Below are 114,677 nucleotides of genomic sequence, written 5' to 3'. Positions count from 1 at the left end.
GGTCGAACGGGCGCTGGAAGCCTTCGTCGATCTTCAGCAGCCAGTTGAAATGGAACGCGTCGTTGCGCTCGCGACGGAACTGTTTGACCTCTTTGAGGCCTTGAGTCATGTATCGCGCCACTTCAATCGGGTCGTCGATGATGATCTCGTAGTGCTGCTGCGCGGCTTCACCGAGGGTGGCACCGACGAAGGCGTGCAGCTGCTCCAGATACGGCGCGGCACTTTTCGGCCCGGTGAGCACCACGGGGAAAGGCAGGTCTTCGTTGCCCGGGTGCATGAGGATACCGAGCAAGTACAGGAATTCTTCGGCCGTGCCCGCGCCGCCGGGGAAAATGATGATGCCGTGGCCGACCCGTACGAATGCTTCCAGACGTTTTTCGATGTCTGGCAAAATCACCAGTTCGTTGACGATCGGGTTCGGCGCTTCGGCAGCGATGATCCCGGGTTCGGTCAAGCCCAGATAGCGGCCGCCGTTGATGCGCTGCTTGGCGTGGGCGATGGTCGCGCCTTTCATCGGGCCTTTCATCACGCCCGGGCCACAGCCGGTGCAGATGTCCAGGCTGCGCAGGCCGAGTTCGTGGCCGACTTTCTTGGTGTATTTGTATTCTTCGGTATTGATCGAGTGGCCGCCCCAGCACACCACGATTTTTGGCTCGACACCGGGGCGCAGGGTGCGAGCATTGCGCAGCAAGTGAAAGACGTAGTCGCTGATGCCCTGGGAGGTGCTCAAGTCGATGCTCAATGCATCGAGCTCGTTTTCGGTGTAGACGATGTCGCGCAGGGCGCTGAAGAGCATTTCGCGGGTGCTGGCGATCATTTCGCCATCGACGAAAGCGTCGGCTGGGGCGTTCAGCAGTTCCAGGCGTACGCCACGGTCTTGCTGGTGAATGCGGATCTCGAAATCTTTGTAGGCTTCCAGAATGGTCTTGGCGTTATCGACATGGGCGCCGGTATTGAGGATGGCCAGGGCGCACTGGCGGAACAGGGTGTAGGTGATGCCGGATGAGGCTTGGCTCAGTTGCTGTACTTCACGTTGGGACAGTGTTTCCAGGCTGCCTTTAGGGCTGACCGAGGCGTTGATTACATGTCGTTGGGTCATTCAATGATCCTTAAAACGATGTCATTCGCCGGTGGGCGCATGGCATCCGAATAGTGTGTATCCATGGATGAAGATGACACGAACTGCGCTATATCGCCATGTTCCCCGTTTTACGATGAAAAGATGAAAAGGAGCTCCAGCATAGCTAAATCCTTACGGGAGGCGATAATGCCTCGCACTCTTTTTGTTCTCCCACCCAAGGAAGCCTGCCGCGATGTTCGAAATTCAGCCGATGAATGCCCAGACCTATCGACGCCAGACGCGGCGCAGCACGGTGATCATCGCCCTGATGTTCCTGGTGCTGGCGATGGTGCTGTCCACGGCGGCGGTGGCGCTGTTCGGTGAGCCCGGCGGTGACAATCTGCGTTTTAACGTGGGCGGGGTGTTTGCCGCGTTATTGCTGGTGGCGGCGCTGATGCGCGGCAAGTTCTGGACCCAGGAATGGATGGCGCCAGCGGTCTACGGTTGGCAGCTCAAGCGTAACCTGATGAGCATCACTAACGTCATGCACCAGGTAACGGCGGCAGTGGAGAAGGGCGATCCGAGCGCCATGAAGCTGCTGCGTTTTTATCACCTTGGACTGAGCCAGATGCACCAGTTGGACGGTAATTCCAGCGATCATAGCCAGCTGACTCATGAGATGGACCGGCACAAGGCGCGGATGGAAATGCTGGGCATCGAGACCGAACAGACGCAATTGAATCCGGCCTGGCTTGAGGCGGTGAAACAGATACCTCTGTAACAGACTGGCATGATTCAATAAGCGTTTTCGTGCAAATCACCTATCGTATCGTTGTCGGGTTGTAATGAGTTGAGCGCCAGGCACGGCTGGCTGGCGCTAAAAGGGCGAACGGGAAAATTCGCCATGTCATAAAGGATTAAGGGAGCGTCATGGGGCATCCGTCCGTCAAAGACCATATTGAAAGCACTCGGCTCACCATGCCTTGGATGCCCGGGTCGGTTGAGTCGAAACTCAAGGTTCGATACGCGGTCTTTCTGCTCGTTGCGGTCTGCCTGTCCATGACGGCCATTGTGATCGGCGAAGTCTGGAACGCGCGCCAGTATCATTTGCGCAACAGCGAAGTGGCGATGTCCAACCTGGCGCAAACCTTGGCCTCGCAGGCGCAGGCCTCGATCAAACAGGCCGACACCTTGCTGTTTGCCTTGGTGGATCGCCTCGAAAACGACGGCATGGAACCGGAGAAATTTCCCCGACTGCAACGTTTGCTTCACGCCCAGCGCAGTGAACTGGCGCAACTCCATGGACTGTTCGTTTATGACGAAGAAGGGCGTTGGCTCGCTAACTCCAACAAAGCTGTGCTGGCCAATGCCAATAACTCTGACCGTGAGTATTTCATCTACCACCGTGATCATCCCGACCGCGGTCCTCATATCGGTTCGTCGATAAGAAGTCGCTCGACCGGTGAGTGGATCATGACTGTATCACGCAGGATCAATCACCCTGACGGCCGGTTTGCTGGCGTGGTGATTGCAACGATCTATCTCAACCATTTCCTGGATCTGTACAACAGCATCGACATGGGAAAAAACGGGGTGATCAACCTGATCGCCGACGATGCCACCATCATCGTTCGCCGCCCGTTCAACGAAGCCGATATAGGCACCAGCGTCGCCAAGGGGCCGCTGTTTACCCAACTGTTACCCAAGGGCGATTCCGGTACGGCAATCGTCAAGTCCCATGTGGACGGAGTGGAGCGGGTCGTGGGTTTTCGACGGGTCCAGGGTTATCCGCTTATCGTCTTTGCCGCGCTCGACAAGGATGAAGTCCTGGCTGGCTGGCGGCAGGAGTCAATACTCAGTGCGGGCATCGTCTCATTGCTGCTGGGGTTTCTGGGCATTCTCGGGTATCGCCTGATTCGCGTCATGAAGCAGCAGAATCATATCCAGAACGAATTGCTGGAGACTCAGGAAACACTCATCGAGGTCAACCGCAGCCTTGAGTTGCTGGCGCTGGAGGATGCATTGACCGGGCTTTCCAACCGGCGTCAATTCGACCTGTTCATCCTGGCGGAAATGGGCCGCGCCAGGCGTACCCACACCAGCCTTGCGTTGCTGATGATCGATGTCGATCATTTCAAGAGTTTCAATGATCACTACGGTCATTTGGCGGGCGATGAGTGTTTGCGCAAACTCAGCGCCATCATCATCGACAACATTCAGCGCCCCGGCGATCTTGCTGCCCGTTTCGGTGGCGAGGAGTTTACGGTGGTGCTGCCCGGCACCGATTATGTGGGGGCGTTTCTGGTGGCCGAAAAGATCCGGCGCGCGGTTCAGCAAATGGACATCAAGCATAGCGGCAGTCCCGAAGGCATCATTACGGTCAGTCTGGGGGTTTGTGCCTACAACCAGACATCGCAGAGCCAGCCCGAAGATTTGATCGGTGCAGCGGACAAGGCGTTGTACGTGGCCAAGGCCAGTGGCCGAAACATGAGCGTCATCGCCAACTGAATTCAACCAGACCGGTTACTGCCCTGAGCGGGTCGGGTGCCGCAACTTCCATAAACGGATCAGCCGCAGATAGATCAGCACGTTGATCGCCAGCACCACGCTGCCCAACCCCAGCTGAATCGTGGGGGTGAGCCCGGCCGGATAGATAATCGGCCACACGTAATGTTCGATAAAACCGCCGCCGTAACCGGTTTGCCCGGCTGCTTGGCGCATGAGGTTTTCCCATTCGGTCAGCGGGCACGTCAGATGGAAAACTTCCACGATCACGCCCCACGCAGCGGCGGGCAGGTGCCACCAGACCAGATGGTGCCATTTGAGCACCAGCAGCCCGCCGAACAGCACGAACAGAATGAACAGCAAGTGAGAAAGCACCAGCCCGTCGGCAGCGATTCGGTAAAGCATGTCGATTCTCTGACGCGTTATGTGAATCACTCCATGGTACTCGGGCTGGGTACTTGTGCTCTATCGATTGCTGTTTTCAAGCAGGGCCAGTACGCCTTTCAAACGCATCGCCGTGGCTTCGCTGCTGCATTGCATCGGCGCGCGCAGCTCGTCGTGGATCAACCCTTCCAGCGCCAGGGCGGTTTTCACCGGGGCGGGATTGGGCTCGATGAACAGGCTGTGAATCAGTGGCAGCAATTGGAAGAAGGTCGTTCGACCGGCCGCTAACCGGTTGTCGCGGATCTGTTGATACAGCGTCACGAACAGCTCGGGATGAACGTGGGCCGAGGCGGCAATCGCGCCTTTGGCGCCCAGGCACAGCGCGCTGAAAATCTGATTGTCTTCACCGCACAGCACGTCGACTTTGCCGCTGGCGAGCAGCGCAAACGTGGTGGCGGGATTGCCGCCGCAGTCCTTGATCGCGACGATTCGCTCATGGGCGACGATCCGGAGCAAGGTTGCCTGCTCGAAGGCTATGCCGGTGCGATAGGGAATGTCGTAGAGAATGACCGGGACGCTGGAAGCATCGGCGACGGTCTTGAAAAAGGCTTCCAGGCCGGCCTGGGAAGGGCGGATGTAGTACGGCGGTGGAACCAGCAAACCCGCCAGAGGACGTTTCAGAATCTCGCTCTGCAATTGCAGCAGCTCGGCGAGGTTGTTGCCGGCCAGGCCCATGACCACGCGTTCTGGCGCTACCTGCTCCAGCACCGCATCGAGCACCGCCAGTTGCTCCGGTTTGCCCAGCGCCGCGGCTTCCCCGGTGGTGCCGCAGACCACAATGCCATCGACGCCTTTTTCCAGCAGATGATTGACCAGCCGCCGCAACCCGTCGAAGTCGATCGCGCCATGGTGAAACGGCGTAACGATGGGAACCCAGATACCTTGAAACGATGACATGCACTTTCTCCTGAAGGTTGACCGATGTCGTCACCGTCAGAAGCGTAGAAGGAAGTCAGCAAGAAGGAGGGAGTGTCCGCCGCGCTCAATGTCCTGTCAGCTCATCTGACGGGACAGCGCGCCCCGGTCACATGAGCGACTGTTTCTTCGATTTAAGGGCGTGCGCAACGCAACCTTGCGCCTTGGCATTCAAGCCAATGACGACAGTGTTGAGGTTGAAGGTTGCGGACATGGTTGCTTACACCCTGAATGAGGTGCTCAGTTTTAAAAGTCGGCGCGATGTTTGTCAATCTCGAAAATCAGCAGCGGTTGCGGGCAAGTGCGCAAGATTGTTCAAGCCATCCATCGCGACTGCTGGCACAGTCTGGGGTCTTTCCCTGATTGTAGAGCGTTATGTCCAACTCGGGGTTGGCGGGCATGACCGCAGGCTTTATCTGCAACAAACTCTATGTGGGGCGCACATGATGGTCTGGGCTGTGATTATCGGGATGGGCCTGTTGGTATTCCTGAACCGCTACGTATTTCTCGAGCCTCGACTGCCGGTGCGCTTGAGCAGCAATGCCCGGCAGTTCCTCGGTTTCGCGGTGCCGGGCATGCTCACCGCGATCTGCGGGCCGATTGTGTTCATGCCGGACAAACAGTTGAACCTGCAGTGGGACAACCCCTGCCTGATCAGTTCGCTGGTGGCCGTGGGCCTGGTGCTTTACACCCGCAACACCTTGCTCAGTATGTTATTGAGCATGGGGTTCTTCTTTTTGCTGCGGTGGTGGCTGTGAGTCGTCCCATCCGAACTGTTCTATGCTTGATAGATGGCTGATCCTTTGAGGATAGGAGGTGGACATGACCATTGAACCAAAGCGTCCGGACCCGGATGAGGACATCGATGAACCGACTGAGGAAGAGCTCGAGCAGCAGAGGCGTTCGACGCCGGACTGGAAGCATCCTGACGACGGTAAAGAACTGTCGGACCGCGACCAGGAGCGCCCGCTGAAGCCCTGATCGGGTTACACATACGCAAAGGCCCCGCCAATTGATGGCGGGGCTTTTTAGTTTCAGCAGCCTGAAATGCAATCATCAGTAGGAGCGAGCTTGCTCGCGAAAGCGGTGTATCAGTCAATATCAATGCTGAATGGCACACCGCTTTCGCGAGCAAGCCCGCTCCCACAGGTAGAGAGGGGCAATGCGCCTGTTGCGGGCAGAAGAAGGAATGTACCGAAAAAACAACAAGCCGCGGGAGCGGGCGCTGGAACCAAACACTGTGTACCCTTATCCAACCTCGGCTTGCAGCGATCTGCGGGCCGGCAAGGGATGAATGGGCGAGGGTTTTTTGCCATTAAACGTGATGACCGCAAGGTCTGGCCCAAGGCAAAACATGAAGCAGTTGGTCAAGGTTCTCTCCGCATTCGCCATCGCAGTCGGTCTGTTTGGCTGCGTCGCCGCACCCATTGAAATGACGCCGCAGACGCAACAGCGTTTGCGCGAGCAAGCGCCGATCCGCTTTCTGCTGACCTTCGACGATGGGCCCAGCGCATCCGGTTTCTACAACCCGACGGTCACCATACTCGACAGCCTCGCGCGTAATCCGCTGCAACCCGACATCAAAGCGGTGTTCTTCGTGCAGACCCGCGCCTCCCGCGCCGGCGGCAGTGATGTGGGCCGGCAGATCATGCGTCGCGAGCAGGCCGAAGGTCACCTGTTGGGTTTCCATACGGCCACGCCCCGGCACACCAACCATCGCTCTCTGGACCCGCAAGAACTGGAGCAGTCGCTCAGCAATGGCAGCGCCGATATCGCCGCGCTCACTGGCGCTTCGCCGACCCTGGTACGTCCGCCATTCTGGAACTACGACAAGCGCACCTTCGCGGCCTATCAACAGCATGGCATGCATGTACTGCTGACCGATCTGAGCGCCAATGACGGCAAGATCTGGGGCTTCAACGCAAGCCTTCGTCGACGGGCCAATCTGCTGCGCCAACTGTCCGAAGTCCGCGAGCGCATCGCCCTCGGAGAGTTGCCGACGGTGGATGGGGTGATTCCGGTGGTGGTGACCTTTCACGACCTGAATCGCTATACCGCCCGGCATACCCGCGAATATCTACAGATACTGCTCGACAGCGCCCGTGCCACGGGAGTGATCACGGCACAGAAAGCGTTTTACGACGACACGGCAGCGCTGCAGCGGGCAGCCATGGCACGTACCGTCCGTGACAGTTCAGAGGCGGTTGAATTGCCAGGGATCTGGAACTGGTTGTGGGGCGCAGATACCCACTGATCGATGTCGGGCGATTAACTGTTCAAAGTGAGAAGTAGCTAACACTAATTGTTAGCGTTCGCTGGCGCGGGTTTATTGAAGTTGATCTACGCTGAGTGGATCCAATCGGAAAACCGTCCACGAGGGCGTCCGCCATGGTTCCACTTGCGCAGCTTTGCCAAATTGTCGAGTCCGGTTTCAAGCCGCTGTCCTGCGAATGCACCGTCAATCGCGATGAAACATTGCGGATCAAGGTCTTCAATGGCACCACCGGGCGGATTGAGCTGTTGATCACCTGTGTATCGCCTGACGAACTGACCAGTGTCCGCGCTATTTCCAATCTGATCGGCGAACTTCGCACTGAAATGCGCGCCGGGCGCCGAGCCTTCGCCGGAGTCATGGCCTAGTGCCTGTCGCCGGCAGCAGTTCATCGATCATCTGCAAACAATGATTCAACCCCGGCGATACATCGCCCACGCGCCTGCTGAGGATGATCGGCGAGGTGGCGTTGTCTTCCAGCACCGGGGTGAAGCCAATATCGTCGCGGTGCAGCAACTGCACTGAAGCCGGCACCAAAGTGACCCCGATTCCCGCCCCCACCAGACCGATCGCTGTTTGCAGCTCGTTGGTCCATTGCGCCACCTTGATGTGCACGCCGTAGGATTCGAATAGCGCGATCACGTGGTCGGCGTAACTGGGACGCGGGTTGCCGGGGTAGAGCACAAAGGGTTCTTTTGCCAGTTCACGAAGGCTGATGGGCCCGGCCAGTAATGGATGGCCGGCGGGCAGGGCGGCGACCAGCCGATCTTCGGTCAGCACGGTCTGAAGAATGGCCGGGTCGTCAATGCGGATTCGCCCGAAACCAATGTCGATGCGCCCGGCCTTGAGCGCCTGCACCTGCTGCAACGTAGTCATTTCCGAGAGCCCCAACTCAAGCGCCAGCGGCTCACCGCTGCGCAGTCGGCGAATCAGCTCCGGCAACACGCCATAGAGGGTCGATGGCGCAAAGCCGATGCCCAGCCAGGTCTTTTCGCCCAGACCGATCCGCCGTGTGTTGTCGCACACCTTGCCCAACTGTTCGAGCAGGGCGGTGGAATGTTCATGGAAAAACCGCCCGGCATCGGTCAGCTTCAGCGGTCGGCCGCGCTCCAGCAGAAGCACCCCGAGTTCGTCTTCCAGCTGCTGGATCTGCCGGCTCAGCGGCGGTTGGGCGATGTGCAGCAGTTCGGCGGCGCGGGTGAAGTTGAGGGTTTGAGCCAGCACCTGAAAATACCGCAGATGACGCAGTTCCATGAGGCCTCCGAACGTTGATCTGTTAAATACCTTTAAGGTATCGATCCAGACCAATTCTATATTGGCCGCCCGGAAAAAGCCGTACGAGAATCCGTTCCAGAACTTTAAGAACCTGACGGGTATCGACATGCGTGCAACTGCCATTGAATCGATCGAGACGATCATCGTCGATCTGCCGACCATCCGTCCGCACAAGCTGGCGATGCACACCATGCAGAACCAGACCCTGGTGATCATTCGTGTGCGCTGCGCCGATGGCATTGAAGGCGTGGGGGAATCGACCACCATTGGCGGTCTGGCCTACGGCAATGAAAGCCCGGACAGCATCAAGACCAACATCGACAAACACTTCGCGCCGCTGTTGATTGGCCAGGACAGTGGCAATGTGAATGCTGCGATGTTGCGTCTGGAGCGCAGCATTCGGGGTAACACGTTCGCCAAATCGGGTATTGAAAGCGCCTTGCTCGACGCTCAGGGCAAGCGCCTTGGCCTGCCAGTCAGCGAGTTGCTGGGCGGCCGGGTTCGCGATGCACTGCCGGTGGCCTGGACCCTGGCCAGTGGCGACACTGCCAAGGACATTACCGAAGCGGAAAAAATGCTCGACCTGCGCCGCCACCGAATCTTCAAGCTGAAAATCGGCGCTGGCGAGGTCAATCGCGACCTGGCCCACGTCATTGCGATCAAAAAGGCCTTGGGCGATCGCGCCAGCGTGCGGGTCGATGTCAATCAGGCCTGGGACGAAGCAGTCGCCCTGCGGGCCTGTCGGATCCTCGGCACCAATGGCATCGACCTGATCGAACAGCCGATCTCGCGCCACAACCGCGCCGGCATGGTACGCCTGAATGCCATGAGCCCGGCGCCGATCATGGCCGATGAATCCATCGAGTGCGTGGAGGATGCCTTCAACCTGGCCCGCGAAGGCGCGGCTTCGGTATTCGCCCTGAAAATCGCCAAGAACGGCGGCCCACGCGCCGTGCTGCGAACCGCCGCGATTGCCGAGGCGGCCGGTATTGGCCTGTACGGCGGCACCATGCTCGAAGGCGGTATCGGCACGCTGGCCTCGGCCCATGCCTTTGTCACGCTGAACACACTGGGCTGGGATACCGAGTTGTTCGGCCCGCTGCTGCTCACCGAAGACATTCTCAGCGAGCCGTTGGTCTACCGCGATTTCCAACTGCACGTCCCGCAAACACCGGGGCTGGGTTTGAGTCTGGATGAAGAGCGCCTGGCGTTTTTTCGTCGGGACAGAATATCCACCGCCATATCCACTGCCGTTCATCAAGCCTGAGGAGGGCATCATGCTGTTTCACGTAAAAATGACTGTGAATCTACCGGTCGACATGAACCCGGAACGCGCCGCTCAGCTCAAGGCCGACGAAAAAGCCCTGGCCCAGCGCCTGCAAGAGCAAGGCAAGTGGCGTCATCTGTGGCGCATCGCCGGGCTCTATGCCAATTACAGCGTGTTCGATGTCGACAGCGTTCAGGAACTGCACGACCTGCTGATGCAATTGCCGTTGTACCCGTACATGGCGATCGAAGTCACCGCGATGTGTCGGCATCCTTCTTCCATTCGTGAGGATGACCGCTGAACCCAGCCTGTTCAGTTCGCTACGCTAATAATTACAAGATGAGAAACCTACCAAAATGAACGTCAAGATTTCCCACACTGCCAGTGCCCAGAAGTTTCTCGAAGACGCCAGCGGTCTGCATAACGAAGCCGGCGATCCGCGGGTCAAAACGCTGATTTACCGCATCCTGCGCGATTCAGTGAACATCATCGAAGACCTGGCCGTGACCCCGGAAGAGTTCTGGAAAGCCGTCAACTACCTCAATGTGCTGGGTGCGCGTCAAGAGGCCGGGTTGGTAGTGGCCGGGCTCGGTCTGGAGCATTACCTCGACCTGCTGATGGATGCCGAAGACGAGCAGGCCGGCAAGGCCGGCGGCACACCGCGGACCATCGAAGGCCCGTTGTACGTGGCGGGTGCGCCGCTATCGGAAGGCGAAGCGCGGCTGGATGACGGCGTCGATCCGGGTGTGGTGCTGTTCATGCAGGGCCAAGTGCGCAACACCGCCGGCGAACCGTTGGCCGGCGCGGTGGTGGATGTCTGGCACGCTAACACCGGCGGCACTTATTCGTACTTCGATACCACTCAATCGGAATTCAACCTGCGTCGTCGTATAGTCACCGATGCTGAGGGCCGTTACCGTTTTCGCAGCATCGTGCCGTCGGGCTACGGCTGCCCGCCGGACAGTCCGACCCAGCAATTGCTCGATCAACTGGGCCGTCATGGTCAGCGGCCGGCGCACATCCACTTCTTCATTTCGGCGGCGGATCATCGTCACCTGACCACCCAGATCAACCTCGACGGCGATCAGTACCTGCATGACGATTTCGCCTATGCCACCCGTGATGAGCTGATTGCCAAAATCACTTTCAGCGATGATCCGCAGCGTGCGGCGGCCCATGGCGTGAGCGGTCGTTTTGCCGAAATCGATTTTGACTTCACGCTGCAGTCGTCTGCCCAGCCTGAGGAGCAGCAACGCCACGAACGGGTTCGCGCGCTCGAGGGCTGATACCCTCGACCAGCCGAACCGGGCCACGAGATAACTGACCGTTTATCTCGTGGCCCTCTGTGTTTCGGCCAGGGCACTAGAATGGCGGCGCCACCGATAACAACAATGAGAGTGATCCGATGATGCAAGCGCAATTGTTGAGTCATCGCAGCAGAGTCTTCGACCATGCCGATCCCTACGCGGTGTCGGGCTACGTCAATCAGCATGTCGGCAATCATTGCCTGCTGATGCCCAGGGTCGGTCGGCCACTGGCCAGCCTCGATCATCGAAAATTCGCCAGCCTCGACTTGTGCCGCATCAGTTACGGCGCCAGCGTGCGGGTCACGTCCGGTGCGCTGGACAGCATCTATCACATGCAAGTGCTGCTGCGCGGCAACTGCCTGTGGCGTGGTCATGGTCAGGAGCACTACTTCGCGCCCGGCGAGTTGCTGCTGATCAACCCCGATGATCCGGTGGACCTGACCTACTCCGACGATTGCGAAAAATTCATCCTGAAAGTCCCCACCCGGTTGTTTGAGTCGGTGTGCGAGGAGCAGCGCTGGCGGTATCCGGGGCAGGGCATACGGTTTCTGGAGAACCGTTATCAGCTCAATGAGCTGGAAGGTTTCGTCGGCCTGCTGGCGATGATTTGCCAAGAGGCGGAAGCTGCTGAGCCGATTCCCCGGGTGCAGGAGCACTATGCGCAAATTGTGGTCAGCAAGATGCTCGGCCTGATGAAAACCAACGTCATGCGCACTGACCCCGGCTCACCCTCGGCCACGTTCGAGGCGCTGGTCGATTACATCGCCTGCAACCTCAAGCAGGACATCGACAGCGAAGAACTGGCGCGCCAGGCGCGGATGAGCTTGCGTTCGCTGTATGGGTTGTTCGAACGCAACGCAGGGGACACGCCGAAAAACTACATCCGGCAGAAAAAGCTCGAACGGATTCATGCCAGCCTGAGCGACCCGACCTGCATCGTGCGCAATGTGACGGAAGTGGCCATGGATTATGGTTTTCTGCACCTGGGGCGGTTCTCCGACAGCTATCGCAAACAGTTCGGCGAATTGCCATCGGACACCCTCAAACGCCGCCATTGACCACGTAAATGCCGCCTCACCGCTGATCGTTTCCACGTTCCCGCGTGGGAATGCCTCAACGGACGCTCTGCGTTCGGCTCTGGAAGGGACGCGGAGCGTCCCGGGCTGCATTCCCACGCAGAGCGTGGGAACGATCATCAACCACCGACCGCTCGTTGCACAAAACGGATACAGGTCTGCACCCCGCGGATAGTCCGCCCCATCCCCACGTCCTAGCATGGCCCTGCCTGAACAAAAACAATGGAGGCGGCGGCCATGACCCTGCGACCCGAATACCTTCACTCCCTGCTTGAAGAAGACCCTGAGCAGGGCATCTATCGCTGCAAGCGCGAGATGTTCACCGATCCACGGCTGTTCGACCTCGAGATGGAACACATCTTTGAAGGCAACTGGCTGTACCTGGCGCACGAAAGCCAGCTCCCCAACAACAACGATTTCTACACCACCACCATGGGGCGCCAGTCGATCTTCATCGCGCGCAACAAGGACGGTGAGTTGAACGCCTTTATCAATGCGTGCAGTCACCGTGGCGCGATGCTTTGCCGGCACAAGACCGGCAACAAGAGCTCGTACACTTGCCCCTTCCACGGCTGGACCTTCAACAATTCCGGCAAGCTGCTCAAGGTCAAGGACCCGGCGGCGGCCGGCTACCCGGCGAGCTTCAATTGCGAAGGCTCCCACGACCTGACCAAGGTCGCGCGTTTCGAATCCTATCGCGGCTTCCTGTTCGGCAGCCTCAAGGCCGATGTGGTACCGCTGGTTGAACACCTGGGCGAGTCGGCGAAGATCATCGATATGATCGTCGACCAGTCCGCCGATGGCCTGGAAGTGCTGCGCGGTTCATCCAGTTATATCTATGAAGGCAACTGGAAACTCACCGCCGAAAACGGTGCCGACGGTTATCACGTCAGCTCGGTGCACTGGAACTACGCAGCCACCCAGAACCAGCGCAAGCAACGCGAAGCCGGCGATTGTAATCCGACCATGAGCGCCGGCAGCTGGGCCAAGCAGGGCGGTGGTTTCTATTCCTTCGACAAGGGCCACATGCTGCTCTGGACCCGTTGGTCCAACCCCGAGGACCGTCCGCTGTACGAGCGTCGCGATGAGCTGGCCCGGGACTTTGGCAAGGCTCGCGCCGACTGGATGATCGAGAACTCGCGCAACCTGTGCCTGTACCCCAACGTCTATCTGATGGACCAGTTCAGCTCGCAGATTCGCATCGCCCGGCCGATCTCGGTCAACCGCACCGAAATCACCATTTACTGCATCGCCCCCAAAGGCGAAAGCGACCACGCCCGTTCGAGCCGGATTCGTCAATACGAGGACTTCTTCAACGTCAGCGGCATGGCCACTCCGGACGATCTGGAAGAGTTTCGCTCCTGCCAGACGGGTTACCAGGGCAGCGTCAGCACCTGGAACGACATGTCTCGTGGGGCCGAGCATTGGGTCGAAGGCGCGGATGACGCAGCCAAGGAAATCGACCTGCATCCGCTGCTCAGTGGCGTGCGCACCGAAGACGAAGGTTTGTTCGTGCTGCAACACAAGTATTGGCAGCAGACCATGCTCAAGGCGTTAGCCGCTGAACAGTCCGAACTGATTGCAGTGGAGGCCGTGCAATGATTATTACCTACGACGCCGTACGCGATTTTCTCTATCGCGAAGCGCGCTACCTCGACGACAAACAATGGGACGACTGGCTGGAGCTGTACGCGCAGGACGCAACCTTCTGGATGCCATCCTGGGACGACAACGACGAGCTGACCGAAGACCCGCAGCGGGAAATTTCGCTGATCTGGTACGGCAACCGCACCGGCCTGGAAGACCGCATCTTCCGCATCAAGACCGAACGTTCAAGTGCCAGCGTGCCGGACACCCGCACCTCGCACAACCTCAGCAATATCGAGCTGATCGAACAGGCCGACGGGCTGTGCAAGGTGCGCTTCAACTGGCACACCCTGAGCTTTCGCTACAAGACCGTCGACAGCTATTTCGGCAGCAGTTTCTACACCCTGGATGTACGCGGTGAGAATCCGCTGATCAAAGCCAAGAAAGTGATCTTGAAGAACGATTACGTTCGTCAGGTCATTGATGTTTACCACCTCTGAGGCGGCCGTCATGACTCATTCCATTGCGTTCAATTTTGAAGACGGCGTCACTCGTTTCATCGACGCCAATGCCGGGGAAACCGTGGCCGATGCCGCGTACCGCCAGGGCATCAATATTCCACTGGATTGCCGCGACGGCGCTTGCGGTACCTGCAAATGTTTCGCCGAGGCCGGCCGCTACGACTTGGGTGAGGACTACATCGAAGACGCCCTCAGCCCTGAAGAGGCCGAGCAAGGTTTCGTCCTGACCTGCCAGATGCGTGCCCAGAGCGATTGTGTGGTGCGGGTGCCGGTTTCATCGGATGTCTGCCGCACCCGTCAGGCCAGTTACGACGCGACCATCAGTGCCGTGCGTCAGTTGTCCGACAGCACCATCGCGCTGTCGATCAAGGGCGAGGCCCTGAGCAAACTGGCGTTTCTGCCGGGGCAGTATGTGAACCTCGGGGTTCCGGGCAGCGAGCAGACCCGCGCCTACTCGTTCAGCTCGCTGCAGCGTGACGGCGAAGTGAGCTTTCTGATTCGCAACGTGCCCGGTGGCTTGATGAGCAGCTTCCTGACCGGCATGGCCAAGGCCGGCGATAGCATGAGCCTGGCCGGGCCGTTGGGCAGCTTCTATCTGCGCGACATCCGCCGTCCATTGTTGCTGCTCGCCGGTGGCACCGGTCTGGCGCCGTTCACCGCGATGCTGGAAAAAATTGCCGAGCAGGGCAGCGAGCATCCGCTGCATTTGATCTACGGCGTGACCAACGATTTCGACCTGGTGGAACTCGATCGACTCGAAGTCTTCGCCGCACGCATTTCGAATTTCAGCTTCAGCGCCTGCGTGGCGAATCCCGACAGTCGGCACCCGCTCAAGGGCTACGTGACCCAACACATCGAGCCGCGGCACTTGAACGATGGCGACGTCGACGTCTACCTGTGCGGCCCACCGCCAATGGTTGAAGCGGTCAGCCAATTCATCCGCGAGCAAGGCATCGCACCGGTGAATTTCTACTACGAGAAGTTTGCCGCCAGCGCGGCCTAAGTTCTGCAGTTGTAAATGCCTTGTAGGAGCCAGGCTTGCCGGCGAAGACGCCCTTGAGTGCGCCTTCGCCGGCAAGCCTGGCTCCTACGAAAAACGATTCATATGCCGGCACGAGGTACACATGAACAGATTCCACGAAAAAGTCGCGTTGATTACCGGTGCCGCCCAAGGCATCGGCCGGCGCGTGGCTGAACGCATGGCCGCCGAAGGGGCGCGGTTGATTCTGGTCGACCGCTCGGATCTGGTATTCGACGTACAACAGCAATTGGCGGCAACCAGCCAGGTACTCGCTATGACTGCCGACCTTGAGCAATACAGTGAATGCAGCCGCGTGATACGCACCGCTGTCGAACGTTTTGATCGCCTCGATGTGTTGGTCAATAACGTCGGCGGTACGATCTGGGCCAAGCCTTTTGAGCATTATGAAGAGCAGCAGATCGAAGCCGAAGTTCGTCGTTCATTGTTCCCGACACTGTGGTGCTGCCATGCCGCGCTGCCGTTCATGCTCGAACAAGGTAGCGGCGCCATCGTCAACGTTTCGTCCATCGCAACCCGTAGCATCAATCGCGTGCCATACGGTGCGGCGAAGGGCGGGGTCAATGCGCTGACCGCTTGTCTGGCGTTCGAAACGGCCGGTCGTGGCGTGCGGGTCAACGCGACTGCCCCCGGTGGCACCGAGGCGCCGCCACGGCTGATCCCGCGCAACACCGCGCAGCAAAGCGCTGAGGAAAAGTTTTGGTATCAACAGATCGTCGACCAGACCCTCGACAGCAGTTTGATGAAGCGCTACGGCACGCTGGATGAGCAGGCAAGCGCTATTCTGTTTCTGGCCAGTGACGAAGCCTCTTACATCACCGGCATGGTGATGCCGGTCGGTGGCGGCGATCAGGGCTGACAGGTTCGTAGAGAGGCAGCGACCTACAACCGACGCTGAAACGCTTTGACGATTCTGAGCGTGGCGTCGCTTGTCTTCAGGTTGTGGACGGTCTCCAGCGGATGCCAGATGCAGTCGAATATTTCATTCAGTGGCCGAGCCTCTGCCAGGTTGACGACCGATGCCTCGTACACATGGTGCCGAGTGCTGGCCGTTTCCAACTCCATCAGGTACAGCAGGCCGTCGACCCCAAGTCCTGTTTCTTCGAAGAGCTCGCGTACGGCTGCGCCCGCAACAGTTTCGCCAGGCTCGATTTTTCCGCCAGGCAAGGTCCAGCGGCCCTTGAGTTTGCGCACCAGGAGAACATGCCGATCCTGCTCGCAAATGATGGTTGCGCGTACTTTCATGGATCACCCGATTGCTGTCCGTCATGAAGCAGTCATAAAACTGCAATATTCAGACCGCAAACCGTGTAGATGTCTGTTCAAGGGTTAGAGTTGAACGGGCGATTCAAAGTGCAATGAAATGCCAGAATCCCGACGCGACGTCTGGTTGGCACATCAGCAGAGGTCGGGTGTAAGGTAGTTGAGTCGAATCCAGGACTATCACTGCCGAAATGGAGGTGACTATGAGTGTTCCGATGCTGACCAAAATGCACATGAACGGCTATGACGTACTCAGCGTGAATAATGGCCCGTGGCGGGTATGCACCAAAGGTGACCGGCTTGGCGCCTTTGGCAGCAGAGAGGAGGCGCTGGCTTACGCGGCTTCGCTTCCCGCCTACAGAGCCCGGTCGGGTAAAGCGTCCCGTAGCCACAAATCAGAAAGCCACAAATCAGACAAATAGTGCGCGTGAAGCCCCGGTACGCCGGGGCTTTTGATAACCGTCGGTCACGGGTCAGTAACCGCTGCCACCCATCCCGCCCGTGGCAGGGGAATAATAATCTCTGGCTTTTTGTTGGGCACGACTCCATTGCGCGCAGGTCATGAAACTTTTGTGATCGACTTTGCCCTTGCCGTCGAAGCTGACGTTGTACGGCTGCTGATGGCCGGCCTGGATCAGCTTGTAGTCGAAACAGGTACCAGGCTCCACCGTGCGCTTTGTTATCGATACAGGCTGGCCGCCAATCTGCTGGACTTGATCCTTGCTCATGCCGGTCTCGACCTTGGCGACCAGCGGTTGGTCTCGATAAATGTGTGATTCCGTGGTGCAGCCACCTGACGCCGCCAGCACGGCGATCAGCGCGCATAGACGCTTGTTCATGGCAGCGCTCTCTAGTGAGCTTTCGTTCGACTGATGGACTTTGCTTTCACTTCTTCAGCATAGCCCGCCAGGCGTTCTTCATCGCCCTGGAACAACGCGCACAGTCTTAGTGTTGCCTCTGCGTCCACATCATTGCCAGCCAGGCGCAACTGCTCTGCGATGCGCAAAAGCTCTACCGCCGACCACCTCAGGTCCGAGGCCACACCTTGCAGGTCGCGCCGAAGTTGCTGTTCATATTCATTAAGCCACATGATGACCTCCTGCAATTCCCCGCTACGAAATAGTAGTCCCATTTGCCTGTCTGGAGCGTTATGTTCGTCTGATCGCAAGAGAGTCGAAATCATGCAACAACCTGTCTACCAACTGCTGGAAGTCGCCAACGGCAAGCCGATCAAACTCTGGACCGAGGGTGTGCCGGTTGAAAGCGAAGCCCGGCAGCAATTGATCAATACCGCGAAGATGCCGTTCATCTTCAAGCATCTGGCGGTGATGCCGGATGTGCATCTGGGCAAAGGGTCCACCATCGGTAGTGTGATTCCCACCGTGGGCGCGATCATTCCGGCGGCTGTGGGCGTGGACATCGGCTGCGGCATGATTGCCGCGCGCACCTCACTGACCGCCGACGACTTGCCGGACAACCTGCACGGCTTGCGCAGCGCCATCGAAAAGGCTGTGCCCCATGGCCGCACGTTGAGCCGTGGTCGCCGCGATGAAGGTGCCTGGAATCATGTTCCACAGCAGGCCGATCAGGCTTGGGCGGCGCTGAGTTCACGGTTCAAGGCGATCACCGACAAATACCCGAAACTCGCCAGCACCAACAACCGTCAGCACCTGGGCACCCTCGGTACCGGTAATCACTTCATCGAGGTCTGCCTGGACGAGGCCAACTGCGTCTGGTTCATGTTGCACAGCGGTTCCCGCGGCGTTGGCAATGCTATAGGGACCCTGTTCATTCAATTGGCCCAGGCGGATATGCGCCAGCACATCGCCAATCTGCCGGACCGCGACCTGGCCTATTTCAAGGAAGGCAGCCGGCATTTCGATGACTACGTCGAAGCGGTGGGCTGGGCTCAGGACTTCGCCCGGCAGAACCGTGCCTTGATGATGCAGGCGGTGATTCAGGCAGCGCGGCAAGTGATCCGAAAACCCTTCGAGGTCGCGCTGGAGGCTGTGAACTGCCATCACAACTACGTGCAGAAAGAGCGGCATTTCGGTGAAGACGTTCTGGTCACCCGCAAGGGCGCGGTGTCGGCGAAGAAGGGCGAATTGGGGATCATTCCCGGCTCCATGGGCGCCAAAAGCTTCATCGTTCGCGGTCTCGGCAACGAGCAATCGTTCTGCTCGTGCAGCCACGGTGCCGGTCGGACCATGAGCCGCACCAAAGCCAAAAATACCTTCACCGTTGCAGACCAGATCCGCGCGACTGCTCATGTCGAGTGCCGCAAGGATGCGGCGGTCATCGATGAAATTCCGATGGCCTACAAAGACATCGATAAAGTGATGTACGCGCAGCGTGATCTGGTGGAAGTGCTGCACACCTTGCGTCAGGTGGTGTGCGTAAAAGGGTAGGGATGGAAGGTGCTTCCACTGGTCGGGAAAATTAACGAGAGTGAACAGCTTTGCTGTCGTATTGAGGGAGTGATTTATTCGCTAGGGGCCATTTCAAATGACGACTACCGATGATTTCAGACACCATGCACATGAGCTGATCGTTGATCTGGATGCGGCAACCACGGAAATGATGAAGCTGATCTCGGACCATCAGTTGAGCGGCCCGGAATGGGAGCGGGTCACGAAATGGCAGCACGAAGCGTATGAGCGATGGATGACGTACCTGAATGCGAGGTCGTATCCCGATTCTGGCTCGGGCCCCGAGCCGGGGCAAGGCGAAGCCCCTCTATAGACGATCGCTTCGTTCGTCTTCGTTTGTGGGTATCGACTTGTGCCGTATGTCGGAAGCGAGGAACGGCCATTCCTTAACCAACTTCCAAGAGCTGACATCCTTGGGAGTTTGGCCATGAATGATGATCGAAAAAAGGCAGCCCTCGATGCGTGGTACCGACTCTTGAGAGAGCCGGAGGCCGGGATGGATTGTGAAGAACATTACGATAAATTGCTGAAGGCGGCGGATGAAATGGCGGGCGCCGGGCTCATTAACAACGCCGAATGGCGTGAGTTGGTGCGCGATGCACGGGGCGCTTTTTCCATCGCAATCGATGGTGTCGGTAGCGGAATAGTCAGCAGATAACTTAAAAATAGTGTGGATATTTAATGGGTTAGGAGATTTAGTAACTGGATAGTGAGTTAGCATATCTTGTTACAAGTCATGCATTTAGGTAATATCGTCCCGCGTTCACCACCACGGTTTATGCATTTTTGAAGCCCAGGCGTCCATCAGCTGCCTGGGCTTTTTTTTGTCTGGAAATTGGGTGATTGTTTGAGCACGCTGCCGGCAAAGCGCCAGCAGCGTGGGTGAACGAAAGCTTGATGCCGTTATATGGCCGGATCAGCCTTGCGCCGATCATTGCCAGAAGGGTTTCCGCTGTTTAAAAGCCGTCTCTCTACCAGGACATTTTGCAGGGCCTGGCGTGCCGAAGGGTCTAGCTGATGTTCTCTCTCCTTGAGCTCGAGCAAGATGGGGTTGGACCATCCACGATAGGTTTGCTCGGAAATACGAGTAGATGTCATCTATCTCTCCTTTGATGAGTCGCCCGACAACACAGTGGGCGAAGTCCTGTGCGATAAAAATCCTAGTTGAGGAAACGATTTGTCGCCAGCGATGGGCACTCCAATGAGATGCCGATCATCTTCCGCAACAAGGGTTGTCCACGATTCGGGCGTAAACTAAAAAGGCTACCTCATCAAAAGGAGCCGCATATGATCGCCGACCAAATGAACAGACAGGCGTCGGAGCAAAGCGCTGTTTGGGATCAATACTTCTGTGCCGCGTTGATTGCGGAAAGCAATCTGACGGCACCGGTGGTAGGAGAAGCCACCCACGAAGACAGGCAGAATCTGTTAATCCAAAGGGCCAAAGCACTCGCCGACAAGATGCTGGAAAACAGAAGATAACCGGAGCCCAGCCATTGCGCTGGGCTCTTCACTTTTCGAGGCTCACTGGTCAGGCGGTGTTGGCGCGACGAGATGATCGGGTTTTCTGCCAGATGAACGTTCCTTGGTCGCGGATCGTCTACAGTTGGTAGTTCAAGGATAGGGAGATCGAACATGAAGTGCTTAATTTGTCAGGCTGCCTCTAAAGCTGGCCATGCTGCTGGAGACTGGTCAGAGGTCGACTGCTTGGCCGGATGTGGACGCTACAGGGTCTCGGCGAACCTTGTTGCAAAAATGAAGTTCAGGAACGAGTTCTTTGACATCGAACGCACAAGACGATGGCTTAAGATGTCGCGCAATGATGATCCGGTGCCGTTGATATCTACCTACGATTACAACGTTTCCTTATTGCATCGCGACACTGAGGAGAGGTCGGTCATTGCGCCGCGTCGCGCCAGGCAGTCGTTGACTTCGGATTAGAGTCCGTCAGTCCTGGCTGTAACACCGCCCTCGCGTAGGAACGACACCGACCCCGTAGGAGCCGGCTTGCCGGCGAAGGCGCTTTCATGGGCGATGCAGGATGTGAGGCCGCCTTCGCTGGCAAGCCAGCTCCTACACTAATGTGTACAGAGCATGATTTTGTGAACACCGCCGACCCCGTAGGAGCCGGCTTGCCGGCGAAGGCGTGTTCATGGGCGGTGCAGGACGCGAGGCTGCTTTCGCTGGCAAGCCAGCTCCATCGTGTTGCGTAACACCTAATCAGAAACGTTCAAACCCAGTGCTGCAAAACACTCATCAATCGACCGCCGCTGCGTCTCGGTATATAGCGCCAACTCATCAATCGTCGACCTTCCCAAGGCCTTTTCGAACACTTGCCGGTTCGAATGCACGCCATAACGGGTTTGCGCCGCATCCCCCAGGTTCGACTGAAAAATCCCCGCCGCGCTGACCGGCAAAAAGTCTTCGTACACCAGTGGTTCTACCCGCACATAGCCGTCTTTGAGCAAATCCTCCAGCGATGCGCCTTGCAGTTCATCCGCCGCCAGGCCTTTTTCCGTTACGAAGTAGCGAAAGTACGCCAGTTCCTGTTGGTGCATGTCCTCGAGGGTGTCAGGGAATTCGCCGAAGTGTTGCGTCATTAACGCGTTGTAGCGTGCGGCGTTGGCTTCGTTGGGGAAATCCTTGAGTTCATCCCGGGCAGCGTTGAGCAAGCGGTCGTAAAGCGCCCGACCTTTGGGGGTGAGCGCCGCGCCGCGTTGCTCGATTTCACCGAAGCGAGCGCTATGGCTGCCACGGGTTTCGACCTGATCGGTAAAAGCAATCGGCTCGTCCAGCGCCTTGAAACTGGTCTGGCGCAACAGGATCGGGCATTGACGGCGGGGCGGGCCTTCGATCACCGCTTTGGGGGTGATGCCATGGGTGGGCATTTGCGCCTGCACGATGTCGATGTCCAGGGTGCGTGGCGTCAGATGGTTGATGTGCGGACCTTTGAAAGCCACCACGTCGGCAATCAGTCGATGCTGGGCGCTGAGTTGCAGGTAGTGCTCGGCGGTGACGGTGGCGCTGTGGTGCCAGCGGAAGGTTTCCAGGGCTTGTGAAACGAAATCCTGCGCCTCGTATTCGGTCAGACCGCCCTGGGTTTCGGCGCGTTCGATGAGGGTCAGCGCCGCCGGGGTGAAGATCGAGCGCGCATCCAGCACCGATAGGGCAAAGGCCCGCAGTTCGGCGTCTTCGATCAGCTCCAGGCGCAGCAGCGAGGTGAACACCCGGAACGGGCTGACTTGCAACGCCGCCTCATGCACGGCGCGGAACGCGGTGGAGTGAACCGGCACGCCGGCCGGGGTCAGGTCGTAATAGCCCACCGGTTGCATGCCCATCACCGCAAACAAGCGGGCGAGAGTTGCCAGTTCAGCGGCGGTGCCGACGCGGATCGCACCGTGGCGTTCCAGGTCCAACCGCTGGATTTCCCCGGTGCTGTTCAACTGTCGGGCGATCTGCGGATCGCTAGCCAGCACATGGCGGTTGGTCTGTTCCACCAATTCCATCAGCGCGCCGTACAGCGGCACTTCTTCGCGGTACATGTCGGACATCGCTTTGGAGAAGCGTTGGCGGATCAGGTCAGGGCTGACGAAGTTCGGATGGCTCATGAAAAAGTTCCTGGCGCAGTGACGTAACGGATGCCGGAAAAGATCGCAGCCTTCGGTGGCGCCGACAAACGAAGTTTCTGACGAACTTCATTCTGCCAAGGACTGTTCTTGCAACGCAGGCTGTTCGGTTAACGCAGCACTTGGTCCACCAATTCGATCCAGTGCCTGACCGGCGTTCGTCCGGCGCTGTTGAGGTGGCTCTGGCAACCGATATTGGCGGTGGCGATGATCTCGGGCTGACCGCTTTCCAGGGCGTTGAGTTTGTTGTCTCTCAGCTGTCGGGCCAGTTCCGGTTGGGTGATCGAGTAGGTGCCCGCCGAGCCGCAACACAAATGACTGTCGGGCACCGTCGTGAGATTGAAGCCCAACCGCGTCAATACGGCTTCTACCGCGCCGCCGAGTTTCTGCGCGTGCTGCAACGTGCAGGGGCAGTGGAAGGCGATCCGCTGGTCGGTGGCGGCGCAAACCCGTTCCAAAGGTTCATCGGCCAGCACCTGCACCAGGTCCAGGGCCAGTTCGCTGACCCGCCGGGCCTTGGCCGCATAAACCGGATCGCGCTCCAGCAGATGCCCGTAATCCTTGATGAACGCGCCGCAGCCGCTGGCGGTTTGCACGATGGCTTCGGCGCCGTTTTCCAAGTGCGGCCACCAGGCATCGATGTTGCGTCGGGCGCGGTCCAGGCCTTTGGCTTGGGCGTCGAGATGATAATCCAGTGCGCCACAGCAGCCTGCGTCTGACGCCGGAATCACGCTGATCCCCAGCCGATCCAGCACCCGCGCGGTCGCGGCATTGGTGTTGGGCGACAGACCCGGTTGCACGCAGCCTTCGAGCATCAGCACCCGACGAGCATGCCGAAGAGCAGGGCGCTCGCCTGCGGCGGGGAGGTCGTGGGGCAACTTTGCCTCAATGCCCCATGGCAGCAACGGCCGGAAGGTGGCACCGATCTGCAGCAAGGTCTTGAACAGATTAGGATTCGGCGCCAGTGCCCGCAGGCTCTGACGCAACAACCGCTGGCCGGCCGGGCGCGGCACCGCTTGATCGATCACGGCGCGGCCAATGTCCAGCAGGTTGTGATAATCGACCCCGGACGGGCAGGTGGTTTCGCAGTTGCGGCACGTCAGGCAACGATCCAGGTGCAATTGGGCTTTGGCCGTGGCGGGCGCGCCTTCGAGCACTTGCTTGATCAGATAGATGCGCCCGCGCGGCCCGTCCAGTTCGTCGCCCAGCAGTTGATAGGTCGGGCAGGTGGCGTTGCAGAACCCGCAATGCACGCAGGTGCGCAGAATCTTGTCCGCTTCTTCGGCGCGGGGCAGTCGTTTGGACTGTTCGCTGAGATTGGTTTGCATTGAGAGCACCCCCTACAGTTCCGCGTACATCCGGCCGGGGTTGAACAGCCCTTGCGGATCCAGTTGCGCCTTGAGTTGCCGGTGATAACGCAGCAGCGCCGGGGCCAGCGGCTGGAATGGCGTGTCGCTGATGCCATGGCTGAAACAGGTGGCGTGGCCACCGAGTTCATGGGCCCGCGACTGAATGTTGTCGGCCGCGGATTTCAACCAGCGTTGCGCACCGCCCCAATCAATCAGTTGCTCGCCGGGTAAGTCCAGAGGCCCGAGGTTGTTGGGCAATGACAAACGCCACAGCGGCAGGCCCTCATTAAAAAAGTCGAGTCGTTGTTCGTTCAGGTCGGCCCAATAACCGGAGTCCAACGGTTCGCCGCCGAGCCGTTGATGGGCGGCCGTGACCGAGCCTTCGCCGCCTTCGAGCCGCAGATACAAACGCTGGCCGTCGTGGCTGGCAGCGCTGATGGGCAGCGGTTGCTGACCCCATTGCGCCAGATTGGCCAAGGCGCGGGCGCAGTCGATGTCCAGACTGATGCTCAAGCATTGTCGGGGTTTTGGCAGCACTTTGAGTGAGACTTCGGTCAGCACCCCGAGGCAGCCATAACTGCCCACCATCAGGCGCGAGAGGTCGTAGCCGGCGACGTTTTTCATCACTTCTCCGCCGAAGCGCAGCTGGGTGCCGAGGCTGCTGATCACCCGCGTGCCGAGGACAAAATCGCGTACCGAACCGGACCACGGGCGCCGCGGCCCGGACAGCCCCGCCGCGATCATCCCGCCGACGGTAGCACCTTCGCCGAACGACGGCGGTTCGCAGGGCAGCATTTGTCCCGCTGCATCCAGTGCGGCAAACAGTTCGCTCAGCGGCGTACCGGCGCGAACGCTGATCACCAGCTCCGTCGGATCGTAGCTGACGATGCCGCGATGGGCGCGGGTGTCGAGTATTTCTCCGGCCACTTCACGGCCAAGAAACGCCTTGGTATTACCGCCCTGAATGCGCAGTGGCATGGCGTTCTCCCGCGCCTGTTTGATCTGCTCCAGCAGGGCTTCACTGGCGTCGAAGTCCGGCATCAGAAACGCTCCAGCTCAGGAAACGGCAGTTGCCCGGCGTGGATGTGCATCGCGCCGAATTCCGCGCAGCGGTGCAGGGTCGGGATGTTTTTGCCGGGGTTGAGCAGGCCCTTTGGGTCGAACGCGGCTTTGACGGCATGGAACAGCGTCAACTCGTCACTGTTGAACTGTGCGCACATCTGATTGATTTTCTCCCGCCCGACGCCATGTTCGCCGGTAATGCTGCCGCCGACTTTCACGCACAGTTCGAGGATCTTGCCGCCGAGGGCTTCGGCCCGTTCCAGTTCGCCGGGCTGGTTGGCGTCGAACAGAATCAGCGGGTGCATATTGCCGTCGCCGGCATGGAAAACGTTGGCCACTCGCAAGCCGTATTCTTGTGCAAGATCGGCGATGCCCTTGAGCACGCCGGGCAGTTCGCGGCGGGGGATGGTGCCGTCCATGCAGTAGTAATCCGGTGAGAGGCGCCCGATCGCCGGGAAGGCGTTCTTGCGACCGGCCCAGAACCGCACGCGTTCGGCTTCGTCCCGAGCCTGGCGCACTTCACTGGCACCGGCCTGTTGCAGCACCTTGCGGACTCGCTCGCAGTCGTCGTGGACATCGGCTTCGACACCGTCCAGTTCGCACAGCAGGATCGCCTCGGCGTCCACCGGGTAACCGGCGTGGATGAAATCCTCGGCGGCGCGGATCGCCAGGTTGTCCATCATCTCCAGGCCTCCGGGGATGATTCCGGCGGCAATGATCTCGGCCACCGCGCGACCGGCCTTTTCCACAGAATCGAAACTGGTGAGCAGGACCTTGGCGACCTGGGGTTTGGGCAGCAGTTTGACCGTGACTTCGGTGATGATCCCCAGCAAGCCTTCGGAGCCGGTGAACAACGCCAGCAGATCGAACCCCGGCGCGTCCAGCGAATCGGCGCCGAGGGTCAGGTGTTCGCCTTCAAGGGTCAATACGTCGAGTTTCAGCAGGTTGTGCACGGTCAGGCCGTATTTGAGGCAATGCACGCCACCGGCGTTTTCCGCGACGTTGCCGCCGATGGAGCAGGCGATCTGCGAGGACGGGTCCGGCGCGTAATACAAACCGAAGGGCGCCGCCGCCTGGGAAATCGCCAGATTGCGCACCCCCGGTTGAACCCGTGCGGTACGCGCGGCAGGGTCGATGTGCAGGATGTTGTTGAACCGCACCATCACCAGCAGCACGCCTTTGTCCAACGGCAGCGCACCGCCGGACAACCCGGTGCCGGCCCCGCGCGCCACCACTGGCACGTTGCGGGCATGGCAGAGCTTGAGCAGCGCCTGCACCTGTTCCAACTGCCGGGGCAGGGCGACCAGCATCGGCGTGGTGCGATAAGCCGAGAGACCGTCGCATTCGTAGGGTTTGAGTTCTTCTTCGCGCCAGAGGATGTCCAGGTCCGGCACCTCCTGCTGCAAGGCCTTGAGCAGCGCAGCCTTGTCGACGTTCGGCAGAACACCGTCGATGCGTTCGTCGTAAAGAATGTTCATCGCGCGAACCTCAATGGCGAGGGAACTTACCCCAATGCCAGTCAGTTAAGCTGCGGGACCTGTGGGAGCGGGCTTGCTCGCGAAGACAGTGTGTCAGTCGACATCAATGCTAGATGTGCCGCCGCCTTCGCGAGCAAGTCGAATCGTCGCACCGCCACTCCCACAGGGATTGTGACCAAGGCTTGTCACAGGGGATCTCATCAGTTTTTACTTCCTAAAAACTCTCGATACAACCGTGCCGTATTGGCCGGTTGCTCAACCATCGGCATATGGCCGACACCGTCCCAGATTTCTACCCGCAGATCGGCGATGCCCTTGCTCCAGACCGGTACGCTGCTGACGTCGATCAAGCGGTCCTTGCGCCCCCACAGCAGCAGTGCCGGGCATTTGATGTCGGGCAGTTTCGGCTCCATCGGCGGGCTGGCGTGAAAGTCCCTGAAGATTTCTTCCAACTCGTCGCGCTGTTGCTCATAGCGCTGGGCGACGGCGTCCAGCACGATCCCCGGCACCCAGGGCGGTGAAGCCATGGTCATGGCGTAGAAGTACTGGAATTCTTCACGGGAATGAATCAAAAACGGGTTGTGCCCGCGAGCCAGGTGTCGCTCCATGTCACTGGGCTCCGGGGCGGTGACGCCGGCCGGGTCGAGCAGCGCCAGCGAGATAATGCGCTCGGGGTAAGTGGCCGCTAGCCACGCCGCAATGTAGCCGCCCATGGAGTTGCCGATCACGTGCACCTTCTCGACTCCACAGATATCGAGCAGCTGGATCAACCGTTTGGCCTGGACCGGAATGTCATAGCCACCGCCAGCCTTGAAGCCGGTTTCGCCATGGCCGGCAAGGTCGGGGATGATCACCCGGTAGTCATCGACAAAATGCCGGGCAAAGCGCAGCCAGATGTTCTTGTCGGCGCTGCAGCCGTGCAGCATCAGCACACTGCTGGGGGCTTCGTAAGGCCCGCCTTGCCAGGTCGAGACGGTCATTTCGGCAATCGGCACGACGATCTTGTGTAACCGATACAGCCGGGCTTCCAGCGCCATGTTCAAGTCATAGAGCCAGTAACCGATGGCCGGGTAACTCAACCAGCTCCAGGCCACGAAGACGGCGATAGTGACAACCAACAAAAGCATCAGGCTATTCCTTTGCAATGATCAGGACAGGTTGTTTATCGATCCCTCCCTTCATGTATAGACAAACATTGGACACTCGCCTCATGGCGATGCCACGTAATTCAGACCGCTAACCGGTGATGGCTATTTGCCGTTGCCCTGATAGACTTCAAACACACTTTTCAACCCGTGTGTTTTCAGGTCCGTTCAGCAGTACAGAGGCCCCTATGGAAAAAAAGGGAGGAAAGGGACTTTCATTGGCCAGGAGGCTATATGCGTCGCGAATCCTGGGGCTGGCCCTAGGGTTATTGTGCGTCGGCGCAGGGATGTATCCACTCGACCCGGCGCCCTGGGTCTGGGGGATGATGCTGCTCAACGGGCTGCTCTGGCCGCATATAGCCTATCAATGGGCGCGCCGGGCGAAAATTCCTTACCACGCCGAGCACCGCAACATCCTGGTGGACGCGTTTCTCGGCGGTTTCTGGGTGGCCGCCATGCAGTTCAATCCGCTGCCCAGCGCGGCAACGCTGTCGATGATGGCGATGCACAACGTGGCCATTGGCGGTTTGCGTTTTCTGTTGGTAGGCGCCGTCGCGCAGATGCTAGGGATCGGCGTAGGGTTGCTGGTGTTTATGCCGGCTTTTGTCCCGCAGACCAATCCGCTCCAGCTGTACGCCTGTTTGCCTTTGCTGTCGATTTATCCGCTGTCCCTGGGCTGGATCTGCTTCCGTCAGGCCTACACCCTCGGCCAACACAAGCGCGAGTTGCTGGCCCTGAGCCGCACCGACAGCCTGACTGGCCTGCTGAATCACGGTGCCTGGAAAGATCAGCTGGAAGTCGAATTTCAGCGTTGCCGACGTCAGCAGCAAGGCGGGGCGATTGCGCTGATCGACATCGACCATTTCAAGACCATCAACGACACCTACGGCCATGTCGCCGGCGACATCGTCTTGCGTAAACTGAGCAAAATGCTCAAGCAGAATCTGCGGGCAACCGATGTCGCCGGGCGCTACGGCGGCGATGAATTCTGCGTGCTGTTGCCAGACCTGCCACTGGACCGTGCCGCCGTGGCGATGGATGCGCTGCGTGATCGTTTCGCCACGTTGGGTTATGAGCAGAACCCGGCGCTGAAAGTCAGTTTGAGTATTGGCCTGGCGGCCTTCAACCCGGCCCACGACGACGCGACCCTGTGGCTCAACGACGCTGACCAGGCGCTTTACGAAGCCAAGACCACCGGCCGCAATCGCGTCATCTGCCATAGCGACGGCAAACCGCACAAGGCGTTGCTCAATTCAGTGTAACCACCCCCCAGAAATTCCTTGTAGGAGCGAGCTTGCTCGCGAAGACGGAGTGTCAGTGGGGATCATCGTTTTCACATCTTTCCGAATTTGATGGTGTACATATCCGTTTCTGCGGTAACGGCCACCTAGGGTTCCGCCCTTACGGCGGGTCACTTGGAAAAGCCCCAAGTAACCAAGGGCTTCTGCCCCTGTCGTTCGGTGCCTCGCCCAGGCTCGGCATGCCCTCGCTCCGGTCCTGCTCCGTGGGCCCGCCGCGATCGGCCATCCATGGCCGTGCGCGGCTAACCCGGCATCCATGCCGGGTTGCCCACTGCGCAGAACCTCCACTCGGCCTCTCGAGGGCGCGGTGCGTCAAGATCAATAGCTGCAGGCGAGCTAACGCTCGGCCTGTTGAGTGGTGAAAAGCGAAAGCCGTACGCCGATCCCTGTAGGAGTGGGCTTGCCCGCGAAGCTGTTGATCTTGCCGTTGCCGTTGCCGTTGCCGTTGCTTTGGCTTTTGATCCTGATCTGCTTGCCCCTTTTCCCAGAGGCCGAACGCAGGTATTGCGTAGGGGGCACCGTGGCAAGGATGCCGCGGTAGCCGCGCACGGCCATGGATGGCCGATCGCGGCGGGCCCCCGAAGCAATGCCGGAGTGAGGGCATGCCGAGCCTAGGCGAGGCACCGAATGGCGGGGCAAGAGCCCTTGGTTACTTGGGGCTTTTCCAAGTGACTCGCTGTAAAAGCGAAACCGCCAGCGGCCGTGACCACAGAAACGGATATGTACTCCCAACCCCAAACCCCGGCAGTGAATCTGTAGCTCAAGAGATGTGTCGATACCCATGGCTATCGCAGGCAAGCCCCAATGCCAGTCAGTTAAGGGTAATCGGACTTGCAGGAGTCAGGCTTGCCGGCGAAGGCGTCCTTAAGAGCGCCTTCGCCGGCAAGCCTGGCTCCTACGAAAAGCTAGGGAAAGCCCGCGATGGGGCCTTGAAGGCAACCGATCAATCCCGGTAAAACACCTGCACCAGGTGATACCCGAACTTGCTCTTGATCGGCCCATGCACCACCCGCAGCGGTTTTTTGAAGATCACCGCATCGATCACCCCGACCATCTGCCCGGGCCGCACTTCGCCCAGGTCGCCGCCGCGTTTGCCGGACGGGCAGGTGGAGTATTTCTTGGCCAGCACATCGAAGGCTTCGCCCTTGGCGATGCGTTGTTTGAGCTGTTCGGCTTCTTCCGAGGTTTTCACCAGAATATGGCGGGCTTGGGCTTTCATTGGCAGTACCTTGCAACGGTGGTGGCTATGTTGGTGCCAGCGTGGGGCGCGCGATTATGCCTTAACTCAGTCCGCTTGGCCGATCATCGTGCGAATCTTGTGTGCCAACAGGTCAATGGAAAAGGGTTTGGCCACCATGTCCATACCTTCCTCAAGGAAACCCTGGCGTTCGGCGGCGTTCTGCGCGTAACCGGTCATGAACAGCACCTTGAGACCCGGACGGTGCTGACGGGCGATTTCCGCCAGCTGTCGACCGTTCATGCCCGGCAGACCGACATCGGTCACCAGCAGATCGACCCGCAGGTCGGATTCCAGCAAGGGCAGGGCGGCCTTGGCGTCTTCGGCTTCATGGGCGTGATAACCCAGTTCATTGAGCAGGTCGAGCACCAGCATGCGCACCGCCGGATCATCTTCCACCAACACCACGGTCTCACCGGCAATCGCTGCCGGTGTTTCGCCGGTGGCCGGCAGCAAAGTGTGCTCTGGCAGCGCGACGTGCAACCGTGGCAAATACAGGCGAACGCAGGTGCCTTGGCCCGGCAGGCTGTGAAGGCTGACGTGCCCGCCCGACTGCTGGGCGAAACCATAAATCATCGACAGTCCAAGACCGGTGCCCTGGCCGATGGGTTTGGTGGTGAAGAACGGATCGAAGGCCTTGGCCAACACTGACGGGGTCATGCCGGCACCGTTGTCGCTGACCGCAATCATCAGGTAATCCCCGGCCCTGACCGGTTCCAGGGGGCTGATGTCGCTACCGTCGAGGTGAACATTGGCGGTTTCGATCAGCAACTCGCCGCCTTCGGGCATCGCATCCCGGGCATTGATGACGAGGTTGAGCAGGGCGTTTTCCAGTTGACTGACGTCAGTGCTGACCGGCCAGACTTCGTCGGCCAGTTGCAGCCGCAGCTCGATGTGATCGCCTTTGGTCCGCCTGAACAAATCTTCCAGAGAATGCACCAGCTGGTTGGCATTCAGCGGCTTGCGATCCAGCGACTGGCGCCGGGAAAACGCCAGCAGACGATGGGTCAGGGCAGCGGCGCGGTGGGCCGAAGACACCGCGGCGTCGGTAAAACGACCGATCTCGTCAGCGCGACCATTGGCGATGTAGCGCTGCATCAAATCAAGACTGCCGATGATCCCCGTGAGCATGTTGTTGAAGTCATGGGCGATGCCGCCGGTGAGCTGTCCAACCGCTTCCATTTTCTGTGCATGCCGCAAGGCGTCTTCGGCGCGCTCGCGTTCGAACATCTCGTTTTGCAGCCGCTGGTTGGTTTCGGCCAATTGTTGAGTGCGGGCGCTCACCCGTTCTTCAAGAGTTTCGTTTAGGTTGCGCAGGGCTTCTTCGGTCTGTTTGCGCTCGGTCTCGTCGATCACGAAGATGTAAAAGCCATTCACCGCGCCGTCCGGGCCATGACGGGGCAGGTAGTTCATCAAGGCCTGACGGATGCTGCCATCGCGGTGCGGGGTGCTGATGCTGAAACTGCAGGCCTTGCCTTTCAATGCCTCGGCAATGTATTCGGCGCGCAGGGCATAGGCTTCGTCGCCCAGCACTTCACGGATGGTGCGGCCGTAAAGCTCCTGGGGCGTCAGACCGTACCATTCCAGATAGGCGGCATTGTTCAGGCGAAAGCGCTCCTCGCTGTCGACGTAGCTGATCAGGATTGGCATGGCGTTGATGATCAGTTGCAGCTCGGTCTGGCTCTGGCGCAAGGCCTGCTCGATGTGTTTGCGTTCGGTCAGGTCCAGTGCCGCGCCAAGGAAACGGATCGGCCGGCCATGATGGTCCTTGTAGCAGCGGCCTCGGGCAAACACCCACCGCAGTTGGCCATCGGGTTGCAGCAAGCGATATTCCTCGGCGTACTCGCTGCCATGGGTGATGCAATGCTTGATGCTGCGGGCAATCATGGCGCGATCTTCCGGGTGCACGCCGTGGAGGTATTCGCTGATGGGCAACTGGCTGGCCATGGCCGGGTTGATTCCATGCAGTTGGGCGAAGTGGGCATCAGCGATGAAACGGTCTTCGCCGATGTCCCAGTCCCAAGTGCCGACGGCATCAGTGGCGGCCAGCGCCAGTTGCAGGCGCTGCTCGGTTTCTTGCTGGGCCTTGAGGCTGGCGGCGGAGCGTTGTTCGAGTTCCAGGGCGATGCGCCGGCGTTCGTTGGTTTCGATGGCGGTGACCAGAATCCCGGCAACCTCGGCGCTTTCATTGCGAATAGGGCTGTAGGTCAAATCCAGCCAGAAGTCGGAATCCCGACCGTCGCGCTGCAAGGTGAAGCGTTGTTCGCTGTAGGTTCGCACCTGTCCCTGTAGGACGGCGCTGTAAATCGGGTCAGTGAAGTCTTTCAATTCTGGCCAGATCAGGTGCGTCGGTTGTCCGAAAGCGTGAGGGTGTTTGCTGCCGGCGAGGAGGGCGAAGCCGTCGTTGTAGATCTGTGTGAGCTGCGGACCCCACAGCAACAGCATCGGCATCGGCGAGTGGATCACAATGTCCACGGCGGTGCGCAGGCTTTGCGGCCAATGATCGGCGGCGCCCAGCGGGTTGTTTGTCCAGTCCAGTCGGGCAATCAGGGCCTGGGCGTCGCTGGCGGTCGGTGGTGCGTTCATTACAATGTCCTGCGCGTCAGTCGGTGTGGCGGCGTCTACTATCCTTGCAGGGCGGTAAACGCTGAATGGTCCGTTTTGGGTCATTTTTCTCATTGAATGCTTCGCGGGTGCTTTTTGCCATGGAAATCGATGCACTGTTGCAGATTCTGGCCAGCCGCAATGGCTCCGATCTTTACTTGTCCACCGGCGCGCCACCCAGCGCGAAATTTGACGGTGTGCTCAAATCCTTGACCGATCAACCGTTCAAACCGGGGGAAGTGGCAGCCATTGCCGCGTCCATCATGGACGCCGAGCAGCGCCTGGATTTCGATAGGGAACTGGAAATGAACCTGGCGCTTTCCCTGGCCGGCGTCGGGCGTTTTCGGCTCAATATTTTCAAGCAGCGTAACGATGTGTCTATCGTGGCGCGCAACATCAAACTCGACATTCCACGCTTCGAAGACCTCAGGTTGCCGCCGGTGCTGCTCGAAACCGTCATGCTCAAACAGGGGCTGATCCTCTTCGTCGGCTCGACCGGCTCAGGCAAGTCGACCTCGCTGGCGGCGCTGATCGATTACCGCAACCGTCACAGCAGTGGCCATATCATCACCATCGAAGACCCGGTCGAGTTTATCCATCGGCACAAGAAATCAATCATCAATCAGCGTGAGGTCGGCGTCGATACCCGCAGTTTCCACGCCGCGCTGAAAAACACCCTGCGCCAGGCACCGGACGTGGTGCTGATCGGCGAGATCCGCGACCGCGAGACCATGGAGCACGCGCTGGCGTTTGCCGATACTGGTCATCTGGTGATTTCCACTTTGCATGCGCACAACGCCAATCAGGCGCTGGACCGCGTGATTAACTTCTTTCCCGAAGAACGGCGGGCGCAACTGCTCCATGACTTGGGCAATAACCTCAAGGCGTTCGTTTCCCAGCGTCTGGTACGTACCCGCGACGGGCAGCGCCGGGCAGCGGTGGAGGTGATGCTGGGAACGCCGACCGTCGGCGACCTGATCCGGCGCAATGAGCTTTCTGAACTCAAGGGAATTATGGAGAAATCTTCAGAGGCGGGGATGCAGACGTTTGATGGGGCGCTGTTCGAGCTGTTTGCCGAAGGCGCGATTGATGAGGCAGAAGCGCTGAAACATGCGGATTCGGTGAACAACTTGCGCCTGCGCCTGAAAATGCATGCGGAGGCTACGCCCGGGCCCCATTCACCGCCGGGGGAATGGGGATTAGTGGACTAGCGCTGACAACGACGATCCACTGTGGGAGCGGGCTTGCTCGCGAAAGCGGCCTATCAGACAACATCAATGTTGAATGTGAAATCGTCTTCGCGAGCAAGCCCGCTCCCACAGTGAATCTACGTCTCAATCATTCAATTCAGGGCGATCACGAAACTGCTCCAGTGCCTCGGGATTGGCCAGTGCATCGGTGTTCTTCACCTGCTGGCCATGCACCACATTCCTCACCGCCAGCTCGACCACCTTGCCGCTGATGGTCCGCGGAATGTCCGTCACCGCGACAATCTTCGCCGGCACATGCCGGGGTGTGGTGTTGGCACGGATGACTTGGCGAATCTGTTGTTGCAGCGCTTCGTCCAGCTCGACACCGTCGCGCAACTTCACAAACAGCACCACCCGCACGTCATCCTGCCATTGCTGACCGATGGCCACGCTATCCAGTACCTGTGTGACTTTCTCCACCTGACGATAGATTTCTGCTGTGCCAATGCGTACACCGCCGGGGTTGAGTACCGCATCGGAACGCCCATGGATCAGCATGCCGCCATGGGGCAGTTGCTCGGCGTAATCGCCTTGGGCCCAGATGCCGGGGAACAGGCTGAAATAGGACTTCTGCAGCTTCTCCCCGTCAGGGTCGTTCCACAGCCCGATGGGCATGGCCGGAAAATGTCGGGTACACACCAGCTCGCCTTTTTCACCGATCACAGGCGTACCGGCGTCGTTCCAGACTTCCACCGCCATGCCCAGGCCCTTGCACTGCATTTCACCGCGGCGTACCGGCAGGAGCGGATTGCCGATCACAAAACAGGACACGATGTCGGTACCGCCGGACATCGAGGACAGGCACAGGTCGGATTTGAACGTTCGGTAGACGTAATCGAAGCTTTGCGGGGACAGCGCGGAACCGGTGGACAGCACCGTTTTGAGGCTGCTCAGGTCATGACTGTCGCATGGCTTCACACCGTTGCTTTCCAGCGCGGTGAGGAACTTGGGGCTGGTGCCGAAGACATTGATGCGTTCGTCGTCGATCAGGTCGATCAAGCGCTCCGGGCCTGGATGAAATGGCGAGCCGTCGTAAAGCACCACGGCGCTGTCGACGGCCAGGGCCGAGACCAACCAGTTCCACATCATCCAGCCGCAGGTGGTGTAGTAGAACAAACGGTCGCCGGGGCCGAGATCGGTGTGCAGGCCATGCTCCTTGACGTGTTGCAGCAGCACGCCGCCGGCGCTGTGCACAATGCACTTGGGCACGCCGGTGGTACCGCTGGAATAGAGGATGTACAGCGGATGGGCGAAGGGCACGGGGACGAATTGCGGCTCGCCGCCCGGATCGTAGAAATCGTCCCACAGCGTCACGTTGGCCTGACAGCGAAAATCCTCGATGCGCGTCTGGGGGCGTGCGTAAGGCACAACGATCAACTGCTGCAGGGACGGCAGTTGTCCGAGGATTTCATTGACCTTGGCGCTCTGGTCGATCTCTTTGCCGGCGTAGCGGTAACCGGCGCAGGTGATCAGCACTTTCGGCTCGATCTGGCCGAAACGGTCGATCACCCCGTGGGTGCCGAAGTCGGGTGAGGAACAAGACCAGATCGCGCCCAGACTGGTGGTGGCGAGCATGGCCACCAGGGTTTGCCAAGTGTTCGGCATGCACGCGGCCACGCGGTCGCCTAGGCCGACACCGGCAGCTTTCAGGCCGTTTTGAAAACCGGCGACATGGCTCGCGAGTTCAGCCCAGGTCAGTTGTTCCCGTTGGCCGTTTTCGCCGATGGCCACCACTGCCACGGCATCGTCACGACGGCGCAGCAAGTGTTCGGCGAAGTTCAGTGTGGCGCCGGGGAACCATTGGGCGCTGGGCATTTGTGCGCCCTCTATCAGCACCGTGTCTGGCTGATCGTGAAAACGGATGTCGAAGAAATCGACGATCGCCTGCCAGAAAGCTGCCCGCTGATCGATGCTCCATTGGTGCAGGGCAGGGTAGTTGGCGATCTCAAGGGTATGGCGCTGATTGACGAAGCGCCGGAAGGCCTCCATGCGGGTCTTGCCGATGCGCTCGGTGCCGGGTTGCCAGAGAATGTCGGACATGGCTTGGCCTCTCTCGTTCCCACGCTCTGCGTGGGAATGCCTCAATGGACGCTCCGCGTCCGCTTTGGGACGCTCCGCGTCCCGGGCTGCATTCCCACGCAGAGCGTGGGAACGATCATGCAGGCTGGCGGCGGGTTACTGCGCCAGCCACCCACCATCAATATTCCATGCCGCGCCACGCACCTGGCTACCGGCTTCGCTGCATAAAAACAGCACCAACTCACCCAGCTGCGACGGCGTCACGAATTCCAGAGACGGCTGTTTCTCGGCCAGCAAGTCATGTTGCGCCTGCTGCGGCTCGATCCCGGTCGCGGCGCGATCATCGATCTGCTTCTGCACCAGCGGCGTCAGCACCCAACCCGGGCAGATGGCGTTGCAGGTGACGTTCGTCGTAGCGGTTTCCAGACCGACCACCTTGGTCAGGCCGATCACACCATGCTTGGCCGCAACGTACGCCGCCTTGCCCACCGAACCGACCTGGCCATGCACCGAAGCGATGTTGATGATCCGTCCCCAGCCCTTGGTGCGCATCCCTGGCAAGCTCAAACGGGTGCTGTGAAACACCGACGACAGGTTGATCGCAATGATCGAGTCCCAGCGCTCCACCGGAAAATCTTCCACCGACGCCACATGCTGGATGCCCGCGTTGTTGACCAGGATATCCACGCCGCCGAACTCACGCTCGGCGTATTCAATCATCTCGGCGATCTGCGCCGGGTCGCTGACGTCGGCGGGGTGATGGCCGACCTTGCCGCCGAATTTTTCGATTTCGGCAACCACCGAGGACGCATCGCCGAAACCGTTGAGAATCAGGTTGGCACCAGCCTTGGCCAGGCTCAGGGCGATCCCCAGACCGATGCCGCTGGTGGAACCGGTGACCAGTGCGGTCTTGCCCGAAAGAGTCGTCATGAATACCTCACACAATGCCAGTGGCGTAGAAAGTACCGATCACCACAAAAACAGCGAGTGTCTTGATCAGCGTAATACAGAAAATGTCTTTATAGGCTTCGCGGTGGGTCAAACCGGTGACCGCCAGCAACGTAATCACCGCGCCGTTGTGCGGCAAAGTGTCCATGCCGCCACTGGCCATCGCGGCGACCCGGTGCAGCACTTCCAGCGGAATACTGGCGGCGTGGGCGGCGCTGATGAACGTCTCGGACATCGCCGCCAACGCGATACTCATGCCGCCCGATGCGGAGCCGGTGATGCCGGCCAACAGGGTCACGGTAATCGCTTCGTTGACCAGCGGATTGGGAATGCTTTTAAGCCAGCCGGACAACACCAGAAAGCCCGGCAACGACGCGATCACCGCACCGAAGCCGTATTCCGATGCCGTGTTCATGGCCGCCAGCAGCGCGCCGCTGACCGCACTTTTACTGCCTTCGGCCAACTTGCCGCGAATCGTCTGAAAGGCGAACACCAACACCATGACGATGCCTACCAGCAAGGCTGCCTGGACCGCCCAGATCGCTGTCAGTTTGGCGATGTCGGTGGTCACCGGTGCTGCCATGCCCGGCAGCGAAAGGCTGTGTGTCTTGCCATACCACTCTGGAATCCAGCGGGTGAACAGCAAGTTCATCAGACCTACCATCAACAGCGGCGACAGTGCGATCCATGGATTAGGCAGCTTGATGTCCGGCGCGGTTTCCGGCTCGTTGCGTAACGCTGAGCCATATCCCTCACCGCTGCGCTGGGCCTTGTTGCGCTGGCTCTGCAGAAACAGCATGCCGGCGCTGAACACGAAAATCGTGCCGATCACACCCAGCCACGGTGCCGCCCAGGCGGTGGTGTTGAAGAAGGTGCTGGGGATGATGTTCTGGATCTGCGGCGTGCCGGGCAGGGCGTCCATGGTGAACGAGAATGCGCCGAGGGCGATGGTCGCCGGGATCAGGCGCTTGGGAATATTGCTCTGACGGAACATCTCGGCGGCAAACGGGTAGACCGCAAACACCACCACAAACAGCGACACGCCGCCGTAAGTGAGCAGGGCGCAGACCAGCACGATCACCAGCATGGCCTGGCGAGTACCGAGAAGGCGAATCGCCGCCGCGACGATGGAGCGGGAGAAGCCCGACAACTCGATCAGCTTGCCGAACACGGCACCGAGCAGGAACACCGGGAAATACAGTTTGACGAAGCCGACCATTTTTTCCATGAACACCCCGGTGAAGACTGGGGCAACGGCGGAAGGGTCGGTGAGCAGGACGGCGCCGAGGGCGGCGATCGGGGCAAAGAGGATAACGCTGTAGCCACGGTAAGCAGCCACCATCAGCAGCGTGAGGGCTGCCAAGGCAATGATCACACTCATGGTGTGTCTCCTGGATTGTTATTTTTGTAGGTGAAGCTTTGTTGGGAGGGCTATAGCGAGTTTCGTGCCAGAAGATAAGCTATTGAAATTTAAAGGAATTATTTGTTTGTGAGATGATTGTGTGGGTTTTTGTCTCTGTATTGAGATTTTTGCTGGCTGGGCTGACGCTTTCGCGGGCAAGCCTCGCTCCTACGGGGATTGGGGTATATGCGCCATCGCGCTACCTGTAGGAGCGAGGCTTGCCCGCGAAGAGGCCATGTCTACCAATAGAGATCCAATGTCTCTTTATGGAGACTCAGCAATCCCCAACGCCACCATCTTCTTGTACAGCGTCGACCGCCCCAACCCCAACCGTGCCGCCGCGTCGATAACCTTCCCACCGCATTGCGCGAGGGCGGATTCAATCAACTGCCGATCAAACCGCTCGCGAGCCTCACTGAAGGTTTCATGGGCAATCGGTTCAAGGGGCGGAGGCGTCACACGCTGCACCGGCATAAAACTGCCAATTGCCGCGCGGATATCCACTGCATTCAGCATCAAATCATCACTGAGCAAGGCCGCGCGTTCCAGCACGTTGCGCAGTTCGCGGATGTTCCCCGGCCAGGCATGTTGACCCAACAAATCCAAGGCTTCGGGGTTCAGTTCGTGCTGACTACGCAGCTCCTCGAGAATTGCTTCACTGAGGGCCGGCAAATCATCAAGGCGATCACGCAGCGGCGGGACCTGGATCGGCAGGACGTTGAGGCGGTAATACAAATCGGCACGAAACTCGCCGCGTTTGATTGCCGCTTCCAGATCGGTGGAGGTGGCCGCGATCACCCGCACATCGCTCTGGATCACTTCGTTGGAGCCCACCGGCTCGAATTCCTTTTCCTGCAGCACTCGCAGTAACTTGCTTTGCAGCGGCAGTGGCATGTCGCCGATCTCATCGAGAAACAGCGTACCTCCCTGAGCGATCTGCAACTTGCCGGAGCGGCCCTTGCGATCGGCGCCGGTGAATGCGCCAGGCGCGGTACCAAAAAACTCGGCTTCCAGCAGCGCGTCGGGAATCGCTGCGCTGTTGATACTGACAAAGGCTTTGTGCGCACGCGGTGAGGCGCCGTGAATTGCCTGGGCCAGCAGCTCCTTGCCAGTACCGGTTTCGCCCAGCAACAACACCGGAGACTCGGCACTGGCGCTGCGCCGGGCGCGGCGTTTGACTTCCAGGCTGGCGGCGCTGGTGCCGATGAAATGGGCGAAGTTGTACTTGGTCTGCCGTGCCCGCAGCAGCGAGCGGGTAGAGGCCAGTTCTTCCTGCATGCTCAGGTACCGTTTGAGCATCGGCGACAGGCTGCGCAACTCGTCGAACAGGGCAAAGCCGATGGCGCCGATCACCGCGCCGGCATCGTCGTGAATCGGCAGGCGCATCACCACCAGCGGTTCCTTGGGGGTGTCCTGCATGTCCAGCAGAATGGGTCGTCCGGTGCGCACCACTTCGCGCAACAGGCTGCCGGGGATCACGCTTTCACAGGCCCTGCCGATCGCACCTGCGGCCGATTCGAGACCGAAACGCTTTGCGTAACGCTCGTTCATCCAGACGATGTTCGCATCGCGATCGACAATCACCGTGCCTTCGCTCGATTGCTCGATGATTTCGAACAGTGAGCGGATCGCCAGGGTGCGAACGCGCTGGTAGTCCTTGAGGCTTTCGGTGGTGTTCATCGGTGTCATATCCAGAATGTGTGGTGTTGTTATGGGCGTCTTCGCGAGCAAGCCCGCTCCCACATTTGAATTGAGGTGTTAATGCGATCCAATGTGGGAGCGGGCTTGCTCGCGAAGGCCGCGACACGGTCCAACGACATGGCGCCGATTATGCCCACCCCGGACGCGCCGCCGCCAACAGCTCCTTGGTATACGGATGCTGCGGCGAATCAAACACGTCGTGGCTCGCGCCGCTTTCCACCACTTTGCCGTCCTTGATCACGATCATGTCGTGGGCCAGGGCGCGTATCACGGCCAGGTCGTGGCTGATGAACAGGTAGGTCAGGCCATGTTTTTCCTGAAGCTGGCGGAGCAGGGCGACCACTTGTTTTTGCACCGTGCGATCCAGCGCCGAGGTCGGTTCGTCGAGCAGGATCAGCGCCGGTTTCAGCACCAGTGCCCGGGCGATGGCGATGCGTTGGCGTTGGCCGCCGGAAAACTCGTGCGGATAGCGATGACGACTTTGCGGGTCGAGGCCGACTTCTTCCAGCACCTGGATCACTTGCGCTTCGCATTCGTCCGGGGTGGACTGGCTGTGAACCTCAAGACCTTCACTGATGATCTGCGCCACCGACATCCGCGGGCTGAGGCTGCCGAAGGGATCCTGAAATACCACCTGCATCTTTTTGCGCCACGGTCGCAGCTGCTTTTGCGTCAAGCCATCCAGGGCCTCACCCTGAAAGCGAATGCTGCCCTGCGAGTCGAGCAAGCGCAGGATCGCCTGCCCGAGGGTGGACTTGCCCGAACCGGATTCGCCGACGATGCCCAAGGTCTTGCCGCGCTGAACATTCAGACTGATGCCATCCACCGCGCGCAGGTATGTTTTACGCTGAAACAGCCCGCCACCGAGGGCGAACTGTACGTGCAGATTGTCCACTTCCAGCACCTTTTCACGCTCGTCCCGGGACAGGGCTTCGCCTTCCGGTTCGGCGTTCAACAGCACGCGGCTGTAAGGATGTTTCGGCTCGGTGAACAGTATTTCGCAGGGCGCCTGCTCGACGATTTCCCCGGCTTTCATTACGCACACTCGCTGGGCGATGCTGCGCACCAGATTGAGGTCGTGACTGATCAGCAGCAATGACATGCCGAGTCGCTTTTGCAGGGATTTGAGTAGCAACAGAATCTTGCGCTGCACCGTCACATCCAGCGCGGTGGTCGGCTCATCGGCGATCAGCAATTCCGGCTCGCAGGCCAGTGCCATGGCGATCATCACCCGTTGTCGCTGGCCGCCGGACAGTTGATGGGGATAGGCCTTGAGCCGCTCTTCGGGCTTCTGGATGCCCACCAGTTGCAGCAGCTCGAGTATCCGCGCTTGCGCCGCTTTGCCACCTAGCCCCTTATGCAGCAGCAGGGTTTCGCCGATCTGCTTTTCAATGCTGTGCAGCGGGTTGAGGGAGGTCATCGGCTCCTGGAAGATCATCGCGATCCGGTTGCCGCGCAGCTCACGCAAAACCTTGATGTCGGTGCCGATCAATTCCTGGCCTCGATAGCGAATGCTGCCGGTGGTTTCAGTGCCAGTCTCGGGCAGCAGTTGCAGGATCGAGTGGGCGGTCACCGACTTGCCGCAACCCGACTCGCCGACCAGCGCCAGGCATTCGCCGGGGCGGATGTCCAGGCACAGGTTGCGCACCACCGTCTGGCCGCTGAAGGCGACGGTGAGGTCACGGATTTCGATCAGGTTGTCACTCATATCAACAGTCCGCGTCATGACCTGGGATCAAAGGCATCACGCAACGCCTCGCCAATGAACACTAATAAAGAAAGAATCAGCGCCAGGGTGAAAAACGCCGTCAACCCCAGCCACGGTGCTTGCAGATTCTGCTTGCCTTGACCGATCAATTCACCCAGAGATGCACTGCCGGCCGGCATGCCGAAGCCGAGGAAGTCCAACGCCGTGAGGGTGGAGATCGCCCCGGTCAGGATGAACGGCAAATAACTCAGCGTGGCGTTCATCGCGTTGGGCAGAATGTGCCGCACAATCACCTTGCGGTCGGTCAGGCCCAGCGCACGGGCGGCCTTGACGTATTCCAGGTTGCGCCCGCGCAGGAACTCGGCGCGCACCACGTCCACCAAAGCCAGCCAGGAAAACAGCGCCATAATCCCCAGCAGCCACCAGAAATTCGGCTCGACGAACCCCGACAGAATGATCAGCAGGTACAGCACCGGCAGCCCCGACCAGACTTCCAGCAAGCGCTGACCGAGCAGGTCGACCCAGCCACCGTAATAGCCTTGCAGGGCGCCGGCGGCGATGCCGATCAGCGCGCTGATAAACGTCAGCGCCAACGCAAACAAAATCGACACCCGCGCCCCGAAAATCACCCGGGCCAACACGTCGCGGGCCTGATCGTCGGTGCCCAGCCAGTTGACCTTCGACGGCGGGCTCGGCGCCGGTTGGTTGAGATCGTAATTGGGCGTGTCGTGGCTGAACGGGATCGGCGGAAACAGCATCCAGCCGCCATCCTTGTGGATCAGTTTCTGCACGTAATCGCTGCGGTAGTCAGCCTGGAATGGCAGTTGCCCGCCAAACTCCTGCTCGGTGTGGCGTTTGAATGCCGGGAAATACAGCGAGCCCTGATAACTGACCATCAGCGGTTTGTCGTTGGCGATCAACTCGCCGCCCAGGGTCAACAGGAACAGGCCGATAAACAACCACAACGACCACCAGCCCCGACGGTTTTTCTTGAAACGATCGAAACGGCGACGGCCCAGCGGCGAGAGCTTGAACATCAGGCGTTCCTCGCCGCGAAGTCGATACGTGGATCGACCAGGGTGTAGCAAAGGTCGCCGATCAGTTTTATCAGCAGGCCGAACAAGGTGAAGATGAACAGCGAACCGAAGACCACCGGGTAATCCCGTGAAACCGCAGCTTCATAACTCATGCGACCCAGGCCATCGAGGGAAAAAATCACTTCGATCAGCAGCGAACCGGCGAAAAAGACGCTGATGAAGGCCTGCGGAATCCCTGATACCACCAACAGCATCGCGTTACGAAACACATGGCCGTAAAGCACCCGGCGTTCGCTCAAGCCCTTGGCACGGGCAGTCACCACATATTGGCGTGTGATTTCATTCAGAAAGGAGTTTTTGGTGAGAATGGTCAGCGTGGCGAAACCGCCAACTACCAGCGCCGTCACCGGCAGCACCAGGTGCCAGAAGTAATCAACGATCTTGCCAAGGGTCGATAACGAGTCAAAGTTGTCCGAAACCAGTCCGCGCACCGGGAACCAGTTCAACGAGGTGCCGCCGGCGAAAACCACGATCAGGAACATTGCGAACAGGAATGCCGGCATCGCATAACCGATGATGATCGCGGTGCTGCTCCAGATATCGAAATGGCTGCCATGGTGCACAGCCTTGCGGATGCCCAGAGGGATCGACACCAGATAAGTGATCAGCGTGGCCCAGAGCCCGAGGGAAATGGTCACCGGCATTTTTTCCAGGATCAGGTCAGTGACGGTGGCGCCGCGGAAAAAGCTCTTGCCGAAGTCGAGGCGGGCATAGCTCTTGAGCATCAACCACAGACGTTCCGGTGCCGGCTTATCGAAGCCGTATTGCTTTTCGATCTCTTTGATCAACTGCGGATCGAGCCCACGACTGGCACGCGAACTGCCCTGCACGGCGTCGCTGGAACCTCCGTCGATATTCGTGCCGCCGATGCCTTGCAACTGCGCAATGGCCTGTTCCACCGGGCCACCAGGTGCGGCCTGAACGATGATGAAATTGACCAGAAGAATGATCACCAGTGTCGGAATGATCAGCAGCAAGCGCCGCAATACGTAAGCCCACATCAGTGTGGCCCTCCGGGTTTGCCGCGTTTGATGAGCTCGGCAGTCATCTGTTGGTTGGTCAAAGGAGTGGAGCTCACTTGCCACCAACTCTCGATGGCTGCGTCATTGCTCGCCTGTACCGAGGGAATGCCGAAGCGGTTCCACCACACGGTCGAGCTGCCTGGCGGGTAGTAGTTGGGAATCCAGTAGAAGTTCCATTGCAGGACACGGTCCAGGGCATGGGCGTAGCGCAGCATGTCAGCCTGGGTCGTAGCGCGGACCAGCCCATTGATGAGCGTATCGACCGCCGGGTTCTTCAGCACCATATAGTTGTTGGAACCGGCATCGTTGGCCGCTACTGAGCCAAAATAGTTGTACAACTCGTTGCCCGGCGAAGTGGTGACCGGGTAGCCGGTGACGATCATGTCGTAATCCCGGGACATCAGGCGATTTATGTACTGGGACGCGTCGATGTGGCGAATATTCAGGTCGATGCCGATTTGTTTCAGGGTGCGCTTATAAGGCAGCAGCAATCGGTCCATGCCGTTCTGGCTGATCAGGAAGGTGAAGCTCAGCGGTTGACCTTGTGCATTGACCAGCTGATCGCCATCGGGTTTCCAGCCCGCCTGTTCGAGCAAGTCCAGGGCTTGCAACTGTTTGTCGCGAATTACGCCGCTGCCGTCGGTTTTCGGTGCTTCGAAGACCTGGGTGAAAACTTCGTCGGGGATCTGCCCGCGCAGCGGCTCGAGAATCGCCCGCTCACCTGCGTCGGGCAGTTGCCGGGCAGCAAGGTCGGTATTGGAAAAGTAGCTCTGCTGGCGGATGTACAGGTTGCGCATCATTTGCCGGTTGCTCCACTCGAAATCCCAGAGCATGGCCAGGGCCTGGCGCACTCGGCGGTCCTGAAACATCGGGTTTTGCAGGTTGAACACAAACCCCTGAGACGATTGCGGTGCCTCTTTGGCCAGGTGGGCCTTTTGCAGGCGACCGTCACTCAGCGCCGGGCTGTCGTAGCCGATGGAGTAGGCGGTGGCGGAGAATTCGCGGTTGTAATCGTAGGCGCCGCCACGCAGCACCTGACGGGCAACGTCGGTATCGCCGAAGTACTCGATGCTGAAATGATCGAAGTTGTAGAGGCCGCGACTGACCGGTAAATCCTTGCCCCACCAGTCGGCGTTACGCTCGAAGGTGATGCTGCGCCCGGAGTCGACCTTGCTCACGCGGTATGGCCCGCTGCCCAGCGGTGGCTCGTAACCACCGCCGCTGGCAAAGTCGCGGGATTTCCACCAGTGCTCGGGAAATACCGGCAAGGTTGCGAGGTCGAGGGGCAGGGTGCGGTTTTCGTTGCTCTTGAAGTCGAATCGAACGGTAAGTGCCGACTCTACTTCGACGCCTTTGACGTCGGCGAATTGCGTGCGATAGCGCAGGCTGCCCTGGGTCATCAGCAGGTCGAATGTATAGCGCACGTCTTCGGCGGTGATCGGCTTGCCGTCGGCGAAACGGGCCTTCGGATTCAGGTAGAAACGTAAAGACAGTCCGTCATCGGAACGCTCCATCCGTTGGGCCACCAAGCCGTAGACAGTATAGGGCTCGTCCAGCGAACGCTGGGCCAGGGGCGAGTAGATCAAACCATCGATCTGCGTGACACCCGTGCCTTTGTCGATGTACGGCAGGATATGGTCGAAATGACCGATTTCCACCGCCGAGCGACGCATCGTGCCGCCCTTGGGCGCTCGCGGGTTGGTGTAGGCGAAATGGCTGAAGCCAGCGGGATACTTCGCCGGTTCACCGTACACGGTCAACGCATGTTGCGGTGCAGCGTTCACACCGCCGGCGCCCAACAACAGGGCCACGGCAGTGAACAACAAAGTGGGGAAAGCCAGTCGCATTGTCAGCCTTGGAGCCGGGTGGTCGATAACCACAATTTGTACGCTAGCGGCGCGTCCCTCGCCAGCCGTATCACGTAACGAAAGCACAACGGCCCACCAAAGGGCGGGCCGTTGTGTAGAAAGCTCAAGGGTTGATCAGTCCTGACGGCTGGTCACTTCCAGCAGGTGGTAACCGAACTGGGTCTTGACCGGGCCTTGTACCACGTTGATCGGTGCGCTGAAGACCACGGTGTCGAATTCCTTGACCATCTGGCCTGGACCGAACGAACCCAGATCACCGCCCTGGCGGCTGGACGGGCAGCTGGAGTTGGCTTTAGCGACTTCGGCGAAGTCGGCACCGGCCTCGATCTGGGCTTTGAGTTCATTACACTTTTCTTCGCTGGAAACCAGGATGTGACGGGCAGTGGCTTTGGCCATGGGAAAATACTCCATTCAATGTTCAATAAAGTGCGGAGCCTACCGGATTCAGTGGGCTATTTCTCTCTCAAAGTTCCATTAATGTCAGTTCCGACAATGTCAGTTCCGTCTATCGCGTGGCATCAAGGCATTGCTTAAAGGCCGGCATTTCTCAAGCGTTCGGCATGCTGTACGTAAAGGGCGATCGGGTCGATGCCCTTGCGGACTTGACCGGTTGTCTGGCCGAGGCCATCTAGATGATCCAGCGGATAGTCTGAACGGATCACTTTACCCAGATGGCTGCTGAATCGGCCAACCATGCCGTCATTCTGCTCGGCTTCGGTGGTGAAATAGTGGGAGAAAGCCCGGAGGAACCCGTGCAACGGATTGACTGCATGGAGCCCCTCATCGGGAATGTTTCCCTGCAGGGTGCCGCTCCAGGAATAGTAGCGCACGCCGTTCACCAATTCGCGACCCTTGCCGCCCCAGGTTTTCGGCAGGCCTTGAGGGTACTTGTCGTTGAATGCGCCGACGCCTTCGGTGGTCAGCGCATTGAGCGCGGCGATGGCATTCTGCGGCAGGTGCCGGTTGCCGCTGAGCAACGACAGGAAGTCGGCGAACAGGGTGGCCACCGCTCCGGCGACATGCTCCGGCAGGCGCCCGGGCGTCAGCGCCTTGCGCAGGAAATCGGCCAGTTCCGAGCCATGGTTCGGCCCGCTGACCGATGTCACCGAGGCGACTGCCTCCGGCGCCAGAGCTCCGGCATACCGTGCAGCCAATGCGCCCTGACTGTGACCGATCAGGTTGACTTTGCTTGCACCGGTTCCTTGCAATACCCGGTCGATCTGCGCCAACAGTTGTTCACCGCGGGTTTCATTGCTGTGGGTAGCTGACAGATGTGGGATGAAAACCCTCGCGCCGGCACTTCTCAGGGCCAGCTTGACGTCATGGAACAGTTCCAGATTGTCGATGCGGTCGAAGCCGAAGAGCCCATGGGCCAGCAGGATGGGATACTGAGTGGTTGCATTCCTTAGCATGTAGATTCCTTTTTCGCAGTAGGTCAGGTGTGTACTCAAGGGGCACTCTAATGCACACCAGCCGTTCGGCGATGTATGAAAAAGCCGCTGCAACCTGATGAAAACGGAATAGAAACGGTACGAAAGTTCGGATGAACATGCGGTCCTGATCGGAATATCCGGACATCCTTTTAACGATGGCTGAACGCTTCTTCGTAATGACCTACCTCTGAAACGTCCTTTTACTGTGCAAGCCGACGCGATTGTCCGGCAGCGCGGATTGGCGTCGTGGGGTTCAATAGGCTTCGTTCGATGCCGACCTTCAAGGCGGCATTTATTCCAAGGACTGGAGCGTATGAATGACTTGTGAAGCAGATAGCCTGAATGTCGTAGAGCAATATAGGGCGGCACCACAGCTGGACCAGGCGATTAACGCTACGCTCGATCCATCCGAAAAAAAGGCCATCGTCACCGTCGCGGCTTACCCCGGCATGGTCTGTGGCGACAAACTGGACATGCTCTGGTCAGGTATCGACTCAGAGGGTGTTGCGTATTGGCATGAGGTGTCGCGTTTTGTCAGCGAAGCTCAGGTGGGCAGGGCGATTGTCTTTTGCGTATCGGGTGTACACATCGCCGCACTGGACGGCGGGTCACTCGAGGTTTACTACATCCTCTACACTGCGCGCCTTCGTGAACCTGTGGAGTCCGGGCGCTTATACCTGAACGTCGGGGATGCCCGGCCAGATTTGTTGCCTGTGATGGTGGACGATGCGGTGGGCGGCACGCTCGATCCGGACAGGGTCGCGGAGGGCGCGCGCGTAACGATCAGACCGTATGCCCGGATGGCGGCTGGGGATCGGGTCTTGCTGTCCTGGGCAGGCGTTACGCCACAAGCGAGCTTCAATGACGCATTGAAAATCGAATCCTTTGCAGTCGGCGGCGAACTATCGTTTTGGGTAAGTCCCGACTGTATTGCACCCAATCTCGGGGCAGTCGTAACGATCAGCTATAGCGTCGAGCAGAAGGGGCAAGCATCACGCTTCTCGGAGCCCGCACGGCTATTGATCGGCCCGCTGGAGCGAGGACCGCTTTTGCCACCTACCGTGCTGGAAGCCGATGAGGGTTGGCTGGATCTGCAAGATGCGATCGATGGTGTCACGATTGTGATCGACGATGCCCAGGCCGAAGAGGGGGAATTGATCTATCTGAAATGTGACGGGGAGCATTTCAGTCATCGCGATGATCGTGAAATATCCAGGGAAATGGCCGGTCAGCCGCTGGTATTTATCGTTCCCTATAGATTCTGGCGCGAGCATCGGGACTTGACGGTCCGAGTAGCCTATTCAGTTGAACGTCTCGACGATGTGAGCCAGCAGTCCGAAGCCACGTTGGTGCAAGTGCAGTCATAACTGATTTAACATCAACCGCCGTCCGGTTTTCGATTGAAAGCCGGACGGCGGGCACTGGTCACTTTGGCTGTTGAGTGTGGCGCTGAGAACGAAGTCGCTCGGCTGCCTGCAGTAACAATTGTTCCGTCCCGGTCCAGCCTAGGCAGCCGTCCGTTACTGACACGCCGTAACGCAGCGACGGGCTCAATGGCTGACAGCCTTCGAACAGATGGCTCTCAAGCATCATGCCGACCAGCGAGCGATCACCTTGCAGGCGTTGTTCAAACACATCGTTGAACACGGCTGGCTGACGCAATGGATCTTTACCGCTGTTGGCATGGCTGCAGTCAACCATGATCCGTGCCGGAATCTTGAGTCTGGTCAAATCGCTGTGCACTTGGGCGATGCTGTCGCGGTCGTAGTTCGGCCCGCGATGGCCGCCACGCAGTACCAGGTGGGTGTCGGGGTTGCCCGGTGTCTGGATAATTGCAGGGTGCCCTTGGCTATCGACGCCGAAATGCCGATGCGGATGGGCGGCCGAGCGCATGGCGTCGCTGGCGATAGCCACACCGCCATCGGTACCGTTCTTGAACCCTACCGGCATGCTCAGGCCGCTGGCCATCTCCCGGTGGATCTGTGATTCGGTGGTACGGGCGCCAATCGCAACCCAGCTCAGCAGGTCATCGAAGTAGCCGGCGGCCATCGGCTGCAGCAGCTCGGTAGCAATGGGTAAGCCCAGTTGGAGCATTTCGCGCATCAATTCGCGGGACAGCGTCAAACCGCCCGCCATGTCATCGCTGCCATCCAGTTGCGGGTCGTAGGCCAGGCCTTTCCAGCCGATCGTGGTGCGGGGTTTTTCGACGTAGGCGCGCATCACCAGTAGCATTTCATCGCTGACTTCGGCGGCCAGCCGGGCCAGGTTGGCGGCGTATTCGAGGGCTGAACGGGGATCGTGAATCGAGCAGGGGCCGACGATGACCAGCAGACGGGAGTCTTCACCGTTGAGGATCGCGCGAACCGCCTGACGGTGAGCGGCGACTTGCCGGGTCAGGGCATTGCTGAGGGGTAATTGTTGTTTGAGCTGCAATGAGCTGGGCAGACGCAAAGTCAGCGCTTCATTGGCAGGGCTCAGGGTGGACAGTGGCAGAGCAGAGACGGACGAGTTCATATTCGGGCTTCCTGGGCTGGCGGCGGGTTCGTTCCCGCGCGCTCGGCCCTACTGGGGTGTTCGACAATTGGCCGGATTGGCTGCGTGTGTGTGCTTGCCACCTGTGGGTGACCGATCGGAGGCGGCAGGCTGTCCCGAGCGGAGGCTGATAAATCGCCAGGCGGTAAAACTGTCGTAACGGTAATAAGTGGCGTAGTTCATGTCGTGAATCCTCAAATTGTCTGGTTGTCGCTAAAAATGTATGCAGCTAAATGCAGGGCGCTGAAAAAACAAAACCCCCGGTCGGGGAGCCGACCGGGGGTTGAGAATTCTCTGGTGGCGACCCGTTTAAAGTGGGCGCCGTGTGGGTATCAGGCGCGCCAGTGGCTAAACCAATACCCAAAATAAAAGCTGACCGAAGCACAAACGTCATTCGCCCGGGCAGCCACAACCGAGCGCGAGGCGCTGAGGTTACGAAGCTGTGAGAGGGCGTTGAGCATGGTCTGTCTCCGATGAATGCACCGAGCTTACTAGAGGCCGGTACGCGGATTCAATCAGAAAATGCTATCGAAGATCACGGGCTTTTCTATCGCTTGAGTACATAGAGGGTTGTGACACACTTTGCGCTGCGCCCAAACAACGACATAAGGACGAACCATGACGACACTGAGCATCGCCGCCGCTCAATCGATCTCCATTGCCGGTGATCTTGCTGCCAATATTTCCTGGCATCAGCGCTTCATGCAGGTTGCCGCGGAGCAGGGCGTGCAATTGCTGGTGTTTCCGGAGCTATCGCTGACCGGGTATGAGCGTAGCCTGGCGGCAGAGTTGGCCATAGCGCCTGACGCCGGGGTGTTGCAGCCGCTGCGCGATTTCGCACGGGAAGTCGGTGTGACCAGTATCGTCGGGATGCCGATTCGTCTGTCGGACGATTCACCGGTATTGATCAGTGCTCTGGTATTGGGCGCCGACGGTTCGCTCGGGGTTTACAGCAAACAGCATCTGCATCCGGGCGAGGAAGTGGCGTTTGCCCCGGGAACGGGCGGTTCGACATTAAAGATCGGTACCGACACCGTCGCGCTAGCGGTATGCGCCGATTTTTCTCACGCCAGTCACGCGGCTGCCGCGGCACGGCAGGGCGCTGATCTTTACGCTGCGGGCGTGTTGATCACAGAAAACGGCTACGCTCCAGATACCGCACTACTGCAAGGTTATGCCCAAACCCATGCGATGGCGGTGCTGATGGCCAACCATGGCGGCGCAACGGGTGGCTGGGTATCGGCAGGACGCAGTGCAATCTGGGCGGCGGACGGGACGTTGATTGTGGCGGCACCGGGCACGGGGAACCTTATGGTCGTTGCTCGCCGCAATGTCGACGGCTGGAAGGGGCAAATCGTGGCTGTGGCGGAGGCTTGAATGGGGTTCGAATTACGTCCGGCAACATCTCGGGACCTGGACTTCGCTCGTAACCTGACTTGCCGAAACATGCTTCGCTACTACATTCAACATGAACTGTTATGGCTGGACGAGGCCTTCGATGTCGCTTGGGAGGGGCGCGAAAACTGGCTGATTGTGCGTGATGAAACGCTGATGGGTTATATCAGCCTGAGCCGTGATGCCAGAGCCTTGTATATCCGCGAATTGCATTTACTTGAAGCGTACCAGGGCCAGGGCGCAGGTTCCTGGGCGATCGATCAGGTATTCGCCATGGCATGCAAGGAGCGACGTTCGGCATTGCGTCTGACCGTTTTTGAAAATAACCCGGCAAAAAAGCTCTACGAAAGAAAGGGGCTGAAGGTGGTCGGCAAAGACGACTGTTTCCTGAGAATGCAGCGTGATATCAATGGACTGCTTCGCTGAAACACTCTGGTGGCAAGCCTCGCAAGAAGAATTGACACTTTTTATATGCTGCTTTGCGCTAGGTCTGCCAGTTGCTTTTTGCTAAGGTGTTCGGCAATCCAATAAGACCAAATCGCGAGGTGTCTGCTTGATTAGGGTGCTAGTAGTCGATGACCATGATCTCGTTCGTACAGGCATTACACGAATGCTGGCTGACATCGATGGCCTGCAAGTAGTCGGCCAGGCTGAGTCAGGGGAGGAATCCCTGCTTAAAGCGCGAGAGTTGAAACCCGATGTTGTGCTGATGGACGTCAAGATGCCCGGGATCGGTGGTCTTGAAGCCACGCGCAAATTATTGCGCAGTCATCCAGACATCAAAGTCGTCGCAGTCACCGTGTGCGAAGAGGATCCGTTTCCTACCCGGCTGTTGCAGGCAGGTGCCGCAGGTTATCTCACCAAGGGCGCCGGATTGCCTGAAATGGTCCAGGCCATTCGCCTGGTGTTTGCCGGGCAACGCTATATCAGCCCGCAAATTGCCCAGCAACTGGCGATCAAATCGTTCCAGCCAACCAATGATTCGCCCTTCGACGCGTTGTCGGAGCGGGAAATCCAGATTGCGTTGATGATTGTTGGCTGCCAGAAGGTGCAGATCATTTCTGACAAGCTGTGCCTGTCGCCAAAAACAGTGAATACCTACCGTTACCGAATTTTCGAGAAGCTTTCGATCAGCAGCGATGTCGAGTTGACGCTGTTGGCGGTTCGTCACGGCATGGTTGATGCCAGCCTCTAAAAATGACTGAAACTTTCGATCCAAGTGCTTTTCTGTCGACGGTCAGTGGGCGGCCGGGCGTCTATCGCATGTTCGACATCGATGCGCGTCTGCTGTATGTCGGCAAAGCCAAAAATCTCAAGAAACGTCTGGCGAGCTACTTCCGCAAGGCGGGTCTCGCCCCCAAGACCGCTGCGCTGGTAGGCCGTATCGCCCAGGTCGAAACCACTATCACGGCCAACGAAACCGAAGCCTTGCTGCTTGAACAGACGCTGATCAAGGAATGGCGCCCGCCGTACAACATCCTGCTGCGCGACGACAAATCCTACCCTTATGTCTTTCTCTCGGATGGTCAGTTCCCACGCTTGAGCATTCATCGGGGGGCGAAAAAGGCCAAGGGCAAATATTTCGGCCCTTATCCCAGCGCCGGTGCGATTCGCGAAAGCCTGAGTCTGCTGCAAAAGGCTTTTTTTGTTCGTCAGTGTGAAGACAGCTTTTACAAGAACCGCGCTCGACCTTGCCTGCAATACCAGATCAAGCGCTGCAAGGCACCGTGTGTGGGACTGGTGGAGCCCGAGGTGTATGCCGAAGATGTGCGCCACTCGGTGATGTTTCTTGAAGGGCGCAGCAACGCCCTGGCGGACGAGTTGTCTGCGGCCATGGAGGAGGCGGCGGCTAACCTCGAGTTCGAGCGCGCCGCCGAGTTGCGTGACCAGATCTCATTGCTGCGTCGGGTCCAGGATCAGCAAAGCATGGAAGGCGGGACAGGTGATGTCGATGTGATTGCGGCGTTCGTCAATCCAGGTGGCGCCTGTGTGCACTTGATCAGCGTGCGCGGTGGCCGGGTGTTGGGGAGCAAGAACTTCTTTCCGCAGGTGGGTATTGAGGAAGACGTTTCCGAGGTCATGGCCGCGTTTCTCGGCCAATATTACATCAGCAGTCCCGAACGCGACTTGCCGAGCGAGCTGATCGTCAACGTGGTTCACGAAGACTTTCCGACCCTGATCGCAGCCATCGAAGAGCTGCGCGGTCGTGAGTTGACCATCAGCCATCGAGTACGCGGCACCCGAGCGCGCTGGCAGCAATTGGCGGTCACTAATGCCGAGCAAGCACTGGGCGCACGTCTGGCTAACCGGCAACACGTTGCGGCACGTTTCGATGCCCTCGCCGACGTGCTGAACCTGGACGAACCGCCGCAACGTCTTGAGTGTTATGACATCAGTCATTCCAGCGGCGAGGCCACTGTGGCGTCCTGTGTGGTGTTCGGCCCGGAAGGCCCGATCAAATCCGACTATCGCCGCTACAACATTGAAGGCGTTACGCCGGGCGATGACTACGCCGCGATGCATCAGGCCCTGAGCCGGCGCTTCAGCAAATTGAAGGACGGCGAGGGCAAGTTGCCGGACATTTTGCTGGTCGACGGCGGTAAAGGTCAGCTGTCCATGGCCCGTGATGTGCTTAACGAACTAGCCGTGCCAGACCTGATTCTCTTGGGTGTGGCCAAGGGCGCAACACGCAAGGCCGGTTTCGAAACCCTGTACCTCAACGATGCGGCCCATGAATTCACCTTGCGCGGCGATTCCCCCGCGCTGCATTTAATTCAGCAGATACGCGACGAAGCCCACCGTTTTGCCATTACCGGGCACCGTGCACGTCGTGGAAAAACTCGCCGCACGTCTACACTTGAGGGCGTTGCCGGCGTCGGACCGACACGACGACGCGATTTGTTGAAACATTTTGGTGGATTGCAGGAGCTGTCTCGTGCCAGCATCGAAGAGATCGCCAAAGCACCCGGAATCAGCAAAAAGCTCGCAGAGTTGATTTATGCAAATCTGCACAGCGAGTAGAATGCCCAACTCACCTCGTAGCCAGTTGTGCCGATGAATATCCCTAATCTGATTACCGTTCTACGCGTCCTGCTCATCCCGATCTTCATTTTGCTGTTTTACTTGCCTTACCACTGGAGCTATTTGGCGTCCGCCTCGGTCTTTGCATTTGCTGCCGCGACCGACTGGCTCGACGGATATCTAGCCCGTCGTCTGGAACAAAGCACACCGTTCGGGGCCTTCCTCGATCCTGTTGCGGACAAGTTGATGGTCGCCGTTGCCCTGGTTCTGCTGGTGCAAGAACATGGCAATCTGTGGCTCACGCTGCCGGCCGCCGTGATCATCGGTCGTGAAATTGTCGTTTCCGCACTGCGCGAGTGGATGGCTGAACTCGGTGCCCGTGCTCATGTGGCGGTGTCGAACCTGGGCAAATGGAAAACCGCCGCGCAAATGCTGGCGCTGGTGATCCTGCTGGCCAATCCGTCGAGTTTCAGCTTCTGGGTCCTGATGGGCTACGCCTTGCTGCTGGTGTCCGCAGGCCTGACGTTGTGGTCCATGGTCCAATATTTACGGGCTGCCTGGCCGCATCTGAAGACGGACGTGGAAAAGAAATAAAACTTTTTTGAATCAAGGGGTTGACGGCGCATCTGGATTCTATAGAATGCGCCTCACCAAGACGCGGGAATAGCTCAGTTGGTAGAGCACGACCTTGCCAAGGTCGGGGTCGCGAGTTCGAGTCTCGTTTCCCGCTCCAAGCATTAAAAAATGGATCTCTGAAAAGAGGTCCATTTTTTTTCGTCCAAAGAAAAGTTTTTCTAAATGGGATCTAAGCCGGGATCGTTGATCCAAGGTGCAAAACGGTCGCAGGGCCTGCCCTGAAGGTAGGACTGTATGCGTCAGCTGCAATCATATGAGGCGTAATTTCATGAGCTTCCAGGGCTGATTTCGACGCCCATCGCTCAATCAAAACAAATTGGTCTTCATCGTCAGTGACCCTATGAAGGTCGTATTGCAGGCACCCATCTTCATTTCTGACAAGTGGGGCAAGTTTTTCAAATGCATCAATTTGCTCTTGTCCTCGCCCCACCTGCGTAGAAATCAAAATTACCAGCTTCACTTCACTAGACATAAACATGCTCCATGCTGGTATTCAGAAATTTGATTGCATTACCTATTGAGAACACATGAATTGTCAACTTTGTAGTGAGGTGAACAACGAGAGGACGGGATGGCGTCCTCTCTTCTAGTCAGTTCGGGCGCTTACGCCAGCTCTGCTATTTCAGTTTGCCTCTGAGTGACAGGACTGATCTTGAACCAGATGGAGTACATCGCCGGCAGAAACACTAGCGTGATGATGGTTCCGACGAACGTGCCTCCGATCAGTGTGTAGGCCAGGGTCCCCCAGAAGACGGAGTGAGTCAGGGGGATGAATGCCAGGATGGCTGCGAGCGCTGTCAGCAGCACCGGGCGAGCACGTTGCACGGTGGCTTCGATCACTGCGTGGAACGGATCCAGTCCTTCTTGTGCGTTGTGATGGATTTGCCCAATCAGAATCAGCGTATTACGCATCAGAATACCCGAAAGTGCGATCAGGCCGACCAGGGCGTTGATACCAAACGGTTGCTGGAAGATGAGCAATGTCGGCACCACGCCAATCAACCCCAGCGGCGCGGTGAGAAACACCATGATCATCGCCGAGATCGAACGTACTTGCAGGATGATGATCAGCAGCGTGATGGCAATCATGATCGGGAGCAGCGGCAATATCGCCTGGCCGGCCTTGCCCGACTCCTCAATGGCTCCCGACTGCTCGATACGATACCCATCAGGCAACTTGTCGATGACCGGCTGCAGTTCCTTTGTGATCACGCTCGAGACGTCCGGTGGCTGCAAGCCTTCGGCAATGTCGCCGCGCACGGTAATGGTCGGTGTGCGGTCACGACGCCGTAGGATCGGATCCTCCATACGCACGTCGACTTCCCCTACCTGGGACAGCGGAATCCGCTGGCCCGCCATGCCCACGAGTGTAAAGCCTTCTATTTTTGCAGGGTCGAGCCGGATATCACCCGCGGCGCGCCCGATCACCTGCACCGAACGAATGTCCTCACGAACTGCCGTGATGGGTACCCCCGCGAGCAGGAACTGCAGCTGCTGCGCGACAGCACTGGACGTCAGCCCCACCGCCTGCAAGCGGTCCTGATCCAGGGTGAAATGCAACGTCGGCGTAAGCGGGCCCCAGTCGGTGTTGACGGTTCTCATCATTGGGCTCGCCTGCATCGCTTCCTGTACCTGGCCTGCGATCTCACGCAATTTTGTCGAATCAGGTCCCATCACCCGGTAGGCAACAGGGAATGGCGAATACGGACCAAACACCAGTTGAGTCACTCTGATACGGGCTTCTGGGGCAAGTCCCTCGGCAGCCGCCTCGCGAATACGGAACTTGAGGGTCTCGCGCGCCTCCTGACTGTCCGTCAGCACCACAATCTTGGCGAACGATGGATCAGGGAGTTCCGGCGCCATCGCCAGGTAGAAGCGCGGCGCGCCTTGTCCGATATAAGCGGTGACGATTTTTGCCTCATCCTGCTTTTGCAGCCAGGCCTCAATCCTGGCGGTGGTGGCACTGGTCTGCTCGATGGAGGTTCCATAGGGCATTTGCACTTCGACCAACACCTCAGGACGGTCCGAGGTGGGGAAGAACTGCTTCTTGACCAGGCTCATGCCGAGAATCGCTACGACAAACGTAGTAATAACAGTACCGGCCACCAGCCATTTGCGGGCGATGACGCGCGTCAAAATCTGGCGGAAGCGGTTGTAATTAGGGGTGTTATAGATGGCCGCGTGACCACCTTCGACCTTCTTGATCTTCGGCAACATCTTCACGCCCAGATAGGGGGTAAAAACCACCGCCACCACCCATGATGCAATCAGGGCAATGCCCACGATCCAGAACATGTTGCTGGTGTACTCGCCGGCTGTCGACTGTGCGAAGCCGTTGGGCAAAAAGCCGATAGCGGTCACCAGCGTACCGGAAAGCATCGGTGCGGCCGTATGACTCCAGGCATACGCGCAAGCGTTGATGCGGTCATAGCCTTCCTCCATTTTCACCACCATCATCTCGATAGCAATGATGGCGTCGTCCACCAGCAGTCCAAGCGCCAGAATCAGCGACCCGAGGGTAATACGGTCAAAGTTCTTTCCAGTGGCCGCCATCACCACAAACACTACGGCCAGCGTCAACGGCACAGCCGCCGCCACCACAATACCTACGTGCCAGCCCATGCTGAGAAAGCAGACAAGCATCACAACCAGTAGGGCGACGAAGAACTTGACCATGAACTCGTCGACGGACGAACTGATATTCACAGACTGATCGGTGACCTTGGTGAGCGTCATGCCCAGCGGCATGCCTTCATTGATTCTGGTCGTCTCCGCGTCCAATGCCTTGCCCAGGTCAAGACCGTTCCAGCCCTCACGCATCACGACCCCCAGCAGCAGGGCCTCCTCACCGTTATTACGTACGAGGAAGGTTGCCGGATCTTCATAGCCACGCTCGACCGTAGCCACGTCCGAGAGCTTCAGTGTTCGACCTTGCACCGCAAGAGGTGTGTCACGAATCTTCTGCACCTTATCGAAGGCCCCGTCGAGGCGGAGGAAGATTTGCGGCCCATCGGTTTCAATCGAGCCGGCAGGCGTCAGCACATTCTGATTGTTCAGCGCGGCAAAAATGTCCTGGGGAGATACACCCAGCGTGGTCAACCGATCATGAGAGAAGGAAACAAAGATGCGTTCGGCCTGCTCACCAATGATGTTGACCTTCTTCACACCCGGCACGTGCAACAGGCGCTGGCGCAACGATTCCGCATCACGCACCAGCAGTCGCTGCGGCTCGCCTTTGGCTTTCAAGGCGAAAAGCGCAAATGTCACATCTGCAAACTCGTCGTTGACCATCGGGCCAATGACACCTGCCGGTAGCTTGATGGCCTCATCGTCGAGCTTTTTACGCGCCTGATAGAACTCATCCTGCACTTGGGAAGGCGGTGTGCGATCGAGCAGTGTCACCATGGTGAAGGCAAGACCTGGACGGGTGTAGGTTTCCGTGCGGTCGTACCATTTCAGTTCTTGCAGGCGTTTTTCAAGTGGCTCTGCAACCTGATCTTGCATCTCCTGCGCTGTAGCGCCTGGCCACGCGGTAATGACCGTCAACTGCTTGACCGTAAACGGAGGATCTTCCGCACGCCCCAGTTGGAAGAACGACAGGATCCCTGCAACAGCGATCAGCAAGATCAAGAATACCGTGATCGAGCGCTCGCGAACGGCGATCGCCGAAAGGTTGAAGCGCCCCTGGCTCATGGATGGCTCCCGGCAACTTTGATGTCACCCTGTTGAGCCAGTCTCACCTCCTCACCATCGCGCAGCAGATGTGTGCCTAACGCGACAATCTGCTCGCCGACCTTGAGATCGCCTGCAACTCGCGCTGCGTCGTCGCTCAAGCCCAAGACCCGAACAGGCCGCCAGGTCACCTTCGCTGGTTCGCCAGCAATGACCCACACGCCAGTGCCTTTGCCCGGGTCATAAACGGCAGCGATCGGCACTTGCAACACCTGTGCATTTGCGGTGCCTTCGGCGATCCGAAGCGTGACGGTCGACCCCAGCGGCGCATTGGCCAACGCGCCCTCAAGCACATACCGCGCCTCAAAGGTGCGCGTCATACGGTCGGCCGAGTCAGAAAGCAACCTCAGCTTCGCTGTAACAGCACCCGTGGTATTGCCGTAAAGCGTTGCCTGCGCAGTGGACCCTGCTGCCGGGCGTAGTGTCTCGGGCAGGTGCACGATGGCTTCGCGCTGCCCGGCCCGTGCCAGTCGAACCACGGGCTGCCCCGGGCTGACAACTTGCCCGGGCTCGGCGAGCGTCTCCACCACAACGCCATCGGAATCAGCAAACAACACCGCATAACCGGAAGCATTGCGAGCCACGTCAGCCTGCGCCTCTGCAGCGCTGAACTGTGCCTTTGCGGTATCAGCCGCTGCTTTGATCTGGTCGTAGGCCGATGCAGAAATAGCGCCTGCGGCGACCAGGTCGCGATATCGGGCCTCGTCATCAGCTGTCTGCCTGGCTCTGGCCCGAGCGGCCATGACCGACTCTTGCTGTGCTCGCGCCTGCAACCCCAGGTCGATTGGGTCGAGACGCAGGAGCGGCTGACCCCGCTTAACGGTCTGACCAGTGTCAACCAAACGCTCAAGTATCTTGCCTGATACCCGAAAGCCCAGGTCAGCCTGGACGCGGGCAGCCACGACGCCAGTGAAAGAGCGTGAAACGTCGGACGAACCCTGAACCGCAGTGGACCTCACCAGAGGGGCATGCGTGCGTGGATCTTCAGCGGTGGACGAGTTGCCGCACGCCGTCAAGACGAGAGGCAACAAGCAAGCAGCAATAGGGACAGGTCGAAGCCGGCGCATAGATTCCCTTACTTAAACAATAGGACATGCGCCACATTTTCAGTCTGGTGACTATATCTGTCAATGGTCACAATCTGGAAGGATGGAATTTTCTGTGTTTACGCGAAAACAGCCGTGATTATTGAAGTCTGATCAAATGGCGTTGATTGACAGGATGTGACCATAACGTAATATGGTCACAAATATCCTCGATTGAAGGAACCTCAATGCCTCTCCATCGTCCCATTGCTCTTTTGGTGAGCGCCAGCTTAATGGCAGGCTGCGCGGTCGGTCCGGACTATCAACGTCCGGACGCTCCTCTTTCGGATCGTTACCTGGGTCAATCTGCTGTCGAGCAGAGGCCCGTAGCGACGCAGGCAAGTCTTGTGGCCTGGTGGGAAGGTTTTGGTGATCCAGTGCTAACCGACTTCGTCTCCAAGGCTCTTGAGCAGAATCTGGATCTGGCGCAGGCGTCGGCGCGAGTCACGCAGGCGCGAGCGGGATTGGGTGCCGCAAATGCCGCCTTACTGCCCTCGGGGGACATCAGCGGCCAGGCTGCGCGCTCCTACCAGTCAATCGAAACCCCACTCGGCCAGGTGTTGAACTCAACGCCTGGCTATGATCGGTATGGAAGCTCCTACGAGGTTAACCTCGGTGCTGGCTGGGAGGTTGATGCCTTTGGCGGCCTGCGACGCGGACGCGAAGCCGCACTCGCCGAGTACCAGGCTTCTGAGGCGGGCGCCGCTGCCACACGACTGGCCATCGCCGCGCAAACCGCCGATATCTACATCACCCTCCGCGGATTGCAGGCCCGGCTGGACATTGCAAACCGACAAGTCAAAACGCAGCAGGGACTGCTAGAGAAAGTCCGCTTGCTCTACGGCAAGGGCCTCGCTGCCAACTATCAGGTTCACCAGACCGAGGGAGCACTATCGCAGGTCCAAGCGACAGTGCCGGTCCTGCAGACCGGACTGGATGCTGCCACGAATGCACTGGATGTAATGCTCGGTACACCACCAGGCACTCATCGCACGCAACTGGCCAATGCAGGCAGCATTCCTCTGGCGCCGCAGATAAAGACCACGGGAACGCCGGCCGATCTGCTGCGCCGCAGGCCCGACCTCATCGTGGCTGAGCGCCGGCTTGCGGCCTCCAATGCACGCATCGGGGTGGCGATTGCCGAGTACTACCCGAAATTCTCCCTCAGCGCATTGCTGGGAAGTGCCACGGCCGTCTCCGGCGGCAACCTTTTCACCGGCGCAGCCAATCAGTCGGCGGGCGTACTGGGGCTGCGCTGGAGGCTTTTCGACTTTGGCCGGATAAATGCTCAAATCGATCAAGCCAAGGGACAGGAAGCCGAAGCCCTGGCCGCTTACCGTCAGTCCGTATTACGCGCTACCGAGGATGTCGAGAATGCCTTCTCCGCCCTGGTGAATCGCGAAGCTCAGGCAGCCACCCTGACTGGAGGCGAGGCATCTCTGGCACAGGCTCGCCAATCGTCATTCATTGCCTACGAGAAAGGCACGGCCAGCCTGATCGATGTTCTGCACGCCGACGAAACGATGCTGCAGGCTTCCGATGCGCGAGCGCAGGCGCGAACGGAATCGGCACGGGCGGCGGTCGCGGCATTCAAGGCGCTCGGTGGTGGTTGGGAACCTCCTGAGGCCCGGTCTGTGGCGACTCGATGATTTAACCCCAATCATCGTTTTGACCTGGGCCGCGCAGGACGAGCGTATTTCCATGTGACCATTTCAGATAAAAGTCACATAAGGGGTAAATAAATGCCCTTCGACAGATCAAGGCATGAGGCTGCGCAAGATGAGATTGGAGGTAAGCGTAGGAGCCTCTTCGACGAAATCGAGGTTGTATTGCAGCAGTAGAGGATTGACGAATGGCCGAAGAGCAAGATGTATTGCTTCTACAGTCTCGTCCAGGGGAGTCTTGCGCTCAAACTCACCCATCTCTCGCCCCTCACGCACAATTTGTAAAATAAACTGCTTGATCTGTGCATCATAAACTTGCGAACTGGGCCAGCTTTCCGACGCCGCGAACGCTGCAATGTCATAGAGTTTCCGATCATTAAAGAACAGGTTCACACCTGTGGCGATCACCGTTTTGACCAAGCGTCGAAAGCGCTCCGTTGGCGAAAGGGCCTCTACATTAATGGCCTGCTCAACAGCCGCAACGATTTGCGCCAAACAATTTGCACAGATGGCTTCACCGATCGCCTGCTTGGAATCAAAAAATTTATAGATATAGGCCTTGGAAAAGCCGATGGCTTTAGCCAGGTCGGAGACCGTGGTTTTGCCGTAGCCGTACTGACTGAAGTGTTCGTTGGCCGCCGCGACAATCTGGTTTCGAATGTCGTGATCGGCTGGGCCACGGGCGCTGGGCGAAGATATCGATGGCTGATTCATGAGAGCAGCTTACTCACCCTATAGCGGACTGACAACTTGTGACCGACAAGATATGTAGTCACAAAACCGCGCAGCGGATGGCGCTGTAAAAAAGGCCCCGAGGGATAGTCAGGGTTCCCCCTGGCAGCCGAAAGGGCCGCCAGGTGAACGCGTTGAAATGTCGAGTAGAGTCAAGCACGAAGCCTTACATCGTCAGTTGCTGAAGGCTGCAGCAACGAGAACAGGTTCTTGGGATCCTGCAGCTCTGGCACCAGCCGAATGTCGCTGCCAATGTTGAGCGTTTTTGCAACATCCAGCACATAGCGCAAGGCGGAGTAGTCCTCGATGGCGAAGCCGACAGAGTCAAACAAGGTGACTTCCTCGGCATGCTGGCGACCTTGAGTCTGACCATTGATGACTTTCCAGAACTCGATAACCGGTGAGTCTGCGGGCATCTGCTGTATTTCGCCTTCAATGCGGCTTTGCGGTTCGTACTCAACCATGACCCGCGCACGCTCGACGATGTCCCTGTGCAGTTCGGTCTTGCCGGGACAGTCGCCGCCCACGGCATTAAGGTGCATCCCGGGCTCGATCATCTCAGGCGTCAAAATAGTTGCGTAGGCCTTGTCGGCGGTGACCGTGGTCACGATATCGGCACCACGTACCGCTTGCGCGATGCTATTGGCAACGGTCACTTTTAAGGCGGGGTAGGCCCGCAGGTTGGCTACCAGCTTCGCCGTCGCGGCAGGATCGATGTCGTAGAGACTGATTTCAGTAATGCCTAGCAGTGTATGAAAGGCCAAGGCCTGGAATTCGCTTTGTGAGCCGTTGCCGATGAGCGCCATTCGGCGACTGTCAGGTCGGGCGAGGTAGCGGGCCGCGAGCGCAGACGTGGCCGCGGTACGAATGGCGGTCGTCAGCGTCATTTCACTCAGTAAAACCGGCTTTCCGGTATCGACATCTCCCAGTGCACCAAACGCCATGACCGTCAGCATGCCGTTTTGCGTGTTCTTCGGATGTCCATTCACGTACTTGAAGGCGTAAAGCGCTGCATCAGACACGGGCATCAACTCGATGACGCCCTCGGGTGAGTGGTTCGCGAGCCGCGCGCATTTCTCGAAATCCGGCCAGCGGACGTAATCCTGACGGATGTACTCGGCCATCTCGATCAGGCAGCGAGCCAAGCCTTTTTCCTGGACGAGACGGCTCAGATCATTGACGTCAATGTAACGGGTCATATTGGGTTCCTCTGGGCGATTTTTAGTGTGCAGGTCTGGACTATTGTCGAGGCAACTCAGAGAAGATTTCGGCCAATATTGACCCTGGATACAGCAAGAGAAGTCGAAAACAGCGAGCGCACAGCGCAATCGGCGAAGTGACAGCCCCCGCATTATCGTCATGCAGATGAAGAAGGTCGCAAAGACAAGCACATGCCTGTGCCGCTCCCTTCAAGCGGGGACACCGTGATTTGACGCGACGACGGAATCGGCTGTGAAAGCCCTTCGTTCAGCACAGGCACGCTGTTTCAACCTGGAGTTACGACACCAGCACCCTCCCGGCAATTGGCATTCTGACGGTCCGTTTCAAGCGCTTGTTGATCGCTGCTTGAGATGGAGTGCAACTCCGACGACTGGCTGCTTCCAGTCGATAACAACAACAAAAACGGCTGCGGTGAAGACCGCATCGACTCTCTGCCCCTGTCAAAAAGTGTGGTCCGACGCAGGCGCCGGATCGCGATAAATCCAAATAATCCGGGACTCAAGAAGATGAACATCAAATGGCTGACTTTGCCGGCACTCGCGTTGCTGTGCTGCACCACGGGCGCCAGTGCCAAGGAATGGAAGGAGCTGCGATTTGGCGTCAACCCAAGCTACCCACCCTTTGAATCCACCACGGCCGATGGTGGGGTCCAGGGCTTCGGCGTGGATCTGGGCAATGCAATATGTGCCGAGCTGAAGTTGACCTGCGTGTGGGTCAGCAATGACTTCGACGGGCTGATTCCGGGGCTCAAGGCCGGTAAGTTCGATGCCATCGAATCGTCGATGACCGTGACCGACGCACGCAAAAAACAGATCGACTTTACCGATCGCCTGTACGCAGGACCGACCGCCATTGTCACCCGCAAGGATTCCGGACTGCTACCGACCGCCGAGTCGCTGCGCGGCAAAACCATCGGTTACATGCAGGGCACGATTCAGGAAACCTACGCCAAGGCCAAGCTGGGGCCGGGCGGGGTGAAACTGCGGGCCTATCAGAACCAGGATCAGGTCTATGCCGACCTGGTGTTTGGCCGTCTCGATGCGTCGATCCAGGACAAGCTGCAAGCGCAGATGAGTTTCCTGACCTCGCCACAAGGGGCGGACTTCCAGAACAGTGAAGGCATCAGCGACCCGTTGGTCCCGGCGGAAATCGCCATTGGCGTGCGCAAGGACAACGAAGAGCTCAAAGGCATGCTCAATGCCGCCATCAAGGCCCTGCACGACAAGGGCATCTATGCGCAGATCCAGCAGAAACACTTCGGTGACCTGGACCTCTACAACAACTGATCCTCGCGCCCGGTCGCTGTGTCGCAGCGACCGGGGCGCATCAAGACAGGTGACTGGCGTGAACTCCTTCCTGAATCTGATCGGGGTCGAACTTTCGGCCCTGCAAGGCTATGGCCCTTTGTTGCTGCACGGCACCTGGGTCACCCTCAAACTGTCGGCGCTCGCACTTGTGGTGAGCATGGCGCTGGGGCTGCTTGGCGCGGCGGCCAAGCTGTCGCCGTTGAAACTGTTGAATCTACCGGCGACCTTTTACACGACGCTGATCCGTGGCGTGCCCGACCTGGTGTTGATGCTGCTGATTTTCTACAGCCTGCAAGGCTGGCTCAGCGCCCTGACCGAGGCCATGGGCTGGCCGTACATGGAAATCGACCCGTTCATGGCCGGCATCGTCACCCTGGGTTTCATCTACGGTGCGTATTTCACCGAGACCTTTCGCGGGGCGATTCTGAGTGTGCCGCGCGGGCAACAGGAAGCCGCGGCGTGCTTTGGCCTGAACCGCTGGCAACGCTTTCGGTTCGTGGTGTTCCCGCAAATGATGCGTTTCGCCTTGCCGAGCCTTGGCAACAACTGGCTGGTGCTGCTCAAGGCCACGGCGCTGGTATCGATCATCGGTTTGTCGGACCTGGTCAAGGTCGCGCAGGAGGCCGGCAAAAGCACGTTCAATATGCTTGATTTCCTGCTGCTGGCCGCCGCGCTTTACCTGCTGATCACCAGCGCTTCGAACTATGTCTTGCGCGTGCTGGAACGGCGCTACAACCAGGGTGTACGGGGGATGGCGCGATGATCGAGTTGATTGCCGAATACTGGAGGCCCTTTCTGTTCAGCGACGGCGAGACCCTCACCGGGTTGGCGATGACCCTGTGGCTGCTGGTGGCGAGCATTGCCATGGGCTTTTTCCTGTCGTTGCCCATGGCGATCTTGCGCGTCTCGCGCTTGGGCGTTTTGCGTTGGCCGGTTCAGTTGTTTACCTACGTTTTTCGCGGCACGCCGTTGTATATCCAGTTGCTGATTTGCTACAGCGGGATCTATGGCATCGCCGTGGTTCGTTCGCAGCCATTGCTCGAAGCGTTTTTCCGCGACGCCATGAACTGCACCTTGCTGGCGTTCACCCTCAACACCTGCGCCTACACCGTGGAAATTTTCGCCGGAGCGATCCGCAGCATTCCCTACGGTGAAATCGAAGCGGCACATGCCTATGGCCTCAGTGGCTGGCGCCTGTACCTGCAACTGATCCTGCCTTCGGCGCTGCGCCGCGCACTGCCGTACTACAGCAACGAAGTGATCCTGATGTTGCACGCGACTTCGGTGGCGTTTACCGCAACGATTCCGGACATCCTGAAAATTGCCCGGGATGCCAATGCGGCGACCTTCATGACGTTTCAGGCCTTCGGCATTGCCGGTCTGCTGTACCTCGTGCTGTCGTTCGGGCTGGTCGGTGCGTTCCGCCTGGCTGAGAAACGCTGGCTGAGCTTCCTGGGCCCGGCCCACTGACTTCCATTCTTTATCCAGAGCGGCACCGATAAGTGTGCCGCTCCAGGAGTATTCGCATGTACAAACTCACGGTTGAAAATCTGTATAAACGTTTTGGCGACAATGAAGTGCTCAAGGGCGTTTCGTTAAACGCACGGGCAGGGGACGTGGTGAGCATGATCGGCGCGAGCGGTTCGGGTAAAAGCACCATGCTGCGCTGCATCAACTTTCTTGAGCGTGCGGACGAAGGCGCAATTGCTCTGGATGGCGAGCGAATCCTCACCCGTCAGGGCGTTGGAGGCATGCGCGTTGCCAATCCAAAACAGTTGCAGCGCTTGCGCACGCGACTGGCGATGGTGTTCCAGCATTTCAACCTGTGGAGTCACCTGACCGTACTGGAGAACATCGTGCTGGCGCCATGTCGAGTCTTGGGCATGAGTCGCAAGGCCGCCGAAGAGAGCGCACGGGCGTATCTGGACAAGGTCGGCTTGCCGCAACGGGTGGCCGATCAGTACCCGGCGTTTCTGTCGGGCGGGCAGCAACAACGGGTGGCGATCGCCCGTGCCCTGGCGGTGGAACCGGAAATCCTGTTGTTCGACGAGCCAACTTCGGCGCTCGACCCGGAATTGGTGGGTGAAGTCCTGAAGGTCATTCATGCACTGGCCGAAGAAGGTCGGACCATGTTGATGGTGACCCACGAAATGGGGTTTGCCCGGCAGGTCTCCAGCCAGGTGTTGTTCTTGCATCAGGGGCGGGTCGAAGAGCAGGGTGATGCTACGATACTCGACCGGCCAAACAGTGAACGTTTGCAGCAATTTCTATCGGGTCGTTTGAAGTGAGGCAAGGTGTACATGGCGGATATCCGCGATCTGTCGATCGTGCTTGATCGTATCGATCAGGCAATCATCGAAGTGCTGCGCCACGAAGGGCGCATCACCTATCAAAAGCTGTCCGAACGCGTACACCTGACCCCCAGGCCTTGTCTGGAACGGGTGCGCAAGCTGGAACAGCTCGGGGTCATTCGCGGCTATGGCGCGATTCTCGATGAGAAGAAGCTGACGCCGGGCTTGTCATTGCTGGTGCTGGTGGCGTTGTCGAACCAGAGCGGACGCGCAGCGCAAAAGGCCTTCGAAGCAACGGTCCGTGCCTGCCCGCAGGTGCTGGAGTGTCGCCTGATCAGTGGCGCTTTCGACTACAGCCTGCGCATGCGCTGCCGTGACATGGAGCATTACCGAGTGTTGACCGAAGTCTGGTTTGACGACCCGGATTTGCACATCGACAAACTGGTCAGCCACCCAGAGCTGGCGATGGTCAAGACCACGATGGAGTGAGATCAAAAGATCGCAGCCTGCGGCAGCTCCTACAGGATGGGCATTCACCTGCAAATTTGCGGTAAACACGGTTCATGTAGGAGCTGCCGCAGGCTGCGATCTTTTGCTTTTCAGCGCCCGCCGAATCGGCTGGGCAATCGAGAATCTTCAGCCGTTTTCATCCGCGCAAAAGCCGTTATCAACCGGGTTTTTCCCACCTCGAAACAGACAATGAGCCCCTCTCGCCCCTCATTGAGTCTGTGCCCATGCAAACCACCAATACCGTTTTAATGATTCGCCCGACACGTTTCTCCTTCAATCAGGACACGGCGGCGAACAACCGTTTCCAGCGTCCGGCAACCGTTGCCGAAGACGTGCAATTCAAGGCCCTTGCCGAGTTCGATGGCTATGTCGCCGCGTTGCGTCGGCATGGCGTTGAAGTCCTGGTGCATAACGATCGCGAAGCGCCGCATACCCCGGACTCGATCTTCCCCAACAACTGGTGGAGCAGCCACCCGGATGGCACCTTGGTCCTGTATCCGATGCAGGGCCACAACCGGCGTCTGGAACGGGACAAAGGTGTGCTCGACGGGTTGCTGGGCGAATACCGGGTCGAGCAGGTGCTGGACCTGTCCCGCCTCGAAGAGCAGGAGGTTTTCCTGGAGGGCACCGGCAGCATGGTGCTGGATCGGCAACAGCGGATTTGCTACGCCGGGTATTCCACGCGCACCCATACCCAGGCCCTGAATCAGTTGATCAGTCATCTGGGTTATGAGCTGTGCGCCTTCCATGCGGTGGACCGCCAAGGCGTGGCGATTTATCACACCAACGTGATGATGAGTGTCGGCACCCGCCTTGCGGTGGTTTGCCTGGAGTCCGTACCCCAATCGGGTGAACGTGCGGCGCTGCTTGAACGGCTCGAAACCAGCGGCAAACAGGTCATCGCCTTGAACTGGGCGCAGCTGGAGTCCTTTGCCGGAAACATGCTGCAAGTGCACAGCGCAGCGGGCGAGCCGCTGCTGGTGATGTCGCGCACAGCCTGGCAATCCCTGGACGCCGATCAGCGTCGCTTGATCGAAGCTCACACCACGCCGTTGCCGGTGAACATCGACACCATCGAGCGCATCGGTGGCGGCAGCGCTCGCTGCATGCTGGCCGAGGTGTTCCTGCCCAAACATTCATCCACCAAGGAATGAATGTGATGATCGTTCGTCCTGCAACGCAGATAGCCAGAGAGGATTGCCACTGCTGTCGACGCCTGACTGGATCGACACGGCGATGCCGTTGCGGGTCACGTCAGTGATCAACACCGTATCGTCATTCGTGACCAAGATGCTGTCCGTGTTGATGTTCAGGTGCGCGACCGTTTTTACCGCTGCGGCCAGTCTGTAGTGGGTAGGTTCGGGTCTGTGGGACCAGGGAATAGCGCGGTGTGGCAGACGTGTTATTTCAGTCGAGCGAGCAATGCCTTGCCGACCTCTATGGCCGAGGTCGGATTCTGGCCCGTGATCAACTCGCGATCGATGACCACATTAGGCGTCCAGTTCGAAGCGTTGCTGCGGTACACCCCACCAGCTTTTTCCAGCGCGGTTTGCGGGTAGAACTTCATGGCGCCACCGTTGAGCAGACCTTTGGCTTCTTCCTCTTCCTTGTTGCTGATAACGGTCATCTTGTAGCCCGCATAGATCCAGTCGGCGCTGCCGTTCACCGGTTTCGCGGTCTGGAGTTGGCGGGTAAAATTTTCGGCGTCAGGCAAGGTCGACAACAGGGCTATCGGACCATGGCAGACGAGTGCGGTGGTCTTGCCCTGTGCATGGAAATCCGCCAGCAAGCGCCCCAGCGGACGGCTGTGGAGCAGATCCTGCATGGGGGCATGGCCGCCGGGAATGTAGACCGCATCAAAGTGCGCGTAACCGATCTGTTCCACCCGGGAAAGGCTGATGACTGGCGACTGTTCTGGTTGGGTCAGCTTCAGTTGATCGAGCAAGTCCTTATAGGTTTGAAGCGCTGCTTCATCGTTGTTGAAGTACATTTTGTCGATGGATGTCTTGTCCACCGTCGGCACGTCACCGTTCGGGGTGGCAAAGGTGATGTTATGACCGGCCTCGAGCAGCAGTTTCACCGGTTGCAAAAGCTCGTTCAGGTAAAACCCGGTCGCAAAGACCTTGCCGTCCTTCAAATCGAGTTTCGCCGAGTCGGAAAGCACTACAAGCACGTTGTCCGCGCTGGCCGCCAGGCTGGTACTGGCGAGGGTTGCGGCCAATGCAATACGGGTCAAGGTTTTCATGTCGCGTCCAAAGTAGTTGGGCGAACACTTGCCGCCCCTGCCTGGATACTCTATTGATGTGTGTTATGGCGATAAACCACCGCCAATGGAATTCATTTGGACTTGGAAAGCAATAATGCCGCGTAGATTTGACCATCTTGGCGATGTGGAAGCTTTTATTCGCGTAGTTGAGCAGGGCACCGTCAGTGCTGCTGCCGTCGCCTTGGGGGACCACGCCTTCGGTGCTTAGTCGTGCGTTGACCAGGCTTGAATCGCGTCTTGGCGTGCAATTGTTGCGACGCACTACCCGCCGGCTCAGCCTGACCGACGCCGGTAAGTTGTATCTGGAACAGACGCGTTCTGCGTTTGCGCAGATCGAAGAGGTGGAGCGCAGTATTCTCGGCCAGGAAGGCGAATTGAGCGGGCGCGTTCGGATGAGCGTGCCGACGACATACGGGCATTATCGTCTGCCGCCGCTGCTCAGTGCCTTTGCCCGGCAATACCCAGCTGTGCGGGTGGAGCTGAGCATCACCAATCGCAATGTCGACCTGGTCGCCGAAGGCTACGATCTGGCGATTCGCCTGGGGCAGTTGCCAGACAGTGGTCTGGTGGGGCGCAAGCTGGAAGATGCACGGCTCTGCCTGGTTGCGTCTCCCCAATACCTGGCACGCGCCGGCGTCCCTACGACGCTTGAGATGTTAGGCGAGCATGTTTGCCTGCCGTTCATCATGCCCAGCAGCGGCAAGATCGGGCCGTGGTTGTTCTGCCTTGATCAAAAAAATATCGAATGGCTGCCGCAAGCCAATGTGCAGGTTTTGGATGATGTCCTCGGCATCGTTTCGTTGGCCGAAAGCGGTCTGGGGATCTGCCAGACCTATGACTTCGTTATCCGGGACAGAATGCAGCGGGGGCAATTGGTGGAAATACTTCCACAGTTGAGCGGGCGCAGTCGGCCATTCTCGATTATTTACCCGCCTCACCAGCAACTATCAGCCGCATCCCGGGCGCTGATCGAGTTCATCCTGGATAACACCCAAGCCAGCCATTAAAAAAAGCACCCCTCACTCCCGGATATCATGATTTTTCACAAACATGAGCCTTCCATATAGTCTTCCCAAGCCCACTTGGAACACGGTTGTGTTTCCCTTGATGCGAGACAATGTTATGGAAACCAAGAAACGCGCCGTCCAGGCTTCAGAGGTTGGGATGGGGACTCGAGTCGTATGGGGAGGAGAGCAAATTCAACACCCCTACAATGCGACCCAGACGCCCATTGTGGTCAGTGCCGCGTATGGCTACGACGATATCGATAAGTGGTATGACGTGGCATTGGGAAAGGAGCCCGGCTTCATTTACAGCCGTATGAGCAATCCCACTGTCTGTGTCCTGGAAGATAAACTTTGTGAGCTCGAAAACGCAGAGTCGGCTGTAGCGTTCAGTACCGGAATGGCTGCAATCAGCGGTGTACTGCACACCTTCCTTTCCTATGGGCAGCGCGTGATATCTACACGTGACAGCTACGGTGGTACGAACAAGATTTTTGAGGAGTTTCTTCCACGCATGGGCGTGGAGGTAACCCTTTGCGATACGCTCGACACGGTGGTTCTTGAGCAGGAGATTGCTAAAGGCTGCAGCGTCCTGTACCTGGAAACACCCACCAATCCAACGCTGAAAATCGTTGATATTCGGCGCCTTGTGGCAGCCGCGAAACGAGTGGGCGCTTTGGTTGTTGCGGACAATACATTCGCGACGCCTCTGAATCAGAATCCGCTGGCTTTAGGCGTTGATGTGGTTGTGCACAGCGCGACCAAATTCCTGTCCGGTCATGGTGATGTACTCGGCGGTGTAGTTTGCGGCGCCGAGCATTTGATGTCTCAAGTTCGCCATTACCGCGAAATAAATGGAGCCTCGCTGGATCCTTTTTCGGCGTATCTAATCATCCGAGGCATCAAGACTCTGGCTCTGCGTCTTCGCCAGCAACAGGCGAGCGCGCAACTGTTGGCCGAGTACCTGTGTACCGAACCTCTCGTCGAGTCTGTGAACTATCCGGGGTTGCCTCAACATCCTGGCCATGACATCGCTCGTTCGCAAATGAACGGATTCGGAGCCATCGTCAGCTTCGTGCTGAAAGGAGGCATGGACACAGTGACCCGTTTGCTACCGCTGCTCCGATATGCGCATCGGGCGGGTAATTTGGGAGCAGTCGAGACCATCTATGGGCCGGCTCGGACGACCAGTCACGTGGAAAACACCTTGGAAGAACGTCAGGCCCTTGGAATTTCCGAAGGTTTGGTTCGAGTGTCCGTAGGTATTGAAGATTCAGCAGATTTATTGGCTGATCTAAAACAAGCCTTCGCTTTAGTGCGAAGTAAACAAGGTGATGCAAGCCTTAACGCTGACAGTGCCCAACGTTTCATTGAAGTAGGAGCCTAAACACCGGCAGGACGTTAAACACTGATCTTAAGCCCTTCATGAAGAATGAAAATAATAAAATCCAGCGACAAAAAAAATTGTACTGCCCAACAGCCAGTTACAAGGCGTTTGTCCGAACATTTCATGAGAATACAACCATGACCACACAGATAGAAAATAATCAGCCCGACCCAAACTCGCGTTTCAAAAAGGAAATGCAAACTCGCCACATCGTTATGTTGGCACTGGGCGGTGTGATCGGTACGGGGTTATTCCTGACCTCCGGTTACACGGTTAATCAGGCTGGGCCTCTCGGTGCCGTGATCGCTTACATCATCGGTGCAGTGATGGTGTATTTAGTCATGGTCTGTCTCGGTGAGTTGGCTGTACAGATGCCAGAAACCGGATCTTTCAGTAGCTACGCAACGCGATACCTTGGCCCAGGCACAGGCTATACCGTGGCTTGGCTTTACTGGCTCACTTGGGCCGTCGCCATCGGTTCAGAATTTACAGCGGCGGGCATACTGATGGTTCGGTGGTTTCCTGATACACCGGTCTGGATTTGGAGTGCGCTGTTTGCCATTGCAGTCTTCTCAAGCAATGTTGTCTCTGTTCGGTTGTTTGCGGAGACTGAATTTTGGCTTTCGCTGATTAAGGTTCTGACCGTCATCACGTTCATTGCGATCGGCGGAGCGGCAATTTTCGGTCTTTTTCAAGTACAGAATTTGCAGGGTATCGGACTTTCCAACTTCACCCGTGAAGGGCTTTTCCCCACAGGGTTCTTACCCATTGCAATGACCCTCCTGGCTGTTTCCTTCGCATTTTCCGGAACCGAGCTGATCGGGATTGCGGCAGGGGAAGCGCAAGATCCACAAACTAGCGTTCCCAAGGCGATTCGCACGACAGTGGTACGTTTGGCGCTGTTCTTCGTGGGGACAATTTTCGTCCTGGCGACGTTACTGCCACGAGAGCAAGCGGGGCTCGTAGAAAGTCCCTTCGTCATGGTGTTTGAGCTGATTGGCATCCCATACTCTGCCGACATTATGAACTTCGTCATTCTCACGGCGCTGATTTCCGCCGCTAATTCGGGCCTGTATGCAGCGTCGCGCATGTTATGGACATTGAGCGATCAAGGGCATATGCCTAAGCGCTACGCCAAGCTCTCCAGTCGGGGCGTACCGGTGAACGCCATCGTTCTCAGCATGGCGGGTGCAGTGGCTTCTCTGCTCAGCAGTGTGCTTGCCCCTGATACGGTTTATTTAGCCTTGGTGTCCATTTCCGGTCTGGCGGTAGTCGTCGTGTGGATGAGCATCGCTGCAAGCCAGATCGCGTTCCGTCGTCAATACGTCGCTAATGGCGGACGAGTTGAAGACCTGCATTTCCGTGTGCGTGGCTATCCATGGGTGCCTATCGGTGCACTGTTGTGTTGCCTGCTGGCCTGTGTGGGTATCGCTTTTGATCCTGAGCAACGCGTGGCGCTTTACTTCGGCCTCCCCTTTATCGCGTGGTGTTATTTCATTTACTGGATCACTCGAAACAAGCGAGCAGAGCGGTTGGCTTTAGCCGCCGCTGTTCATTCCTCTGGCACCGCGTGAAACTCTCAGGCAATGATGAAGCATAGATAAAGTCCTGATGAGGTTGCGCCGATGAGTCAAAAGTCACTACCACCCTTGAACTGGTTGAGGGCATTCGAAGTATCGGCGCGTTATTTGAACTTTACCCACGCGGCAGAAGAACTCCATTTGACTCAAGGGGCTGTGAGTCAGCAGATCCGTCAATTGGAAAGTCACCTCGGTGTAGCGCTGTTCAAGCGCTTGCCTCGAGGGCTTGGCTTGACCGAGGAAGGGCAGTCGTACCTGCCTGTCGTACAAGACGCGATCAGTCGACTTGCAGTCGGCACAAACGAGATTTTCGGCCAGCGCAATCGAAGACATTTGAAAGTGCGTGGCAGCCTTTCCTTTCTTCACTATTGGTTGGCACCCCGGCTCGCAGATTTTTGTCGGGAGTATCCGCAGATCGATATTCGGTATATCAGCAATATTTGGGTGAAAGAACCAGACGGCGAGGACGACCTGGAGATTCGCTGGGGATGCGGTGAGTGGTCGGGCTTGCACGCTCAGCGATTGACGTGGGACATCCTCCAGCCTGTTTGCTCCCCAACGCTCATGGCCAGCTCACCCATATATGAGCCTCGCGACTTGATGAGCCATTCTCTACTTCACGTGTTGGGTTACGAAGAAGGTTGGGGTTATTGGTTGAAGCGAGTTGGAGCAGACGACGTCGACTATTCCCGTGGCCTTCAGTTTGACACGCTGATCTCCACGATCCGCATGGCCGAACTGGGGCAGGGCGTTGCGCTGGCACGATCTTCCGTGGTCGAGGATTTGCTCAAGAGTGGGCAATTGGTTGCGCCATTCAATCACCGAATCGAGGCCAGCGAATCCTTTTATCTGGTGCACGAACAGGCCGAAGCGCTATCGCCAGATGCCGCAAATTTTTCTACCTGGCTGGTGGCTCAAGCCCATCGCCTTCTGTAATACCGATTGGGGGTGGTCATGGATTATGTAAGCACACGCGGCGGTGACACGCGGGCGGATTTTCGCAGTGTGGTTTTGTCGGGGCTCGCCGAAAATGGAGGTCTGTACGTCCCGACCCATTTGCCGGTATTCACTGAGAAACAAATTACCAGTTGGTCATGGCTGCCGTTTGATGAGTTGGTATGGCGGATAATTTCGCCCTTTGTTGGCTCGTCCATGGACGAAAGCACCCTGCGTGACTTGCTCAGTGACAGCTATCAACAATTCAAGCATCGCGCTATTACGCCGCTTGAGCAGATCGGGCATAACGAGTGGATCCTCCAGCTGTTTCATGGCCCGACCCGTTCTTCCAAAGATTTTGCCGCGCAATTGCAAGCGCGCCTGGTCAAGCATTTTCTGAAGGAGGTCGGGAAACAAGCGTGGGTGGTCGGTGCAACTAACGGTGATACGGGCCTCGCGGCGCTTGAAGCCTTTGCTGACTGCCCGGCCGCTCGCCTGGCGATACTGTATCCGCGCGACGGGCTTGCGCCTGAGCAACTCAGTGCCTTGCAGGCAGCCGACCCGCAGCGGGTTCAGCTGATTGCGGTTGATGGAAATTTCGATGATTGCCAGACACTGGTCTCCCGACTCTTGCGTGAGTGGCCGTTGGACGGCGTGATGCCGGTCTGTTTCAACTCGACCAATTGGATCGGCGTCCTGGCCCAGATCGTTTTTTACTTCCATGCCGCCTTGCAACTGGGCGGTGGTTCGCGTCCCGTGGGCTTCAGCGTTCCAGCTGCCAGCTCGGCCGAAATCTACGCGGGCTACATTGCGCAGAAAATGGGCTTACCGATCAACCAAGTGATCATTTCCACCAACAGCAATGATGCCCTGCACCAGTTTTTTCATTGCAATCGCTACTCCACCCGGATGACTGATCGAACAGTGTCGCCGGCGATGGACTTCTCATTGTTTTCCAACCTGGAGCGGTTTATCTGGGAGATTTACGAACACGATGGCTGCTCGACAAAAGGACTGATGGAGCATTTTGAACGTTACGGGGAAATGAGCATCGGCAACCAACAATGGCTGCGTGCTCGGGTACTCTTCGATTCCTATGCCGTAGATGAATCTCAGGTGCGCGATGAGGTGGTCGAGCTGTTCCGGGAAACAGGCTCGGCCATCGACCCCCACACCGCTGTCGGTGTACTGGCCGGCAGGCTTCATCGACGCAGCCTGGGCGCACCGATGGTCACTTTCGGGCAAATTGCGCCGGCCAAGTCGGCGGCGCTGTTGGCCGAACTGGGCGTCTGGCAAGCAAGCGTTCCGGGTACAGTCGAGGTGCGCGCGCAACCACCGTACCTGGCCAGGGATGATCTGGGCGGTCTGTGTCAGGTTCTTCGTCTGGCGCAGCAGAGGTTTGCATGAAGCGCATTCTGGATCCGCTGGACGAACGCATACTGGCCGAACTCACCGCCAATGCGCGAATAGCCCATATCGAACTGGGCGCCAAGATCAACTTGTCACGCAATGCTGTGCGCCAGCGCATCGAACGTCTTGAGCGCGACGGTGCGATTCAGGGCTATACGGTACTGCTCGGTGAGTCGCGGAGGCCTGCGTCGCTTATCAGCGCGGTGATCTTTGTCTACCGCTACGACCGCATGCGTGGCGAAGCAGTACTGGCTGCGCTGCGCTCCATTCCCGAAGTCGTGCAATGTGAAGTGCTCAGTGGTGAGTTCGATTTGATGCTGCGCGTGAATGCCGCCACACCTGAACGTGTCCATCTCGTCTGGAAGGAAATCGCGGCCATGCCCGGGGTGGAAAACACCGTGACCTCGTTCGTTCTTTCTGCTGTGTTTTGAATACATCGAGCTTGGGCAAAACGCCCAACTAATACAGCGTTTTGCCATATTCAACTGCCCAAGCCCGGCTCTTAGGATGTTCCTGTCGAACAACATCAATAAAGGAACAGCTTTTATGACTGAGTACAAAATCGCCTTGGTAGGGTTTGGTGGCGTGAACCGTGGTTTCGCCCAATTGGTCGCCGATCGTAATGCCGAGTGGAAAGAGTCCCTGGGCTTCACTATCAAAATCGTCGGTGTCACCGATCTGTTCCTCGGCTCCATCGTTGCTAAAGACGGTCTGGATGCAAAGCAGTTGGTCGCGCTGCCCGTTGAGAAAGGCGTGTTCGCTCAACTGCCCGGTGGCCATGCTGAGGCCTTCAACGAAACCGTGATCAAGCACTCCGGTGCAGACATCATCGCTGAGGCCACTTTCACCAATCCGGTGGATGGCGAGCCCGCCACTACCTTCTGCCGCTGGGCATTGGAAAGTGGCATTCATGTAGTGACCACCAATAAGGGACCCATTGCGTTGCACGGTGCCGAGCTCAAGGCGTTGGCCCATCGCAACCAGGTGGCTTTCGAATACGAGGGAGCGGTGATGAGCGGCACCCCGGTGATTCGTCTGGCCAGGCAGGCCTTGGCGGGTGCCAACGTACAAGGCTTCGAAGGCATCCTGAACGGTACTTCCAACTACGTGCTCACCCAAATGAAAGACGGCCTGACGTTCAATGATGCCGTCGTACAAGCGCAACAGCTTGGTTACGCCGAGGCAGATCCAACCGCCGATGTGGAAGGGTTTGACGTGCGTCTCAAGGTGGTCATCCTGGCTAACGAACTGCTCGATGCACATCTGAATGTCAGCGATGTGATGTGTTCGGGTATCAGCAATATCAGCGCGCAAGATATTGCCCAGGCAAGTGCCAATGGCGCGAGCTGGAAACTGATTGGCTCAGCCGATCGTGAGGCAGATGGCTCGGTTCGAGCGAGCGTGGAGGCCCGGCTGCTGCCGAACTCGCATCCTCTGGCAGGTATTGTCGGCGCCACGAATGCAGTGTCCTTCAACACCGAACTGCTAGGCGCTGTCACGGTGTCCGGGCCAGGGGCAGGTCGTATCGAGACGGCCTTCGCATTGCTGTCGGACATCGTCGCCATCCACACCGCCCACGGCAAATAACAGGAGATTGTCATGAGCGTATCCAGCAGAGCCAGTATCCAGCTTGTTGAAGCCAAACAGATTGATGTGTTCAGTCCATTCGATGGTCACCTGGTAGGGAGCGTCCCTTGCCTCGATGCTGCCGCCGTTCCTGGCTTGCTGGAACGTGCGCGAATCGGCGTGCGCGAGGGGGCGGCAATGCCTCGTCATTTGCGTGCGCGCATTCTTGAGGACGCCGCCCGGTGTGTGGAGCTCGAGTCCGAAGCATTTGCCAGACTGATCGTCGCAGAGGCGGGAAAAACACTGCGACAAGCAGAGAAGGAAGTGAAGCGTTGCGTGAACACATTGAAGCTATCGGCGGAGGAGGCGCGTCGTAACGCCGGGGAAGTGATTCCATTTGGGGCTTATGAAGGATCGGAGTCGCGTCAAGGTTGGTTCACGCGCGAACCGTTGGGGCTTATCGTCGCGATCACGCCCTACAACGATCCGCTGAATCTGGTCGCCCATAAACTCGGCCCGGCAATCGCCGGTGGCAATGCGGTGATTCTGAAACCCTCGGAACTCGCGCCGCTGTCTGCTCTCAAGCTCGTTGAGTGCCTGGTGAAAGCGGGTCTTCCACCCTCGGTGATTACCCCGGCTACTGGTGGCGTCGACTTGGGTAAAGCATTGGTAGAGATTCGCGAAGTCCGGATGATTTCCTTTACGGGTGGCTTTGCCACGGGAGAGGCCATTGCTCGTAGTGCCGGGTTGAAAAAGTTGGCAATGGATCTGGGGGGAAATGCCCCGGTTCTCGTGCTTGAAGATTGTGATATTGAACCGACGGTAGAGTCCTGTGTGTCTGGTGCCTTTTGGGCCGCAGGGCAGAATTGCATCGGCACGCAGCGCATCCTTGTTCATCGTTCAATTTATGAGGACTTCCGTGAGCGTTTTGTCAGCCAGACGCGTGCATTGCTGGTGGGCGATCCTGACCAGCGAGAAACAGATGTAGGCCCGATGATCACGGAACAGGCGGCGCGTCGTACCGAACAATTGGTAAATGATGCGCTGGCCGAGGGTGCCGTTCTGCTGTGTGGGCACCATCGCCAAGGGGGAAGTTATGCGCCGACCGTGCTTGAGCACGTGAGGCATAGCAGTACGATTTGGCAGCAGGAGGTCTTCGCGCCGGTGGTTATCCTGGAGCCTTTTGACCATCTGGATGAGGCTGTTGCTCTGGCTAACGCAACAGAGTACAGCTTGCATGCAGGTCTATTCACACGTGATATCGCCAAGGCTTTAAAACTGGCGCGTCAGATCGAGGCGGGTGGCGTGATGATCAATGACTCCTCCGATTATCGTTTCGATGCGATGCCTTTCGGTGGCTTCAAGTACGGAAGTCTGGGGCGCGAAGGTGTTCGATTTGCCTATGAGGACATGACGCAGCCTAAAGTGGTTTGTATCAGCGAGTTGGATTAAACCTACGAAGTCAATTGCCGTCGACGTACATCGGGTGGACACTTTTTCCTGACGCCCGATGTCCGCTGTAATAAAAAACTGATTCCCGCTTGGGAAACCGAGCACCTCGTTGTCCCGCTCGCTCCTGTAATATGCCAACCCTCACCACCACGAGCTTTGAAAATGGATTCTCACTCGATTCTGACTTTTACCCTGGTCGCCGCGATTGCCATCGCCAGCCCAGGGCCTGCGACCTTGATGGCGATCAACAATAGCCTGGCCCATGGGCAGCGCAGCGCCATGTGGTCATCGCTCGGCAACGCCAGTGGCCTGTTCTGTCTGTCGTCCGCTGCCATGCTGGGGTTGGGGGCGCTGCTTGCCAGTTCCGAATGGCTGTTCAACGCAGTGAAGTTCATCGGTGCCGGTTATTTGTTTTATCTGGGCATCAGACAATTGTTCAAAAAGGGCCCGATGCTCCCGGACGGGATTCAGGACGACTTGAAGAAAATCCGGCCGACTCGTTCAAAACTGTACAAATCAGCCTTCCTGACAGCGGTGACCAACCCCAAGGCGACGATGTTCTTCACCGCGCTGTTCCCGCAGTTCATCGATCAGAGCACGGCATTGCTGCCGCAATTTATGATCCTCACCTCGATCTTCATGGCATTGTCGGTGTCATCCCTGAGCCTCTATGCCGCGCTTGCCTCGCGGGCCAAGGGTGTGCTGACCCGGCCTGCGCTGTCCCGTTGGGTCAGCCGGGTGGTGGGGTCGACATTCATCGGTTTCGGTGCTGCCATCCTGACCATGCGGCGGCAAGCGGCGTAGGAGGGGCGGCTTCTCACCTTCATAAGCTTGGTTTCAAGGCCATTTTCAGTATCGTCCGGCCCCTGAAATTTTCAGGGCAGTCCGGAGGTATCAGGGAGCAGTTGATGTACGGGAATGACAAGTTTGGCTGGACGTATGCGTTGCTGGCTGGAGCAGTGGCGCTCAGCTCTGGCTCGGGGCTGAGAAAGGGACAATCAGTACCCTTTCCTCTGTCTGTTTTTGGCTGATTTCTGCCGGTCACCACCGGTAGCTATAAACCGAAGACGGACGCCTCAGCCACTCCCTCGTCCTCGCCCAGAAACCCACCGCTCTGATGGTGCCACAGCCGCGCGTAGGTGCCGTTTTTGCGTAGCAGCTCGGTATGAGTACCTTGTTCGATGATGCGTCCTTCATCCATGACAATCAGCCGATCCATGGCCGCGATCGTTGACAACCGATGGGCGATTGCGATGACGGTCTTGCCCTCCATCATTTCATCGAGGCTTTCCTGGATGGCGACTTCGACTTCCGAATCCAGGGCGCTGGTGGCCTCGTCAAGTAACAGGATCGGGGCGTTCTTGAGCATCACCCGTGCGATAGCAATGCGCTGGCGCTGGCCACCCGAGAGCTTGATGCCGCGCTCACCCACCAGGGTGTCATAGCCGGTATGGCCTTGCCGGTCACTCAGTTGACTGATGAAACCATCGGCCTGGGCGTTGGCTGCAGCCCTGTGGATCTGCGCGTCGGTCGCGTCCGGGCGGCCGTAGGCGATGTTGTCGCGAATGGAACGGTGCAGCAGGGAGGTATCCTGAGTGACCATGCCGATGGCGCTGCGCAGGCTGTCTTGCGTCACCTGAGCGATGTTTTGACCATCGATACGAATCTCACCGCTGTCCAAGTCGTAGAAACGGAGCAGCAGGTTGATCAGCGTGGATTTGCCGGCTCCGGAACGGCCGACCAGGCCGATTTTTTCGCCCGGGCGAATGTTCAGGCTCAGACCATCGAGCACCTGGCGTTCACCGTTGTAGTTGAAATCGACATTGTCGAAGGTTACCGCGCCGCCAGCGGGCACCAGCACACCGGCGTTCGGCGCATCCTGCACCTTGGGACCACGGGTCAAAGTCTCCATGCCATCCTGCACAGTGCCGATGTTTTCGAACAGCGAGGTCATTTGCCACATGATCCAATGCGACATGCCATTGATACGCAACGCCATGGCGATAATCGCCGCGACGGCCCCCGTGCCGACTTCGCCCTGGTGCCACAGCCACAGGGCATAGCCGCCGGCTCCAATAATCAGCGCGACCACCAGCGCCTGGTTGACGATTTCGAACTGGCTGACCAGGCGCATCTGGCGAAAGCCGGTCAGTTTGAAATCCTCCATCGCCGCGCGCGCGAAGTGTGCCTCGCGTTTGGAGTGCGAGAACAGCTTCACGGTGGTGATGTTGGTGTAGGCGTCCGAGATGCGCCCGGTCATCGACGACCGCGCATGGGCCTGTTCCTGCCCGACTTGCCCAAGGCGCGGCACAAAGTACAACATGGCCAGGCCAAACAGAGCGATCCAGGCTATAAAAGGCAGCATCAGTTTCAGGGCGAAGCCGCCGGCCAGAGCGATGATCGCGATGAAATAAACCCCGATCCCGGGTGCGATTTCGATAACGGTGAACAGGACCTCGCGCACCGCGAGTGCGGTCTGCATCACCTTGGTCGTAACCCGGCCGGAGAACTCATCAGAGAAGAATGAAAGGCTTTGCCGCAGCATCAGGCGATGGAAATCCCAGCGCAGCCGCAGCGGCAGATTGATCGCCAATATCTGGTGCTGCACCATGGTGCGTAGCGCTACCAGCCCGATGCTGGTGATCAGTACGATGCCGATACCCCACAGCACTCGACTTTCCTGCGCCTGCGCATTGCCGCCAGCCTGCCAGGTGGAGAGCAGGTCCACGACCTGCCCAAGAAAGGAAAACAACCATGCTTCGTAAATCGACACACTGGCACTGAGCAGCGCAAACGCAAGAATGTAGCCCCGGGCGCCTCGGGTGCAGGCCCACAGGAACCGCACCAGGCCGACAGGTGGCGGCGGTGCTTCATCGGGTGGAAAAGGGTCGAGTCTTCGTTCAAATACACGAAGCATTGTGGCCTCCGAAAGGATCAAGTTAAGGCAATTCTGCCATTTAACAATTGCTTTGAGGCTTTTGCAGGTCAGGTGGGGCGGGCGGCATAAATAAAGTGAAGGTTGACAGGCGAGTGCAATCAGGTGCGCAACTGGAATCAGTTTCGCACCTGAAAACTATTGGAGGTCAATTGACACTCCAAAGAGACCTGACGAAATTCCGGATTAATGCAACAACGAGCGGCGCCTCGCATAGGCGAAGTAGATCACCAGGCCAATTGCCAACCACGCCCCAAATACCAGCCAGGTTGTCTGCTTGAGGAAGGTCATCAAGGTTACGCAGAACGCGATGGCGAGCAACGGAACAACGGGCACGCCCGGGCATCTGAATGCGCGAGGGAGATCGGGTCGGGTCTTGCGCAATACGATCACTGCCACCGAGATCAGACAGAATGCGGCCAACGTACCGATATTGATCAGCTCGGCGAGGACGTTCAGCGGAATCAGTGCCGAGATCAGCCCAAAGACTATTCCGACCATCCAGGTGGCGAAAAATGGTGTGCCGAATCGTGGATGAACCCTGGAAAGGCGCTGGGGAAGCAGTCCGTCGCGCGACATCGCGTAGATGATCCTGGTTTGACCGTACGCCATCACCAGAATGACCGTCGTCATACCGACGATTGCGCCTAAATCAACGAACCCGGCAACCCAGCTTTCACCAGCATATTGCAACGCCAATGAGACCGGATGATCAACGCCAAGGAATTGGGCATAGGGCACGATGCCGGTCATGATCATTGAAACGGCAACGTACAACACCGCACAAACGGCCAAGGAACCGATAATGCCGATGGGGAGGTCACGCGCCGGTTTTTTCACTTCTTCGGCGGCAGAGGAAACCGCATCGAAACCAATAAAAGCAAAAAAAACCAGGGCCGCGGCACTCAAAATGCCTTCGCCACCGAAGGGCGCGAAAGGTTGCCAGTTAGCCGGCTGAACATGTCGCGCACCCACGGCGATAAAGAGCAGCACCACGGCGATCTTGATGATCACCATCACGTTGTTTACGCGCGCGGATTCCTTGATGCCCATGGACAGCATCCAGGTAATTGCCAGCATAATCACCAGCGCGGGCAGGTTGAACCAGGTTTCCACACCGGGCAAAGAGCCTGGAGCCGCCGTAAGCACAACCGGAAGATTCAGCCCAAATCCGCTTAGCAGGGACTGGAAGTAACCCGACCACCCAACAGACACGGCCGAACTGGCCAGTCCGTATTCGAGCATCAGATCCCAGCCGATCATCCAGGCCACCAACTCTCCCAGCGTCGCGTAGCTGTAGGTGTAAATCGAGCCTGCTACCGGTACAGATGAGGCGAACTCGGCATAACAGAGCGCTGCAAATGCACAGGCCAACGCCGCTAACAGGAATGACACCGTGAGGGCCGGTCCCGCAGTCAAAGCGCCGGTTCCGGTCAATACAAAGATGCCCGTCCCCACGATTGCACCGATACCAATCAGGACCAGATCCATCGGCCCCAGCACTTTTCTCAACCCGGCAGGAGCTCGGGCAGCAGCCATCATTGCGTCCAGGTCTTTTGTTCTGAAAATGCTCAATATTGCCTCCGTTGTTACTTGTTTTTATTGTCAGAGCCAGTGGCTTGGGTGTCGGAAATGACAAGAAATTGTATTTCAGCGCCTTGAAAATTAGCTTTCGAAACGGATCTGTATTTAATTATTTTCAGACGTTAATTATCCAAAACGTATTCTTTATGTAATTTCCTTTCTAATAGTTGTCGTCTCTGGAAATGGATGCTTGATCAAGGACCTGCGGGATGGGACCCCATCGCCCCTACCGCGTACTGATTGTTAAAGGGAGAGAACACATGGCGGAAATGGATAAGGTTGATCGTTCAATTCTGGAAATTCTGCAAATGAATGGTCGCCTGACGAACGCCGAGATCGCCGCTCGTGTCTGCCTGTCAGCGCCAGCCTGCTGGAAGCGACTCAAGCGCCTGGAAGAGGAGGTGATCGTCGGGTATCACGCGCACTTGAATCCAAAGACCATGGGGCTGGGACTTTTTGCTTTCATCAGCGTCACCCTCGATAGTCACTCCGAGGACGCCATGGAGCATTTCGAAGCGGGCGTTCTGGCGCTGCCCAACATTATTGCCTGTCACAAAATGTCGGGGAAATACGACTACCTCTTGCAGGTAGTCGTCAAAGACATGGAGGCATTCCATGAACTCGCCATGCATCGCATACGTACGCTCGGCAATATCAAGGAAATGTACACCGGGTTTTCGCTCAAGGAGATCAAGCACTGCAATACCTTGCCACTGTAAGTGCCGGGACTTGCCCCTTTCAGGACGAGTCAAGCATTATAAAAAGCCCCGCCAAGAAATCCTGAGCGGGACTTAATGAGATGGCCAGCCTGACCGGGAAGCCCAGCGAGTTTACGCTTGCAGGGCCGGCATTCTATCTAACGACAAAGCAACGACAGGGACCGTCATCAATGCAATCCAGTTTCAGCAAAGGCGTCATGTTTGCGCTCTCCGCCGCGGCACTGAACGCGACGATCGGTGTGCTTAGCAAAGTACTCATGAGTAATGGCTTCACTGCCAGCAGTGTGGCCGTCATCAAGACCCTGCTGGGTTGCCTGCTACTTTCGATCCTGTTGCTTTTCCTCAAGCGCCCGGCGTCTGCGGCCAAATGGACTCAGGCGGCAATCTGCGCCTTCCTTGGCATCTTCGTGCTGTTTCACTTCGAAACGTCCGCCTATCGGCATTACGCTGCGGCAGGTGTCGTGGTGGTGCTGATGGCCAGCGCCTCGATTTCCTCGATCATCCTGGGGCGCATTGTCCTCAAGGATGCCATTACCGCGAACGCGACCGTGGGTGCCGCATTGGCCATCGCCGGGATCGCGGTGATCTTTGGCGCCGACCTGCAACAGGGCTTTACCCTGCAAGGCGCTGCGCTTGCCTCCATGGCCGGCTGCGGTTATGGGGCCTTTTCGGTTGCCATGAAGCAGATGGGCGTATCCGGGGGGCTGCACTTCACCCGGCAATTGCTGTTTTTTGGCAGCCTGTACCTGCTGATGCCGGCTGCGGCCGATGGTTTCGTGATCGGCGAGCTGTCGCCATTGGCGATCGCCGCACTGCTGGCGCTGGCCGCGCTGCCGACCATTCTCGGCTTCTTTTGCACCACCAAGGCCATCGAATATCTCAAGCCATCCCAAGTGCAGGCGCTGGAACTGACCGAGCCGCTGTTCGCCGCGCTGCTGGCGTTTGTGGTGCTCCATGAAGTACCGCGCGAAAGCCTGTTCGCGGGGGCGGCACTGATCATCGTCGGGCTGTGTTTCTCCAATGAGCTGATCCGCTTGGGCAGTAAAGCCCCGGCCCCGACGACTGAGTGAGCGATTGACGGGGCCTTTGTTGGCGTATTGAGTCTGCCCGACAAGCTTTCCCTTGATCCAAAGCTGATGGCTGTATCTAGCAATAGTGTTCATGGCTCGTCCTCCACATTGAGGGGAGGACGAGGGTGGATCAGTCACAATGGCTGGTGGTCGCTATCCGACTCAAAGCTGACGCTGAATAACTTACAGTTGCGCCGACGCGTTCGATAAGCATCATCAGAATTCGACATATGGAAGCGTCCCGTGCCAAAACCAATGCTTCATTTAATGTCTGGCAAAATTGCATCCGGCAAATCAACGCTGGCTCGGTCTCTGGCGGCCGAGCAGTGGCGATTTTGCTTAGTGAAGATTATTGGCTCTCACGGCTCTATCCGGACCAAATCAAGTCAGTGGCCGATTACGTGAGGCTTGCGCATCAGATTTGGGAAGTTGTGGGCCCGCTTGTCACCGATGTGCTAAATGCCGGTGTAAGCGTGGTTCTGGATTTTCCTGCCAATACGCCTGAGGACCGCCAATGGTTGCGCGGCTTGGCTGACGCAGTCGAAGTTTCCCACTGCGTCCACTACATCGAGGTGGACTATGATACTTGCCGAGGCCGGTTGCATCTTCGCAATGGCCGCGCAGAGCATGAGTTTGCAGCAACCGACGCTGAGTTCGATTTGATCACAAGCTACTTTCGGACACCCGAGGAGCAGGAGGGGCTCCAGATTAAAATTCACCGTCTCTGACGGCCAGTAATCGCCAAGATAATGAGGTATCTGGAAGGTCTGCTGTTGGCCGCTTTTTGCCTGTCGCGAAGGACGGCAACCGACCCTTTACGGCCATTCACAGCTGGCAGGTACCTGCCACGTTCCATGAGCGACTGGCCCTGTTGCGCGAACTATAGAGTGGTCAGGGCGAGCACGCCCAACACCGGCCAGATAGACGAATGCAATCGCACTGACGACAGGGTTGGAAAGCATTACTCACCACGTGTGGGGAGAGTCCATATACGACTTGTTAGCCGCTTTAGAACCACCTGAAACCGACAAACCAGGGAATCAAAGCCCTGCCTTTATGTCCTTTATACTCCGATTCACTATCAAGCTGTCTTCGACAATAAAACAAGCTGATACTGGTTGGGATAAATAACAAGCTAAATAACCATTGAAACGCATCTGTTGATTTCAAGGTGATCGCCACAAGTAAGTTAATTAGAGCTATGCCAATAATGAATAAATTATATCTAATATGTCGACGCTTCATTGAAGCAAAGCTTTCCCAATCATAAATCAGCCAGTCGTGGGAAAAGTCGTCGCATTTAGGACACCTAAGGCTTGGCGGAAGCTTGTCTGCGATATAACCACAGCTAGGGCATCGAACTTTCATGGCGCTATCCTGACACTCTCTCATTAGGTGGACATGCCATGTCGCGTTTCTTGTCGCAGTAAGCGCGAGATCTATCGAAGGGTGACGCAACAGGGGTGACAGCAAACCCGACTAGGTAAAGAGGGTAGCAGGACGGCATCTATTTGCCACTAGTCTATCCACCGACTGCTTTTGGCCGACAGCTGTCTGTCGGGAAGGACAGCAATCGACCCATTGCAGACATTCATAACGATTAAGCTCACAGGCGAACAAAAGCGCAGCTATTGCGAATCCGATGAGCGAAGCGAACGGCCTTGAACCGTTTGTTAGGTTGCGATTCGTTGGAAACCACGCCAGCCCAAATAGATGAGGGGCAGCCAAAGCAGTACACCAAGGCTCAGGATCAACAAGAACGGACGCAGTTCAAACTCAGAAGCGGCGTACACCGCAAACATTGGTACAAACACGACCTGATAGGGAAGATTAAGTACAACTTTTGCGACCGGCCAAGCAAAAAAACCTCGGCATTCCACGTAGGGCAGCAAAGCGTTTGTTCGATAGCACCCATGCTCAAGACGGCCCACTTCCTCGAAGGTTGGCAGCAGCACAAGGGCCACAAAGGCGCCGACAAGTGTTGCCAGATATGCAAGGCACGCGATAAGAAGGATCTGGCGCATTCGAAACCTAACGGGAGTCACGTCCTGGCCCGTTGGTTCAGGGATTTCTCGTCCTTGCCGATCGGGAGGATTTTTATCTGACATGACCTTCTTCTTAAGAATATTTGCCTTATCTCCGCGGCATGGGCACATCGCTCCTACAGCGCTGTGTCTGGCCAGTGTCCGCTTCTGGCCCAGGCTGTGTAAAAACGTTTTAGAGCAGGTTTGAAGGTTCGAATCGGAACGAAAACCGCATTCCTACGCAAATTTCAGGACCACTGATCTGCCAATCAATGTCAGATTTTACGTAGCGACGCAGACTTCAAAACTGGGACTGCGTTTTTTACATTCTGGGCCATTTGCTGCCGGTCAAGAAGGCCAGCTTGCGACGTGCCTTTTTCCTATTGTGGCGCTTTCAGCTTAGTCGGGCGTTTAGGGCGAGGGCTGTAACGTTCTATCTCTCGAATGTACTCCCGCGCTTCGCGAAAATAGTAGCGCTTCAAATTAATTCGCACGTTCTGCCTTAGACGCCAATTACCGTATGCACCTGCGCAAAGAAAGAAAAAAAACAATGCCAGTTGGTTGGAGTCAGGTAAAAATATAGCCAGACAAATAAGCGCTACGATAATTAATTGATCAGACGTATTGAGCCACCCGCTGTCTGTTCCTCGCGTGCTCAGGGTGCGAAGCATCCACCTATACAGGGCGAAAATAAGTGCACTCAAGGAAAAGAACACGAACCCTATAATCCAGCTTCCTGGTATAGGCGCAAAACAGAATTTGACTCCAAAGCCAGCAAAAATAATGCTTGCGGCGAATACACCAAAAAGAGCATCCCACTGTTGATCGGCGTAGCGATACAGCCGTCTTTTGATCTCGACCCGGTGTATTTCGTGGTAGCGAGGGTTCATAGGCCTAACCTGGGCTAGCTAGCCGGAAAACAAAAACTGTGCCTTTGTTTGCCAAGTGTATGGTAGGTAGCGTTTTTGTCCAGGTTGTGCTCCCTATGCCGGAAGAGAGGGAGGGATGGCACCGCTTCTGTCCGAAAAAGAACGATAGTCAGGTCGGTGCTTACTTGGCGCTCTCCATCAACTTCCATGCAATGATTGTGATTATAGGAGACAGGATCACAAGTGCGCCTACGGTGCAGACCACTGCAAACCAATAGCTGCTTTTTCCGGTGAACCGGCCCAGCGTTATCACCCTGAGCACCCAATATCCGACTCGGTAGCAGATGACGCCGAACACAACCTCCAGCAGCATTTCCATGGCATCTCCTTGTGCTGACTTTGACCGAGTATGGCCTAGGTTGAGCAAAACAAGGTGCCGGCTATCGACCCAAAGCTGACGTTGTCCTCAGTCAGCTTCAAATCTTCTCTCGATCCAGTCGGTCGTGGGTATTCAGCGACGCCACGCTCCCTCGGGCAATTCGACCTGCCGCTGGGCCGCAGCCAATGCAACTGTCAACCCCTCTTTATCCAGCGGTACGCAGTAGGCGGGTTTGGCCCGTTCGAGTCGCCAGCTTTCATCAAGACTGCCCGCATCTACCGCGTCGAATCCAATCTCATCCAGCAACTTGATCACCAGCGCTTTCGCCGCCGGATCATCCGCAGCGATCGGCAGTGCGCGTCGGTCGGGCGCTGTTTTCGGGCGCGAGTCCTGCAGCAGGTCCTGGGCGAGGATTGCATTGAATACCTTGACCACGCTGGAGTGGGGCAGATGCTCGGCGAGCAGGCGGCTGGTGGTGGTTTCGAATCGGTCGAGAGCGGCAATGTGACCGTCGCGTTCCGGGTAGTAATTGTTGGCATCCAGCACGGTTTTGCCCTCTAGCCACGTGGCCGGCACGCTTCGGTAATGCTCAAGAGGAATGGCCACGAGCACGACTTCGCCAAATTGTGCTGCGTCCTCGACAGTACCGACCTGACTGCCAGGGATGCCACTGAGCACGCTGCTCATGGTCTGTGGCCCACGTGAATTGCTGAGCATCACCTCGTGTCCCGCAGCGATAACCAGTTGCGCCACTGCACGTCCGATGAAGCCTGCCCCAATAATGCCGATACGCATGTCCTTGCTCCGCTGGTTGGTAAGAAGAAACCATAATGATTGCCAACCAATGGCAGATAAATGATCATCGATTACTTAGTCTCGTTACCAGGAGTGTTGAATGATGGATCGCCTGACGAGCATGGGAGCGTTTGTGATGGCGGCGGAATCCGGCTCCTATGCCAGCGCCGCCGAGCGATTGGGCCTGTCGCCGCAGATGGTGGCCAAGCATGTTGCTGCGCTTGAGCAGCGGCTAGGTGCGCGGCTACTGAACCGTACCACCCGACGCCAGAGCCTGACTGAGTTGGGCAGCGCTTACTACGAACGTTGTAAGCACATTTTGAGCGAGGCTCAGGCTGCCGACTCCCTTGCGCAGATCATGAACGACACCCCGCGCGGCAAACTGAAAATCAGCGCTCCCGTAACGTTCGGCTCCTATAGCCTCATGCCCTTTGTGACGGAGTTTTTGCGTCAGCATCCGGAGGTCGAAATTGATCTGCATTTGACCGATCGCTTCGTCGATCTGGTGGAGGAGGGTTATGAAGTGACTTTCAGGATTGGCCCATTGACCGCGTCCAGTTTGACCGCCAGGCCGTTAGCGTCTTATCGGTTGGTAGCCTGTGCGGCACCGAGCTATCTGACCGACCGCGGAGTGCCGCAAGTACCGGAGGATCTGAAGAATCATGAGTGTCTGGGGTATGCCTATTGGTCCCGGCCGGCCGACCGCGAATGGATATTCTGCAAAGGTTCCGCAGTTGAACGGGTACAAGTCGTCAGTCGATTGCAGGTCAACGAGAGCAAAGCACTGCTGTCGGCAGCACTGGACGGGTTCGGGATTGTCCTTGGACCGGAAGACTTTCTTGAGCCCGCATTGCGCAGCGGCGGGTTAGTTCGACTGTTAGCTGACTACCAGGCACCGAGCCGACAAATGCATTTGCTCTATACGGCCAATCGTCAGAGAACAGCCAAACTCCGACGATTTATCGATGCTGCGCTCGCCCGCTTTGGTGCTCATTGAGCAGGCTTTTGAGTTGTCTCAGCCGCATTGACCTATGATTGATCTCGGTCGCAGGCTACTGCTTCATTGACTGTCCGCTTCTGGCCGTTTTCTGCCGGTCACCACAGGCAGCTTATGGAATGAAATCCACCTCTGGCGACTCGACTGCGTCGGCCAAAACCAATTGCTTGCGGCAAGCGGCGTTCCAACAGGCCATTCGTCTCAACAGGGTCTGTTGACGTTTCGCTCCGAACCGCCGCGATCAGGGAAACACGACCGCCGCCGCGAGATACAGCAGCAACGCCATCAGCAATACCACGGTGAAGCCCAGGTGGATCGCCAGCAGGGTCGCCAGCACGGCCGCCACCACCGATACGCTGGCGTTAACGCCCCAGGCGATCGGCACCAGTGCTTCGGCGCGTGCGGAGACGCGCTCGAGTCCGAGCGGAAACGGCATGCCCATGGCGAACGCCAGCGGCGCTACCAGCGCGGCGCAGATACCGAACCTGGCGAGGGTCTGCGCCGGCGCCAGCAGCTGGAACAACGGGGGCAGGGCGATCAGATAGAGCAGGGCGATCATGCAGATCGCCAGGACTGGCCGCGCGAGCGGATGACGAGGCCCTACACCCGTTCCAATATCCCCGCGCCACCGGCCGGAGTAATGGCTGCCGAGGCCAGCGAAGATCAGGAACGCGCTGAGCGTTACCGCCACCGAATACAACGGGTGGCTGAGGAAAAGGGTGAACTTCTGGATGAAGGCGATTTCCACGAACATGAAGGCGAAGCCGATGGCGGCGAAGTAGGCCACGACCCGAAGTTCGAACCTGGCCAACGCCGCATCCCGAGAGCGCCGCTGGCGCCGCCGCGCCACCCATAGCGGCGCCAGGATCAGCAGCACGGCGGCCACGCTGGCCTGCAGCAGCGTGGCGATCAGCACCGGATAGCCCCACTCCAGCATTGACAGGCCGCCCTGCGCCTTCAGTGCCAGCAGTTCCGGCAGCGAGCGCCACTTGAAGAAGTGGAAGAAATACGGCCGGTCATCCATGGTCGGACGCACGTCGAACTTGTAGCGTGCCAGGAACTCCGCGCGCTCGCCGGACAGCAGGGCCTGCGCCGCTTCGAAGAACCAGGGCCGGTCGAGCAGGTTGTAGCGGTTCGCCTCCGCCACGGTCATCCCGGGGTAGTAGGCCAGGTCGAAGGAGCGCGCCCGGCAGAACTCCCGCAGCACGGCGATGCTGGTGTCGTCGAAATCCCTGTTGCTGACCAGCAGCGTCGCAGTCTTCCAGCCGCGGATCATGACGATCCGGCGCGCCGCGCTGGCCTGCCCGTCGCGCTCGATGGCCGCGGCCGCGGTGGCCAGCAGCCTGGGAACATCGCGCGGCGGCAGGGTGACCCAGCGGGTAATGGCCAACAGGCCGCCGGGCGCAAGATGGCGCAGATACTCGGCGAAGGCTTCCACTGTATACAGGTAGTTCTCGGACAGCGCATGCAGGCCGCCCGAGGCGGTGCCGAAGGAGTCCAGCAGGGCGATCTGGATCAGGTCGTAAGGCTCTTCGCGCGAAGCCACCAGGCCGCGCGCCTCGCCGATCAGCACACGGACGTTGGGCACGCTGTACGGCTTGCCGGAGAAGTCGGCGAAGCGGTGCTGGACCAGATCGATCACCTGCGGGTTCAGTTCGATGGCATCCACCGCGCTGGCGCCGTGGTAGATCGCCTGCAGCACATCGGCGCCGGCGCCGCTGCCCAACACCAGCACGCGGGGTTGGCGCAGCAGGTGATAGGGCAGCGCCGAGGTCAGGTAGCCCAGATAGGCGAGCGGCTCGCGGCGCCCGTCATAGCGGTTCAGCACGGAAAGGCCGTCGCCGTCGGTGAAAATGGCCAGTTGTGCGGGCGGTTCCTGTGTCGCGTTGAGGCTTAGGCCCGGCGCGTGGCGCAGGGGAATGGTCGGGCTGTCGACGACCGTGAGCAGGCCCAGCGGACTCCAGGTCTGGGCGATTGCGCGCGCATCCTTGATACGCAGCGTCTGGCTCAGTTCCTTGTACTCGGAGGGCGACAGGGCGATCCAGCGTGCGGGCACGCCGGCCGGCACCGCGACCGCCGCCGCCAGCAGCAACGGCACGAGCCAGTGCCTATGCCCCGTGCAAGCCATGCTGGCCAGCGCCCCGGCGGCGATGCCGGTGCCGCCCAGCAGCCGCAGCGCATCGACGGGCGTCAGGGCGAACAGCGCGGCGACGATCGCCAGGCTGCCCACGCCGGCACCGAGAATGTCGAAGGCGTAGATCCGATGAATCTGTTCCTGATAGCAAGTGAAGGTCAGGCAGATGCACACCGCCGCGCAGAAAAACGGCACGAACAGCAGCAGGTAGACCATCAGCAGGCGCGCCGACTGCCGCGCGTCCCAGAGGATCTCGAGGGGATTGAATGGAACCTGCTGGGCCAGGCTGAAGCAGGCGATGGCGCTCAGCCCGAACAGCACCGCGCCGCCGATGAACACGCCGTGGAAGCGCGGCGCCAACACAGGCCGCGCCAGCGCTACGGCGGTGCCGGCAGCGCCATAGCCGAGCAGCGCGACGCTGATCATCATGTAGGCGAAATGGTGCCACTGGATGATCGAAAGCAGTCGCAGCAGCAGCACCTCATAGGCGATCGTGGAGGCAGACAGCAGCGCCAGGGCGAGCAATGGCGGCGAATGCATGCTCAACCGCCTTCGACCAGCGGCACGAAGCGCACAGGCAGCACCTGCCGGGTGGACACACTGCCGTCGCCGGCCTTCTCGATCAGCAGCAGGTACTGAATCATGAACGGCGCGCCGACCGGGATTACCATCCGTCCGCCGGCCTTGAGCTGGGCGATCAATGGCGGCGGCACATGGCTGGCGGCGGCAGTGACGAGGATGGCATCGTAAGGCCCGTGCTCAGGCCAGCCGTGGTAGCCATCGCCCAGTCGTGCCTGCACCTTCGCATAGCCCAGTCGGCCCAGGCGCTCCCCGGCCTGCACTGCCAGCGGCTCGATGATCTCCATCGTGTAGACCGCCTGCGCCAGCTCGGCGAGGATCGCCGCCTGGTAGCCCGAGCCAGTGCCAATCTCGAGTACCACATCCCCGGGCCCGACCTGCGTCAGGTCGGTCATCAGAGCGACGATGTAGGGCTGGGAGATAGTCTGTCCGTAGCCGATCGGCAGCGGGCGGTTCTCGTAGGCGTAGGACACCTCGCCGGGCGGGACGAACTTATGGCGTGGCACCTTGGCCATGGCGGCCATCACCGGCGCGGCAAACTCGCCCCTGCCGGTTTCGGTACGGGTGGCGGACGACAAGTTGGCGATCTCTCGCACCATGGCGTCGCGCAACGGCGCGAACGGGTCGTCGGCATGCAGGCCGGCGGATGCCAGCGCCAGAGCGATGGCAGGCGCCAGGATGCGCGTCAGGAGCATCACCGGCTTCACAATGACTCCTCCGTCTGAGGCATAGTCGAATCGTATGGCCGGCGGGCTGGCTCGGCAAGCCTGGGTGCTGGCGCATCCACCCACAATCAACCTGCACAAATCTTCTAAACGTTCTTTTCCATTGCGCGGTAATTTAGTCATCCGCACAGATCAACGCTGAATCATTACCCCTATGGAGCCTTCCGTGGATAGACGCAACTGGATTGAGCTGTCCCAGGACGCCGATACCGGTATTGAATCGATTCGTGCTCATTTTCAGGGACATGCCTACGATCCGCATTGGCATGACAGTTTTCTGGTGGGGGTTACCGAGCAGGGGGTGCAGCAGTTCAATTGCCGGCGCGTTCGCCACCTCAGTACGCCGGGCAAGGTATTCATGCTGGAGCCGGGTGAAATCCACGATGGGCATGCGCCGACCGAGGAGGGGTTTACCTACTCCATGCTCTACCTCGATCCGCACTGGCTGGAGCGGGAGTTGCACGCGTTGTTCGAGCACGCGCCGACCAACAGTCAGCCGGGTTTTGCCGACACCCTGAGCCAGGACCCGAGCCTGGCCACTGCCATTTTCCAAGCCTTCCGCGCGCTCCATGAGGGCGACTTGCGCATTGTGCGCCAGAGCGCCATCGACACCTTGTTGGGAGCGCTCACTTGCCACCTTGATTGGCGCAAGCGTTGGGCCTTTGATCCGCGCCTGCCATTGGTGGCCCAGGTTGCGCGTGACTATTTGCATGCTCATGTCTATGAAGACATCGGGCTGGATGATCTGGCCCAAGCCTGCGGTATTGATCGCTTTCGTCTGACGCGGGCCTTCAAGGCAGCTTTTGGGCTGGCGCCTCATGCTTATTTGATCCAGCTGCGCCTGTCCAAGGCGCGACAGCTGCTGGCGCGGGGCGAGTCGCCGGCGCAGGTGGCCAGTGTTCTCGGATTTGCCGATCAAAGCCATATGGGGCGCTGGTTCCGCCGTGCCTACCAGCTCACACCAGCAGATTACCGCAAGCGCTGCTCAAACCTTCCAGACTGAATCCCGCTGACCCGCGACCATGGTTTCCTATTGATCAAGGAGTCCATGCCATGTCTTTTTCGCAGTTCTTTTCTGCCCCTTCGACGCGCCTTCAGGAAGTTTGAACCATGGAATCATTACTGCCTTTCCTGTTGTTTGCGTTCGTTGCCTCGATTACCCCGGGGCCGACCAATATTCTGGTGTTGAGCCACAGTTCGCGGCTGGGGCTGGGTGCCACGCTGCCTGTTATTTTTGGCGCATGCGTGGCGGCGGCGCTGATTGTCTTTGCAGTCGGGCTCGGCATGGGCGAAACACTGCTGCGGTTTCCGCGTGTGCAGCAGGCGATGGCCTGGGCCGGGGTGCTCTGGTTGAGTTGGCTGGCCTGGCAAATCTTTCAAAGCGAGCCGCCGTCCCTGGACCTGACCACCTCTCGCGACGAGGGGCTCAGCGTGTTCGGTGCCGCCATCCTGCAGTTGGTCAACCCCAAGGTCTGGATGATGGCGATGGCGGTGGCGAGCGTATTTATCGGTAGCGGCGAAAAGACTATGCGGATGGTGGTGTTGTCGCTGGTGTTTCTGTTGGTCTCCTTGCCGTGCATGACCCTGTGGGCGTTGGTTGGCGTGGGGAGTGCCCGGGTTTTTGGTTCGCCACAGGCATTCAAACGCATGAACCATGCACTGGCTTTTTTGCTGCTGGTGTCAGCCTGGTTGACCGTGCTGGTGTAGGTCGAACATTGCTTGGGGGGCGAAGTAAGTCACAGATGGCCAGACTAAAGCGCAGAACCTGGACGATTCGTATTGGTTGGAAAGGGAAGGGGACGGAAGGAGCCACGCTCCTTCCGTCAGTTCGTACCGGATTTGCACTAGTCAGGTATTCATTCACTGGATTCCGACCTGTGGCGTTGAACGCCGGGTCATGCCAGGGCGGTAGAGGCGGGATCAACTACAGTTGATAGATGATTGGAGGTGCGTATGAGCATTACTGTCTGCGTCGTATGTGGCGATAACGCCGAAAAAGCTTATCCAGTAGGCAGTTTTGATGAGTTCAAATGTCTGAATTGTGGCTATTACTCAGTCGATCGGCAGTTGATTGACGAGATGGAGGCAGCGAGTCAGGTCTTTGATACCGAGCGTACGCAGCAATATTTGATGATTCACTCTCGGCCGGGCCAAGTGCCTGCGATTACGCGTGTCGAGACTACAAAGCATCAACTCATTGTAGAGAGCACGTGAAAAAGGTGGGGGGTGGTCAGGCTGCCCTATTTGTTGAGGGTCCGGCATAAAGCGGATCCAGGAGAATCGATATGGCTCATTGGGATTCATACGGCTACCCGGAGAACGATCCAAAAGTCTGGATCACGTTTGGCCCGCAAAAGGACGGTCCACCTTCGGTGGCCTTTATCGGACCAATTCAGCCAGAGGGCGATAGCCCGAAAGCCGTCGAGCACTACCAAGAGGTGGCGGGGCGCTGGACTGATGAGCTTGTAGCCCATGAAGAACTGGACAAAATGGCTCAAGCGATCATTGAGCAGAAACACCTTTAGCAATAGGTGAGGATGGGTCAGGCTGGTTGCCCGGCTGGCGCCAGTCTCGCTAACGGTGTGATCGGATTCGGTTACGCGGCATTAGCCATGATGGTGCGCCATGCTGCAGTGGCGTTGGTTGTCAAAGGCTCACGCCGGTACTGTCGCCCCGCGTATTCAGGAGATCTCCAACTCGCCTTCGAGAAAAATCTTGCGGCGTTTCTTATGGCTGAACTTGTTGTGCTTGCTCGCCGTGTAAATCCGCGCGAACGCAGCGCTATCGATTTCCACGCATTCACGCAGAAAGTCGGCGACTAAACCGTCGTACAACGCTTCGTCGATGAAATGCTTCATTTCTTTTTGATAGAGAAAACCCAACTGAAAACCCAAGGTTTCAGAGGCGAAATCCGATGGGCGGGTGAAAACATTCTCCATATCGATGACCCGCAGAGTACTCCACGGCTTTTCAGGCACCATGACATTCGCCACCCATAGGTCGAGGTGAATCAGACCACGCTTGCGCATGTCGACAATGAGGTTCATGCACCCTTTGATGAACTCGACCACCCGCTCAGGGTGCTTCTGCAACCATTGCAAACCATTCAAGTGTCCTTCGAGGAATTCTGTCAACAGCACGAACTCCTGGATAATGCCGAACCTCGCCTTGACCACCCCGAAGCCCACAATGCGGGCAGTCTCAACGCCACGTTCGGCGGCTATGATCGTGTTCAACAGCTCCTCGACAGGCCAGTCGAACCTGCCTGAGCGCTTTGGGCGTCCCAGCGCTATGCGTAATTTCTTCGGCAGTGTCGCGACACGTTGAACCTTCATGAAAAGCTTGCATTCGCCATGACCCACGAATTGTCTGGTGCGGTTGGGGCGGTCCAGATAATGCGGTTCTATCAAACTAGCGATGGAATCGAGGACCGCTACGCTCGGAGGGTACGAGAAATTCAAGGTCGCCTTAGCGATTTGATGGCAGAAAGGAAAAGCTGATTTGACGGTTTTAAGCGATTGCACAGGACATCCGGGCTTCTTTTGAAGCGGCGCATAGGGCTAAAAAATCGGCAATTGTATCAAGATTTTTATCTAGAGTAATCTCGGGTGAACCCTTTTTCATCGCAATGCGCGCCTTGGGGTTTGGCACCCCCAACGACCAGCCTTGATATATCGTTGTTTGCTCGGCGCGCATCACGCTTCTTTCGGATATTGACAGTTAGCTTTTGTCGATATTTTTATCTCCGGAGAGTGTCGTAATCGAAGGGTTCAGTTCCATAGAAAGAATGGATTTCTGTTGCCCAAGACTCATCGGCCATATTAGGCCAATTGTCCTTGTCAAAACCAGGTGCATTTTCCAAGCGTTCTTTTTCTACGTTTAGTATGAAACGCTTATTTACGGTGTCGAGTGTCAATGCATTCCAGGGTACCGCAAACAGTTTTTCTCCCATAGTAAGAAAGCCACCAAAGGATAGAACGGCATAACTCACTCTGCCGCTGCGAACATCCAGCATGATTTCCTTAATATCCCCCAAGTCTTCTTCATTATGGTTATAAACATCATTTCCAATCAGTGTGTTTGCCCCCATCAGATCGGGGCCAGGCCCCTGATCCTCGGAGTCAGCGTCTCGTATGAGGTTGGTTTTGTATATGCCATAGGTGTCGCGATCTTCGTAGTTCATTACTATCTCCTATCAGCAAGCGCCAATCAATCAGGATAGGTATCCACAGCTTTGATGGCTGTATGGGTGGGAGTCATCCCTTTCGAAAAAAGTTGAATTTTTTTTCTGCGTGACGACGAATGGTAAGTTGGAGCTGGAGATAGTTAATCGGCTTTTAATTAGTGCGCTATCCATGTGGGATGCTTGGTGTTTTTATTATGGATATTTATTAGGTCGATATTGTAGATGTCGGAATAAAGCGATTTCCTGTTGCGGCAGTTACGTGTGCAGCTTGCATGTGACTTCATAAATATGAGGATTAAGTTTTGGCCGCTACTAATAGTCTGTACGGTGCTGAGGGTTAGTAAACAGATGCCGACTTAAAGATGCGGTTGTTCCAGGCGCAAATTATTGATGGAAGGTTCCAGATTATCTGAGGGTTTATGGGCCAGCGAACATATGAGCACTTTGGAGCGTAGCGACGAGGCAAGGGCCAGAAGAGGCCGCGGTTCGCGCGTTGCGCCAGTGCCGATCGAGGGCCTTTGCGGTACTGGTGGCCGAGGCGCTGAGGGCGTTGAACAGGTCGCTGGTGGCGCGCAGCACCAAGTCGGCGATCACCACCTGGGCCTGGGCCGATCCCAGTTCAGCGGCGATGTTGGCCTCGCGCTCGGCGACTTCGTCATGGGCGAAGCGGCTTTCGTACGCCACCTGCAAGGCGGTCGCCGCGCGCAGGGTGGTGGCATGTGCGGCATAGACCTGCGCCGACGCCTTGCCCACCACTTGCTGCACCTGGACGTCCTGGCTGACGTGGCTGGCATTGCCGGTGCTGAAAATGCGTGCGCTTGCGCACTTCTTCCGTGATGTCTTGCACCGCGGCACGGCCGGCACCGGTCTGAACCGCCAACAGCACCAGTTGATAGAAGGCCGTCTGGTACTTGAAGCTGTAGTACCTCCACCAGGCTTTCGGAAAACGCGCCGCAGTTGACCGCGATAAACGGCGGGGCAGATAAGCAACCCCGTATCTCTTTCGGCACCTGTCCTGAAATTGGTTTACGGGATGCGCGCTCTGAAAGCTCAAAGCGATCCCAGCTTGAGCGGGTACTCGATAACGACATAAATCCGGTCGATGTCATCGCCGGCCTGAGCGTTATTGGCTCGATGCGTCACATGGGACAGCTGCACGGACAAGTCCTTCGCCCGGCCCGACTGCACGATGTAGCGCAGGTCTATATCGCGTTCCCAATGCCGGCCGCCATCCCCTTGTTGGGGTTGGTAATCGCCGGTGGCCGGGTCGAATGGGTTATACGCACCGCCCTTGGGTGCCTGGGTGCCATCGATGCCACGCCCCGTCACATAGCGGGTCATGAACTTCAAGCCGGGCAGGCCGAAATTGCCGAGGTCGAAGTCGTAGCGTACCTGCCAGGAGCGTTCATGGGGGCCGTTGAAATCGGCGTACTTGATCGAGTTGGCCAGGTAGATGGAATCACCGCCGACGAAGTCGAAGGGTGTGTCGCCGTTGATTTTCTGATAGGCGAGGGTGAACGCTTGGGCACCGGTGGTGTATTTGCCCGACAGGCTGTAAGCGGTGTTATCGATCGTCCCTGCCACGGCCTCGCCATAGTCCTGGGTGCGGTAAAGATTGCCATCGAGGAAAAAACCGGACTGTTTCAGGTGCAGGTTGGCGTAGTACTGACGCCAGGTGTCGCTCAGTTCCGAGGCATAAAGGGCACCGCCCACCGGGCGATCTTCGAACAGGTTGACCCCGATAAAATCGATGCCGCCCGTATCGGTGCTCACACCGTAGCCGGAGAAGTCGCCCTTGCGGGTGGACGCATCCTGATTCTTGAAAGCGGTGAAGTGACCGGCCAACAGATGCACATCATCGATTTCACGGCTGTCGATCCACAGGCCCGTGGCGTATTCCGGTTGCAGGCGTTTGTCCGCCGTGTCGAACACTGGGGTTTCCACGGTCATTTCACCGAATGCCAGGGTAGTGCGGGAGGCTCGCAGCTTCAGGGCTGCACCACCGCTGGAGTAGCTGTCTTCGCTGCGACCGTCATGATCCAGAGGTAACAATCCCGTCCCGGAATGTCCCTTGCCGCCGTCCAGTTTCAAGCCGAGAAATCCATGGGCATCGATACCCATTCCTATCATGCCGGGAGTGAACCCGGATTCGAACGAGGTGATAAAACCCTGAGCCCATTCCTGTTTGTAACTCTTGCCTGTCGGCGAGGGCGATCGATAGTCATTGTTGAGGTAGAAGTTTCGGCTGAGCACCTCAAGCGTCGACCCTGCCACCAAACCTTGTGTGGTTTGTACGGGCTCGGCGGCTATCGCGGTGCCGGCTGTGCTCGTGAGCAACATGCACAGCCAGAAGGGCATCAGGGGACCGGTCGCGTTGCCCGGGCCTTGAATTGCAATGAGGTCTTTGGATGCATAGATCATATTCACGCACTGGTCGTTAGTGACGGCGGCCGTCAAGGCTGAAGCGAACACCACCAAAGGCCAGGTTCTGCAACAGGCCACCGGCCATGGCGATGTTCTTTATTGATGTGCAGGACGGGAGTGGGGAACTCCCGCAGTGAAGTTGGCTTCAGTGCGGGGTTGTGATCACTGGATCAACGGGACATTTTTCGCTCGCTGGTAAGGGCCGTATTCGACGGGCACCCAGGCGAAGGCTTTTTCGCGATTGCTGATATGCCCGATACCAGGAAAGGGCAAGTGAGCACCGGCAACCCAGGTGCGGTCATGAGCGACCTGTTTGAACAGTTTTTCGCGCGTCTCGACGGCCTGTTTGCCCTGGACATCGAAGCCGATGCTCACTTCCGGATGCTGGAACTGCACGGCGAAACTGTGGACCAGGTCACCCATGAACAAAATGCTCTGGCCGTTGGAGCTGAACGTGTAGCCGCTGCTGCCGGGTGTGTGGCCGGGCAGGCTGACCGGGGTGACGCCAGGCACCAGCGACTGCTCGGGGGTGAAGGTTTTAAAGCGGTCGGCGGCGACATAGGGCGCCACCGATTTACGGGCAATCTCGAAGTAGCCACGGGCATCTGCAGGGGCTTTGTCCAGGTTTGCCTGGCTGAGCCAGTAATCGGCTTCCAGTTTGGCGGCATACACCGTGGCATTGGCGAACACGGGTTCACCCTTTGTGTTGATCAGGCCACAGACGTGATCGACATGCATATGGGTGAGCAGCACGGTATCCACTTGCTCGGGCTGGTAACCGGCAGCGCGGATATTGTCGGGCAGCCAGCCGGCGGTTTCACCGAAACAGGCACCGGCACCGGCATCCACCAGCACCAGGTTTTTGCCGGTGTTGATCAGGAATGCGTTGAACGCGGTCGGCATGCCTTGGGTAAAAATGAACTTGCGTTCGAGCATGGCGCGAATGTCTTTCTGTGAAAGACCTTTGAGCAGCGTTGGCCCGAGGTCGTTGTAGCCATCGAACAACGCGGTGACCTCATATTCACCCACAGCCAGGCGCTGATAGCCAGGGACTTGGGTTTGTACTTGCGACGGTGGCGCCGCCTGAACCTGACTGGCTGCAAGCGTGAGACCGAGGGTCATCAGTGAGCTCTTGAAGTAGGCGGGGAGGTGGTTGAGAAGGCTCATGGCTTGCTTCCTGGTTGCAATAAAAAAAGCGTGAGGAAACGGCTGCGCCTATGCGCAGCCGCTGTCGTCGCTTAATGGCCTTCAGAGGCGTTGAACATGGTTTTGGCGTAGATCAGGCCCAGGCCGTAGGCGCCGCCATTGGCGATCGAGGTCTTGACGGTTTCCTCGTAGGTTTCAGTACGAGCCCAGTCACGTTGCAACTCCAGCAGGTATTGCAACGCCGTCATCGGGCGCGCGCCGATCTGGATCATGCGTTGCACGGCCATTTCATGGGCTTCGATGGAGACATCGCCGCAGGCATCGGCGATGAAGTAGACCTCAAAGCCTTGGTCGATAGCTGACAGCGCCGGGCCGACGATGCACACAGAGGTCCACAGACCGGCGAGGACGATTTTCTGTTTGCCGAAGGCGTTCACTTCAACGGCGATGCGTTCGTCTTCCCAGGTGTTCATGCTGGTGCGGTCGATCACTTTGTGGTCCGGAAACACTGACTTGATTTCGTCGAAGATTGGGCCGGAGAAGCTTTTTTCGGCAACGGTGGTGAGGATGGTCGATACCTCGAAGCCCCGTGCGGCCTTGGCTACCAGCGCGGCGTTGTTGCGCAGGGTGACGGCATCGATCGACTTGGTCGCGAAGGACATTTGCGACTGATGGTCGATCATGATCAGGGTGTGGTCAGTTGGGGTAAGAAGGGTTTTGCCTGGAGCTGCTTTTGCGAGAGCCATGATGTTTTTCCTTACGTATTGACTGAGGGTTACTTGGGTTGCTCGACGACGTGTGCCGTTGATTGATGAAAAAAATCATCGAGTCTTTCGTGGCGATGGGCTGGAGGAGCCGTCGCCTCATTGGTCAAGTCGAGGAAATAGTCACGCATTCCCACCTGGCAGGATTGAACAGTTGTGCTGCATTTTTGGATGTTTGTGCGATAGCGTGCGGTTTTTCGATCGGGCAGCGGTCTGACGCCAGGATGATTGCCCGGGAGGGAAAATGATTCAGGAAATGGCAAGGACAGGGTTGGCGGCGACGATTTTCAGATTGAGCGTTTGACTCAGCGCATCGCTCGCAAACCCATGTCACGGTCGCAGGGCAAGCCTATTTCGGTTGAAGCGCAATCTCGACAGCCGCCAACAACGCGTCGCCGCTGAAGGGTTTGCGCAGACATTCGTTGGCGCCGTAGCGGTTGGATTCAGTCAGTGTCGCTTCATCCCAGTATGCCGACATGCATATCACCGGAAATTTTCTGTCCAGGAGTGCCAGCGCTTGCATGACCTCTATTCCCGAGAGGCCCTTCATTTTCAGATCCAGCAGCAGACAGGCGACGTCATCAAAGTTGTCGAGCGCCAGGAACTCCTCTCCCGAAGCGAATATCCGACAGCGGTAGCCAGCCGACCGGAGCAGGTTGGCCAGGCTTTTGCGCACGGACGCATCGTCGTCCACGATGCAGACGATGATCATGACGTTGCCGGATGATCCGGGGGGGGCGCAGCCAGTGCCGATAGTCATGAAGAACCCTGCATGACTGACGCCGGCTCCGCGCTGATCAAGCCATACAGGCTGACCAGGCTGACCAGCGAGCGCGTCTGCATCTTCTCCATGATGTGTTTTCGGTGGACCTTGGCGGTGACTTCACTGGTGCCCAACTGGTTGGCGATGTGCTTGTTGGACAGCCCCGCGACAATCAGCGGCAGCACTTCGCGCTCACGGGGTGTCAACAGGGCTGCCCTTTGACGGGCGCTCTGAATACGCTGCCATTGCTCGAAGGACTTCGCTGCACGCTGTCGGGTGGTGCGCAGGATGTCCAGCAACTGGTCGTCATTAAACGGTTTGGTCAGGAATTCGACCGCGCCCGCTTTCATGGCCTGCACCGACATTGGAATGGTGCCGAAACCGGTCATGAAAATGACCGGCCACGGATGCCCGCGTTGTCCGAGCGCCGATTGCAGTTCCAGCCCTGTCGCCTCGGGCAGGCTTATGTCCAGCAACAGGCAGGCGGGACCGATGTCGAGGTCAGCGCCAAGCAACTCCTCCGCCGAGGCAAATATCCGGTGCACGATGCCTTCGGCTCGCAGCAGTCGGCTGAGCGCTGTGCGCACGGAGGCTTCATCGTCCACGATGAATACCGGCACGTTGTCAGGATCGATCCTTTGCTGATCCTCGGACGCCAAGGGGCCCAGGCCCGCAGAATGGAACAGGGGCAGGGGCGGTTCATGCTCTTTCAATAATCGGTAACCTCGGCGCGGGACCGTCTGGATGAGTTGTTTTTCTCCGAGCAACTTGCGCAGTGAGGAAATCTGCACCTGCAGATTGTTTTCCTCGACGACGGTGTCAGGCCAGACCTGTGTGATCAATTCATCTTTGCTGACGATTCGGCCATCGGCCTGCATCAGCACCGAGAGGATTTCGAACGCCCGGCCCCCGACACGCAGTGGCCGTCCATCAAGAAAGGCTTCACGCCGTTCCAGGGAAATAGTGGCTTGGCCGAGTCGGATCATACGTTCCTCTGCACTGCGTTGACGGGGAGTGACGCCGGAATGTTGCTTTATCAGGGCTACACGCTAGGGGACGGCCCGACATATTGCAATTATCCCGAGGGATAACACGTGATGATTTCCAGGTGCGCAAACCACCGGCAGTGGGGCCTCTCAACGGCCATCGTGGTGCCGATGACGGACAAGATGGTTCGCCCGCAGGCATCTGGCCAGAGCGCTGCGTATACTCTCCAGGCTCAGCCCGAAACGAATCTTCAGCGGTGATTGTTCATGCCCAGCAGCCCTCTCTCAGCATCCGGTTCCCGCGGTCTTGATGTTGTACATGATGAAGCCTGGCTGGAACGTTGCACCTTCACCATGCTGCGCCGGGAAAACGATCTGACCTGGTTTACGCTTCAGGATCCGCAATCTGGAACATCCTGGCTCGCCGCCCGGGCACCGATTCAGCGGCCGGCCACATGCCAGCGGCTGGAGCGCGATTTTCACCGGGACCTGGATCCGGCCTGGGCGATTGCGCCTGTCGCGTTCATCCGTTCGGCCGAGGGGCCTTCGTTGATCTATCCCTCGACGGGGACGCCGCTGATGGATCTGATCAGTGATACAGGGCTGCCACTGGGACGCATGCTGGCCATCGCCGTCGCGGCGGCCAATGCGCTTTCATGTGCGCAGAAAGTGGGCGTGCCACATGCCTGTCTGCAACCCCACCACCTGATGGTGGATACCGCCAATTCGGTCAAGCTTCTGGGTTTTCACAGCCATTGCGCGCAGGCGTGCGCCGCGCAATGGCCTGATTTGGAACAATGGCCGTATCTGGCCCCCGAGCAGGTACGGCGCGATGCCGCCAGTTTTGACGCGCGCAGCGACGTCTATGCCCTGTCTGTGATTCTTTATCAAGCGCTGACCGGCAACCTGCCGCTCACCGCCCGAGACCCGTCCCAATGGCTGCACGTGCATGCTGCCGTCCAACCGGAATCACCGGCGATTCATGTCGCCGATCTGCCGGAAGGTCTCTGTCGGGTTCTGCTCAAAGGCTTGGCAAAAGAGCCGGGTGCCCGCTATCAGAGCGCCGCATCGATGGCTGCGGATCTGGCTTGGTGCCAAAGTCAATGGCTGGAACATGAGCGCATCGACGCGTTTCGGCTCGGCGCTTTCGATGCGTTGCCTGCCTTGGCCCGCGGCGGTGCGCTGTTCGGTCGAGACATCGAGCGTACGCAGCTGATTGAACGGCTGCAGCAGGTACGCAACGATGGTATCGCCCGGGTCCTGCTGGTCGGCGGCGCGCCGGGCGCCGGCAAGTCGACGCTGATCCATCAGGGTGTCCGCCCCTTGGCGCCCGGCTACTGGGCCAGCGGCAAGAGCAATCTGCTGCAGCAGGAAATTCCCTACGCACCGTTGTCGGAAATTATCAGATCGTTGATGACCCAGTTGCTAGGCAAGCCAGCCTTGGAGCTGGAGATGCTTGGCGAGCAACTGGTCGAACGGCTAAAGGGGCGGGGCAGGGTCCTGGTGGAGCTGGCGCCCGAGGCTGAGCTGGTCATCGGTGTCACGCCTGAGTTGCCGAACATGCCGGCGCGGTATGCGCTCGATCGCGCCAACCGCACCCTGCTCGATGTACTGGAAGTCTTCGCTCAGCCGGGAAGACCCTTGGTGCTGTTCGTGGATGATGTGCAGTGGGCGGACGATTCGACCCTCTCGTTCCTTCAGGCCTTCGTCGATCGGCGGCCCAGGCATCTGCTCCTGTTCCTGGCGTACCGCGAGGCCGAGTCGCAGGCGCTCGAGCGTGAAGGTGGATTGCTGGAGGTGCTCGGCCGTGGGCAATCGGTGCCCTGTACACGCGTCATGCTGGGTCCATTGTCGGCGCCCGCGGTCGCTGAACTGATCGCCGCTGAACTGGACACTGACACCGCGGGTATTGAAGCGCTCGCACACGTCGTGCACTACAAGACGGCCGGCAACCCGCTTTTCGTCCGTCAGGTGTTGCGGGCGTTGATTGATGAGCGCCTGGTGCGCTTCGACGTGCTGAGTCGCCGCTGGGTCTGGAACCAGGAGGAGGTGGACAGTTATCGCTATGCGGACAATGTCGCCGACTTGATGGTGCAGCGTCTCGAACGGCTGTCTTCGATGGAGCGCGAAGTGATGCGCACGGCCGGATATATCGGCGGGCGCTGTGACGAATCGCTGCTGCACCAGCTGGTGCCCTGTGATCCGCAGCAGATCAGCATCGATGTGCAAAGCCTGGTCGATGCGGGATTGCTGCTGCGCGAGCGCGAGCAACTGGTGTTTCCCCACGACCGTGTACTAGAGGCAGCCTGTGAGCTTCCTGCACAGGCGGGACGCGCCGCCGAGCATGCCCGTATCGCCGGCGCCATGCTGGATCAGTGGGGCGAGCAGATCCATGAGCGTGTGTTCGAAGTCGCTAGCCAGATTCAGCGTATTGAAGTCGATACACTGGAGGCATGTCGCCGTACCGCGTTCGTTGAACTGTTGATCGAAGCCGCCAAGCGCGCCAGGGACACTGCTGCCGTCGAGCAGGCCGTGGGTTTTCTGCGCACTGCCGAGCATTTGCTCGGCCAGTCGGGTTGGTCCGGCCTCTATACCCAAACGTTCGCTACCCAATGGCTGGCTGCCGAGTGCGACATGCTTCTGGCCGATCTGGCCGGCGCCCAACGACGACTCGATGATTGCCTGACCCACGCCACCACAGTCCTTGACCGCGCGAAGACCTATCGGTTGCGGGCCACCTTGCGCACGCTGCACTCCGATTACGAGGGGGCGATCACCGAGGCGCTGAACGGACTGAACCTGTTGGATATTCCCCTGCAGCGCAAGCCCTCGCAGGAACAACTGACCTTGGCGTTTTCCCAGGTACGCGCACTCGTCGGCACACGTCAGATCGCTGATCTGGTGCATTTACCCAAAGCGAATGACCCGTCTGTCGAAGCGGCCATGGAATTGCTCAGCACGCTGACTTCCTCGTTCTTCGTCAACGACGGTATTAGTTTGTTGCACCTGGCGAAAATGGTTGAACTGACATTGCTGCATGGCACGACGCCGGGCAGCGGTTACGGGTTTGCCTGGTTTGGCGTGATGATTGCCGAACGCTATGGCGAATATGTGGACGGTCAAGCCTTTGCTGAATTAGCGCTTGAGCTCACCGACAAGCAGGGCTATGAAGCAGGGCGCACAGGCACGCTGGTAGCGCTCGATCAAGTCAGCCCGTGGACCCGACCGATGGCCTACGCTCGACAAAAGGCGTTCGCCGCATTCGAATGCGGCCAGGCCGGTGGCGACCTGGGCATGTCCTGCTATGCCTGCAACCACATCGTCTCCGACCTGCTGTTCATGGGCGAACCCTTGCAAGGCGTGTTGAACGAACTGGATCAGGGTCTGGCGTGGGTGCGGCAATTTCATTACATCGATATCGAGCGCATCCTGCTGGCGCAACAGGCGTTCGCTACCGATCTGCGCGACGGGCGCGCGCAACGGCCGCTGGCCGAACTGGACGGCGCGGAGCATGACAGGTTCGGCCCCATCGATCGCCGCAGCGTGTCACAACCGACACTGTTCTATTTGTGGCTGTATTCCGGCATGTCCGCGTTTCATTTCGGTGATATCCCTTACGCATTGCGACGTTTCGAAGAAGCGGCCGCGCTGGCCTGGTCCATTCCGGCGCATATCAATCTCGCGGATTACTACCTGTTCTACAGTTTGGCGCTGGGCAGTGCGCAGGCGCCCGGGGAGGCGGTCGAAAAGCTGCAAAAGCTCGAGCAGCAACGTCAGCGGTTTTTGTCATGGGTCGAGCTCAATCCGACGACCTTTCGCAGCAAACTGCTGCTGATCGAAGGGGTGATTGCCCGTTTGCGCGGTCAGGAGCTGGTGGCCATCCGCTGCTTCGATCAGTCGCAGATCGCCGCGACGGCGGCCGGTTTCATCCATGAGCAGGCGCTGGCCCACGAACAGCTGGCCGATATCTGTTTACCGAACGGACTGGTGTCCGGTGCCAACCATCATCTGCGCGTCGCGCGCGACTGCTACAACCTGTGGGGCGCCGGCGGCAAGGTACGTCAGCTGGAGGCCTTGCATCCGTTTCTGACGGCTGAGTCGTCATTCGACTCGGCCCGGCCCGTGACCCAGGTCCGGCTCGATCTTGAAGTGGGGATCGAAGCGGCGCGTGCGCTTTCGCAGGAGGTGTTGCTCGAACGTCTGGTCGAAACCCTGATGAATCACCTGATGATTCAGGCCGGCGCCGACAATGGCGTGCTGATGATCGTCATCGATTCTGAACTGCAACTGGCGGCGACGGCCTCTGTCGAGGCCGGCAACGTGCGGGTCGCACTGGGCGCCGGGCAACCGCTCGAACAGTTGGCGCCGACCTCGGTACTCAACACGACCATGCGCACGCGCATACCTCTGGTGCTCGATGATGCCGGGGCCGATTGTCCCGAGGCCTATAGCGCCGATCTGCAACGGCGCCAGACGCGTTCCATGTTGTGCCTGCCGTTGCTCAAACAGGGGATGTTGATCGGTCTGGTCTATCTGGAGAACAGTCTCGTCCCTGATCTGTTCAGCGCCGAGCGCCTGACCATGCTGGAAATTCTCGCCTCCCAGGCCGCCGTGTCATTGCAAACCGCCCGGCTGTATGCGCAGCTGGTCGAGGACAACCAGCTGCGCGCGCAGATGGAAGCGGACTTGCGCAGCTCCCGGGCTGAACTGGCACGTAGCTCGCACCTCAAGGTCATGGGTGAGCTTTCGGCTTCGATTGCCCATGAAATCAGCCAGCCGCTGCTGGGCATTTTGTCCAACGCCTCGGCCAGCCTGCGCTGGCTCAAGCGTGATCAGCCCGATCTGGAAGAAGCCATTCAGGGGCTCGAAGACATCCGCTCGGACAGCGCCCGCGCCGCCGATATTGTCCAGGCGCTTCGCGCGCTCGCCAAACAAACGCCGTTGCAACGGTTGCCAGTGCAAATCGACGATTTGATCGGTGAGGTCGTGCGCCTGACCGCCACCGACCTGGCGAACCGCAACGTACGGCTGGAAACCCGGCTCGATGCGCAATGCCCTGTGTGGGTCGATGCGGTGCAGATCCAACAGGTGGTGTTCAACCTCATCACCAATGCGCTGGAGGCCATCGCCGGAGCCGCGATCACGGATGGGTGTCTCATCATCGGCTCAGCGGTCAAGGACGATCATGTCCAGGTCTGCTTCCAGGACAACGGACCGGGAATTGGCGTGCAACAGCGCGAGCAGATTTTCGATGCGTTCTACACCACCAAAGGCAGCGGCATGGGGATGGGGCTGGCCATTTGCAGGTCGGTGATCGGCGCGCACGGCGGGACGCTGATCGTTCAGGACAGCGAGCAGGGTGCCAGGATCTGCTTCAACCTGCCGCTCGCGCCAGCCAGCGCCGGATAAAAAAGGGCCGCATAAGCGGCCAAAAGGGAGGCGTTCGTTTTGTCGACCTCGATCAGTTCACACGTGCAGCTCCTGCACGCGCGACTGTCCCATGCCGTCGAGCAGACCATCGCGAATTCTCCAATCGGGTATGTCCCGATCGATCACTGACGGCTGGGGAAGATGGCTCGTTGCATGATCAAAGGCCCGACGCCATGCCTTGGGCGTCATCCCTTCCAGGCGGCTGAAGGTGCGGGTGAAATGCGAGTGGTCCGCGAAACCGCATTCATAGACGACATCGGTGATCGGCATCGAAGTGATTAGCAGGCTTTTGGCTTTTTCAATTTTCATCCTCACTAACCAGCCTTGCGGCGAGAGGCCGGTAACCTTTTTGAATGCCCGGGAAAAATGGCTACGGGACAGGTTGCAGTGTTCGGCAATCTCGCTGATGCGAATGCAGCTGCCCATTTCACGGAGCATCAGTTCCTTGGCACGGCGCTCCTGCCAGCCGGACAGGGCACCCAACGGCCGGACAAGGGTGCATGGATGGTTTGAATTCACCGATTGCGGGTTCATGGCGGCTCTCCTTTTCGTTCAGGAAAGTCTGTCCCTCGGCGATATTTAAAGTCCTTAAGCAAACCTTAAGAGTTATGAAACGCTGCCTGCGTCTGCTCGAGACGCTGGCCGCCAGGATCCTGTAAGCATGTGCTTGTCTGGATTACTTGATTGACGTCAACCGCAGGTGTCGGCCTGCTCTGTATTCTGCGCTGAACATCCTGTTGGTAGCGCAAGGCTTATGGCTTATGACTGAATTGATGTATTGAGAGCGAGAATCCCATGCTCTATCCGCTGTTTCTGATGTTGCATCTGTTTGCCGCGCTGATCTTCATCGGCACGGTGTTCTTCGAAGTCCTGTTCCTTGAAAGTATCCGCAAACAGCTGCCCGTCAAGGTCATGTTGCTGGTCGAGCAGGGTATCGGTCGACGCGCACGCACCTTGATTCCATGGGTCTTGCTGGTGTTGTTCGGTGCCGGGTCGGGGATGGTCTGGCTGCGCTATTTGCCAACCCTTGCCACGCCAATGGCCTCATCGTTTGGCACATTGCTGATGGTGAAAATCGTGGTGGCCGTCAGCGTACTGCTGCATTTCCTGGTCGCCATGTTTTTGTTCAAAAGTGGCCGGATGAGTGCTCGATACCTGCATTTCATCCATGGCAGCCTGTTCTGCCACATGGTTGTCATCGTGCTATTGGCCAAGTGGATGTTCTATCTGACGTGGTGACTGGGCAAGGCGCAACCTTGTAGGAGCGAGCTTGCTCGCGAAAGCGGTATATCAGGCGACATCGATGTTGACTGTGCTGCCGTCTTCGCGAGCAAGCTCGCTCCTACAGGGGGCCGTGGCTTACCTGGTGTCTGTTGCGCGACAAGCACTTTGCTTGCGCTTGATGCAAATCAAGGAGCATTGATCGCCAGACTCCGACACTGGCGGTCCGCAGCCAGTCTCGGAGACTCGTTATGCTCAATATATTTCACGGCCCCGGTGAGCCGAACGTCCGGCGCGATCAAGGCGTGCTCGACCCCAATTGCCCTGTCGACACTGAAAAATTTCATGGCGGCATCGGCTCTCTGGATTTGCTTCGTGCATTGCGCACCAGCCGTCAGAAGTGCCGTCCGCTATCGCTGAACGTGCAACTGCCTTCCAACCTTAAGCCTGCCTTGTGGTCCCTTCGCGAAGCTTCAAGCGAGCACAGTGTTGTCGAACACTATCTTCAGCGTCTGCACCATGAGATCGACCTTGTCGGTTGTCATCTGGGAACCGGGCAGCGGGTCGAACAGTTCCATCTGGGGGGCGGAACACCCGCCATCGCCCACCTGAGACGGCTGATGAATCACCTTCGTGGCCGATTCAACTTTCTTGGACATGGGTGCGGTGACTACAGCATACAAGTGGACCTTCACCATACGGATTGGGCGACCATGGGTATGCTACGTGACCTGGAGTTCAACCATGTCAGCATCGGCGTTCCGGACATCGGTGCCGACAGCGCGATGTCGCTGACCTGCTACCAGAACCCGGCACCGATCCATTCGCTTATCGATGCCGCTCGTACCTTCGGCTATCGATCCGTCAATGTCGATCTGGGTTATGGCCATGCCTGGCAGACGCCAGAAAGTTTCGCGCTGAAATTGGCAACCATCATCGAACTGGAGCCGGACCGGCTGTTGGCGTTTGATTATGCCCGGCCACCTCAACGCTATCGGCCAAAGGCCGCAGACACCATCAGGGCGTTTAGCAGCGAGGAAGACAGAGGCGCCATGCGTCGGATCTGCTTTGAACAGTTGGTCGGCGCTGGTTATCACTACATTGGTCTGGGGCAGTTTGTCCGGCCCGATGACGATTTGGCGATTGCTCAGGAGCGCGGCCGGTTAAGTCGCAATTGTGAGGGTTTTACCCGTCACGGACATTGCGACCATATCGGGCTCGGTTTGGGCGCTGTCAGTCAGATCGACGGTTTGTATGCGCAAAACACCGACGAATTGGAACGGTACCAGCGGCAACTGGACATGAACCAACTGCCGACGAGTCGTGGCTGGCGCTGTGAGGCAGGGAATCAGGTCAGGCACAGGGTCATGGAACGCCTGGCGTGTGATCTGGAACTGGATGTCCAGGCCATCGAGACGCGTCATGGACTCATTTTTCGCCAGTACTTTTTCACCGCCTGGCCTGTGCTGGAGCAATTGAGCCGTGACGGATTGATCGAACTGTCTGACCGTTTCATCAGTATTCTTCCGGCCGGTCGGCCGCACGTGGATGCCATCTGCAACCTGTTTGAAAAGGATTCGGACGGTGCGGGGCATGCACCCCATCGCGAATGGATTGATCATGACAACTTCATTTGATTTCAATCGCGCCCTGGTCGAAAAGTATGACCTGCCGGGGCCGCGCTATACCTCTTACCCGACCGCGCCGCAATTTCATCAGGCGTTCGCCGTTGATGACTATAAGCGTGCGGCCTCGGACAGCAACCAGGCGATAACGCCAAAATCGCTGTCGGTGTACATCCACATCCCGTTCTGCAAGAGCCTTTGTTACTACTGTGCCTGCAACAAAATCATTACCCAAAAAACCCATCGGGCTGTCGAGTACCTGACGTACCTCAAGCGTGAAATCGTGATGCAGGCCGCGTTGTTCGACAGCACGCGCAAACTCACGCAACTGCACTTGGGCGGGGGCACGCCGACGTATTTGACCAGTGAACAGCTGGCGGACCTGATGGACTGCTTGCACCAGGCGTTCGACATGGACGACAGCGATGACCATGAGTTTTCCATCGAGGTCGATCCGCGCACCATCAGCACCGAGCAGATCCAGTCATTGCGCCAACTGGGCTTCAACCGCTTGAGCTTCGGCGTGCAGGACTTCGACCCCGACGTGCAGGCGGCGGTCAATCGCCAGCAAAGTGAAGAGCAGATTTATGCGTTGGTCGCGGCGGCGCGCGAGGCGCAATTCAAGTCGATCAGCGTCGATCTGATTTACGGCCTGCCGCTGCAAACCGTGAACAGTTTCGACGTCACCCTCGGCAAGATCATCGCCCTGCGTCCAGACCGGATTGCCGCTTACAGCTACGCCCATTTACCCGAGCTGGTGCGCGCGCAACGACTGATTCGCCCGGTGGACATGCCGCCACCGGAGCGCAAGCTGGAGTTGCTTGAATTGACCATCCGCCGTTTGACCGAGGCCGGTTATGTTTATATCGGCATGGATCATTTCGCCTTGCCGGATGACGAACTGGCGCTGGCCCGCACCCAAGGCACCCTGCAACGCAATTTTCAGGGTTATTCGACCCATGCCGATTGCGACTTGATCGGTCTTGGGGTGTCTTCGATCGGTAAGGTCGGTGACAGCTACAGCCAAAGCGTCAAGGAGCTTTCGCAGTACTACGCCCGTATCGATCAAGGGTTGTTGCCGGTGCATCGAGGTTATCGCTTGAGCGCCGATGACTTGCTGCGCCGCGAAGTGATCAGCGACCTGATGTGCCACGGCAGGATCGATTTCGCCAAGTTCGAAGCGGGTCATGGCATTTGCTTCACCGAGTACTTTGCCGATGCGCTGGCACAACTGGACGAGCAGGTGCGTGACGGGCTCTTGCAGATTCACAGCGACGAGTTGGTGCTGTTGCCGCAAGGACATTTGATGATGCGCAGTGCCGCGATGGCTTTTGATGCTTACTTGGGCGAACAGCAAAAAGGCCGGTTTTCTCGCACCGTTTGAGGCTTCGGGCGCTCTGGCGCAAGGAATTTTATCGAGTTGATTTCAATCAAGGGCAGGGCGCGCAACGCTGCCTAACATGGCCGCAAGCCCCTTGAAATCAGCGAATTCATGACAATCCATCAGCCTTCGACACATGGCAACCTGCGCATCTGGAGCGTCGGGCTGGTGGTGATGGTCTTGCTGATGATCGCAGTGTTCGCGACGGTGCAGGCCACGTCATACGGCGACATCGAGCAGCAGCGCATCGAGAAGGTTTTCCCGCAAACCGATTCGGTGTCCGCAGCAGAAGGCAAGTTCAAGGTGCGCACGCTGTCGGCGGCCGGCAAGGTCATCGGTTATGTGTTCCAGAGCCTGGATGTGGTGGATATTCCGGCCTACTCGGGCAAACCCGTCAACACCCAGGTGATCCTCGACACCGCCGGGGTGATTCGGGACGCCTATGTACTGGAGCACCACGAACCGATTCTGCTGATCGGCATCCCCGAAGAAAAACTCCACGGTTTCAGCGCCCGATACACAGGGATCAAGGTCAACCAGCGGGTAGTCGTCGGCCATTCCAGCGACCCGAGCGCGGTCACCGTGGATGCCATCGCCGGCGCAACGGTCACCGCCATGGTGGTCAATGAGGTCATCATGCGGGCCGCCCATGAAGTGGCCGTATCGCTGAAGCTGATCGAGGACAAGGGTGGGGTGGTGAACAAGCCCGCCACCGTGCGCCAGGACTTTTTCGAGCCCGCCACCTGGGAGCAACTGACCGGTAACGGCGCCATTCGCCGGTTGAACCTGACCCGTGGGCAGGTTGATGCAGCCTTCAAGGGCACCGAAGCCGAAGGCGTCGACAACGCCGGCCCGGATCAAGTCGATGACACCTTTATCGAGCTGTACACCGCCGACTTGAACCCACCGACCATTGGCCGCGCGCTGCTGGGCGACCATCAATATCGCTTCCTCATGCAGGAACTCAAACCCGGCGAGCAGGCCATCGTGGTGCTGGGTCGTGG

105 protein-coding genes, 1 tRNA gene and 4 pseudogenes (2 of these 110 only partly in view) are annotated in these 114,677 nt (G+C 58.2%); 57 read left to right on the top strand and 53 right to left on the bottom strand.

What is annotated here, in order from left to right:
- A protein-coding gene (ppnN, locus tag MEB48_RS02950; protein WP_237881703.1) for a nucleotide 5'-monophosphate nucleosidase PpnN crosses the window boundary here: on the bottom strand, positions 1–1,099 show its 5' portion. The gene continues 275 nt to the left of window position 1, outside the view; only the first 1,099 of its 1,374 coding nucleotides appear in the window; the start codon lies at positions 1,097–1,099; the stop codon falls past the left edge of the window.
- Positions 1,100–1,313: 214 nt separating this feature from the next.
- On the opposite strand from ppnN, the gene MEB48_RS02945 reads away from it, so the two are divergent.
- Both MEB48_RS02945 and MEB48_RS02940 read left to right on the top strand, forming a co-directional pair.
- A complete protein-coding gene (locus MEB48_RS02945) occupies positions 1,314–1,841 on the top strand; it encodes a DUF3087 family protein (protein WP_237881701.1) in 528 nt (175 codons plus the stop codon).
- A 149-nt stretch (positions 1,842–1,990) separates the two neighbouring features.
- Entirely contained in the window at positions 1,991–3,568 is a 1,578-nt protein-coding gene (locus MEB48_RS02940) for a sensor domain-containing diguanylate cyclase (protein ID WP_237881700.1), read from the top strand.
- Positions 3,569–3,583: 15 nt separating this feature from the next.
- Here the strand turns inward: MEB48_RS02940 and MEB48_RS02935 are convergent, their stop codons facing one another.
- On the bottom strand, positions 3,584–3,970 hold the full coding sequence (locus MEB48_RS02935) for a DUF2784 domain-containing protein (RefSeq protein WP_030130606.1): 387 nt from the start codon (positions 3,968–3,970) through the stop codon (positions 3,584–3,586).
- 60 nt (positions 3,971–4,030) lie between these two features.
- The gene (gene dapA / locus MEB48_RS02930; protein WP_237881698.1) at positions 4,031–4,906 is read right to left on the bottom strand and encodes a 4-hydroxy-tetrahydrodipicolinate synthase; all 876 of its coding nucleotides are present in this window, start codon (positions 4,904–4,906) and stop codon (positions 4,031–4,033) included.
- 464 nt (positions 4,907–5,370) lie between these two features.
- On the opposite strand from dapA, the gene MEB48_RS02925 reads away from it, so the two are divergent.
- From MEB48_RS02925 to MEB48_RS02910, 4 genes are all read left to right on the top strand, one after another.
- On the top strand, positions 5,371–5,682 hold the full coding sequence (locus MEB48_RS02925; RefSeq protein WP_237882003.1) for an AzlD domain-containing protein: 312 nt from the start codon (positions 5,371–5,373) through the stop codon (positions 5,680–5,682).
- A gap of 64 nt (positions 5,683–5,746) precedes the next feature.
- Positions 5,747–5,905: a hypothetical protein gene (locus tag MEB48_RS02920; RefSeq protein ID WP_237881696.1), complete on the top strand. Its 159-nt coding sequence runs from the start codon at positions 5,747–5,749 to the stop codon at positions 5,903–5,905.
- A gap of 373 nt (positions 5,906–6,278) precedes the next feature.
- Complete coding sequence (locus MEB48_RS02915) at positions 6,279–7,178, top strand: polysaccharide deacetylase family protein (protein WP_237881694.1); 900 nt, start codon at positions 6,279–6,281, stop codon at positions 7,176–7,178.
- Positions 7,179–7,312: 134 nt separating this feature from the next.
- A complete protein-coding gene (locus tag MEB48_RS02910; protein WP_237881692.1) occupies positions 7,313–7,564 on the top strand; it encodes a DUF1652 domain-containing protein in 252 nt (83 codons plus the stop codon).
- Here the strand turns inward: MEB48_RS02910 and MEB48_RS02905 are convergent.
- Positions 7,554–8,450, bottom strand: a complete 897-nt coding sequence (locus tag MEB48_RS02905) for a LysR family transcriptional regulator (RefSeq protein WP_237881690.1) — start codon at positions 8,448–8,450, stop codon at positions 7,554–7,556. The two genes, MEB48_RS02910 and MEB48_RS02905, sit on opposite strands and share 11 nt — an antisense overlap.
- Positions 8,451–8,577: 127 nt before the next feature.
- On the opposite strand from MEB48_RS02905, the gene MEB48_RS02900 reads away from it, so the two are divergent.
- From MEB48_RS02900 to MEB48_RS02865, 8 genes are all read left to right on the top strand, one after another.
- Positions 8,578–9,738, top strand: a complete 1,161-nt coding sequence (locus MEB48_RS02900) for a muconate cycloisomerase family protein (RefSeq protein ID WP_237881688.1) — start codon at positions 8,578–8,580, stop codon at positions 9,736–9,738.
- Positions 9,739–9,748: 10 nt separating this feature from the next.
- Positions 9,749–10,039 (top strand): muconolactone Delta-isomerase, encoded by a 291-nt coding sequence (catC, locus tag MEB48_RS02895; protein WP_007895545.1) that lies wholly within the window; start codon positions 9,749–9,751, stop codon positions 10,037–10,039.
- A gap of 55 nt (positions 10,040–10,094) precedes the next feature.
- Entirely contained in the window at positions 10,095–11,024 is a 930-nt protein-coding gene (gene catA / locus MEB48_RS02890; protein WP_237881687.1) for a catechol 1,2-dioxygenase, read from the top strand.
- Positions 11,025–11,143: 119 nt separating this feature from the next.
- Positions 11,144–12,103, top strand: coding sequence for an AraC family transcriptional regulator (locus MEB48_RS02885; RefSeq protein ID WP_330932685.1), 960 nt, complete (start codon positions 11,144–11,146; stop codon positions 12,101–12,103).
- A gap of 255 nt (positions 12,104–12,358) precedes the next feature.
- Positions 12,359–13,723, top strand: coding sequence for a benzoate 1,2-dioxygenase large subunit (benA, locus tag MEB48_RS02880; protein ID WP_237881686.1), 1,365 nt, complete (start codon positions 12,359–12,361; stop codon positions 13,721–13,723).
- Entirely contained in the window at positions 13,720–14,208 is a 489-nt protein-coding gene (benB, locus tag MEB48_RS02875; RefSeq protein WP_237881684.1) for a benzoate 1,2-dioxygenase small subunit, read from the top strand. The genes benA and benB overlap by 4 nt, the downstream gene beginning before the upstream one ends.
- A 10-nt stretch (positions 14,209–14,218) precedes the next feature.
- Positions 14,219–15,232: a benzoate 1,2-dioxygenase electron transfer component BenC gene (gene benC, locus MEB48_RS02870; RefSeq protein WP_237881682.1), complete on the top strand. Its 1,014-nt coding sequence runs from the start codon at positions 14,219–14,221 to the stop codon at positions 15,230–15,232.
- Between the two features lie 121 nt (positions 15,233–15,353).
- Entirely contained in the window at positions 15,354–16,127 is a 774-nt protein-coding gene (locus MEB48_RS02865; protein WP_237881680.1) for a 1,6-dihydroxycyclohexa-2,4-diene-1-carboxylate dehydrogenase, read from the top strand.
- Positions 16,128–16,150: 23 nt separating this feature from the next.
- On the opposite strand, the gene MEB48_RS02860 is transcribed toward MEB48_RS02865, so the two are convergent.
- Positions 16,151–16,513: an NUDIX hydrolase gene (locus MEB48_RS02860; RefSeq protein WP_237881678.1), complete on the bottom strand. Its 363-nt coding sequence runs from the start codon at positions 16,511–16,513 to the stop codon at positions 16,151–16,153.
- Between the two features lie 221 nt (positions 16,514–16,734).
- Here MEB48_RS02860 and MEB48_RS02855 point away from each other — a divergent pair, with 221 nt between their 5' ends.
- Positions 16,735–16,953 (top strand): SPOR domain-containing protein, encoded by a 219-nt coding sequence (locus tag MEB48_RS02855; protein WP_123722289.1) that lies wholly within the window; start codon positions 16,735–16,737, stop codon positions 16,951–16,953.
- Between the two features lie 51 nt (positions 16,954–17,004).
- On the opposite strand, the gene osmE is transcribed toward MEB48_RS02855, so the two are convergent.
- Both osmE and MEB48_RS02845 read right to left on the bottom strand, forming a co-directional pair.
- Positions 17,005–17,370 carry an osmotically-inducible lipoprotein OsmE gene (osmE, locus tag MEB48_RS02850; RefSeq protein ID WP_237881676.1) on the bottom strand — a complete coding sequence of 122 codons (366 nt, stop codon included), beginning with the start codon at positions 17,368–17,370 and terminating at the stop codon, positions 17,005–17,007.
- Positions 17,371–17,381: 11 nt separating this feature from the next.
- Entirely contained in the window at positions 17,382–17,621 is a 240-nt protein-coding gene (locus MEB48_RS02845) for a hypothetical protein (protein ID WP_052964464.1), read from the bottom strand.
- A 91-nt stretch (positions 17,622–17,712) separates the two neighbouring features.
- Here MEB48_RS02845 and MEB48_RS02840 point away from each other — a divergent pair, with 91 nt between their 5' ends.
- The 3 genes from MEB48_RS02840 to MEB48_RS02830 all read left to right on the top strand — a co-directional run bounded on the left by MEB48_RS02840 (position 17,713) and on the right by MEB48_RS02830 (position 19,618).
- Positions 17,713–18,939, top strand: a complete 1,227-nt coding sequence (locus tag MEB48_RS02840; RefSeq protein ID WP_237881674.1) for an RtcB family protein — start codon at positions 17,713–17,715, stop codon at positions 18,937–18,939.
- 97 nt (positions 18,940–19,036) lie between these two features.
- Positions 19,037–19,273: a hypothetical protein gene (locus tag MEB48_RS02835; RefSeq protein ID WP_237881672.1), complete on the top strand. Its 237-nt coding sequence runs from the start codon at positions 19,037–19,039 to the stop codon at positions 19,271–19,273.
- Between the two features lie 114 nt (positions 19,274–19,387).
- Complete coding sequence (locus tag MEB48_RS02830) at positions 19,388–19,618, top strand: hypothetical protein (protein WP_237881671.1); 231 nt, start codon at positions 19,388–19,390, stop codon at positions 19,616–19,618.
- A gap of 245 nt (positions 19,619–19,863) precedes the next feature.
- On the opposite strand, the gene MEB48_RS02825 is transcribed toward MEB48_RS02830, so the two are convergent.
- Positions 19,864–20,058: a hypothetical protein gene (locus MEB48_RS02825; protein ID WP_237881669.1), complete on the bottom strand. Its 195-nt coding sequence runs from the start codon at positions 20,056–20,058 to the stop codon at positions 19,864–19,866.
- Between the two features lie 189 nt (positions 20,059–20,247).
- Here MEB48_RS02825 and MEB48_RS02820 point away from each other — a divergent pair, with 189 nt between their 5' ends.
- Positions 20,248–20,442 carry a hypothetical protein gene (locus MEB48_RS02820; protein WP_237881667.1) on the top strand — a complete coding sequence of 65 codons (195 nt, stop codon included), beginning with the start codon at positions 20,248–20,250 and terminating at the stop codon, positions 20,440–20,442.
- A gap of 734 nt (positions 20,443–21,176) precedes the next feature.
- Here MEB48_RS02820 and hglS read toward each other — a convergent pair.
- From hglS to MEB48_RS02795, 5 genes are all read right to left on the bottom strand, one after another.
- Positions 21,177–22,568, bottom strand: coding sequence for a 2-oxoadipate dioxygenase/decarboxylase HglS (gene hglS, locus MEB48_RS02815; protein ID WP_237881665.1), 1,392 nt, complete (start codon positions 22,566–22,568; stop codon positions 21,177–21,179).
- Positions 22,569–22,696: 128 nt separating this feature from the next.
- Entirely contained in the window at positions 22,697–23,914 is a 1,218-nt protein-coding gene (glcF, locus tag MEB48_RS02810) for a glycolate oxidase subunit GlcF (protein WP_237881663.1), read from the bottom strand.
- Positions 23,915–23,926: 12 nt separating this feature from the next.
- Positions 23,927–24,976 (bottom strand): glycolate oxidase subunit GlcE, encoded by a 1,050-nt coding sequence (glcE, locus tag MEB48_RS02805; RefSeq protein WP_237881661.1) that lies wholly within the window; start codon positions 24,974–24,976, stop codon positions 23,927–23,929.
- Positions 24,976–26,475, bottom strand: coding sequence for a glycolate oxidase subunit GlcD (gene glcD, locus MEB48_RS02800; protein WP_237881659.1), 1,500 nt, complete (start codon positions 26,473–26,475; stop codon positions 24,976–24,978). The genes glcE and glcD overlap by 1 nt, the downstream gene beginning before the upstream one ends.
- Before the next feature lie 200 nt (positions 26,476–26,675).
- Complete coding sequence (locus MEB48_RS02795) at positions 26,676–27,602, bottom strand: alpha/beta fold hydrolase (RefSeq protein WP_237881657.1); 927 nt, start codon at positions 27,600–27,602, stop codon at positions 26,676–26,678.
- A 206-nt stretch (positions 27,603–27,808) separates the two neighbouring features.
- On the opposite strand from MEB48_RS02795, the gene MEB48_RS02790 reads away from it, so the two are divergent.
- A complete protein-coding gene (locus tag MEB48_RS02790) occupies positions 27,809–28,882 on the top strand; it encodes a diguanylate cyclase (protein WP_237881655.1) in 1,074 nt (357 codons plus the stop codon).
- Positions 28,883–29,257: 375 nt separating this feature from the next.
- Here the strand turns inward: MEB48_RS02790 and MEB48_RS02785 are convergent, their stop codons facing one another.
- The 3 genes from MEB48_RS02785 to MEB48_RS02775 all read right to left on the bottom strand — a co-directional run bounded on the left by MEB48_RS02785 (position 29,258) and on the right by MEB48_RS02775 (position 32,744).
- A complete protein-coding gene (locus tag MEB48_RS02785) occupies positions 29,258–29,476 on the bottom strand; it encodes a hypothetical protein (protein WP_237881653.1) in 219 nt (72 codons plus the stop codon).
- A gap of 388 nt (positions 29,477–29,864) precedes the next feature.
- Entirely contained in the window at positions 29,865–30,140 is a 276-nt protein-coding gene (locus MEB48_RS02780; protein WP_007898282.1) for a peptidylprolyl isomerase, read from the bottom strand.
- A gap of 66 nt (positions 30,141–30,206) precedes the next feature.
- Complete coding sequence (locus MEB48_RS02775) at positions 30,207–32,744, bottom strand: PAS domain-containing hybrid sensor histidine kinase/response regulator (RefSeq protein WP_237881651.1); 2,538 nt, start codon at positions 32,742–32,744, stop codon at positions 30,207–30,209.
- A gap of 119 nt (positions 32,745–32,863) precedes the next feature.
- On the opposite strand from MEB48_RS02775, the gene MEB48_RS02770 reads away from it, so the two are divergent.
- Positions 32,864–33,973: a PilT/PilU family type 4a pilus ATPase gene (locus tag MEB48_RS02770; RefSeq protein WP_237881648.1), complete on the top strand. Its 1,110-nt coding sequence runs from the start codon at positions 32,864–32,866 to the stop codon at positions 33,971–33,973.
- Between the two features lie 123 nt (positions 33,974–34,096).
- Here MEB48_RS02770 and MEB48_RS02765 read toward each other — a convergent pair whose 3' ends face one another.
- From MEB48_RS02765 to MEB48_RS02720, 10 genes are all read right to left on the bottom strand, one after another.
- Entirely contained in the window at positions 34,097–36,052 is a 1,956-nt protein-coding gene (locus MEB48_RS02765; protein WP_237881646.1) for an acetoacetate--CoA ligase, read from the bottom strand.
- 135 nt (positions 36,053–36,187) lie between these two features.
- Entirely contained in the window at positions 36,188–36,961 is a 774-nt protein-coding gene (gene hbdH, locus MEB48_RS02760; protein ID WP_237881643.1) for a 3-hydroxybutyrate dehydrogenase, read from the bottom strand.
- A 7-nt stretch (positions 36,962–36,968) separates the two neighbouring features.
- Entirely contained in the window at positions 36,969–38,360 is a 1,392-nt protein-coding gene (locus MEB48_RS02755; protein ID WP_237881641.1) for a GntP family permease, read from the bottom strand.
- Positions 38,361–38,645: 285 nt separating this feature from the next.
- Positions 38,646–40,061, bottom strand: a complete 1,416-nt coding sequence (locus MEB48_RS02750) for a sigma-54 interaction domain-containing protein (RefSeq protein ID WP_237881639.1) — start codon at positions 40,059–40,061, stop codon at positions 38,646–38,648.
- 148 nt (positions 40,062–40,209) lie between these two features.
- Positions 40,210–41,790 (bottom strand): ABC transporter ATP-binding protein, encoded by a 1,581-nt coding sequence (locus MEB48_RS02745; protein WP_237881637.1) that lies wholly within the window; start codon positions 41,788–41,790, stop codon positions 40,210–40,212.
- 14 nt (positions 41,791–41,804) lie between these two features.
- A complete protein-coding gene (locus MEB48_RS02740; RefSeq protein WP_237881635.1) occupies positions 41,805–42,827 on the bottom strand; it encodes an ABC transporter permease in 1,023 nt (340 codons plus the stop codon).
- The gene (locus MEB48_RS02735; protein ID WP_237881633.1) at positions 42,827–43,888 is read right to left on the bottom strand and encodes a microcin C ABC transporter permease YejB; all 1,062 of its coding nucleotides are present in this window, start codon (positions 43,886–43,888) and stop codon (positions 42,827–42,829) included. The genes MEB48_RS02740 and MEB48_RS02735 overlap by 1 nt, the downstream gene beginning before the upstream one ends.
- Entirely contained in the window at positions 43,888–45,756 is a 1,869-nt protein-coding gene (locus MEB48_RS02730; RefSeq protein WP_237881631.1) for an extracellular solute-binding protein, read from the bottom strand. Before MEB48_RS02730 ends, MEB48_RS02735 begins: the two co-directional genes overlap by 1 nt.
- Positions 45,757–45,891: 135 nt before the next feature.
- Positions 45,892–46,173: a peptidylprolyl isomerase gene (locus MEB48_RS02725; protein ID WP_007898306.1), complete on the bottom strand. Its 282-nt coding sequence runs from the start codon at positions 46,171–46,173 to the stop codon at positions 45,892–45,894.
- Positions 46,174–46,307: 134 nt separating this feature from the next.
- A complete protein-coding gene (locus MEB48_RS02720) occupies positions 46,308–47,189 on the bottom strand; it encodes an esterase/lipase family protein (RefSeq protein ID WP_237881629.1) in 882 nt (293 codons plus the stop codon).
- A 338-nt stretch (positions 47,190–47,527) separates the two neighbouring features.
- On the opposite strand from MEB48_RS02720, the gene MEB48_RS02715 reads away from it, so the two are divergent.
- On the top strand, positions 47,528–48,577 hold the full coding sequence (locus tag MEB48_RS02715; RefSeq protein ID WP_237881627.1) for a hypothetical protein: 1,050 nt from the start codon (positions 47,528–47,530) through the stop codon (positions 48,575–48,577).
- A 58-nt stretch (positions 48,578–48,635) separates the two neighbouring features.
- Here MEB48_RS02715 and MEB48_RS02710 read toward each other — a convergent pair whose 3' ends face one another.
- The gene (locus tag MEB48_RS02710) at positions 48,636–49,724 is read right to left on the bottom strand and encodes a 3-deoxy-7-phosphoheptulonate synthase (protein WP_237881625.1); all 1,089 of its coding nucleotides are present in this window, start codon (positions 49,722–49,724) and stop codon (positions 48,636–48,638) included.
- A gap of 636 nt (positions 49,725–50,360) precedes the next feature.
- On the opposite strand from MEB48_RS02710, the gene MEB48_RS02705 reads away from it, so the two are divergent.
- From MEB48_RS02705 to MEB48_RS02680, 6 genes are all read left to right on the top strand, one after another.
- The gene (locus tag MEB48_RS02705; RefSeq protein ID WP_237881623.1) at positions 50,361–51,119 is read left to right on the top strand and encodes a carbon-nitrogen hydrolase family protein; all 759 of its coding nucleotides are present in this window, start codon (positions 50,361–50,363) and stop codon (positions 51,117–51,119) included.
- Entirely contained in the window at positions 51,120–51,563 is a 444-nt protein-coding gene (locus MEB48_RS02700) for a GNAT family N-acetyltransferase (protein WP_237881621.1), read from the top strand.
- 127 nt (positions 51,564–51,690) lie between these two features.
- The gene (gene gacA / locus MEB48_RS02695; RefSeq protein ID WP_008015884.1) at positions 51,691–52,332 is read left to right on the top strand and encodes a response regulator transcription factor GacA; all 642 of its coding nucleotides are present in this window, start codon (positions 51,691–51,693) and stop codon (positions 52,330–52,332) included.
- Between the two features lie 2 nt (positions 52,333–52,334).
- Positions 52,335–54,158: an excinuclease ABC subunit UvrC gene (gene uvrC / locus MEB48_RS02690; protein WP_237881619.1), complete on the top strand. Its 1,824-nt coding sequence runs from the start codon at positions 52,335–52,337 to the stop codon at positions 54,156–54,158.
- Between the two features lie 33 nt (positions 54,159–54,191).
- Entirely contained in the window at positions 54,192–54,752 is a 561-nt protein-coding gene (pgsA, locus tag MEB48_RS02685; protein WP_007896267.1) for a CDP-diacylglycerol--glycerol-3-phosphate 3-phosphatidyltransferase, read from the top strand.
- Positions 54,753–54,815: 63 nt separating this feature from the next.
- Positions 54,816–54,891, top strand: a tRNA-Gly gene (locus tag MEB48_RS02680).
- 72 nt (positions 54,892–54,963) lie between these two features.
- Here the strand turns inward: MEB48_RS02680 and MEB48_RS02675 are convergent.
- The 3 genes from MEB48_RS02675 to MEB48_RS02665 form a co-directional block, all read right to left on the bottom strand.
- Positions 54,964–55,266, bottom strand: a complete 303-nt coding sequence (locus MEB48_RS02675) for a putative quinol monooxygenase (protein ID WP_237881617.1) — start codon at positions 55,264–55,266, stop codon at positions 54,964–54,966.
- 131 nt (positions 55,267–55,397) lie between these two features.
- On the bottom strand, positions 55,398–58,487 hold the full coding sequence (locus tag MEB48_RS02670) for an efflux RND transporter permease subunit (RefSeq protein ID WP_237881615.1): 3,090 nt from the start codon (positions 58,485–58,487) through the stop codon (positions 55,398–55,400).
- Positions 58,484–59,593 (bottom strand): efflux RND transporter periplasmic adaptor subunit, encoded by a 1,110-nt coding sequence (locus tag MEB48_RS02665; protein WP_237881598.1) that lies wholly within the window; start codon positions 59,591–59,593, stop codon positions 58,484–58,486. The genes MEB48_RS02670 and MEB48_RS02665 overlap by 4 nt, the downstream gene beginning before the upstream one ends.
- Before the next feature lie 206 nt (positions 59,594–59,799).
- On the opposite strand from MEB48_RS02665, the gene MEB48_RS02660 reads away from it, so the two are divergent.
- Complete coding sequence (locus MEB48_RS02660) at positions 59,800–61,260, top strand: efflux transporter outer membrane subunit (RefSeq protein ID WP_237881596.1); 1,461 nt, start codon at positions 59,800–59,802, stop codon at positions 61,258–61,260.
- Between the two features lie 108 nt (positions 61,261–61,368).
- Here MEB48_RS02660 and MEB48_RS02655 read toward each other — a convergent pair whose 3' ends face one another.
- Together MEB48_RS02655 and MEB48_RS02650 are read right to left on the bottom strand one after the other, a co-directional pair.
- Entirely contained in the window at positions 61,369–61,989 is a 621-nt protein-coding gene (locus MEB48_RS02655; RefSeq protein WP_237881594.1) for a TetR/AcrR family transcriptional regulator, read from the bottom strand.
- A gap of 170 nt (positions 61,990–62,159) precedes the next feature.
- Entirely contained in the window at positions 62,160–63,206 is a 1,047-nt protein-coding gene (locus MEB48_RS02650; RefSeq protein ID WP_237881592.1) for an ornithine cyclodeaminase, read from the bottom strand.
- 528 nt (positions 63,207–63,734) lie between these two features.
- On the opposite strand from MEB48_RS02650, the gene MEB48_RS02645 reads away from it, so the two are divergent.
- The 6 genes from MEB48_RS02645 (at position 63,735) to ctlX (ending at position 68,490) form a co-directional block, all read left to right on the top strand.
- Entirely contained in the window at positions 63,735–64,514 is a 780-nt protein-coding gene (locus MEB48_RS02645; protein WP_108216067.1) for a transporter substrate-binding domain-containing protein, read from the top strand.
- Between the two features lie 58 nt (positions 64,515–64,572).
- Complete coding sequence (locus MEB48_RS02640; RefSeq protein ID WP_237881590.1) at positions 64,573–65,298, top strand: ABC transporter permease; 726 nt, start codon at positions 64,573–64,575, stop codon at positions 65,296–65,298.
- Complete coding sequence (locus MEB48_RS02635) at positions 65,295–66,005, top strand: ABC transporter permease (RefSeq protein WP_237881588.1); 711 nt, start codon at positions 65,295–65,297, stop codon at positions 66,003–66,005. The genes MEB48_RS02640 and MEB48_RS02635 overlap by 4 nt, the downstream gene beginning before the upstream one ends.
- A 56-nt stretch (positions 66,006–66,061) precedes the next feature.
- Positions 66,062–66,823 carry an ABC transporter ATP-binding protein gene (locus tag MEB48_RS02630; RefSeq protein WP_237881586.1) on the top strand — a complete coding sequence of 254 codons (762 nt, stop codon included), beginning with the start codon at positions 66,062–66,064 and terminating at the stop codon, positions 66,821–66,823.
- Positions 66,824–66,835: 12 nt separating this feature from the next.
- Positions 66,836–67,315: an Lrp/AsnC family transcriptional regulator gene (locus MEB48_RS02625; protein ID WP_237881585.1), complete on the top strand. Its 480-nt coding sequence runs from the start codon at positions 66,836–66,838 to the stop codon at positions 67,313–67,315.
- Between the two features lie 245 nt (positions 67,316–67,560).
- A complete protein-coding gene (gene ctlX, locus MEB48_RS02620; RefSeq protein ID WP_237881583.1) occupies positions 67,561–68,490 on the top strand; it encodes a citrulline utilization hydrolase CtlX in 930 nt (309 codons plus the stop codon).
- Here ctlX and MEB48_RS02615 read toward each other — a convergent pair.
- Together MEB48_RS02615 and MEB48_RS02610 are read right to left on the bottom strand one after the other, a co-directional pair.
- Positions 68,473–68,625 carry a hypothetical protein gene (locus MEB48_RS02615; protein ID WP_237881581.1) on the bottom strand — a complete coding sequence of 51 codons (153 nt, stop codon included), beginning with the start codon at positions 68,623–68,625 and terminating at the stop codon, positions 68,473–68,475. The genes ctlX and MEB48_RS02615 overlap by 18 nt on opposite strands.
- A gap of 113 nt (positions 68,626–68,738) precedes the next feature.
- Positions 68,739–69,581, bottom strand: coding sequence for a type 1 glutamine amidotransferase domain-containing protein (locus MEB48_RS02610; protein WP_237881579.1), 843 nt, complete (start codon positions 69,579–69,581; stop codon positions 68,739–68,741).
- Between the two features lie 115 nt (positions 69,582–69,696).
- Between MEB48_RS02610 and MEB48_RS02605 the strand changes: the two are divergent.
- The 9 genes and pseudogenes from MEB48_RS02605 to MEB48_RS02565 all read left to right on the top strand — a co-directional run bounded on the left by MEB48_RS02605 (position 69,697) and on the right by MEB48_RS02565 (position 79,741).
- Positions 69,697–70,609, top strand: a pseudogene (locus MEB48_RS02605) (LysR substrate-binding domain-containing protein).
- Between the two features lie 115 nt (positions 70,610–70,724).
- Complete coding sequence (locus MEB48_RS02600; RefSeq protein ID WP_237881577.1) at positions 70,725–71,993, top strand: cystathionine gamma-synthase family protein; 1,269 nt, start codon at positions 70,725–70,727, stop codon at positions 71,991–71,993.
- Between the two features lie 137 nt (positions 71,994–72,130).
- Entirely contained in the window at positions 72,131–73,567 is a 1,437-nt protein-coding gene (locus MEB48_RS02595; protein WP_237881999.1) for an amino acid permease, read from the top strand.
- 51 nt (positions 73,568–73,618) lie between these two features.
- On the top strand, positions 73,619–74,509 hold the full coding sequence (locus MEB48_RS02590; protein ID WP_237881575.1) for a LysR substrate-binding domain-containing protein: 891 nt from the start codon (positions 73,619–73,621) through the stop codon (positions 74,507–74,509).
- 18 nt (positions 74,510–74,527) lie between these two features.
- The gene (gene thrC, locus MEB48_RS02585; protein ID WP_237881573.1) at positions 74,528–75,916 is read left to right on the top strand and encodes a threonine synthase; all 1,389 of its coding nucleotides are present in this window, start codon (positions 74,528–74,530) and stop codon (positions 75,914–75,916) included.
- Positions 75,913–76,350, top strand: a complete 438-nt coding sequence (locus MEB48_RS02580; protein ID WP_104448105.1) for an Lrp/AsnC family transcriptional regulator — start codon at positions 75,913–75,915, stop codon at positions 76,348–76,350. Before thrC ends, MEB48_RS02580 begins: the two co-directional genes overlap by 4 nt.
- A 115-nt stretch (positions 76,351–76,465) precedes the next feature.
- Complete coding sequence (locus MEB48_RS02575; protein ID WP_237881571.1) at positions 76,466–77,506, top strand: homoserine dehydrogenase; 1,041 nt, start codon at positions 76,466–76,468, stop codon at positions 77,504–77,506.
- Positions 77,507–77,518: 12 nt separating this feature from the next.
- Entirely contained in the window at positions 77,519–78,937 is a 1,419-nt protein-coding gene (locus MEB48_RS02570; protein WP_237881569.1) for an aldehyde dehydrogenase family protein, read from the top strand.
- 162 nt (positions 78,938–79,099) lie between these two features.
- A complete protein-coding gene (locus MEB48_RS02565; RefSeq protein WP_237881567.1) occupies positions 79,100–79,741 on the top strand; it encodes a LysE family translocator in 642 nt (213 codons plus the stop codon).
- A gap of 250 nt (positions 79,742–79,991) precedes the next feature.
- Here the strand turns inward: MEB48_RS02565 and MEB48_RS02560 are convergent, their stop codons facing one another.
- Both MEB48_RS02560 and MEB48_RS02555 read right to left on the bottom strand, forming a co-directional pair.
- Positions 79,992–81,854, bottom strand: a complete 1,863-nt coding sequence (locus MEB48_RS02560) for an ABC transporter ATP-binding protein (protein WP_237881565.1) — start codon at positions 81,852–81,854, stop codon at positions 79,992–79,994.
- A gap of 204 nt (positions 81,855–82,058) precedes the next feature.
- Positions 82,059–83,447, bottom strand: a complete 1,389-nt coding sequence (locus tag MEB48_RS02555) for an amino acid permease (protein WP_330932684.1) — start codon at positions 83,445–83,447, stop codon at positions 82,059–82,061.
- 269 nt (positions 83,448–83,716) lie between these two features.
- Between MEB48_RS02555 and MEB48_RS02550 the strand changes: the two genes are divergently transcribed.
- The 3 genes and pseudogenes from MEB48_RS02550 (at position 83,717) to MEB48_RS02540 (ending at position 85,973) form a co-directional block, all read left to right on the top strand.
- The gene (locus MEB48_RS02550) at positions 83,717–84,175 is read left to right on the top strand and encodes an Lrp/AsnC family transcriptional regulator (RefSeq protein WP_237881563.1); all 459 of its coding nucleotides are present in this window, start codon (positions 83,717–83,719) and stop codon (positions 84,173–84,175) included.
- Positions 84,176–84,345: 170 nt separating this feature from the next.
- Positions 84,346–85,245, top strand: coding sequence for a DMT family transporter (locus tag MEB48_RS02545; RefSeq protein WP_237881561.1), 900 nt, complete (start codon positions 84,346–84,348; stop codon positions 85,243–85,245).
- 255 nt (positions 85,246–85,500) lie between these two features.
- Positions 85,501–85,973 (top strand): annotated as a pseudogene (locus MEB48_RS02540) (AAA family ATPase).
- A gap of 945 nt (positions 85,974–86,918) precedes the next feature.
- On the opposite strand, the gene MEB48_RS02535 reads toward MEB48_RS02540, so the two are convergent.
- The 4 genes from MEB48_RS02535 to MEB48_RS02520 form a co-directional block, all read right to left on the bottom strand.
- The gene (locus MEB48_RS02535; protein WP_237881559.1) at positions 86,919–87,353 is read right to left on the bottom strand and encodes a hypothetical protein; all 435 of its coding nucleotides are present in this window, start codon (positions 87,351–87,353) and stop codon (positions 86,919–86,921) included.
- A gap of 296 nt (positions 87,354–87,649) precedes the next feature.
- On the bottom strand, positions 87,650–88,159 hold the full coding sequence (locus MEB48_RS02530; RefSeq protein ID WP_237881557.1) for a hypothetical protein: 510 nt from the start codon (positions 88,157–88,159) through the stop codon (positions 87,650–87,652).
- 160 nt (positions 88,160–88,319) lie between these two features.
- Positions 88,320–88,517, bottom strand: coding sequence for a hypothetical protein (locus MEB48_RS02525; RefSeq protein ID WP_237881555.1), 198 nt, complete (start codon positions 88,515–88,517; stop codon positions 88,320–88,322).
- Positions 88,518–88,649: 132 nt separating this feature from the next.
- Complete coding sequence (locus tag MEB48_RS02520; protein WP_237881553.1) at positions 88,650–89,312, bottom strand: NADPH-dependent F420 reductase; 663 nt, start codon at positions 89,310–89,312, stop codon at positions 88,650–88,652.
- 100 nt (positions 89,313–89,412) lie between these two features.
- Here MEB48_RS02520 and MEB48_RS02515 point away from each other — a divergent pair, with 100 nt between their 5' ends.
- Positions 89,413–90,309, top strand: coding sequence for a LysR family transcriptional regulator (locus MEB48_RS02515; protein WP_237881551.1), 897 nt, complete (start codon positions 89,413–89,415; stop codon positions 90,307–90,309).
- A gap of 241 nt (positions 90,310–90,550) precedes the next feature.
- On the opposite strand, the gene MEB48_RS02510 is transcribed toward MEB48_RS02515, so the two are convergent.
- Complete coding sequence (locus MEB48_RS02510; protein WP_237881549.1) at positions 90,551–92,983, bottom strand: SAM-dependent methyltransferase; 2,433 nt, start codon at positions 92,981–92,983, stop codon at positions 90,551–90,553.
- 2 nt (positions 92,984–92,985) lie between these two features.
- Positions 92,986–93,729 carry a protein-L-isoaspartate(D-aspartate) O-methyltransferase gene (locus tag MEB48_RS02505; RefSeq protein WP_237881547.1) on the bottom strand — a complete coding sequence of 248 codons (744 nt, stop codon included), beginning with the start codon at positions 93,727–93,729 and terminating at the stop codon, positions 92,986–92,988.
- Between the two features lie 184 nt (positions 93,730–93,913).
- Between MEB48_RS02505 and MEB48_RS02500 the strand changes: the two genes are divergently transcribed.
- From MEB48_RS02500 to MEB48_RS02485, 4 genes are all read left to right on the top strand, one after another.
- The gene (locus MEB48_RS02500) at positions 93,914–94,750 is read left to right on the top strand and encodes an AraC family transcriptional regulator (RefSeq protein ID WP_237881545.1); all 837 of its coding nucleotides are present in this window, start codon (positions 93,914–93,916) and stop codon (positions 94,748–94,750) included.
- A 107-nt stretch (positions 94,751–94,857) separates the two neighbouring features.
- The gene (locus MEB48_RS02495) at positions 94,858–95,454 is read left to right on the top strand and encodes a LysE family translocator (RefSeq protein WP_237881543.1); all 597 of its coding nucleotides are present in this window, start codon (positions 94,858–94,860) and stop codon (positions 95,452–95,454) included.
- A 246-nt stretch (positions 95,455–95,700) separates the two neighbouring features.
- A complete protein-coding gene (locus MEB48_RS02490) occupies positions 95,701–95,961 on the top strand; it encodes a hypothetical protein (RefSeq protein ID WP_237881541.1) in 261 nt (86 codons plus the stop codon).
- Positions 95,962–96,032: 71 nt separating this feature from the next.
- Positions 96,033–96,272 (top strand): hypothetical protein, encoded by a 240-nt coding sequence (locus tag MEB48_RS02485; RefSeq protein ID WP_237881539.1) that lies wholly within the window; start codon positions 96,033–96,035, stop codon positions 96,270–96,272.
- A 156-nt stretch (positions 96,273–96,428) separates the two neighbouring features.
- On the opposite strand, the gene MEB48_RS02480 is transcribed toward MEB48_RS02485, so the two are convergent.
- The 10 genes and pseudogenes from MEB48_RS02480 to MEB48_RS02435 form a co-directional block, all read right to left on the bottom strand.
- Positions 96,429–97,271 carry a lipopolysaccharide kinase InaA family protein gene (locus MEB48_RS02480; RefSeq protein WP_237881538.1) on the bottom strand — a complete coding sequence of 281 codons (843 nt, stop codon included), beginning with the start codon at positions 97,269–97,271 and terminating at the stop codon, positions 96,429–96,431.
- Positions 97,258–97,443: a hypothetical protein gene (locus MEB48_RS02475; RefSeq protein WP_237881536.1), complete on the bottom strand. Its 186-nt coding sequence runs from the start codon at positions 97,441–97,443 to the stop codon at positions 97,258–97,260. Before MEB48_RS02475 ends, MEB48_RS02480 begins: the two co-directional genes overlap by 14 nt.
- Positions 97,444–97,486: 43 nt before the next feature.
- Positions 97,487–97,930: a PRC-barrel domain-containing protein gene (locus tag MEB48_RS02470; protein WP_237881534.1), complete on the bottom strand. Its 444-nt coding sequence runs from the start codon at positions 97,928–97,930 to the stop codon at positions 97,487–97,489.
- Between the two features lie 462 nt (positions 97,931–98,392).
- A pseudogene (locus MEB48_RS02465) lies at positions 98,393–98,849 on the bottom strand (monooxygenase); the annotation flags it as partial.
- Positions 98,850–98,983: 134 nt separating this feature from the next.
- Positions 98,984–100,354 carry an OprD family porin gene (locus MEB48_RS02460; protein WP_237881995.1) on the bottom strand — a complete coding sequence of 457 codons (1,371 nt, stop codon included), beginning with the start codon at positions 100,352–100,354 and terminating at the stop codon, positions 98,984–98,986.
- 16 nt (positions 100,355–100,370) lie between these two features.
- Positions 100,371–100,454, bottom strand: a pseudogene (locus MEB48_RS02455) (LysR family transcriptional regulator); the annotation flags it as partial.
- Positions 100,455–100,519: 65 nt separating this feature from the next.
- A complete protein-coding gene (locus MEB48_RS02450) occupies positions 100,520–101,524 on the bottom strand; it encodes an MBL fold metallo-hydrolase (RefSeq protein ID WP_442969051.1) in 1,005 nt (334 codons plus the stop codon).
- A 71-nt stretch (positions 101,525–101,595) separates the two neighbouring features.
- Positions 101,596–102,249 carry a hydrolase gene (locus MEB48_RS02445; RefSeq protein WP_237881532.1) on the bottom strand — a complete coding sequence of 218 codons (654 nt, stop codon included), beginning with the start codon at positions 102,247–102,249 and terminating at the stop codon, positions 101,596–101,598.
- A 367-nt stretch (positions 102,250–102,616) separates the two neighbouring features.
- Positions 102,617–102,979, bottom strand: a complete 363-nt coding sequence (locus MEB48_RS02440) for a response regulator transcription factor (RefSeq protein WP_237881991.1) — start codon at positions 102,977–102,979, stop codon at positions 102,617–102,619.
- 44 nt (positions 102,980–103,023) lie between these two features.
- Entirely contained in the window at positions 103,024–104,016 is a 993-nt protein-coding gene (locus MEB48_RS02435) for a response regulator (protein ID WP_237881530.1), read from the bottom strand.
- A 354-nt stretch (positions 104,017–104,370) separates the two neighbouring features.
- Between MEB48_RS02435 and MEB48_RS02430 the strand changes: the two genes are divergently transcribed.
- Positions 104,371–109,425, top strand: coding sequence for a trifunctional serine/threonine-protein kinase/ATP-binding protein/sensor histidine kinase (locus MEB48_RS02430; RefSeq protein WP_237881989.1), 5,055 nt, complete (start codon positions 104,371–104,373; stop codon positions 109,423–109,425).
- Between the two features lie 57 nt (positions 109,426–109,482).
- Here MEB48_RS02430 and MEB48_RS02425 read toward each other — a convergent pair whose 3' ends face one another.
- On the bottom strand, positions 109,483–109,980 hold the full coding sequence (locus tag MEB48_RS02425; protein ID WP_237881528.1) for a helix-turn-helix transcriptional regulator: 498 nt from the start codon (positions 109,978–109,980) through the stop codon (positions 109,483–109,485).
- Positions 109,981–110,241: 261 nt separating this feature from the next.
- Here MEB48_RS02425 and MEB48_RS02420 point away from each other — a divergent pair, with 261 nt between their 5' ends.
- The 4 genes from MEB48_RS02420 to nosR all read left to right on the top strand — a co-directional run.
- The gene (locus MEB48_RS02420) at positions 110,242–110,685 is read left to right on the top strand and encodes a CopD family copper resistance protein (RefSeq protein WP_237881526.1); all 444 of its coding nucleotides are present in this window, start codon (positions 110,242–110,244) and stop codon (positions 110,683–110,685) included.
- Between the two features lie 233 nt (positions 110,686–110,918).
- Positions 110,919–112,304, top strand: a complete 1,386-nt coding sequence (locus MEB48_RS02415) for a coproporphyrinogen III oxidase (protein ID WP_237881524.1) — start codon at positions 110,919–110,921, stop codon at positions 112,302–112,304.
- Complete coding sequence (gene hemN / locus MEB48_RS02410; protein ID WP_237881522.1) at positions 112,288–113,676, top strand: oxygen-independent coproporphyrinogen III oxidase; 1,389 nt, start codon at positions 112,288–112,290, stop codon at positions 113,674–113,676. Before MEB48_RS02415 ends, hemN begins: the two co-directional genes overlap by 17 nt.
- Before the next feature lie 108 nt (positions 113,677–113,784).
- On the top strand, positions 113,785–114,677 hold the 5' end (the start) of the coding sequence (nosR, locus tag MEB48_RS02405; protein ID WP_237881520.1) for a transcriptional regulator NosR. The gene runs 1,288 nt beyond the window's last position; only the first 893 of its 2,181 coding nucleotides appear in the window; it begins with the start codon at positions 113,785–113,787; its stop codon lies beyond the right edge, outside the window.

Origin of the sequence: Pseudomonas sp. PGPR40, from assembly GCF_022014505.1 — a bacterium.
Taxonomy (GTDB): Bacteria; Pseudomonadota; Gammaproteobacteria; order Pseudomonadales; family Pseudomonadaceae; genus Aquipseudomonas.
The sequence above is the reverse complement of the archived record's forward strand: the minus strand, read 5'-3'. Positions and strand labels throughout refer to the sequence as shown.

Bases quoted from the DNA above. Each gene is read 5' to 3' on its own strand.
- MEB48_RS02940 (WP_237881700.1), top strand. From the start codon at position 1,991: ATGGGGCATCCGTCCGTCAAAGACCATATTGAAAGCACTCGGCTCACC.
- MEB48_RS02570 (WP_237881569.1), top strand. From the start codon at position 77,519: ATGAGCGTATCCAGCAGAGCCAGTATCCAGCTTGTTGAAGCCAAACAG.
- MEB48_RS02900 (WP_237881688.1), top strand. From the start codon at position 8,578: ATGCGTGCAACTGCCATTGAATCGATCGAGACGATCATCGTCGATCTG.
- MEB48_RS02840 (WP_237881674.1), top strand. From the start codon at position 17,713: ATGCAACAACCTGTCTACCAACTGCTGGAAGTCGCCAACGGCAAGCCG.
- MEB48_RS02770 (WP_237881648.1), top strand. From the start codon at position 32,864: ATGGAAATCGATGCACTGTTGCAGATTCTGGCCAGCCGCAATGGCTCC.
- MEB48_RS02700 (WP_237881621.1), top strand. From the start codon at position 51,120: ATGGGGTTCGAATTACGTCCGGCAACATCTCGGGACCTGGACTTCGCT.
- MEB48_RS02495 (WP_237881543.1), top strand. From the start codon at position 94,858: ATGGAATCATTACTGCCTTTCCTGTTGTTTGCGTTCGTTGCCTCGATT.
- MEB48_RS02415 (WP_237881524.1), top strand. From the start codon at position 110,919: ATGCTCAATATATTTCACGGCCCCGGTGAGCCGAACGTCCGGCGCGAT.
- glcD (WP_237881659.1), bottom strand. From the start codon at position 26,475: ATGAACATTCTTTACGACGAACGCATCGACGGTGTTCTGCCGAACGTC.
- MEB48_RS02440 (WP_237881991.1), bottom strand. From the start codon at position 102,979: ATGATCATCGTCTGCATCGTGGACGACGATGCGTCCGTGCGCAAAAGC.
- MEB48_RS02545 (WP_237881561.1), top strand. From the start codon at position 84,346: ATGCAATCCAGTTTCAGCAAAGGCGTCATGTTTGCGCTCTCCGCCGCG.
- MEB48_RS02765 (WP_237881646.1), bottom strand. From the start codon at position 36,052: ATGTCCGACATTCTCTGGCAACCCGGCACCGAGCGCATCGGCAAGACC.
- MEB48_RS02855 (WP_123722289.1), top strand. From the start codon at position 16,735: ATGAGTGTTCCGATGCTGACCAAAATGCACATGAACGGCTATGACGTA.
- MEB48_RS02435 (WP_237881530.1), bottom strand. From the start codon at position 104,016: ATGATCCGACTCGGCCAAGCCACTATTTCCCTGGAACGGCGTGAAGCC.
- MEB48_RS02610 (WP_237881579.1), bottom strand. From the start codon at position 69,581: ATGAAAACCTTGACCCGTATTGCATTGGCCGCAACCCTCGCCAGTACC.
- glcF (WP_237881663.1), bottom strand. From the start codon at position 23,914: ATGCAAACCAATCTCAGCGAACAGTCCAAACGACTGCCCCGCGCCGAA.
- MEB48_RS02580 (WP_104448105.1), top strand. From the start codon at position 75,913: ATGAAGCGCATTCTGGATCCGCTGGACGAACGCATACTGGCCGAACTC.
- hemN (WP_237881522.1), top strand. From the start codon at position 112,288: ATGACAACTTCATTTGATTTCAATCGCGCCCTGGTCGAAAAGTATGAC.
- MEB48_RS02470 (WP_237881534.1), bottom strand. From the start codon at position 97,930: ATGAACTACGAAGATCGCGACACCTATGGCATATACAAAACCAACCTC.
- pgsA (WP_007896267.1), top strand. From the start codon at position 54,192: ATGAATATCCCTAATCTGATTACCGTTCTACGCGTCCTGCTCATCCCG.
- MEB48_RS02675 (WP_237881617.1), bottom strand. From the start codon at position 55,266: ATGTCTAGTGAAGTGAAGCTGGTAATTTTGATTTCTACGCAGGTGGGG.
- MEB48_RS02520 (WP_237881553.1), bottom strand. From the start codon at position 89,312: ATGCGTATCGGCATTATTGGGGCAGGCTTCATCGGACGTGCAGTGGCG.
- MEB48_RS02625 (WP_237881585.1), top strand. From the start codon at position 66,836: ATGGCGGATATCCGCGATCTGTCGATCGTGCTTGATCGTATCGATCAG.
- MEB48_RS02945 (WP_237881701.1), top strand. From the start codon at position 1,314: ATGTTCGAAATTCAGCCGATGAATGCCCAGACCTATCGACGCCAGACG.
- MEB48_RS02790 (WP_237881655.1), top strand. From the start codon at position 27,809: ATGGAAAAAAAGGGAGGAAAGGGACTTTCATTGGCCAGGAGGCTATAT.
- MEB48_RS02670 (WP_237881615.1), bottom strand. From the start codon at position 58,487: ATGAGCCAGGGGCGCTTCAACCTTTCGGCGATCGCCGTTCGCGAGCGC.
- MEB48_RS02450 (WP_442969051.1), bottom strand. From the start codon at position 101,524: ATGAGCCTTCTCAACCACCTCCCCGCCTACTTCAAGAGCTCACTGATG.
- benB (WP_237881684.1), top strand. From the start codon at position 13,720: ATGATTATTACCTACGACGCCGTACGCGATTTTCTCTATCGCGAAGCG.
- uvrC (WP_237881619.1), top strand. From the start codon at position 52,335: ATGACTGAAACTTTCGATCCAAGTGCTTTTCTGTCGACGGTCAGTGGG.
- MEB48_RS02825 (WP_237881669.1), bottom strand. From the start codon at position 20,058: ATGACATCTACTCGTATTTCCGAGCAAACCTATCGTGGATGGTCCAAC.
- MEB48_RS02560 (WP_237881565.1), bottom strand. From the start codon at position 81,854: ATGCTTCGTGTATTTGAACGAAGACTCGACCCTTTTCCACCCGATGAA.
- MEB48_RS02910 (WP_237881692.1), top strand. From the start codon at position 7,313: ATGGTTCCACTTGCGCAGCTTTGCCAAATTGTCGAGTCCGGTTTCAAG.
- MEB48_RS02885 (WP_330932685.1), top strand. From the start codon at position 11,144: ATGATGCAAGCGCAATTGTTGAGTCATCGCAGCAGAGTCTTCGACCAT.
- MEB48_RS02865 (WP_237881680.1), top strand. From the start codon at position 15,354: ATGAACAGATTCCACGAAAAAGTCGCGTTGATTACCGGTGCCGCCCAA.
- MEB48_RS02835 (WP_237881672.1), top strand. From the start codon at position 19,037: ATGACGACTACCGATGATTTCAGACACCATGCACATGAGCTGATCGTT.
- MEB48_RS02735 (WP_237881633.1), bottom strand. From the start codon at position 43,888: ATGTGGGCTTACGTATTGCGGCGCTTGCTGCTGATCATTCCGACACTG.
- MEB48_RS02905 (WP_237881690.1), bottom strand. From the start codon at position 8,450: ATGGAACTGCGTCATCTGCGGTATTTTCAGGTGCTGGCTCAAACCCTC.
- MEB48_RS02845 (WP_052964464.1), bottom strand. From the start codon at position 17,621: ATGTGGCTTAATGAATATGAACAGCAACTTCGGCGCGACCTGCAAGGT.
- MEB48_RS02915 (WP_237881694.1), top strand. From the start codon at position 6,279: ATGAAGCAGTTGGTCAAGGTTCTCTCCGCATTCGCCATCGCAGTCGGT.
- MEB48_RS02795 (WP_237881657.1), bottom strand. From the start codon at position 27,602: ATGCTTTTGTTGGTTGTCACTATCGCCGTCTTCGTGGCCTGGAGCTGG.
- MEB48_RS02565 (WP_237881567.1), top strand. From the start codon at position 79,100: ATGGATTCTCACTCGATTCTGACTTTTACCCTGGTCGCCGCGATTGCC.
- MEB48_RS02510 (WP_237881549.1), bottom strand. From the start codon at position 92,983: ATGCATTCGCCGCCATTGCTCGCCCTGGCGCTGCTGTCTGCCTCCACG.
- hbdH (WP_237881643.1), bottom strand. From the start codon at position 36,961: ATGACGACTCTTTCGGGCAAGACCGCACTGGTCACCGGTTCCACCAGC.
- MEB48_RS02535 (WP_237881559.1), bottom strand. From the start codon at position 87,353: ATGTCAGATAAAAATCCTCCCGATCGGCAAGGACGAGAAATCCCTGAA.
- catA (WP_237881687.1), top strand. From the start codon at position 10,095: ATGAACGTCAAGATTTCCCACACTGCCAGTGCCCAGAAGTTTCTCGAA.
- MEB48_RS02655 (WP_237881594.1), bottom strand. From the start codon at position 61,989: ATGAATCAGCCATCGATATCTTCGCCCAGCGCCCGTGGCCCAGCCGAT.
- osmE (WP_237881676.1), bottom strand. From the start codon at position 17,370: ATGAACAAGCGTCTATGCGCGCTGATCGCCGTGCTGGCGGCGTCAGGT.
- ctlX (WP_237881583.1), top strand. From the start codon at position 67,561: ATGCAAACCACCAATACCGTTTTAATGATTCGCCCGACACGTTTCTCC.
- MEB48_RS02705 (WP_237881623.1), top strand. From the start codon at position 50,361: ATGACGACACTGAGCATCGCCGCCGCTCAATCGATCTCCATTGCCGGT.
- hglS (WP_237881665.1), bottom strand. From the start codon at position 22,568: ATGAGCCATCCGAACTTCGTCAGCCCTGACCTGATCCGCCAACGCTTC.
- MEB48_RS02420 (WP_237881526.1), top strand. From the start codon at position 110,242: ATGCTCTATCCGCTGTTTCTGATGTTGCATCTGTTTGCCGCGCTGATC.
- MEB48_RS02830 (WP_237881671.1), top strand. From the start codon at position 19,388: ATGAATGATGATCGAAAAAAGGCAGCCCTCGATGCGTGGTACCGACTC.
- MEB48_RS02590 (WP_237881575.1), top strand. From the start codon at position 73,619: ATGAGTCAAAAGTCACTACCACCCTTGAACTGGTTGAGGGCATTCGAA.
- MEB48_RS02935 (WP_030130606.1), bottom strand. From the start codon at position 3,970: ATGCTTTACCGAATCGCTGCCGACGGGCTGGTGCTTTCTCACTTGCTG.
- MEB48_RS02635 (WP_237881588.1), top strand. From the start codon at position 65,295: ATGATCGAGTTGATTGCCGAATACTGGAGGCCCTTTCTGTTCAGCGAC.
- MEB48_RS02710 (WP_237881625.1), bottom strand. From the start codon at position 49,724: ATGAACTCGTCCGTCTCTGCTCTGCCACTGTCCACCCTGAGCCCTGCC.
- MEB48_RS02445 (WP_237881532.1), bottom strand. From the start codon at position 102,249: ATGGCTCTCGCAAAAGCAGCTCCAGGCAAAACCCTTCTTACCCCAACT.
- MEB48_RS02550 (WP_237881563.1), top strand. From the start codon at position 83,717: ATGGCGGAAATGGATAAGGTTGATCGTTCAATTCTGGAAATTCTGCAA.
- MEB48_RS02525 (WP_237881555.1), bottom strand. From the start codon at position 88,517: ATGGAAATGCTGCTGGAGGTTGTGTTCGGCGTCATCTGCTACCGAGTC.
- MEB48_RS02730 (WP_237881631.1), bottom strand. From the start codon at position 45,756: ATGCGACTGGCTTTCCCCACTTTGTTGTTCACTGCCGTGGCCCTGTTG.
- MEB48_RS02630 (WP_237881586.1), top strand. From the start codon at position 66,062: ATGTACAAACTCACGGTTGAAAATCTGTATAAACGTTTTGGCGACAAT.
- MEB48_RS02600 (WP_237881577.1), top strand. From the start codon at position 70,725: ATGGAAACCAAGAAACGCGCCGTCCAGGCTTCAGAGGTTGGGATGGGG.
- MEB48_RS02775 (WP_237881651.1), bottom strand. From the start codon at position 32,744: ATGAACGCACCACCGACCGCCAGCGACGCCCAGGCCCTGATTGCCCGA.
- MEB48_RS02595 (WP_237881999.1), top strand. From the start codon at position 72,131: ATGACCACACAGATAGAAAATAATCAGCCCGACCCAAACTCGCGTTTC.
- MEB48_RS02925 (WP_237882003.1), top strand. From the start codon at position 5,371: ATGGTCTGGGCTGTGATTATCGGGATGGGCCTGTTGGTATTCCTGAAC.
- MEB48_RS02665 (WP_237881598.1), bottom strand. From the start codon at position 59,593: ATGCGCCGGCTTCGACCTGTCCCTATTGCTGCTTGCTTGTTGCCTCTC.
- MEB48_RS02755 (WP_237881641.1), bottom strand. From the start codon at position 38,360: ATGAGTGTGATCATTGCCTTGGCAGCCCTCACGCTGCTGATGGTGGCT.
- MEB48_RS02460 (WP_237881995.1), bottom strand. From the start codon at position 100,354: ATGATCTATGCATCCAAAGACCTCATTGCAATTCAAGGCCCGGGCAAC.
- MEB48_RS02490 (WP_237881541.1), top strand. From the start codon at position 95,701: ATGAGCATTACTGTCTGCGTCGTATGTGGCGATAACGCCGAAAAAGCT.
- MEB48_RS02860 (WP_237881678.1), bottom strand. From the start codon at position 16,513: ATGAAAGTACGCGCAACCATCATTTGCGAGCAGGATCGGCATGTTCTC.
- MEB48_RS02425 (WP_237881528.1), bottom strand. From the start codon at position 109,980: ATGAACCCGCAATCGGTGAATTCAAACCATCCATGCACCCTTGTCCGG.
- MEB48_RS02660 (WP_237881596.1), top strand. From the start codon at position 59,800: ATGCCTCTCCATCGTCCCATTGCTCTTTTGGTGAGCGCCAGCTTAATG.
- MEB48_RS02920 (WP_237881696.1), top strand. From the start codon at position 5,747: ATGACCATTGAACCAAAGCGTCCGGACCCGGATGAGGACATCGATGAA.
- thrC (WP_237881573.1), top strand. From the start codon at position 74,528: ATGGATTATGTAAGCACACGCGGCGGTGACACGCGGGCGGATTTTCGC.
- MEB48_RS02485 (WP_237881539.1), top strand. From the start codon at position 96,033: ATGGCTCATTGGGATTCATACGGCTACCCGGAGAACGATCCAAAAGTC.
- MEB48_RS02475 (WP_237881536.1), bottom strand. From the start codon at position 97,443: ATGCGCGCCGAGCAAACAACGATATATCAAGGCTGGTCGTTGGGGGTG.
- MEB48_RS02725 (WP_007898306.1), bottom strand. From the start codon at position 46,173: ATGGCCAAAGCCACTGCCCGTCACATCCTGGTTTCCAGCGAAGAAAAG.
- glcE (WP_237881661.1), bottom strand. From the start codon at position 24,976: ATGCCGGACTTCGACGCCAGTGAAGCCCTGCTGGAGCAGATCAAACAG.
- MEB48_RS02780 (WP_007898282.1), bottom strand. From the start codon at position 30,140: ATGAAAGCCCAAGCCCGCCATATTCTGGTGAAAACCTCGGAAGAAGCC.
- benC (WP_237881682.1), top strand. From the start codon at position 14,219: ATGACTCATTCCATTGCGTTCAATTTTGAAGACGGCGTCACTCGTTTC.
- MEB48_RS02515 (WP_237881551.1), top strand. From the start codon at position 89,413: ATGATGGATCGCCTGACGAGCATGGGAGCGTTTGTGATGGCGGCGGAA.
- MEB48_RS02720 (WP_237881629.1), bottom strand. From the start codon at position 47,189: ATGCTAAGGAATGCAACCACTCAGTATCCCATCCTGCTGGCCCATGGG.
- catC (WP_007895545.1), top strand. From the start codon at position 9,749: ATGCTGTTTCACGTAAAAATGACTGTGAATCTACCGGTCGACATGAAC.
- dapA (WP_237881698.1), bottom strand. From the start codon at position 4,906: ATGTCATCGTTTCAAGGTATCTGGGTTCCCATCGTTACGCCGTTTCAC.
- MEB48_RS02740 (WP_237881635.1), bottom strand. From the start codon at position 42,827: ATGTTCAAGCTCTCGCCGCTGGGCCGTCGCCGTTTCGATCGTTTCAAG.
- MEB48_RS02820 (WP_237881667.1), top strand. From the start codon at position 20,248: ATGATCGCCGACCAAATGAACAGACAGGCGTCGGAGCAAAGCGCTGTT.
- MEB48_RS02530 (WP_237881557.1), bottom strand. From the start codon at position 88,159: ATGAACCCTCGCTACCACGAAATACACCGGGTCGAGATCAAAAGACGG.
- MEB48_RS02745 (WP_237881637.1), bottom strand. From the start codon at position 41,790: ATGAGTGACAACCTGATCGAAATCCGTGACCTCACCGTCGCCTTCAGC.
- MEB48_RS02430 (WP_237881989.1), top strand. From the start codon at position 104,371: ATGCTGCGCCGGGAAAACGATCTGACCTGGTTTACGCTTCAGGATCCG.
- MEB48_RS02750 (WP_237881639.1), bottom strand. From the start codon at position 40,061: ATGAACACCACCGAAAGCCTCAAGGACTACCAGCGCGTTCGCACCCTG.
- MEB48_RS02575 (WP_237881571.1), top strand. From the start codon at position 76,466: ATGACTGAGTACAAAATCGCCTTGGTAGGGTTTGGTGGCGTGAACCGT.
- benA (WP_237881686.1), top strand. From the start codon at position 12,359: ATGACCCTGCGACCCGAATACCTTCACTCCCTGCTTGAAGAAGACCCT.
- MEB48_RS02645 (WP_108216067.1), top strand. From the start codon at position 63,735: ATGAACATCAAATGGCTGACTTTGCCGGCACTCGCGTTGCTGTGCTGC.
- MEB48_RS02785 (WP_237881653.1), bottom strand. From the start codon at position 29,476: ATGGCCGTGCGCGGCTACCGCGGCATCCTTGCCACGGTGCCCCCTACG.
- MEB48_RS02650 (WP_237881592.1), bottom strand. From the start codon at position 63,206: ATGACCCGTTACATTGACGTCAATGATCTGAGCCGTCTCGTCCAGGAA.
- MEB48_RS02715 (WP_237881627.1), top strand. From the start codon at position 47,528: ATGACTTGTGAAGCAGATAGCCTGAATGTCGTAGAGCAATATAGGGCG.